Origin of the sequence: Micromonospora sp. WMMA1923 (assembly GCF_049179195.1) — a bacterium.
GTDB lineage: Bacteria > Actinomycetota > Actinomycetes > Mycobacteriales > Micromonosporaceae > Micromonospora > Micromonospora yangpuensis.
On record NZ_JBMHLZ010000001.1, the window covers coordinates 4,003,560 to 4,118,336 of the forward strand.

Below are 114,777 nucleotides of genomic sequence, written 5' to 3' on the forward strand. Positions count from 1 at the left end.
GCAGTGCGGCCAGCAGCCCGTCGTAGGCCTGGGTGACGTTCGGCGGCATCAGGATCAGGTCGTTGCCGGCCTTGAGCGCCCGGACCGCGGCCTCCCCCGGTGACCACTTCTTCGCCGGGGCCATGTTCATCCCGTCGGTGATCACCACACCCTGGAAGCCCAACTGTCCGCGCAGCACGTCGGTGAGCAGCTTGTGCGAGAAGGTGGCCGCGGTGCCCTTGTCCACCGACCGCACGTCCAGGTGGCCGGACATCACCGCGAGCGCCCCGGCGTCGATACCGGCCTCGAACGGCGGCCAGGCGCTCTTCTCCAGCTCCTTGCGGGGCTGGTCGAGCACCGGCAGCTCCTCGTGCGAGTCGTCGGCGCTGTGGCCGTGCCCCGGGAAGTGCTTGACGGTGGCGGCCACCCCGGCCGACTGCAGCCCGCGTACCGCCCCGTCGACCTGCGCCGCCGCCCGTTTCGGGTCCGCGCCGAAGGACCGGGAGCCGATCACCCCGCTCCGGCTGACCAGCACGTCGGCCACCGGGGCGAAGTCCAGGTTGATCCCCATCGCGGCCAGCTCGGTGCCGGCCACCCGCCAGGCGGCCTCGGTCAGCTTGGGGTCGGCGGCGGCACCGGCGGCCAGGGCGGTCGGCAGCAGGGTCACCCCGTCGGTGATCCGGGTCACCACGCCGTGCTCCTGGTCGGTGCCGATCAGGAACGGCGCGGCACCGCTGGGCAGCCGCTGCGCCGCCGTGCGCAGCCCGTCGGTCAGGGCCCGGACCTGCTTGGGGTTGTCCACGTTCGTGGTGGCCTGGTTGGCGGAGGTGGGGTCGTCGGCGCTGAAGCCGACCAGGATCAGCCCGCCCAGCCGGTACTTCTCCACCATCTCGGCCGGGGTGTCGACGCCGGCCAGCGCCCGGTTGCCGGCGGCCGACCCGGCGGAGACCTTGGTGGCGGTGTCGCCGTACGCGTAGGGCATCAGCACCTGACCCACCAGGTCCTCGTCACCGAGGGTGCCGACCAGCGCGGCGGCGCGGGCCGCCGGGTCCGTGGCGGGGCCGCCGTCCGGCGCCGGGGTACCGCTCGGCGCGGCGCTCGCCGGGGCCGACGCGGACGGGGCGGCCGAGGCGTCGGCCCGGGGCTCGGGGTCACCGGAGCAACCCGCCGCGACCAGCACCGTCACCGCGAGCGCCGCCGCGAGCCGCCGGGACCCACCCGGGGTACGCGACGGGGTGGACCGGGAGGTCCGACGGTCGGGCAGGGTCCGGTGGCGTGGGGAGGTCGACACGTCCCCATCCCACCAGCCCGCCGCCGGTACGGCCAACCCGCAGGTCAGCCCACTCGGGTGAGCAGGGTCACCGGGGCACCGTCACCGGCGTGCCGGTACGGCTCCAGCTCGGCGTCCCAGGCGGTGCCGAGCGCCTTGTCGAGGGCGTGTGCCAGCGCCTCCGGGGCCCGGGCGGTCGACATGATGCTGCGCAGCCGGTCCTCGCCGAGCTGGATGTCGCCGGCGGCGCCGACGGTGGCCCGGAACAACCCGCGACCGGGGACGTACATGAAACGCTCTCCGTCCGCCCCGGTGCTCGGTTCCTCGGTCACCTCGAAACGGATCATGGGCCACTGCCGGAGGGCAGCAGCCAGCTCGGCACCCGTCCCCGGGCGACCGGTCCACCTGCACTCGGCCCGTCGGGCCGTGGGATCGACGGGCTGAGCCGTCCACTGCAGGTTGACCGGCGCGACAAGGACGCGCGCGATCGCCCACTCGACGTGTGAGCACACGGCGAGCGGGGTCGAGTGGACGTATACGACGCCACGCGTTGGCACGGTGACCTCCCGGAGAGCGAGGTGCGTCTTCCCCTACGACCTCGCGTCGCCCGAGTGGCGCCTGCGAACACATGATGACCCGTGGGACGGATGATGCGCCAGAGAATCGGAAAAATCGCCGGTGGGAACAGCCGCCCCGGACGGGTGGTTGGCCTGATCGGCGACCGTGGGGGACCGTCCGGGCCCCGCGTTCGTGTACAGTTCTCCCGGCGGCTTGTGCCGCTGACTTCTTCGGCGGGCCGAGGCCTCCCGGGTGTCACCCGCCGCACCATGCACGTCAAACCGCACCACGCACGTCCGTCCCCCGGACGTCCCGTCCTCCCGTACGTCTCACAAGGAGCACCTCCGTGGCGAGCAACACCTCAAAGACCGCGCGCGCGTCCGTCCGGGCCGGCCAGGCTGGCCAGGGTGGCGCCCTCAGCGTGCTGGGCGAGTTCAAGTACCTCATCCCGCTCAACGGCGGCAAGCACGCCTACGTGCGGAACCTGACCAACGGCAAGACCTCGCACCTGCGCACCGACTCCGAGGCCTTCGTCGAGGAGATCCGGGTGCTGGCCGCCGCCGGCCACGCCGCCAAGATCCGGGCCGAGCTGAACGGCCTCGCCGCCACCCACCCCGGCGACGGCTGGGACGCCACCGAGAAGCGACTGGTCGAGGCCGGCGTCTTCGAGGGCTGAGCCCCGCCCCTTCGTGGTGCGGTCCGCCGCCCACCCGCACGACATCGCACCGCCCGTCGGCTCTGCCGGCGGGCGGTGTCGTCGTCTGCCCCGACACCGCCGACGGCGGATGCCGAGTCGGTCACGGGACCGGCGACGATGGGGTCGGGGACCGGGCACCGGTGGCGGTGGCCGGAGGCCGGGTGGTGGGATCGGGACGGGTCCTGACATGGGCCGGAAGCGCTCCCCGTACTCTCACCCGGTCGGCCCGGCGCACGGCCGGCACGCCCGCCGCGGCCCCGGCCGCCGTGCCACAGGAGCTTGCTGCGTTGACCGACCACACCGCCCTGGACCGTGAGATCGCCGTCGAGCAGCGGCACCTGGACCGGGTCTACGCCCGCCTGGCCGAGCTGCGCCGGGCGGCGGCCCGGGCCGAGCGGGACGGGTACCGGCTGGCCAAGGTCGGCAACTTCGGGGCGCTGGTGGAGCGGGACGCGATGGTGTTCCACGCCGCGCAGCGCCGACACGTCCTCGACGCCGAACACGAGGGGCTGGTCTTCGGCCGGCTGGACCTGCGCGAGGGCCCGGTGCTGCACGTCGGCCGGCTGGGCGTCCGCGACGACGACGCCGAGACGCTGGTGGTGGACTGGCGGGCGCCGGCCGCCGAGCCGTTCTACCGGGCCACCCCGGCGGCGCCGCTGGGCGTGGTGCGCCGCCGGACGATCCAGTCCAGCGGTGAGCGGGTCACCCGGATCGAGGACGACCTGCTCGACCCGGTCGCCGCGCCGGCGGAGATGACGGTGGTCGGTGACGGCGCGCTGCTGGCCACGCTCTCGAAGGCCACCGGACGGGGCATGCGGGACATCGTCGCCACCATCCAGCGGGAGCAGGACGAGGCGATCCGCTCCCCCGCCTCGGGCGTGACGATCGTCTCCGGCGGCCCCGGTACCGGCAAGACGGCGGTCGCCCTGCACCGGGCGGCGTACCTGCTCTATGCCGACCGCAGCCGGTACGCCGGCGGCGGCATCCTGGTGGTCGGCCCGTCCACGGTCTTCGTCGAGTACATCGCCTCGGTGCTGCCGTCGTTGGGCGAGGAGACCGCCACCCTGCGTTCCCTGGGCACGCTCTTCCTCGGGCTGACCTCGACCCGCACCGACCCGCCGGAGGTGGCGGCGGTGAAGGGGTCGCTGCGGATGCGGCGGGTGCTGGAACGCGCGGTGCGCGACGCGGTCCCGGACGGCCCCACCGAGCTGCGCCTGCTGTACCGGGGTGAGCTGCTGCGGTTGGGCGCCGAGGAGCTGACCGGTATCCGGGACCGGGCGCTGTCCCGGGGGGCACGCCGCAACGAGGTCCGCCGCGCCGGGTTCGACGGGGTCTTCGCCGCACTCTGGGCACAGGCCCGGCGACTGCGGGTGGGGCGGCTGCCGGAGCAGCGCTCGTTCGAGGACGAGATCGCCGACCGGCCGGAGTTCCGGGAGTTCCTCAAGGCGTGGTGGCCCCGGCTGCATCCCCGGCACGTGCTGGGCTGGCTGGCCCGCCCCGAGCGGCTGCGGGCGTACGCGGGTGGGGTGTTGTCCCGGGTGGAGATCCGGCTGCTCACCGAGGCCTGGCGGAGTCTGGACACCGAGGGCCTGACCATCGCCGACATCGCCCTGCTCGACGAGCTGGACGCGCTGCTCGGCAAGCCGATGAAGCCGGCGCGGGCCAGGCGTGACCCGTTCCAGCTGGCCGGCGGGGTCCGGGAGCTGAGCACCTTCGGCGACCGGCAGCGCGCCGCCCGCGAGGCGGCCCGGCAGCGGCCGGAGGACTACCGGGAGTACGCCCACGTGGTGGTCGACGAGGCGCAGGACGTCTCGCCGATGCAGTGGCGCATGATCGGCCGGCGGGGGCGGTTGGCCTCCTGGACGGTGGTGGGTGATCCGGCGCAGAGCGCCTGGACCGGTGATCCGGCGGAGCTGACCCGGGCCCGGGACCAGGCGCTGGGTCGGCGGCCCCGGCACCACTTCACGTTGACCACGAACTACCGCAACTCGGCGGAGATCTTCGCGGTGGCGGCGGCGGAGATCCGCCGGCTCGACCCGGAGCTGGCGTTGCCCACCGCGGTGCGGTCCACCGGGGTCGAGCCGGTGCAGCGGGTGGTGCCGGCGGCCGAGCTGGCGGTGGCGACCGTGGCGGAGGTGACCACGCTGCTGGACCAGGTCGCCGGGACGGTCGGGGTGATCACCCCGGTACCGCGCCGGGCCGAGGTGGCCGGCTGGCTGGGCGGGCTCGGCGGCGCCCGGCTCCAGGTGGTGACCAGCCTGCAGGCCAAGGGCATGGAGTACGACGGGGTGCTGCTGGTCGCGCCGGGCGAGATCCGGGCCGATCCGGGCTCCGGGGTACGCACCCTCTACGTCGCGCTGTCCCGGGCCACCCAGCGCCTGACCACCCTGGAACCCGCCGACTGACCGACCGGCACCCTTTGCTTGCACACATTGCGATGTGAGCATATGTTGGACCGGGTCCGGTCGGCAGACGGAGGGTGTTGGCGTGGGCGCAGGACATGACCACCAGGCCGCGGTGACCAACGCGGGGCACCGCTACCGCGGACGACTCTGGGCCGCCCTGCTGCTGCTGGCCGTCTTCACGGTGGTGCAGACGGTCGCCGCCTTCGGCACCGGCTCGCTGGCACTGCTCTCCGACGCCGGGCACATGTTCACCGACGTGCTCGGCATCGGCATGGCACTGGCCGCGATCACCGCCACCCGGCGGGTGGCCGCCGACCCGCAGCGCACCTTCGGCCTCTACCGCCTCGAGGTGCTCGCCGCGCTGGCCAACGCGGTCCTGCTCAGCGGCGTCGCGGTCTACGTGCTGATCGAGGCGGTACGCCGACTCGGCGAACCACCGGAGGTGCTCACCGGCCCGATGCTCGGGGTGGCCGTGCTCGGCCTGCTGGCCAACGTGGTCGCCTTCGGCCTGCTGCGCAAGGGTGCGCAGGAGAGCATCAACCTGCGCGGGGCGTACCTGGAGGTGCTCGCCGACCTGCTCGGCTCGCTCGGGGTGATCGGCGCGGCCCTGGTGATCATGACCACCGGCTGGTGGTGGGTCGACCCCCTGGTGGCGGTCGGGATCGGGGTGTTCATCCTGCCCCGGACCTGGCGGCTGGCCCGGGCTGCGCTGCGCATCCTGGTGCAGGCCGCCCCGGAGCACCTGCAGGTGACCGAGGTGCACGACCGGCTCAGCGCGGTTCCCGGGGTGGCCGAGGTGCACGACCTGCACCTGTGGACCCTGACCTCGGGGATGGAGGTCGCCTCGGCCCACCTGACGATGACCCCCGACGCCGAGGTCGGCCCGGTCCTCTCCGCCGCCCGGACGGCGCTGCGGGAGGACTTCCACATCGAGCACGCCACGTTGCAGATCGAGCCCGGAGCGTCACCTGGGGCCTGTGGTGCGGTTGAGTGGTAATTAGCGCAACCTTAAATCTCTGGGTGTATTGTCCCTTTCGTGCATGTTCTACCGTTGTCACGACCCGTCCCACAGGCCCCAGCGCCTGCACGGGTCACACCGGCACCGGTAGGCTCGGTCCCGGCCTCCGCCAGGCGGCGCCCAACGGCGCCTGCGGTGGCCGCCGCCTAATCGCCCACCGCGGCGAACCGGGGAACCACAGTCCGTGGGGTGTATCCGCTTCAGCGGTAGGGATCTTCCGTCCCGAACCCGTCAGCTAACCCGGTCGGCGGCTGACGGAAGGACACGTCCATGGCAGTAGTGGCAACCACCAGACGCGGTACGGCCCGGATGGCAGCCGTACTCGTCGCGACACTCGCGTTCGGCGCGGCGATCGGGCCCGGCGGCCCGGTGGCACACGCCGCGATGCCGCCGACCGGCCTGCTCGCCGCACCCGCCGACGACGAGGGCGGCACCCCCGCCCTGCGGGACCAGCTCGACGCGGCCAGCACGGGCTGGATCGAGGCGAAGAACGCGCTGGAGAAGTCGACCAAGCGCCAACAGGAGCTCAACGGGCAGCTCAAGACCATCGAGGCAGACCTGGTCGTCCGCAACGGCAAGGTCGGTGAGATCGCCGGCGTGGCGTACCGGACCGGCCGGCTCGGCGCCGCCCAGGCACTGCTCAACACCGACTCACCGGCGCGCTTCCTGGACCGGGCCGCCACCCTCGACTCGGTCGCCGCCAACGAGGACCGGGAGCTGCGCCAGCTGCTGGAGACCCGGGACAAGGCCAACCGCACCAAGCTGGCCCTCGACGGCGAGCTGCGTGAGCAGCGCAAACAGGTCGACACCATGGCCAAGCGCAAGGAGCAGGCCGAGCGGGCCCTGGAGGTCGCCGTCCGGCAGGAGGCCCGGGAGAAGGCCGAGGAGCGGGAACGGGCCCAGGCCCAGGAACGCGCCCGCGCCAACAGCGGCGGCGGGTCCAGCGGGGGCAGTTCCAGCGGGCCGGGTGGCAGCAGCAGCAAGACCGCCAAGGCCGCGCCGCGCAACTCCGACGGCTCCTGGCCCAAGGAGTCGTGCAGCGTCAACGACCCGACCCCCGCCAACGGCTGCATCACCCCGCGCACGCTGCACGCACTGAACCAGGCCAAGGCGGCCGGTTTCACCAGGTACGTCTCCTGTTACCGCCCGGGGGGCTCCGGCGAGCACCCGAGGGGCCGGGCCTGTGACTTCGCGGCCCAGAAGGGCGGCTTCGGCGGCGACGCCACCGGTGGAGACCGGACGTACGGCAACAACCTGGCGGCGTACTACGTCCGCAACGCCGACAAGCTCGCCGTGCTCTACGTGATCTGGTACCGGCAGATCTGGCTGCCCAGCAGCGGGTGGAAGTCGTACAGCGGGGCCGGTGGAGACCCCTCCAGCGACCACACGAACCACGTCCACCTGTCGGTCTACTGACCGAACCGACAACGACGCCCGGTGCCCCACCGTGAGGTGGGACACCGGGCGTCTGTCGTGTCTCGTGGTCACCGGTACCGGGCAGCGTCGCGTGCCGGGCCGACCTGGTGCCGGGCGGCGCGGATGCCGGGCTGGCCCTGCGCCGGGCGGTGTCGCGGCGGCGCGGACGCCGGGCTGGCCCTGCGCGGATGCCGGGCTGGCCCTGCGCCGGGCGGTGTCGCGGCGGCTCAGGCCCCGGGCAGCACCTCGGGAGCCACCCCGGCACCGGCGTAGTAGGGCTCGGGTGCGCCGAAGAGACCGAGCAGCCCGGTCACCCAGAGCTGTCGGTGCACGAAGCGGCTCGGCTCCGTGACGATCAGCTTGACGCCGCTGACCTCGGCGGTCTGGAAGCCGGCCACCATCGCGCTGATGCCGACCGAGTCGATGAAGGTGACCAGTCGCATGTTGAGCTCGATCCGGGCGGGACGCCCCTTGGCGAGCACTTCGGCGATGGCCTCGCGTACCTCGTACGCGGTGTCGACGTCGATCTCGCCCCGCGGGGCGATCTCCATGACACCACCGGAAAGAACAGACTTCACGATCGACAGGCTCACGCGAGCACCTCCACTCGCCCAAAACGGGCGCCTCATCAGTACGCGGGCCGCGACCGAGAGTATTCCTCCCACGGCCTCGGTCGCCACCCCTCGGGATGAGCAATTCGCAGATTGGGCACAACGTACGCCCCAATCTGTACTTTTCGTCGCTACTTCCCGACGACTTCTCATCTTCACGATCGATCAGCGACCGACGTGTCGGCCCACCACAGTAGCGGTCCGCACCCCCGTACCCCAACACCCTCCGCCACCGGCGCGCCCCGGGAAGCAACGATCCCCCGGGTGGCCAGGGCAAATCCGGCCATTGACCGGGATGTCTAACATCGGACCGAGTTCACGCTCACAGAGGCGTTGCCACGACGGAGGGATCCCGATGACCAAGAGGCTTGCCACGCTCGCCGGCGCCGCCGCGCTGCTCGCGCTCCTGTTGGCCTGCAGCATCGGCGGCGGCGGGGGCGATGACGACGACGATGACGACGGCGACGACTTCGCCCGGGCCACCGTCTCGGTGGTCACCCTCCGCTGACCCCGACGGCTGATCCCGACGCCGCGCCGCCGGACGCAGGACCGCACCGCGGGCTTCGCCACAGCGTTCCGGGTTCGCCACGGCGGCCGGGTTCGCGACGGCAACCTGGTTTGCGACGGCGGCCTGGTGGGCACTGGCGGAGTACGCGAACCGTAATCCGACGGCCCGACACCCACGTCCGAAGTGGCCGCCCAGCTTCGGCACCCGAGGAGGTAAGCACGATGTTCGGCACCAATCTGTTGGAGCGCCGCAGCCGGCCCGAGCGGATCGCGAACGAGGCCTGGGAACACCTGACCTCCGCCGTACACTCCGCCGGTGACAGCGTCCTGGACACCGCCCGCTCGGCCCGGCGCAACAGTGCCGGACTGGCCGACGACGCCGGTGACCTGGTCGGCACCGCCGCCGACGAGGCCCGCCGCCGGGCGGTCCTGGCCTTCGACGCGCTCGCCGGGCGCCGTCCGGCCCTGCCCTGGACGCTGCTGATCGGGGCCACCCTGGTCGGGGCCGCCATCGGCTGGGCCGCCGCCTCGGCGACCCGTGCCGCGCTCAGCCGGGACGACCGGGCCGCCGACGACATCGAGTTCGTCGACGTGGACCGCCCGAACTCCCCGGTCGGTCTGGACGGCTGAGCACCGCCCGGCAGGACCATCGCACCCGACGGCCCCGACCCGCCCTCACCGGCGACTCGGGGCCGTTTCACGTCCGTGCGGTAACGCAGTCGACCCCGCGTTCCCTCCCCCGCACCGCGCCGCCCGGTGACGACCACCGGCCGAGCCCGCCCCGACTCACCAAGCCCTGACCACCCGGCCCGGTTCGGCCCAGCCGCACGCCCGACCAGCCCAGCCGCACGTTCACCAGCCCGCCCGGCCCAGCCGCACGCCCGACCAGCCCGCCCGCCCGGCCGGCCGGCCGGCCGGCCGGCCACACATCATCCACCAGCCCGGCCCGCAGCCACGGGCTCTACCGGGCCCGCCCGGCCGCACATCCACCAGCCCGGCGCAGCCCACGCGCCGACCGGCCCGGCCAGCCGCGCGCTCTACCGGGCCCACCCGGCCGTACGCCCGACCGGCCTGCCGGCTCGACCGCGCCCCTACCGGGTCGCGCCGCACGCGGGGCTGGTTAAAGGGGTACCCCTCTCGACCATAAGCGTTAACAGGGGGCCCTTCCTTACACCGAGGTGGCGTGGCTGGCGCCGTAGCCGTCGGCGCGGGCGACGATCCGGCCCGCCTCGATCCGGACGGCGGATTCGGTGGCGTCGCTGACCGCCGGCACGCCGGCCGCCGCCGCCACCGCCCCGGAGGTGTCGCAGACCACGCGTACCCGGGGCCAGGCGTCCGGCGGCACCGCGCGGCGCAGGCAGGTGCGCAGCTCGACCAGGGTGAGCCGGGCCAACGGCAGCAGTTCCCGGGGCTCGCCGGTGACCAGGACGGCGGTGACGACGGTGTTCGGCGGGGCGGACCGGATCGCCTCCTCGACGGCGCCGATCCGGTGCAGCCCGAGGATGGTGACCACGCCGTCGTGGGCCAGCCGGGCCGGGGCGTCGCGCAACACGTCGGCGGCGTCCGGCGGCTGCCAGGGCTCGTCGACCGGCCGGGCCTTGGGCACGTACGGCAGGTGGGGCGGCGCCCAGCGGTCGCCGAGGTCGAGTCCGGCCAGGTGCCGGCAGACCTGTGGCACGTCGAAGGGGTCACCGAAGCCGGGCGCGGCGGCGGCGAGCTGACTCGCCCCGTGCAGCGTGGTGAGGGCGGCTTCGGCGAGGCGTACCAGGCGTAGTGGTTCCGGGCGGTCGCGGCCGAGCGGCCCCGGGCGGTGGGCGAGCGCCTCCAGACCGAGGCCGAGCAGGATCGCGGAGAGCTTCGTCAGTTCCGCGTACGGCCGGCGGGTGGCCTCGTCGGCGAGGATCTCGGGCATCAGGTCCCGGCCGAGCCGGACGGCGGCGCGGTGTTCCTCGACGGCCAGCGGCAGCCGGGTCAGCCAGGCCTGGGCGAACTCGCCGAGCGCCTCGGCGACCGTGCCGGCCGACGCCGGCTGGGTCGGCTCGGGCACCTGCTCGGCCTCGGCGGCGAGCACCGCGAAGTAGAGGGCCCGTTTGCCGGGGAAGTTCGAGTAGACCGCGCCCCGGGTCAGCTCCGCCCGGTCGGCGATGTCGTCGATCCGGGCCTCCCGGAAGCCCTGCTCGACGAAGACCTCCCGCGCCGCGGCCAGCACCCGGGCCCGGTTGCGCTGTTGGAGTTCCGCTCTGGTGAGCCGTGCCATCGCTCTCCTCGTGCCGGTGCCGCCGGGCTTCGGGCCGTCGTTGCCGAACCATCGCCGCCAAGATATCTTCACCATCCAGATGATGGCATCATCTGATTTGACCATGCGAGAGGAGCCCACGATGGCGGACCTTCCCGAGATCCGGCTTACCGACCCGGAGGTGCTGCGGGATCCGTTCACCGCCTACGGGCAGGCCAGGGAGGCCGGCCCGGTGGCCCGGCTGGCAACCCCCGGCTTCGGCGAGATGTGGGCGGTGACCCGGCACGCCCCGGCCCGCGCCCTGCTCACCGACCCCCGCTTCGCGGTACGCACCGAGAGCTACCTGCGACCGGGCGTGCCCGAGGAGTACCGACCGTACCTGCGCACCATGGAGATCGACGGGCCGGAGCACGGCCGGCTGCGCCGCCTGGTCGCCCCGGCGTTCACCGCCCGGCGCGCCGCCGTGCTGCGACCCCGGATCGCCTCGATCGTGGCGGGCCTGCTCGACGAGGTCATCCGGCGGGCCGAGGGCGGGGTGTCCGACCTGGTGCCGAACCTGGCCCGACCGCTGCCGATGGAGGTGATCTGCGAGCTGGTCGGCGTACCCGACGCGGACCGGGCCCCGTGGCGGGCGTTCGGGGTCGCGGTGTCCTCCGGAGACGGCCAGGGGTTCGTGGCGGCGCTACCGGCGATCATCGACAACGCCCGGTCGCTGGTCGCCCACCGCCGCGACGAGCCCGGCGACGACCTGGTCACCGACCTGATCCGGGTACGCGACACCGACGGCGACCGGCTCACCGAGACCGAGCTGGTCAGCCTGGTCTGGCACGTGGTGCTCGCCGGGCAGACACCGACGAACCTGGTCACCAACTCGGTGCACGCCCTGCTCACCCACCCCGGGCAGCTCGCCGCGCTGCGGGCCGACCCGGAGCTGATGCCCCGGGCCGTCGAGGAGCTGACCCGGTGGGCTCCGCCGCAGCTGCTGACCGTGCCCCGGTTCGCCGCCGAGGAGGTCGAGATCGACGGGGTACCGGTGCCGGTGGGCACGGCGGTCACCGTCGCGATCGTCGCGGCCAACCGTGACCCACGGGTCTTCGCCGACCCGGACCGGCTCGACCTGGCCCGCGTCCTCGACCGGACCGCCCACCTCGCGTACGCCCACGGGCCGCACTTCTGCCTCGGCGCGGCGCTGGCCCGGGTGCAGACCGAGGTGGCGCTCGACGCGCTGCTGGGCCGCTTCCCCGACCTGGCTCTGGCCCCGGCCGACGCCCAACGCGCCCCCGACCCGGGCACCTGGCGGCTGAACACCCTCCCCGTCACCCTCTGACCCCGGTAAGGAAGGGCCCCCTGTTATCGCTTTCTGATGTACAGGGGGCCCTTCCTTACCGGGGCGGGCCTCAGCGACGGGAGGTGCAGGTGGGGGTGGGTACGCCGTTGGTGCCGGTCCAGCTGGCCAGGAACCCGAAGGTCGTGCTGGCACCGGGGGCGAGTACGCCGTTGTAGCTCGCGTTGGTCACGGTGACCCCGGCACCGTCCTGGACGACCGTGCCGCCCCAGCTCTGGTTGACCCGTTGGCCGTTGGCGAACGTCCAGGTCACCGTCCAGCCGATGATGCCGGTGTCGTCGTAGTTGCGGACGGTCACCTCACCCTGGAAGCCGCCGGACCAGGATCCGGTCACCGTGTAGGTGGCCCGACAGCCGGTGATCGGCCCCGGCGTGGTGGGCAACGGCGGGGTCGTCGGCGGGGTGGTGGGTGGGGTCGTGGGCGGCGTCGTCGGGGGCGTCGTCGGCGGCGTGGTCGGCGGGGTGGTCGGGGGCGTCGTCGGGGGCGTGGTGGGCGGGGTCGTCGGGGGCGTCGTGGGCGGGGTGGTGGGGCCGCCCTGCCGGTCGGCGACCAGGATGCCCCGGCCGTTGGTGCCCAGGTAGACCCGGCCGAAGACCCGTGGGTCACCGGTCAGCGCCTCGCCCGCGTTGCCGTACTGGTGCTGGTCGTCGTTGATCCGTACCCAGCTCGCGCCGGTGTCGTCCGAGCGGTACAGGCCGGGTTGACCGTCGACGGTGCCGAAGAGGAACAGCGCCGGGTACGACCGCCCCGGTGCCGCCTTGCCGAAGCCCACGTTGTACGCCTGCGTGACGCCACCCAGCCTGGTGAAGCTGGCCCCGGAGTCGGTGGACCGCCACAGCCCACCCGCACCGGCCAGCCACAGGTGGCCCTGCTGACCGGGTACCGCCTTGAACTTGACGCCCTCGGTGGGCAGTCCGGTGGCCGCCGAGGCGGTGAAGCTGACCCCACCGTTGGTGCTGACGTACAGTTTGCCGCCGCTGACGGCGTAGAACCGGTTCGGGTCGACCCGGTCGGACTCGACTGTCGCGTTGGCCGGTACGCCGGTCGAGGCGGTCCACGAGTTGCCGAAGCCCACCGAGTGGACGACCTGCTGGCCGGGGTCGCCGGGGGCCCAGACGAACCGGCTGCCGTTGGCCGCTGCGGCGACCGTACCGCCGTTGTTGATCCCACCGGGTTCGGTGCCCTGGAACCAGTTGGCCCCGCCGTCGGTGGAGAACGCCACGTGGCTGTCGTTGGGGCGGTCGGCGTCGGTGAAGTTGCCGGCCCGGACCATCACCGCCGGGTTGGCCTCGGCGTAGTCCAGGCTGGTGCTGCTGGTGAAGACCGGCTGGGTGAACATCTTGGCCGGCACCGCGTCGAGGTTGTCGTGGCGGAAGCCACCGATGTCACCGAGCGCGCTGACCAGCGGCGGCCCGGACGGCGGGCTGACCAGGTCGAGCACCGCGGTCTCCTCCAGCCCCTTGACCATCGGTGTGATGGTGAGCTGGCCGCCGGTGTCCCATTTGGTGAGGTCGGTGCTGCCGTAGATGGTCGCGCCGGTGCCGTACAGGAACCGGTCGGGGTTGTGCGGGTCGATCTCCACCGACTCGTTCATCCAGCCGAGCTTCGGCGTCTCCTCCGGTGGCTGCGGGTTGGCCCCGAAGTCCAGCCAGGGCACCGAGCTGATGTCCATCTTGTACTTCTTGACGCGTTCCGGGTAGCTGCCCCAGTCCCAGATCCGGCTCCAGGTCGCGCCCCCGTCGGTGGTCCGCCAGAAGATCGCGTCCGGCCACCAGGAAATCTGGGTGGCCACGATCAGGGTGTTCGGGTTCTTCCGGTCGATGGTCAGGCCGGAGTAGCCGAAGTACGCGTCGCTGCTGCTGGACGGGATCGGGCTGATCCGGGTCCAGGCGCCGGTGGACCGGGTGAACTTCCAGACGTCACCCTTGGCCCCGTCGTACGGGCCGCCGGTGTCGCTGGTGGCCAGGTAGAGGTGCCCGCCGACGTGGTCCACCACCCCCTTGTGGGCCAGGTAGCCGGTCGGCTGCCCGGGGATCCGCTCCCAACTGCTGCCGCCGTTGGTGCTGCGGTACACCGGGTTCTGCTTGTCGGCGACCCCGACGTAGATGGTCTGCGTGGCGCTGCCCGCCGTACCGGTGCTCTTGTCGAAGGCCACCCAGGTCAGGCCCTGGTTCTGGCTCTGGTAGCCGGTGCTGTCGGTGGGATCGGCGACGTAGTTGCCGACGTTGGGGAAGTTCGCCACCTTCGCCCAGGTCGCCCCGGAGTCGGTGCTGCGCCACAGGCCGTTGCCGCCCTCGGCCGCGAAGTAGACGGTGCTGTTGCGGTGGGGGTCGACGGCCAGCCGCTCCCCCATCCCCCGGCCGGGCATGTTCCCGCCGACCTTGAACGGCAGCTCGGTGGCCTGCCAGGTGGCACCCTTGTCGGCCGAGCGCAGGATCGCCCCGTTGTTCGGGTCCCAGTCGTTGGTGTACATGCCGACGGCGGCGTACACCCGGCTGGTCTGCACCGGGTCGGTGGCGACGCTGAGCACGCCGTTCCAGCCCCATTTGTCGTAACCCACCCAGTCCAGCAGCGGCCGCCACGACTGGCTGGCCTGCTCCCAGCGGTACAGGCCGCCGATGTCGGTCCGGGCGTAGATCAGGTCCTTCTCGGTGGGGTTGAAGACGATACCGGGGACGAAGCCACCGCCGTCGATCCGGACGTTCTTCCAGGTGTACGGCTCACTGACGGCCGCCACGGCCGGGCCGACGGGGGCGACGGTGAGCTGAACGGCCACCACCGCCGTGGCCAGGGCCAGCACGGATGCCACCGCGCCGGCGAGACTTCTCCGCATCTGCGCTTCCTCTCGGATGCACCCCGGAGGGGGTACGGGGGAACGGGGAGTGACGCCGACGACCGGTGCCCGACCGGGCCCGGTGACAGCGGCGGTGCGCGGGGGCTGCCCTGGCTCCCCGCTCGGCACGTCGGCTCCCACAGCCGAGAAGCATGCTCACTTTAATCGATGGATGACCTGCTGTGAAAGCGCTTCGACAACCGGCGGTCGGCAGCCGCCGTCGATCACCGACGGGCTCACTCCAGGTGGTACACGATGCCGTCGGAGCGCTGCTCGACCCGGACACCCGGCCCGCTCACCGGTCGACCCGGCACGTCCTGCCAGACGGTGCCCGGCACGTAGGAGGTCAGCACCACCACCGTGCGGATCCCGGCGGCCCGCAGCTCGGCCACCGCCTGCGGATCCGGGAAGGCGGTGCTGACCGCCCGTAACCGGTCCTGGCTGGGCGGCACGAACGACGCCCCGCCGTTGACCAGGTCGGGGAACCCGTCGGTGGACCAGAGCATGACGTGGTACTCGCGGGTCCCCTCGCTGGGCAGCACCAGCACCGGCCCGGTCAGCCCGCGCAGCGCCGCCGGCTGCGGCGGGACCTCCGCGTGCGGGGTGCGGTTCACCCCTTCGAGCAGGACCAACAGCAGCGGTACGACCAGCACCAGCCGCGCCGGCCGCTGCCACCACCGGACCGGTCGCGCATCCTCCTGGCGTACGGTCAGCGCGCCGGCGGCCAGCACCCCGAGCAGCAGCGTGGTCCAGAGCACCAGCCGGCCCGGCGTACGCAGCGCGTCCCAGCCGGGCAGGTGTTCCATCAGCGTCACGTAGCCGGGTCGGCCGTCACCGAACAGGGTGCTGCCCGCCGCCAGCGCCACGCTGACCAGCACGGCGGCGGCCAGCGCCACCCGGTGCCGGATCCGCCAGGCGGACAGGAACAGCCCGGCGGCAGCCAACCCGACCAGCACCACCCCCGGCAGCAGGGTCATCTCGACGGCGAAACCCAGCCCCTCGCGGGCCGCCGCGTGCCGCTCGCCCCACAACCAGGACTCCGGCGGAGCGACGAGGAACCCGCGCAACGGCGGGGAGAACATCGCGATCTGTTCGACCGTACGCCGCCCCGAGGGGTGCCGCGCCACCACCTCGAAGTACGGCGCGGCCAGCAGCAGGGTCACCGCGGCGAAGGTGAGCCCACCGGCCAGGTCGGCCACCAGCAGTTGGCGCGGGAACACCGGCCAGACACCGCGCCGCCACCGGCTGATCCCGTATCCGGCCAGCGTGCCGAGGCAGAGCAACGCCAGCACGTACACGAAGGGCAGGCCGATGCCGAAGCCGATGCTCACCTGCCAGGCGGCGGTCAGCCAGCCGGCCACCGCCCAGCCCGGCCGGGCCCGCTCGGGCCGGTACCCGTCGCGCAGCGACCAGCCGTGCCCCCGGGCCAGCATGGCCAGGGCCAACGCGATCCCGCCCATGCTCAGCACGTGCAGGTGCCCGGCCTGGGCGAGCTTCCACGGGGCGTACCCGAACGCCGCCCCGGCCACCGCCGCCCCGGCGCGCCCGGCCCCCAACTGCCGACACAACACGTACGCCCCGAAGAACGCCAACGCGTGGACCAGCACGTAGAGCAGGTTGTAGCGGACAACCGCCGCCTCCGGGCCGGCACCGAACATGCCGAACGGGGCGTACCCGAGCAGGGTGTCGGAGTAGGCGTAGGTGTAGCGCTCCGGGAAGAACGTGTTGGAGTGCCACAGGTTCCACGGCTCGGTGAGCAGGGCATGCCCGCCCCAGGCGACCTGCCAGGCCTGCAGGGTCGGGTCCCCGGTGTCCTGCGGGATCGTCGAGGCCGGATGACGCAGGGTCGGCCAGGTCATCAGCACCGCCAGCGCCACCGCCCCGAGCGCGGCCAGGCTCCACTCGTGCCGGAGCAGGCGTACCGCCCGCGGCGCGGCACCCCGCCACCGGCTCCTGGCGACCCGCGGCCCCGCCGGGGGCCGTTCGCCGCCAAGGTCTCCGTCGGCCGATCCGCCGGCAAGGTCTCCGTCGGCCGATCCGCCGGCAAGGCCCTCGTCGGCCCGCTCGCCACCCAGGTCTTCGCCGGCCGGTTCGCCGGCAAGGCCCTTGTCGGCCGGTTCGCCCGCCATGGTCTCCCGCTGAGCACCCATCGTCCACCTCGTCACCGGCTGTCGTCGTCCGGTCGCGGGGACATGATCGCGCATCGCCGACACGGCTGTCACGCCCTTCCCAGCCGCACCGGACGCGCCGGTCCGGGCACTCCGCACCGCACCAAGCCATCGATGCAGGTCACAGCATGCGACGGCGTGCCCGGCCTCAGATCAGCCGAAGTTCGCGGGCGCGGCGGACCGCTTCCCGGCGGCGGGTGGCGTCGAGCTTGCGGTAGATGTTGCGGACGTGGGTCTTGACCGTGTTGACCGACACGGACAATTCACCGGCGATCTCCACGTTGGACAGGATGCTCTGCAGGTACCGCAGGATGGTCAACTCCCGCTCGGTCAGCGCCTCGACCAGCCCGGCGGCCGGCTCGGCCGGGTGGGCCGAGGCGGCCGGGTGGGCCGAGGCAGCCGGGTGGGCCGAGGCGGCTGGCACCGACCCGGTGACCGGCTCGACCCGCACCGTGCCGGCCAGCGGTTCGTGCCGGAGGGCCTCGGCGGGCCACCCGTGGCCGGCGTACCAGTCGGCGGCCCGCCGGTGCAGGTCGCGAACCTCCTCCTCGGGCAGTCGGTCCACCTCGGTACGGAGCAGGTCGGTCAGCAGCGGATGGCAGCGGTACCAGGGTGGATCGCTGTCGTCCTGGTGCAGGACGCCACCGTCGCGGGCCAGCGTGGCCAGCAGCTGTTCGGCGTCGGTCCGGCCGGTGAGCGCGGCGGCGAGGTCGGCGCGGACGGCCGTGGTGACCGCACACCGGCGCAGCAGGTCGAGTTCACCGGGGCCGAGACCGTCGAGCACCTCGGCGCGCAGGTACCCGGCCACGTCCGGGTGGTCACCGCCGAAGCGGGTGACCCAGTGGCCCGGGTCGGGGTGGCCGCCTACCGCCCGGGCCGCGAACCGCAGACCCGCCGCCCAACCCCCGGTACGTTCGCGCAACCTGCATACCATCTCCGCCGACAGGCGGACACCGTGTGCGACGAGCAGGTCGGCGGCCTCGTCGTCGGTGAAGGCGAGCTGGGCGGGGCCGATCTCGTTGAGCTCACCGGTCAGCCGCAGCCGGTGCAGGGCCGGGAACAGCCCGGTACGCGCGCCGACGACCAGGCGCAGCCGACCCTCGGCATGCCGCAACAGGAACTCCAACCCGGCGAACACCGCCGGTTCGGTGACCCGGTGCAGATCGTCCAGGACCAGCACCGTCGGTCGGTCGGCGGCGGCAAGCATCCCGGCCAGGGCTTCGAGCCGCGCGGGGCCGGGCAGACCGACCAGCGCACCGCGACCCGCCACCCCACCGACACCATCCGACCCACCGTCGGTACCGGTCGCCCCGGTCAATGCGCCGATGAGGTACGCCCAGAACCGCTCACCGGTGTCGCCGACCTCCACCGACAGCCAGCCGACACCAGCCGGACCAGCCAAGCCAACGGGGCCAGCAAGGTCAACGGGACCAGCCGGATCAGCCAGACCAGCGGGGTCAACGGGACCAGCGGGGCCAGCGGGGCCCACGGGGCCCACGGGGCCCACGGGGCCAACGGGGCCAACGGAACCGACGGGGCCAACGGAACCGACGGGGCCAACGGAACCGACGGGGCCGACAGGGCCAGCCGGAACCGCGCCGGTGCGGGCCCAGGAGGCGAGCAGGGTGGTCTTGCCCCAGCCCGCCGGGGCCGAGACCAGGGTGACCGGTGCGCCGTCGGCGTCCAGCCGCCTCAACAGGCGCGTGCGGGCGAGCACCGGTCCGCGCGGCACGGGCGGGGTCAGCCGGGAGGCCAGCAGTGGTATCGACAGAGCACCGTGCTGGTCCGACAGAGCACTGTGCTGGTCCGACGGCATCCGACCCTCCCCCAGGGACGCGTCACGGGTGCGGACAGGCGGATACCCGACCGGTCTCGCTTCACCCCTTCGGGGGGAGCCGGTCTCACCCCCACCGGACCGATGCTGGAGGAGCCGGACACCCCTTGGACACGAGAGCAGGGCACGTCCGGACAGCTGGCACGACCGGAGGGCAGGTGGTGACGGATGAGACGTTCGACCCGGGGCGGGATGATGCTCGCGGCGACGATCGTCGGAATGGCGGCGGGTCGGGCGTTGGTCGCCGCCGGCCGGCAGCACCGCCAACACGCCACCGGCCGGCGGCACCGCCGACGCACCACCGGCCGGCGAAGTGCCGACGCGTCCGGCCAATGGCAGGTGGTGACCGTGGACCGGCCGCCCGCCCAGGTGCTGCCGGGCGGGGTCTGGCCGGCACCGCTACGTCAGCTCGACGGGGCGGTGGAGGTGCGGGTGGGTTCGGCACCCGGGGAACGGGGCACCGAGTTGGCCGCGCGGTGGCGGCCCGGGGTACCGGCCGGGCTGGCCGCGCACCTGGTGGGTGACGATCCCGCACGGTTGGTTCGGCAGGCGTTGCGGCAGGTCAAGCAGCTCGCCGAGACCGGTGAGCTGCTGCGGTCGGACCGATCGTCGATGGACCGGCCGGACGGGGCCGGACCGGGGGTGTGGTGATGCGGGCACTGTGCTGGGACGGCGGCGACGGTCTGGTGGTACGCCAGGTCCCGGACCCGGAGCTGCGCAACGCCCATGATGTCATCGTCCGGGTTCGGCGCAGCGCCGCCTGCGGGGCCGAGCTGCCGATGCTGACCGGCGGACAGCCGGCGCCCGGCGTCGGGGAGGCCCTCGGGCACGAGTTCCTCGGCGACGTGGTCGAGGTCGGTCCGGAGGTGAGCCGGCACCGGGTCGGCGACCGGGTGGTGGTCTGTTCCACCGTCTCCTGCGGACGGTGCTGGTACTGCCGGCGTGGGCTCTACTCCTGCTGTGACAACGGCAGCAGCGCCGAGGCGATGGTGGCCGAACCGCCGTGGGGCGCACCGGCCGCCGGGTGTTACGGGCACCCGCGTTCGGCCGGCGGCTTCGCCGGCTCCCACGCCGAGTACGTCCGGGTCCCGTACGCCGATGTGGGTGCCTTCGGGGTGCCGGAGGGGGTCAGTGACGACCGGGCGGTGTTCGCCTCGGAAGCCGCCCCGACCGGCTGGCTCGGTGCCGACCTGGGTGGGGTGGGCCCGGGTGACGTGGTGGCGGTCTGGGGCGCGGGGGCGGTCGGCCAGTTGACCGCGTTGGCGGCCCTGATGCGCGGCGCGGAACGGGTGATCGTGGTCGACCGGTACGACGACCGGCTCCGGATGGTCGAGCGTGCCGTCGGGGTGGAGACGCTGCATCTGGGGCGTACCGATGTCGCCGCCGAGCTGCGCGAACGCAGCGGGGGGCGGGGGCCGGACGTGTGCGTGGAGGCGGCCGGGGAGGGCGGGCCGCGGGCTCGGTCCTTCGCTGCCCGGCTCGGCGGCCGGCCGGCGGGGGACGCACCGGCGGTCCGGGAGGCGGTGCACGCCTGCCGTAAGGGCGGGACGGTGGCCGTCCTCGGCGCGGCCTCCGGGTTCGTCGACGCGTTCCCGCTCGGTGCGGTGCTGCACAAGGGACTCACCGTCCGGGGCTCCCGCCAGAACGGTCAGCGGTACGTGCCACGGCTGCTGGAGCTGATGGCCCGCGACGAGGTACGGACCGAGCACCTGGCCACCCACCGGCTGCCGTTGGAGCAGGGGCCGCTCGGGTACGACCTGTTCCGGACCCGCGCCGACGGCTGCGTACGGGTGGTCTTCGCCCCGCAGGAGGCGGCCGGCTGACCGGTCGGGCCTGGCGCGGGGTGTCCGACTCACCGTGGTGCCGCCCCGTTGTCGACGAACCGGAACACCGTGTCCGCGTCCGCCGCGTCGGCCTCGGCCAGCACCAGCCCCAACTGGCTGGAGTGTCGGAGGAACGCGGACCCGTTGCCGATGGTGTGGGTGCGGTCGCCGTCCGCCGTCGGGCCGGTCCCGATGGTGAACTGCTGTGCCGGGTCGGTCGGTACGCACCGCGCCGCCACGATCGGCGGCGTGCCGCCACCCGCGCCGACCTGCCAGCAGTGCCTGGTCCCGGCGCTGTCCGGCTCGGCGGTACGGATCAGGTAGCTGCCGTCCGGTTGCGGGAGGAAGACGAAGAGGCTGCGTCCCTCGTCACCGTCGACCTCGCCGAGTTGGCCGTCGTCGAGCAGGGAGACCGCCGATTCGAAAGCGCCCGTCCGGACGACGGCGTACTGACGCCGGGCGAGCTTGAGCGGATCCACCTCGGCGGCGGGCGTCGAGGCCGAGGTGCCGGCGCTGGTGGCCGGAGCGGCACCGGTCGGGGCGCTGCCGCTCGCGGTGCCGCCGGTCGGCGCAGTGTCGACAGGCGCGCTGCCGGTCGGGGTCGGCGTCGGTCGAGCGAGGTTCGGCGTCGGCAGCGACGGTAGCGGAGCCGACCGGGACGGGACGGCGGTCGGCCCGGCCGGCAGGGTGTCGGGCGGTCGGCCGGCGAACCCGGCGATGCCGACCCCCACCGCCCCGAGCAGCACGACCCCGAGTACGGCGGTCGCGCCGTACCGACGCCGACGGCGCGTGTCGCCGCGGCGGCGGACGTCGGAGGCGGTGGCGACCCGACCGGTCTGCCGGGCGTGTCGGGCCAGTTCCCGCAGCGCCTCGTCAAGGTTGTCGTCAGGTGCCATCGTTCCTCCTTCCGCCCGCGCGCTGGTGCGGCGTCGCCTTCCGGTCACGACCGCGGGGCTCCGCTGCGCCGTACTCCTCGCGCCCGCCCACCCTCAGGTGGGCGGCCAGGTCCCGGCGGCCACGGACGAGCCAGGTCTTGACGGTGTTCGGGTTGCTGCCGATCTCGGTGGCGATCTCGGTGACGCTGAGGCCGACCAGATGGTGCAGGACCACCACCCGACGCTGGTCAGCGGGGATGCGGCGCAGCGCGGCGACGAGTGCCACGTGGTCGACGGAGATCCCGTCGAGGTGCTGGTCGACGGTCTGCCGGTGGTGGGCCCGGAGCCGGTTCACCGTCCGCCGCCAGGCGCTCACCGCGATGCGGTAGGCGACGGTGCGTACCCAGGCCTCCGGGCTGTCGCACTCGCGCACGGTGGACCACCGGTCCCAGGCCCGGGCGTACGCCTCGGCGACCGCGTCCTCCGCGTCGGTCCGGTTGCCGAGCATCGCGTACACCTACCCCAGCAGGCGCTGAGCCGACGACGTGTAGAACGCGTCGAACTCCTCGGCATCACGCATCGATCATGCCCTCTACCTGTCCGGTTGTTCCGGTACGGTCACCGTCCGGTGGCGGCACTCGGCGCTGCCAGCCGGCAGCCCGACGTGGCCCGGTCGGGCCCCCCGCCCCGCCCGCAGCGGATCCTGGGGCGTGGTGCGACCCGACCGGGTCGACGATCAGTTTCGGGGCGCGGCCCCGTTGTCGTTGATTTTGAAGTAGCTGACCGGCGGGTTGTCGCCCAACTCTTCCATGATCAGACCGTTGCTGGCCGAGGTCCGCAGGTACGCCGACTGGTTGCTGATCAGGTACACCGTGGCATCACCCCGCTTGTCCGGGTCGATCACGAACTGCTGGTTGCGGTCGTTGGCGTTGCAGGTGGCACCCCGGACGCTCAGTGGCTCGTTGGTGTTGGGGTTGTGCACCCGCCAGCAGAGCGGGCTGGTGCTGCCGCGCTGGTAGGACTTGATCAGGTACTTCTTCCCGCCGAGCGGGGTCGGCGCGAACAGCTGCCGGCCCTCGTCCCCGTCGACCTCGGTCAGGCGCCCGCCGTCGAGCAACGACAGCCCGCCCTCGAACGAGTCGACCCGGACGATCGTTCCCCACCGCTTCCCGGTCAGCACCGGCGGGACGGCTTCCGCCGGCTTCGGCGCGTCGTCCTTCGGCGCGACCGACCGGGTCGGGGCCGCCTCTGACGGTGCCTGCTCCGACGGGGCAGCCGACGAACTCGCAGTCGCCTCCTGTGGCGGCGTGGCCGACTGGGTCAACGCCACCTCCTGCGCCGGGGTCGAGTCGGTCGCCGGCGCGTCCGCGCCGCACGCCCCCAGCGCACCGGTAAGCGCCACCAGTCCGGCACCGGCGATCCATCGCTTGATCGACATTTCACGTCTCCTCGTCGGCACTGCGGCCGACCGCAGTGGTGAATCTACTGTGGAAGCGGGAGCTTCACCCTCACGACGCCCGGACCCCGATCCCGGTTTCAGCCGGCGCCACATTTTTCTCGGCCCGACCGACAGGCGGCACCGGCACCGACCCCCGACCGGCAGGCGGCACCGGAGGCTCACGGCCCGGCCGGTGGGCCGCCCGGCGCCCTGGGCGTTCCGGCAGATCGGCGCGGTCCGATCATCCGGCCGGGTCGGCGGCGGGGTGGCAGACTCGGTGGATGCGTGACGACCGGCCGTACGACCTTGTCCTGTTCGGCGCGACCGGGTTCACCGGCGCGCTCACCGCCGAGTACCTGGCCCGGCACGCCCCGGCCGACCTGCGGTGGGCGCTGGCCGGGCGAAACCCGGAGAAGCTCGCCGGGGTACGGGACCGGTTGGCCGGCATCGAGCCCCGCCTGGCGGAGCTGCCGCTGCTCACCGCCGACGTCACCGACGCAGACTCGCTGCGTACGGTGGCCCGCAGCGCCCGGGTGGTGGCCAGCACGGTCGGCCCGTACGTGCACCACGGCGAGCCACTGGTGGCCGCCTGCGCCCAGGCCGGCACGGACTACCTGGACATCACCGGTGAGCCGGAGTTCGTCGACCTGATGTACGTGCGGCACCACGCCGAGGCGCTGCGCACCGGGGCCCGGCTGGTGCACGCCTGCGGCTTCGACTCGATCCCGCACGACCTGGGGGTCTGGTTCACCGTCACGAAACTGCCCGACGGGGTGCCGATCACCGTCGACGGGTACCTCCGCGGCGGTGGTCGGTTCTCCGCCGGGACGTACCACTCGGCGCTGACCGCGCTCTCCCGTACCGCGCAGGCCAGCCGGGCGGCCCGCGAGCGGAAGGCCGTCGAGCCGCGCCCGGACGACCGGCGGGTGCGGGCCGTACCGGGCAGGATCGGTCGGTCGGCGGAGACCGGGGGTTGGGCGGTCCCGCTGCCGACCATCGACCCGCAGGTGGTCCGCCGGTCGGCGGCGGCCTGCCCGGAGTACGGCCCGGACTTCCGCTACCGGCACTTCGTCTCGGTCAAGCGGCTGCCCGCCGTGCTGGCCGGCGCGGTCGGGCTGGGCGGCCTGCTGGCGCTGGTGAAGCTGCCAACGACCCGACGCTGGCTGTTCGGACGGCTGGCCTCCGGGCAGGGCCCCACACCGCAGCAGCGGGCGAAGTCGTGGTTCACCGTCCGGTTCGTCGGCGCCGGTGGTGGCCGTCGGGTGGTCACCGAGGTCGCCGGTGGCGACCCGGGCTACGACGAGACGGCGAAGATGCTCGCCGAGTCCGCGCTCTGCCTCGCCCTGGACGACCTGCCACCCACCGCCGGCCAGCTCACCCCGGTCGCCGCCATGGGCGACCACCTCCTACACCGCCTCACCCGCGCCGGCCTAACCTTCCGCACCCTGGAGTAAGGAAGGGCCCCCTGTTAACGCTTTCGGTAGAGAAGGGAACCCCTCTCACCGCCCCGGCGGCAGCGAGCACCGCGCGGGCGGCGGGCGGGGTGAGTGACGGGTGCGGGGTGGACCCTCGACCTGGTCGAGGTGGCAGGATCGGCCGGTGTGGGAGGCGACCTGCACAGCATCGGCGAGTTCGCCCGCGCCAGCGGGCTGAGCGTGAGCGCCCTGCGGTTCTACGACCGCTCCGGCATCCTGACGCCAGCGCTTGTCGACCCGGCCACCGGCTACCGCTGGTACGCCGACGAGCAGGTGCTGCCGGCCCGCCTGGTGGCCGGGCTGCGCCGGGTCGGCATGCCGCTGGCCGACATCGCCGCCGCGCTGCGCCGACGCGACGAGCCGGCCGCCGTACATCGGCTGCTCGACGCGCACCTGCGCCGGTTGGAGGACGGGTTGACCGACGCCCGACGGGAGCTGGCCCGGGTGCGGGCGTTGCTGGAACCGGTCGGGGCCGCGTCGACCACCCGGCTGGTGCTGTCCGGGGCCGAGTTGGCCGCCGCCGTCGACGCGGTGCGCTTCGCCGCCGGCGTCGACCCCGATCTGCCGATGCTCGCCGGGGTGCTGGTCGACGTCGACTCCGACGAGGTACGCCTGGTCGCCACCGACCGGCACCGGCTGGCGGTGGCCCGTACCCCCGCGCGGGTGGCCGGGGCGGCGGTGCGCGCGCTGCTCCCGCTCGGTGCGGTGGACGAGCTGCGCGCCCTGCTGGCCACGGGCCCCGACGGTACGGTCAGCGTGGAGATCGCGCCGCCCACCGTCGCGGCCGTGGTGGGCGACCGGACGATCCGGGCCACCGCCCTGCCGTACGACTTCCCGGACTACCGCCGGCTGCTGCGACGTACCGTCGACGACCGAGAGGTCCGCCGGATACCTTTCGACGTGCCAGCTCTGCGGGCCGCGCTGCACGCGGTTCCCGTCGTGGTCCGGGAGCACGACGGGGTTGCCCATCCGCTGACCGTGCTGGGTGTGGACGCCCACGACGGACTACGGCCCCTGACGCCGGCCGAGGCCAGCGTGGCAGACGGTGAGCTGCGGATCGGGGTGAACAAGGGGTACCTGCTCGACGCGCTGGACGCCGCCGGCGACGCCCAGCTGGTCCTGGAGCTGGACGGCCCGGTCACCCCGCTGGCGATCCGCCGTCCCACCCGGCCGGGCACCTTCTCCGTCCTGATGCCCATCCACCTCTGACTATCTCTCCGTGCTGAGGGACGGAGGTCTCCTCCAACGCAAGACACACCATCGACATAGGATCGGTAGGTAGGAGTCTCTACGTGTGCGGTCAAGGAGAACGAACGTGGCGAAGCGAAAGACGTCCGAAGAGTGGGCGGAATGGGCGAAAACCTACCGTAGACTTCGCACGAATGGGCACATCGTCGTCACCGCGGGAAAGCTCCAAGTCAAGGTGGACGGGCTGGACGCGGCCGAGATCCGGTTCGCAAAAAATCTACGCCACTACAACAACCCCGAGAAAAGGGGCTCGCACGGCGGGCCACGGGACATGCCACCGCTGCTGCGAAACGAACTGTTCCAGAACGGCCACCTCCCGGATACGAGCACCGCACTGCGGAACGGCCAACGAACGTTCCACCGATCCGAGGACAATGCGCTCGCGATGGCCGAGGCCAAGAAAAGGCACGGAGAGGCAGAACCCAGCGCCCGTTGTACCGTCGATGTGGACGGGATCGGCACCGTCAACATCGGTAGACGGCTCAAGAACATCGGGCGGGGCCAGGTAAAGAACCCGGGCGACATGGAACTCATGAAAATCATCGAGTACGGCTGGGACAGCTATGCCCCACCGCCGAGCAGCCACGACGCGCACACCCGCTACCTCGCCCTGAAGGCGAACCGACCCACCCCCGAACAGCTCCAGAAACTCACATCCACCGAGCCCGCCGCCCAGCCGACAGCGGCCGAGGTCGCCGCCGCCAGACTGCCGAGCTACCCCGGACACCCGTACGCCGAAGCGTCAAGCTCCACTACGCCAGCCAGCCCGCCCTGGAACCCGAACGCGCAGTACCAGCAGCCCTGGCACCCGGACCAGGCGCGCGGACAACAACGAGGCCCCCGCCCCTGACCCACCGCCGGACGACACCAGCGCCCACCGCCGGGCGGCCACCGGAGGATCGAACGCTCTTGGCCGGCCCCGTGCTGGGTCATCGCCACCTGGCGGCGGGCGGTAGCATCGGGGGGTTGGTCACCTGGACGTCCGGACGGAGGCGTACGAGCAGCATGCTCGACATGGAGTTGATCCGGAAGGATCGCGAGGCGGTCGCGACCGCGTTGGCAAAGCGGCTCGATCCGGCCGAGGTCACCGCCGCCCTGGACGAGATCGGGCAGCTCGACCGGGACCGGCGCGCCCTGATCACCGAGATCGACGCCGAACGGCAGCGCCGCAAGGCCGACGCCCGGGCGTACGCGGCGGCCAAGCGGGCCGGCACCGAGCCGCCCGCCCCGGACCCGGGGCGCAAGCAGGTCGCCGAGTTGGAGGCCCAGCTCGACGAGGTCCAGTCCCGGTTGCGGGGCCGGATGAGCGAGCTGCCCAACCTGCCCGCCGACGACGTGGTCCCCGGCGGCAAGGAGGCCAACCGGGTGGTGAAGACCTTCGGTGCGCCGCCGGCCATCGAGCAGGTCCGCGACCACGTGGAGCTGAGCCGGATGCTCGGGCTGGTCGACCACGAGCGGGGCGTCAAGCTCGGCGGTTCCGGTTTCTGGATGTACACCGGGATGGGCGCCCGTCTGGAGTGGGCGCTGCTCAACTGGTTCATCGACGAGCACGTGCGGGCCGGTTACGAGTTCCTGCTCCCGCCGCACCTGTTGCTGGACACCGCCGGTTTCGCCGCCGGCCAGTTCCCCAAGTTCTACGACGACGTCTACCACCTGGACCGGGAGTCCGCCCCGCGCGGGCAGTTCCTGCTGCCCACCTCGGAGACGGCGATCCTCGGGGCGTACCAGGACGAGATCCTGGAGACGTCGAAGCTGCCGCTGAAGGCGTTCGCGTACACCCCGTGTTACCGGCGGGAGGCGGCCGGCTCGCACTCGGACGAGCGCGGCACCGTGCGGGGGCATCAGTTCAACAAGGTGGAGATCTTCCAGTTCACCCTGCCCGAGCAGGCCGACGCGGCGCTGGAGGAGATGCTCGCCCACGCGGAGAGCCTGGTCGAGAAGCTGGGCCTGCACTACCAGCGCAGCCTGCTGTCGGCCGGTGACGCCAGCGCGTCGATGAAGAAGACCCTCGACATCGAGGTGTGGATGCCAAGCACCGGCAAGTACAAGGAGGTCTCGTCGGTCTCCTGGGCCGGGGACTACCAGGCCCGCCGGGCGGCCATCCGCTACCGGGAGCCGGGTGGCAAGCAGACCCGGTTCGTGCACACCCTCAACGGGTCGGCGCTGGCCACCAGCCGGCTCTTCCCGGCCATCCTGGAGCAGTTCCAGCAGCCCGACGGCTCGGTGCTGATCCCCGAGGTGCTACGCGACCGGCTCGGCACCGACCGCCTCACCCCCCGCTGACCGCCCCCTCCCCGCCCGCCCGGCCACCGTCCGGGCGGGCACCGTCCGCCCGGCCACCGCCCGGCCAACCATCGTCCGGGCGGGCGGGACCACCGGCCGGCACAGGAGCGCCGGCGGCAGTGGCGGGACGGGCCCGCCACCCAGGCCCGGCGGCCAGCGCCAGCAGGAGCACCAGCAGCACGCCCAGGGTGACCGGGCCGGCGGTGTCCAGGGCGGCGACCAGCTGCTGCTGGACCCGGCCGGCGGCGGTCACCACCGGGTCGTGCACCGCGTCGCGTCGGCCGGCGGCCAGCCGCAGCTCGTACCAGCCGTACCAGGCGACGTAACCGCCGGCGGCCAGCAGCACCGCGCCGCCGAGCCGGGGCACGACCGCGCCGGCACCGCGCAACCGGGCCACCAGATGGCCGCGTAGCAGCGCGACGCCGAGCGCGGTCACGGTCACCACCAGACCCATCCCGATCGCGTACGCCCCGAACAGGGCCAGCCCGCGCAGCGTGGAGCGGGCCTGGAAGCTGGTCGCCACGATCGCCAGGAACGGGGCGATCGCGCAGGTGAGCGAGGTCAGCGCGTACGCCATGCCGAACAGGGTCATGGCCGGCCAGGTCCGGCTCAGCCGGGGTGCCCTGGTGAACCGGGGCGGGCCGGGCAGTCGCCGGCCGGCGAGCAGCCAGCAGCCGAGGGCCACCAGCAGCAGGCCGAGCAGGAGGGTCACCCAGGGCAGCCGGGGGCGCAGCCAACCGGTGAGCGGTGCCAGCGCCAGCCCGAAGGCGCCGAAGACCAGGACGTACCCGATGGTCAGCGCGGCACCGGCGGTCAGCGCCCGCCGCACCGCACCCCGCCGACCGACCTCGTCGCGACTGCCCCGCCCACCGAGCCGGCCGCAGCCCTTGGATCCGCCGCGACCACCGCCGGCCCCGCCGCGACCACCGGACGGCCCGCGCCCACTGCGCAGGCCGCGACCGGCGACGCCCGCGCGGTCCGGTGACGCGGCGCGCTCCGGTGGCGGGTCGACGACCAGGACCGAGAGGTACGCCGGCAGCATCGCGAAGCCGCACGGGTTGACCGCGCCGAGCATGCCGGCGGTCAACGCCAGCAGCAGCGGGGCCGACAACACCGGTCAGCCGGCGAGTTGGGCGAGTCGCCGGGTGAGCGCCTCCCCGTCGAGGAATCCCTGGTGGACGATTCGGCCGTCGCGGTCGATGATCACGAAGGTGCTCTGCTCCACCACCTCGAAGCGCCGCCAGACGGCACCCTCCCGGTCGTCGAGGGTAGGCATCTGGGCCAGCTCGAACTCGGTGACGAAGTCCCGGATGGCCTGCTGTTCGCCGAGGCCGGCCACCCCGATGATCGGTACCGTGTCGCGGTAGACCGGGGCCACCTCGGCGACCGTCCAGGCCTGGCTGGCGCAGGTGGCGCACCAGGGTGCCCAGAACCAGAGCACCACCGGCCGGCCGGCGAGCGCGGCGGCGGAGAAGGGCTTGCCGTCCAGGGTGCGCCCGGTGAAACGCAGCGTCTCCGGCGCGGGCGGGATGCTCGACGGCACCGCGCCCGCCCCCGGCGGGATGCCCAATGGCACCGCACCCGCCCCCGGCGAGCCGGAAGCCGTCGGAGCCGGCCCGGCGGGTTGGGTCACGCCGACCGGGCGGGGTGGTGCCGCGCCGTCGGGCTCGCCGGCGGTGCAGGAGAGCGTACCCAGCAGGGTGGTGGCCAGCAGTGCGGCCACGACGGGTCGTTTCCGCATCCGCCGGCTCCTTTCGGTGCGGTCAGCCGGCCTTGACCAGGCGTAGCGCGAGTTCGGGGCAGACCTTGACGGCCTTCTGCGCGCCCTCGCGCAGCCAGGTCGGCACCGGGGTGGGTGGGAAGGCGGGGTAGCCGTTGGCGTCCAGCCGGATGAAGTCCGGTACGACGTGGGCGCAGAGCCCGTGGCCGTCGCAGCGGGACCAGTCCAGGGTCAGCTTCTGCGGGTTGCCGTCGGGTGCGCCGGGCAGCCCCATCACGCCCTTGACCCGTCGGCCGCAGCCCTCGCCGGTGGTGTGCAGCCGCAGGTCGTCGGCGAAGACCTCCATCGCGGAGAGGGCGAATCGGGACGTACCGTCGGGGTGGCTGCACGCGCCACGGCCCTTGACGTCGCCGGCGGCGGCCCGGACCACCTCGACCGGGGCGCTGCCGGAGACCGCCAGGTCGACGGCGCGGGCCAGGTCGGGCAGGCCCATCTTGCACGGTCCACACTGCCCGGCCGACTCGCCGGCCAGGTAGCGGACCACCTGGGCGGCCTCGCCCAGCGGGCAGGTGTCCTTGCCGAGCGGGACGATGATGCCCGCGCCCAGGGTGCCGCCGACGGCGGCCAGCCCCTTGCGGGACACCTCGGCCCGGTCCGCCGCCGCCGCGGTGATCCACTTGCCGTGGTAGCCGCCCATCAGGATGCCCGGCCCCTCCGGCACCTCGCAGAGGTCGAGCACGTCCCGCAGCGGCGTACCGGCGGCGCACTCCACCACAGCCGGGCGGCCGGCCGCGCCGGTGACGGTGAGCAGGACGGTACCGGGCTCGTCGTCGGTGCCGAGCGCCGCGTACTCGTACGGGCCGAGCCGGGCGGCGACGGCGAGCTGCGAGTACGTCTCGGCGTTGGAGAGCAGCGTCGGCAGCCCGCTGACCCCCGAGTCGCTGGAACGCTTCTTGGTGCCCGACGGGATGTGCGGCAACCCGTTGATGCCGTTGATCAACGCGCCGCCCTCACCGGAGATGAACCGGTGCGGCACGGTGACGATGCTGGTCCGTACCGGCATCGGGCGCTCCTCCAGCGCCAGGGTCAGCGACTCGCGGCCGATGCCGTCGTCGGCCACCCCGATGACGATCTCCTCGGCGTCCAGCGCGAACGCGGCCAGCGCCGCGCCGTCGAGGATCAGGTGCGGGGCCCGGGTGAGCAGCACCTTGTCCTTCCAGCTCGCCGGCTCCCCCTCGGTGGCGTTGACCACCACCACCGGCGAGAGGTCCTGGCGCTCGCAGGACTCCAGCACCGCGCGGAGCTTCTTGGCGAACGGGAAACCCGCCCCGCCCTTGCCCTTGAGCTGCATGCTCTCGGCCAGCCGGAGAAGGTTGGCCGGTTCCATCGGGCCGATCGGGCCGTGGACCTCCTCGTGGGCGTACCGGTCGAGCCGGCCGAACTCGGCGAACCCGGCGGTGAGCCGGGGCTCGCCGACGCAGGCCACCGGCGGCACCGTCGTTCGCATCGTCATTTCGCCTCACCCCTCAGGCCGGCCCAGTACGCGCTGTCGACCGCGTCGGCGTTGGCCCGCTTGCCGCGCCGCGCCGGTCCCTTGTCGGAGGCCTTACGGGCCCGCCGCGAGGCCAGGTCGACCAGGGTCGGCGTGTCGTCGACGGGCAGTTCGTCGGTGACGTACCGGCCCGGGGGCCGCCAGTAGTCGGGAACCTCCTCCGGTTCCTCGTCCTCGATGCTGTGCCGACCGCTGCCACTGCGCGGCGCGGCGGAGATCGGCTCGCGCGGCGCGGCCGAGACCGGGTCCCGGGGCGCGGCGGAACGGGGCGCGGCCGAGACCGGGTCGCCGGCCTCCCAGCGGCGCGGGCTGTCCCACGGCTCCTCGGGGGCCTCGCTGCTCAGCGGCGGCGCGGAGTACCGGGCGCGGGCCTCCACCCGGGGCCGCGACCGGCGGGTGGTCACCTCGACCTCGTCGTCGTCGCGGCGGCGGCGCGACGTCCGCTCCTCGCGGCGGGCCACCGGCGCGTACTCGTCGGCGTCCCGACGGGACCGACGGTCCTCTTCGTCGCGACGGGAACGACGCTCGTCCTCGTCCCGGCGGGAGCGACCTTCGTCGTCGCGGCGGCGGGCGACCGGGGCCAGCTCCTCCTCGTCGACCCGACGACGACGGGAGCCGCGCTCGGGCTCGGCCCGCAGCAGCTCGGTGTCGTCGTCGCGACGCCGCCGGGCCGGCCGCTCGTCCTCGTCCCGACCCACCGACACCAGGTCGTCCTCGTCCCGCCGGCGCGCGACGGGCGCCAGCTCCTCGTCCCGCCGACGGGCGGCCGGGGCCAACTCCTCGTCCCGGCGGCGGGGCGGCCGGACCGGCTCACGCAGGGTCCCGGGCTCCGGCACCACCGGTACGGTGAACCGCTCGGTGTCCCGCCGCCGGGCAGCACCGGCCGACGTGGACCAACCGCTGGTGGTGGTGGTGTCGGCCCAGCCGGCGGAGCGACCCCGACCCGACTTGCCCTCGCCCTTCTTCTCCCCGGCCTCGCCCTTACGCCCGGTGAGGTTGGCCAGCAACATCTTGCCCAGCCCCTGGTCGACCGGCTTGCCGGCCATCGCCAGGTTCAGCGCGGCGGCCTGGGTCTGCTCCCGGCTGCGCTTACCCAGCGTCACCGAGAGCCGGACGAAGAGCGCCACCACCACCAGCAGCACACAGGCCAGGTAGCTCAGGGTCACCCAGGTGGCCGGCGGCCGGCCGGTGTTCAGACCGTGCCCGATGGCGAACGGCCAGGAGACGTACGCCATCGAGTGCAACCCGCGCCAGAGCCACTTCGGGCCGACCCCGGCGAAGCGGGCCCGGATCAGACCGGTCCAGAGCACGCTCACCATCAGCAGGGCCGAGATGGTGCCGAGCCCCACGTAGAGGCCCCGACCACCGACGAACGGCACGATGGCGTCGGTGCTGCCGGCCCGCCCAATCGCGATCTTGGTGATGACGTGGAAGACCAGGCCGACCACGCCGATGATGCCGGTGGCCCGGTGCGCCGACTGGAGCAGCACCCGGTGCGGGATCTTCAGCACCAGCCGGTCGGTGGCGATCAGTCCCATCATCACGGTGAGGCTCAACGCGACCAGGGCGACCACCCCGGCGAAGAACTCGGTGAAGAAGAAGGAGAACGCGTACACCTGCTGCCCGGCAGAGGTGAGCATGGTGACCGCCCAGATCAGGGCGAGCACCGACCCGATCAACAGCATGATGGTCATCGGCGACCGGGCCTTACCTCCTCTGCTACTGCTCATGGTGCGGACGGTCTCGGCCTTCTCGCTCTGCTTTGCCCGGGCCATCTGCTCCTCGATCGTCTAACGGCGGCACGCCACCGGCCGACCCTGCTCCCACATCGAGTACGGCCGGACACCGCGAGCGGATCACCGGCTGCCAAAATTTTTTGGCAACTTCTTCGAACCGGTCGCCCCCGCCACACGTGTACGCCCCCACAGGTGCAAGGAAGGGCCCCCTATTAACGCATTCGGTATAGAAGGTGCCCCTTCTCACCCACGAGGTGGCCGAGGACGGGGCGGACGAGGGTGGGCGAGGACGGGGCGGGGCCGCTGAGCGGGGCGGGCGGGGCGACGCGAGGCAGGGCAGGGGCTTGGCGAGGGCTGGACAGGGATAGGCAGGCCGGGCGGGGGCAGGCCAGGCCGAGCGAGGGCACGCCGGGCCGGGCGGGGGCAGGCCAGGCCGAGCGAGGGCACGCCGGGCCGAGCGAGGGCACGCCGGGCCGAGCGAGGGCACGCCGGGCCGAGCGAGGGCAGGCCAGGCCGAGCGAGGGCACGCCGGGCCGAGCGAGGGCAGGCCAGGCCGGGAGGGGGCAGGCCAGGCCGAGCGAGGGCACGCCGGGCCGGGCGGGGGCACGCCGGGCAGGGCGGGGGCACGCCGGGCAGGGCGGGGGCAGGCCAGGCAGGTGGGCGCTCGATGCAACGAGAAGATCTTGGAAGGAATTCGCCCCCTGGGGGGCCTAATTTCTAGTCACCCTGGCTGCTGCGGACGCCTCGCCAGCAAGAAAAGGGCAAATAGGTGCAAGGTGGTCCGGCTGTCCAGTCCGACCGATGGCCGATGAGATCGCTCCCTCACCCCGCCCCCTCCCCACCCTTGCCGCGCCCCTACCCCTGCCCCTGCCCACCCACCCCGCCTACCCCACCTCTCCGCGGGCTCTCTCCGTACACGATGGGTGTAGATCTTGGACACTTACCGTCCAAATAGAACGGTAAGTGTCCAAGATCTACCTCGGGGTTCGCTTCGACCGGTGAGTGGCGGGTGGAGGGCGTGGGCTGACGTGGGCGTGGAACGGGACAAATGCCCTGAACTGGGGCGATTTCTGGGTGCAGGTGGGGGAAGCTAGGACATCGGCGCTACTCGGGGCTCCTCCTCTCGGCCAGGCGAAGCGGTAGGTTCACCGGGCAGGGTGCACAAGCCTGCCGGACGAGCAGCCACGACCAGCCGGCCACTTGATGGGGCCCGGTGTCCGGAGCGCTCACCACTGGCTCGTTGCTTCAGCCGAGGCGGAGCGCGCTGAGCGCGTTCACCAGGGTCGACGTGCCGGTGAGTGCCCGTGGCCCCGCCGCCTCGGCCAGCCAGAACTGGCAGCCGGCCCGATCCACCCGTACGGCTACGACCTGCCCCGCGTGCCGTTCGGCCAACCGCCGCAACGCTCGGTGCAGTTCCCCCGACCCCGGATCACCAGCCCCCAGGTCACCCGCGCCCAGATCGCCAGCGACCGGTGCACCAGCCACCGGACCGGCCACGACCGGACCACCGACCACGACCGGACCATCGGCCACGATCGGACCACGGACCACGACCGGGCCACCGGCCACGATCGGACCATCGACCACGACCGGACCACCGGCCACGATCGGACCACCGACCGGACCGCCCACCGCCGGTGACCCGGCAGGCGCCGCATCAGCCGCCGCCGGTACGCCGAACCTCGGGAGTGGGACCGGTCGACCAGGAGCCCGGGGTACGGCCGCCCGCAGCGCCGCCCCCAGGTGCGTGACCCGGTCGGCGACGGCCGCGGGCAGGCTGGGCCACCAGGGCGGATCGAGACACGGCGCATCGAGGCACGACGCATCGAGACTCGGCACATCGGGACGCGGCACATCGGGACGCGGCACATCGGGACGCGACTGATCGGAGCAAAGCTGATCGAGGCACGGCGCATCGGGGCGCGGTGGGAGGTCGACGCGCCACCGTATCCCGTGCATCCGACTCGGGTCGGTGTCGTCACGCCGGTGGTCGCGGGTCACCACGACCAGGCTCAGGTCGAGGCCGGTGACGAGGCGGATCAGGTCCGCCAGCGAGGGTACGTCCGGGGTCTGCGCCAGCACCAACAACCGGGCACCGGGCAGCCCTCGCCCGGCCTCGGCGACGTAACGCCCGGCCGGCTCGCCGCAACAGGCAGACCCGCCGGCACAAGCAGGGCCGCCGGCACAAGCAGGGCCGCCGGCACAAGCAGGGCCGCCGGCACAAGCAGGGCCGCCGGCACAAGCAGGGCCGCCGGCACAAGCAGGGCCGCCGGCACAAGCAGGGCCGCCGGCACAGGCAGACCCGCCGCAACAGGCAGGGCCGCCGGCACAGGCAGGGCCGCCGGCACAGGCAGACCCGCCGCAACAGGCAGGGCCGCCGGCGCAGGTGACTGTGCCGTCGAGCAGGTGTTGGCCGAGGGGCTGCCGGCCGGGCTGGTCGAGGTGGGTCAGGTCTTCGGGGCGTACCCCGAAGGAGGCGGCGAGGGACGCGGCCCGGTAGTGCTCGCGGAGCTGGCGGATCGGCGTACCGTCGGGTTGGTGGCCGACGACGACGGCCTGTTCGCCCGGGGCCGGCTGCCAGCGGCGGTGGGTGACCCGGGTCAGGTCGGTGACCGTCACGGTCACCGCCGGGTAGATCCGGCGGCTGTCCCCGCAGGTGCCGCACGGACCCCAGCCGGGGGCCAGGCCCGCGCCGCAGCACCGTGGACAGTCCGGGTCGGGCTGAGCCGGGGTACGCCGGCAGCACGTGCAACGCCGCAGGGTGCTGCCGGGCCGGCAGTCGGGGCAGTCCCGGTGCCGGATCGGGGCGGCCCACCAGGTCGGCTCGGGCGGTTCGACGACGCGCAGCAGCCCGGTGGACGCCCAGCGGACGATCTGCCCGGTGTCCCGCTCGTGCAGGATCTCGCCCGGTTCGCCCTCGCGCAGCGGCGTGTGCCACCAGTACCCGTTGCGCCAGACCGCCTGCGCCGCCGGCCCGCCACCCAGGTCGCCGTGGCCCCGCCCGTCGAACGCACCCACATCGAAGCCGCCCCGCCCGTCGAACGCACCCACATCGAAGCCGCCCCGCCCGTCGAACGTGCCCACATCGGAGGGCACCGCCAGGTCGGCGCGGATCCGGCGGTCGAGCGTGGCCAGGTCGACCGTCTCCGGCGCGGAGAGCATCCCGAGTGACGAGCGGACCGTGTACGCCGGTGCGGTCAGCCCGGACTCGGCGAGCCGGGCGGTGGCGCTGCCGATGGTGGTGGCCGCGACGGCGGCGGCCAGTTCACCATGATGTTGGTACGCGTCGCCGGGTACCTCCGAGCCGGGCAGTTCCAGCCGGATGTTCCAGGAGACCAGGCCGGCGCGTTGCCGGGCCTCGACGACCAGGTCAAGGTGGAGCAAGTTCGCCAGCCGGCAGAGCCAGCCGAGGTGCCGACCCGGCTCCGGTGGATCATCCTTGGCGGCGGCGGACCGCCCGAGCAGTACCCGCCACGGATGGTGGTCGGCCCGCGCCAACGCCTCGGCCTCGATCCGGTGCCGCTCGTCGGCCGGCAGTTCCGGCCGCCAGCTCGCCGGCAGCCAGAGCAGCGTCGCGTCGGGCTCCGGCCCCAACGGCCCGATCCCGCGTACGTCGAGTGCGCCGACGCGCGCCGCGAGCCGGTCGACCACCGGCCGCAACGGCACCTCCCACGCCCCGTCCGGCCCGCGCCGCGCGTCGATCCGACCGGGCCGGATCCGCGTCGAGTCGGCCGCCCCGGTGTCCAGGTTGACCACCGTCACCACCAGCTCCGCCCGCCGTACCCCGGCCCCGCCGCACCACAGGCAGGAGCGGACCACACTGCCGTCGCCCTGACAGACCCGACAGTCCCGGTACGCCTCGTCGGCGTAGTCGCCGCCGTCGACCAGGAACCGGTCGCCGCCGCTGGCGCACTCGCACCGGCTCACGCTGAAGGTCAGCCCCGAGCAGTCCGGGCAGACGATCGTCGGTGCCGCGCTCACCGCCGGTCCATCCAATCGGCGCACTCCCCCTCGTGGGCAGCCCGCAACCGGCACCGCCGGCCCCGACCCAACAACAGGTCACAGAAAACCCGATGCCGTACGCCCTGCTCGTCCTCGGCCGACACGGTCGACTCCCCCGGGTCGACCTGCGGCAGGATCCGCGCCCACCGGCTGATCACCCGGGCGAGTCGTTGCGCGGCGGGCAGGTCCGGTGCCACCACCGGCAGATGGATCACCCAACGCTCGCTCACGACTGGTAGCTCCGCTCGTTCAGCATCCGCGCCTGCTGCGACTGCCAGCGGCGCAGCGCGTCCCGGAACCGGTCGGTCTCCCGTCGACTGTTCGCCACCGCCTCGTACGCGATCGCCAGGTCCCCGGCGACCCGTTCCAGGAACTCGTACACCTCGACCGGATCGAGCCCGCGCCGCCCGACCGGCGTCCACCCGAAGCGTTGCGCCCGCACCCGCCCCGGCACCAACGGCCGGTACGCCGCGGAGCGATAACACGTCGGCCGTACCACCGACCGACTGTCCCGTCGACGCCGGAGCCTGCCCCGGCACCTGTTCCCGACTCCGCTTCGGACCGTGCCGCGGAGTGTTGTTCGGAGTGTCCTTCGGACTGCACGAAGGAAGCGCATGACAAGACCTCACCTCTCGGTACCTACCTGTAGGGAGGGGTGGTCCGTCGACCCGCCGGCACCGACGGCCCCACCCCGGCACCTGCCACCGCAGCCACGACCAGCCGTACGACAGCAGGGCACCACACGACCTCTGAGCTGCGCATATCCACAGTGGCCGTGCAGGAAGTAGAGCACCACGGAAGCCGTTCTTGCAACGTATCAATCGGGCCCCCAAGATCTATTTTACATGAGCGAAATACACTGAGTGATATGGCTATTGCTTAATCAACATCACGCGGGTTCAATTGGACGGAGGCACGTTGCCGAACAACGAGCATTGGAGACAGACGGGTGTCACAGAACGTGACCGGCACGACCATGCTGCGGCGCCAGATCGGCCGCAAGTTCGAGTCACTCCGCAAGGTGGCCGGACTAACGATGGACCAGGCCGCCGAACGCCTGGACCGCGCACGGGCGACGCTCCACCGCATCGAGAACGGAGCCGAGCACGTCCGCTTCCGGCAAGCTGACGTGCAGCAGATGCTCGACCTCTACAGCGCGTCCAGTGAGGATCGCGAGCTTCTATTGGCGATGACCGCCGCCACCCGAGAGAACAAGAACTGGTGGCACGACTACTTCAGCTCGGGCCTGCCTCGCTGGTTCCAGCTCTACGTCGGGCTGGAGTCCGCAGCCTCCGCGATCCGCCAGTACCAGCCCGAACTCGTCCCCGGCCTGCTCCAGACCCGGGCATACGCCGAACACGTCTTCACGATGCCGGGCAGCCCGATCAGCCTCGGCGACAACACAGAGCAGAATCGCGCCGTTGAGCTGCGGGTGGAGAGACAAGGGCTGCTCACCCGCTTCGCCGCACCGCAACTCAGCGTGATCCTCAACGAGGCGGTGTTGCGACGACCGGTTGGTAGCGCCAAGATCATGTTGGAGCAGTTGCACCAACTCTTGAAGGCGACCGAACTACCGAACGTCACTGTTCAAATACTGGAATTTTCCGCCGGCCTACACGCCGGAGCGATGAGCGGAGCCTTCTCGATCTTGGATTTTCCCCAGGGCAGCGGGGGTGAGGTGCTCGAACCCACCGTGACCTACCTGGACACGACGACCGGTGCCATCTACCTCGACAAGCCGCGCGAGACTGCCGCTTACAACGCCATCTGGACCGATGTGGCGGGCCGCGCCCTCAACGAGTCACGCTCGAAGGCAATGATCCACCGTATCGCAGAGGAGTACTCACGTGCCTGACCTGACCGGTGCCACGTGGCGCAAGTCGAGCCGCAGCAACAACGCCGGCGAGTGCATCGAAGTCGCCGACAACCTGCCCAGCGTCGTCGGCCTCCGCGACAGCAAGGACCCCACCGGCCCGGCCCTCACCTTCGAGCCAGCGGCATGGTCGCGATTCATCGGAGGGGTCAAGCAGGCCGCCCACCGCCCCTGAACTACACCGCTCGGGATGCTGACTGGGCTCGTCGGTCAGCATCCCGCTGCGTTCCTCGATGTTCTCTTCTCCAACCCGCGGACTCAACGTCGCCCCGAACCGACAGCGAACGCTGCCGGACTGTATGCCGGAGCGCTGTGGGGCGCCTACGACAGCATCTGGTCCGACCTGGCGGACCGTGCCCTCAACGAGTCCCGTTCCAAGAAGCTGATTCACCAGATCGCAGAGGAGTGCTCCCGTGCCTGACCTGACCGGTGCCATCTGGCGCAAGTCCACCCGCAGCAACAACGGCGGCGACTGCGTTGAGGTCGCCGACAACCTGCCAGGGATCGTCGGCCTGCGCGACAGCAAGGACCCCACCGGCCAGGCCCTCACCTTCGAGCCGGCATCTTGGGCGCACTTCGTCGCAGGCGTCAAGCAGGCCGCTTACCGCTCCTGACACCGCTCCCGGGCCTGACCGGTAGTCGGCACTCCGATGCTTTCGCTCGGCAGTTCTTCCACCCGCCGGACTCCACGTCAGCCCGACCGCACTGAACGGCCACGCACCGCCGGACGAGGGTGCCAGCCGCCATGACTCAGGGGCGACGCAGATTTGGGCAGGCCACCTCTTCCGGTGCCTGTCGAGCTGATGTCGTAGATGACTCAGCTCGACAGGCACCGGAAGGTAAGTCGCCGGCAGGGCTTCCTCATGCCCGTTCCGGAAACGACGATCATGACCCACCCTGCACCCGCCTCGCCTGGTTGCGCTGTCTCTTAGGCAGAGTCGTCCTGGTCGGTCACCAGCGCGGCCGGTAGCGGAAGCCCATACTTGTCGCACAGGAACCGGGTCTGGCAGTACCGCTGGGCATCGGCGGCCACGCTGCCGAGGATCGCGGAATTCATGCCGGCACCGATGAGAACACCCACGAACGGTACGACCTTCGCGACGTCCTTGACTGCGACCCTGGAGCCGGCCGGCCCCAACTGCTGCATCAGCTTCTCGAGGGCGACCAGGAGGCGATGGTCCGCGCGCAGCTTGGCTGACCAGTTTACGCGGCCCCTGACCGCGCTCGCCGCCCGTGCGGTCTCACGCAACGGCTCGACTTTGGCCGCCTGCACCATGAAGGACCGGCGTACCAGGCGTTGGATGAAGGCCTGTTCGGCGGGGTCTTTGGCGTCGTATCCGTAGGAGTAAGCGACGCGTGACGCGATCGAAGTGCTGAGGACCTGGATGACGAGTATGTCAGCTGTCATGGCGGCGGGGATCCCAGCGACGGGGACCATTGCCAGCAGCCCCATGGTGCCACCTTCGAACGCTCCGGCCGTCCGCCACTTGAGGTTGTTGCGGGTCAGGAGCCGGTCACACACCTTGAGGTCCTGCTGCCGCAGGTCGGTGAAACTATTGAGTTCAAGGCCACGCTTGCGGGCGAGCTTCTCGACGCTCCTCGGGTCATTGAGATCCAGAGCCCAGGCGTTGACCAGCTCAAGCATCGCCGCAGTGGCTTCGAAAGCCGGCCGTAGGGCCAGGCTCGCCACCGCATCGCCTGCACGACGGATCGGTTCCCTGACGGTCTCCGGCACAGCGTCGGTAGCCCGGCTCGCAGCGTTTCGCGCGACCTGACCCGTGCGATCAAGCGCGGCGCTCGCCCAGCTCGGCAGACCACGGCGGTTACTTCGACGCTGCCAGTGCTCGTTGAGCGTGTCCCACACCTGCTGCTCGTGCGCGCTCATCGGGCTTGCCCCGTTGACGAGTGGGTCGGCGTAGGTGCTCATCAAGGCTCCATTTTCGAGGTGGTCACCGGGGCCGCGATGGCACCATCAGCCAACGCGGTGAGAACGCAGCACGGGGACCAAGACCGTACAGGCATAAGGGACAATTCGCCGCTCCGCTTCGCGTCGCCGCCGCCATTAGACCTTGGTCCACACGATCGACCACCACGACGTCCGATCATTGACAGGAACTAGTGTCGACGGGCTGGAAATCGTGTCCAGATTGAGCACTTTAGAACACCTTGCGTGCCGAAACAGTAAAGCGACCGGCACCGACGCAGTCACCACTCATGGTGAAAAGCTGCTGTGGAAGGTAGGTTCTCGCGGATGAGCCGCTCCTGCGAAAGGTGGCCGGTACGTGGCGAGCGTCGATGAGATCTCGGGCGAGCTTCGGAACCTGTTGACCGGCGTCGAGCGGGCGCAGACCCTGACTGCCACCGCCGACCACCAAGCCCAGGAGATCGCCCTACGCGCCGCTGGTGCCGGCTTCGCCGCAGTCACCGCCGGAATGGCTCAGGTGCGCGCCGCCATCTCCACCGTCCAGGGTGGGTTGTCCGGCCTCTCGACCAGAATCGGTGAGACCAGCACCGCCACCGCGACCGTGCCTCGCGGTGCCACCCCGCAGGAGACCATCGCCGGCCTGGCCCCGGTCCAGCAGGGCATCACGACGATCAGGGAAGCAGCGACTGCGACAATCGCCCAGGTCACCGATGCTCAACGCCTCATCTCCATGATCCTGCAAGGCGGTCAACCCGGCCCACTCCTCCAAGCACTCGACGGCATCAAACAGGTGCTCATCCTGCTCGTTCAGCGCACTAGCACCGCGCAGCAGGCCACCGAGGCGGCGATCAACGAGGCGCGACAGCTCGGTTCAGCGGGAAACTGAGCGGGGCTGGCGGGTCAACCCCGGCCAGCCCTCCCCTCAGCTCCAGCAATAGCCGAGGCTCCGCCTCCACCACTCCTGAAACTATGCATCCCTGGAGTAGGCCACCCACTGGCATGGCTGGCGACAAACCGACCGGGCCACGAACCAGGATCGCCCCTGATGTTGACGACAGCACCAGGCGATCGTTGGAGTTGGAGAACGACTGTGCGGACACCCTGGCCGCCAAGGGTTACCGCGTCCACCAGAACCCCACCCCGTCGAGCATCAGCGATGCGTGGGCTCGTACGGGTGATGACGGCGACCCCGAGAAGAATCCTGACTACCTCATTGAGGGGTACGTCTTCGACTGCTACTCACCGAGCGCGCGCACACCCACTCGCAACATCTGGAGCCAGGTGCGAAACAAGATCGATAGAAGGCAGACACAGCGTGCAGTCGTCAACCTGAAGGACTGGCAGGGCGACTTGGGTGCACTTCAACGCCAGTTCGACGGGTGGCCCATCGACCGGCTCAAGGAAGTCGTTGCGGTTACCCCCAACGGTACGATCGTGCAGATTCTCCGGCGAGGATGAGAAGAGGCAGCGTCATGAGCGTGGAGTTCCGACTGACCTTGGCCGGCGATCTCCCCTTGGTAGATGTCGCCGCCCTCACCGCCGCCACCCCCGACGAGCAGCCGACGCCGTCAGCGAGCCCACAGCTGTTCAGCGCCAACCTCTACGACCAGCGAGGTTATGCCCTCAGCGTCCACTCCGGCACCCACGGCTACTACTGGGCCGAAGGTGACGACGACTCCCCGTGGGAATGGGAGCCCGACACCTACGTCAACATCACGTTCGACATGCGTGCCGATGACCTGGTCGACAAGGGCATCCCCAACATGGTGGCAACTGTGGCCCGGGTGCTGGCCGGTCGGGACGAGGATGCGGCCTTGGTCCAGGACGGCAACTATCTGTTGTTGACCCGCACAGCCGGCACTATCCGTAGGCATCGATCAAGCTGGTGGGACCACTACCACCTGGACCATCTCATCGCCTGATCGGGCGGCACTCTCCTGACCGATGGGCGACCGTGGGCTGACGCAGCGTGCATGATCCGGTACCGTGCCACGAGTCCGCGCAAGGTCCTGGGGAGGAACCGCCGCAGTGGCATCCATTGAAGAAGTCAAGGCCGGCATCAACCAGTTCGGCCAACAGACCCAACAGAACGTCGCCCAACTCCGCGCCGTACACCAGTCGTTGGAGCAGAGCCTGAGCATGCTGCGCGCCGTCACCGCCGGCACCGGACACCCCGCCGTCGGCGAGGCCATCGCCCGGATGGAACAGGTACGCGCCAAACTCGACGAAGCGTCCCAGCTCGCCATGGGAGCCGTCGAGGCGACCCGGCAGTACGCCAGCGGCTTCTGAGTAACCACCCGGAAGGTCCCCCATGCCACGCGTCATCGTCCCCGCCGGCCTGACCATGGGCCCCCGCTACCGCTACGTACGCCCACCCGACCCGATCCCCGAGTGCTACGAGATCCACCTCGGCGACGACCTGGTGGAACTGACCGAAACCGAAGCCGCCGTCTGGGCCGCCGCCTTCCACGACGCCGAACGACACGCCAAGCTGGAGGTCAACCGGGAGTCGTTGATCCGGTTCCTGGAGACCGCCCCCAAGCCGGAGCCCAAGGCCACCACCCTCGTGGACAGCCTCATCGCCCGCGGCCTCCTGGTCGAATTCGACACCGACGCCAACCTCGAACCCGTCTTCAGCCGCCACAAGCTCTTCCCGTCGGGCCAGGGCCTCGGCTCCACCGCCGAGGAACCGCACCTGCACCGGGTGGGCCTCGCCAACCAGCCCATCCTCACCCTCCCCAACGACGTGTACGGCCTCTGGTCCTTCTCGAACCAGAGCGCCAACCTGTGGGCGGCTTGCGTCTACTACGCCGCAGCAGACGAAGAAGAGATCGAAGAGGGTGAAGAACCGCTGGGGCTCACGGATGCGGAGATCGCCCGTGATGTCGCCAACCACCTTCCGCTCCTCGTCGCCACGGGGTGCGCCTTCCTCGACCCTGTCCACGAATGAGCTGGCGCAGACGGCAGTACCGGGCCGGTGAGCGACCGGAGCGCTCGTACGCGCGGCGGGTGGGGTTCGAGACGGCCAAGGAGGGTGGGGGCAACCTCGTCCAGCAGGCAGGCGCGGCGCTCGGCGCGCTGGTCGGGCTGCTCGGCGGCAAGGCCGGCCTGCCCCCGTCCGCCTCCGTCATCACCGGCGCCATCGTCGGCAGCGCCCTCGGCAGCATCGGTAAGGGCTTCGTCGCCGCGTCCCTCGACCACATCCGCGAACGACGCGAGCAACGCGCCACTCGTACCTCGGCTGGTGCCGGCGCGGGTCGTAGCTGGCGTCACGTGGGCGCGGGCGGACGTAGCGGCGCAGGTGAAAGCAACGGCCGAGGCGGACGCGGCAGCGGATCCGGCGGGGCCTCGTCGACCGCCGCACCCCTGCCCCGCGTCAGTACGTCGACGAGCATCGCCGGGCAGGTGATCGGTGGGCTGGACACCGTGATGAGCCAGCTCAACCGGGCATCCCGGCGGCTCGCCGAGATCCACCGAGCCATGTGGGACGCCCAGAACGCCCTCAACGCCGTCCTCGCAGGTGGTCGGCCCGATGTCGTACTCACGCTGGAAGGCCAACTGTCCACGGCCCGGGGCCACGTCCACGACGCGACCGGTCAGCTCGCCGGGGCCGCCGACAACCTGGCCACCTACCGATCGGCGATCTGACCCGCCCGGCCTACGCCGCTGCCGCGTAGCAGCGGTCCCGCTCGCTGGCCCACACCTCGTCGTCGGTCAGCTCGCTGTACTCCGGGCGCATCTTCCGGGCCAGCCCGTAGAAGCCGACGCTGGGCTTCCCGCTGTCCTTCGCCACCACGAGTGCGCTCCACAACGGCTCATCCTGACCCGCAGCCCTGGTCGACACCTTGTCCAGGAACACACCCAGAAAGTCCGGCCGAAGCCCGACCCGTTTCGCCAACGGGGCATACCTGATCAGACCCTTGGCCGTCGCGACACCGTAGAGGATGTCGGCGATCCGGTCGACCCGGTCGAACTGAAACGTCTCTGGCATCCGGTGATGCTATCGCCGACCGTTGGTCCTCAATAGAGACCAGACGGACCACAACCTTCAGTACGCGGAGGCAAGTCGGATAGCCGACTGGAAGCCGCTCCCTTGGGGACCGACCCAACTCACATGATCCGGTACGGTGCCACGGAACACGCTCACGGTCCGGGGAGGAGTCGTCGCGGTGACGTCGAACGAAGAGGGCAGTACCGCCGATTCACCTGGCACGGACGATCCGTCATCCAACCCGGACACCGACTCGACGGCGCCATCGACGATCCTGGTGGAAGTACTCCCCGGTGCCGCCATGGTCTTCGGCGAGGTCCCGAAGGAACTCAGGCTCGATCTGATCGACTTCGGGCTCGTGTCGGCTGCCGACCGCACGCAGATCTCCACGGTCCTCGCCTCGATCGGGACCACGGCCGCCGTGGCCGGTAACGTCGGGAACGCGTTCGCCAGCGCGCAGGGGCTCTACCGGATCAGCAGCACGACGCAGGCCCTGCTGAGGGGCGGCGGGGCGCTCGCGGTGAAGGACGGGGCGAACCTCGGCGCGGTGTTCGCCAACGGCAAGATCATCGGTCAGGCCCGGTTCATCCCCGTTGCCACCGTGGGCGCGGCGCAGACAGTAGCGGCGCTTGGGCCAGCGCTGGCCATGATCGCCCTGCAGATGCAACTGAGTACGATAACCGGCCTGGTCAGGACCAACATCGCACTGACCAGTCAGGTGCTCACGACCATCCGGAGCGGGCAGTGGGCCGAGCTGACGGCGCTCGTCACCACCGTCGATCAGACGGTCGACCAGGCGCGAAAGCTCGAATCGGTCCCGACCTCGCTGTGGGACACCGTCGCCGGCAAACGGGCAGACCTGCGTACGCAGCTCGACCTGTACCGGATGAACGTCGGCTCCCACGTCCGGCAGATCCATCGCGTCGACCCACGTGGCCGCCGTGAGTACCTCGAGACGAATGCCGAAGCGATCCTCTTCGACGCAAACGCCCTTCTCGCCTCCCTCAAGGCTTGGATCGGATACCAGGCGCTCCACGCCGCGCGGGCGAGAACCGCTGGCCCCGAAGACACCGCCGAGGCAGCGCTCGTCGACATCATCGCCCAGGACACCCGCAAGGAACTCGACTCCGCCCTTGCCGAGTCGACGCGCCTCATCGACTCGCTGACGCGGGAGTTACGAATCATCGTCGAGCTTCCCGGACGCGCCACCCTGCCACTGACGGGAAAGCGGAAGGACTCCAAGGCAGCCCGCCATACCTCCGCCCTGCTCCTGGAGGCGATCGAGCCCCTTGCCGACGCGCTCCACCCGCCGGTTGCTCCGCTCACGGCTCCGGACGTCGTCTGCGCACCCCGATCGCTGGATCTCGGGCCGTACCTTCGTATCCTGCGATGGCTCCTCGAAGACGGCGAGACCCTGCGCGTCCTCGGCTTCACCGACCAGCCCGACGCCCTCGATCCGGTCTCTGCGATCTTCAGCGGAGCGAGAGACAAGCTGGCAGCAGCGAGGGACAAGGCGGCGACCAAGACACTGGTCGCCGTCACGGACCGACGCATCATCACCGCCAAGGCGAGTACGTTCCTTGAGCAGGGCGAGACCCGTCAGGACATCCCTATCGAGCTGATCCGTTACGTTCGGGTGCCGGCGGCGCAGGACAAGGCCACGCGTTCGGTGATCGACCTCATCACGCGCGACGAGAACATCCGTTGGCTCTTCTCCACCGACATCGACAGCACTGACGTGGACGCACTCGCCGCCGTCCTTGCCGAGTCGATGACGATCCCGGACGTTGAACGCGAGAAGCTTCAACGGCGACACCACATCCCCATCGGGCCCGCCAAGGATCGACCAACGGTAGGTGTCAGCGCCTCCGGTGCAGGTTGAGGTCACTTTTCGGCAGAGTTCGACGAAGCGTCGCGGGTATCGACGTCGAGGAGGTCCGGTAGTCTGCAGCTGTGCTGATCAGGTTCGAGGCCAGCAACTACCGGTCGATCGCCGAGGGCGTCGAGCTGTCGATGGTGGCTGTGGACCGCGACCGGGAGGCCGCCCGGGAAGTGCCGCACCTCGGGGAGAGCCTGTTGACGCTGGCGGCGGTCTACGGGCCGAACGCCTCCGGCAAGTCGAACATCGTCGGCGCGCTCGCCTGGCTGCGCGATGCGGTGGAGGACTCGCTCCGCTTCTGGGAGGACGGCATCCCCCTGGAGCCGTTCGCCTTCGGCACGGGCCCGGAGGAGACCAGCGAGTTCGTCATCGAGGCCACGATCGACGGCGTGCGTTTCGAGTACGTCGTGGAACTCGACGCCAATCAGATCCGGTACGAGGGTCTGTTCCACTACCCGGAGAAGAAGCGACGTCGGATCTTCGAGCGCGAGGGGTTGGAGCTGAAGCTCCAGCGCGGGCTCGGGGCGTTGTCCGGCACCCGGGAGCTGCTCACCGACCGGACACTGGCGTTGTCCGTCGCCCGGCGCTTCGACGTGCCGCTCGTGGCCAACTTCGCCCGGGAGATCCTCCGCATCCAGGTGTTGGGTCAGACGTTGGTCAACGGATCGCCGGGCTTCCTCTTCGGCGGTAGGCGGCCCCGATCGCGCAGGGGTGGCAGGGCGACAACCCTCTGGTTCGACAAGCCGGACGACGACCAGCCCTCCCTCTTCTCGTCGGTAGAGGAGGACGGCAAATGGCCGACCCTGAACCGGCGGGAACAGGCCCTAGCTCTACTCCGCCTGGCGGACCTGGGCATCGAAGATGTCGTGATCGACGAGCAGGAAGTCGTCTACTCCAGCTCGGGCGACACCCGGACCCAACGACGCCTGCGCCTGGTGCACAGGTCCGGTGGCAGCGCCACCCCGATCGAGTTCTCGGCCGAGTCCGAGGGCACGAGGACCTGGTTCCGGCTGATCGGCCCGGTGCTGACAGCCTTGCAGTCCGGCTCGATGGTCATCTTCGACGAGTTGGACGCCAGTCTCCATCCGACTCTCTCCGCCGAGTTGCTGCGCGTCTTCCGCAGCCCGGTCACCAATCCGCACGGGGCGCAGCTCATCTTCACCTCTCACGACACCAGTCTGCTGAACCATCTCAACCGGGACGAGGTGTGGCTCACCGAGAAGCGCCTCGACGGCTCCACCCGGCTTGGTGCTCTTGCCGAGTTCGCCGGTGAGCGGGTACGCAAGTCACAGAATCTCGAAAACGCCTATCTTCATGGCCGTTTTGGCGCCCTGCCCCAGGTCGACCAGACGGAGTTCCTCCGAGCGCTTGGGTTGATTGGCTGACCGACGATGCGACAACGCCGCCGTGAGGCGAAGCCCCTCAAGCGCAAGACCGCCAGCCGCCCGGAACTACGCACCATCGTGGTGTTCTGTGAAGGTAAGAACTCCGAGCCCGACTACATCAACGGGCTGAAGAAGCTACCCGAGATCGCGGACAACACCGCCCTGAACCTGGAGGTTCACCCCGAGCAGGGGGTACCGCTGACACTGGTCAAGATGGCTGCGGACCGGCTCGTCGACCCTGAGGTCGAGGAGTGCTGGTGCATCTTCGACGTCGAATGGCCACGGAACCACCCGAACCTCTTCGACGCCAAGCAGCTCGCGGAGGCCAAGGGCATCGGCCTGGTCATCTCGAACCCATGCTTCGAGGTCTGGCTCATCCTGCACCATCGCGAGTGGAGCAAGTTCGTCAGAACCGACGAGGCCGAAAGCATGAGCCGCAAACTGGATGGCCGGCCAGGGAAAAGCCTCGACAGCGCCATCTACATTCCGTTACGGAAACAGGCAGCACGCCGGGCCGAACGTTTGGAGAAGCGCCACGCCGCCAACGGCACGGCCTTCCCGGACGACAACCCGTCCTCGGGAATGCACCACTTCCTGCGCACTCTCGAACAGAGACAATGAACAGCTCGTCATCCGATCGCCAGCGACTCGGTCGCCCCTGAGCATGGACCGTCCCTGTTGGCCGGGTGTGGGCCCCGTCCCACGGCACTTCCCTGACCGATGGGCGGCCGTGGGCTGACGCAGCGTGCATGATCCGGTACCGTGCCACGAGTCCGCGCAAGGTCCTGGGGAGGAACCGCCGCAGTGGCATCCATTGAAGAAGTCAAGGCCGGCATCAACCAGTTCGGCCAACAGACCCAACAGAACGTCGCCCAACTCCGCGCCGTACACCAGTCGTTGGAGCAGAGCCTGAGCATGCTGCGCGCCGTCACCGCCGGCACCGGACACCCCGCCGTCGGCGAGGCCATCGCCCGGATGGAGCAGGTACGCGCCAAACTCGACGAAGCGTCCCAGCTCGCCATGGGAGCCGTCGAGGCGACCCGGCAGTACGCCAGCGGCTTCTGAGTAACCACCCGGAAGGTCCCCCATGCCACGCGTCATCGTCCCCGCCGGCCTGACCATGGGCCCCCGCTACCGCTACGTACGCCCACCCGACCCGATCCCCGAGTGCTACGAGATCCACCTCGGCGACGACCTGGTGGAGCTGACCGAAACCGAAGCCGCCGTCTGGGCCGCCGCCTTCCACGACGCCGAACGACACGCCAAGCTGGAGGTCAACCGGGAGTCGTTGATCCGGTTCCTGGAGACCGCCCCCAAGCCGGAGCCCAAGGCCACCACCCTCGTGGACAGCCTCATCGCCCGCGGCCTCCTGGTCGAATTCGACACCGACGCCAACCTCGAACCCGTCTTCAGCCGCCACAAGTTGCTTCCGCTCGGCGAAGGCCTCGGCTCCACCCCAGAGGATCCCCATCTACACCGGATCGGCCACGCCGGACAGCCCAAGGCTGCGGTGCCGGTCGACATCTACGGCCTGTGGTCGTTTTCGTGGCGCGATTCCGATCTGTGGAACTCCTGCGTGCTCTATGCAGACGACAGCGAGAACGTCGCCGAAGGCGACGAGCCTTCGGGAGCGACCCCACAGGAGATTGCCCGGGACATCGCCATTCACCTACCGCTGCTGATCGCAGTGAGCTGCGGTTACCTGGACCCGATCTCGGCCTGATGGGCTGGCGTAAAGAGAACCGCCGCCGCAAACAGATCGAGCGGCCGTTCGCGCGGCGGTTCAAGTACGAGAGCGCGAAGGAAGCCCTCGGCAAGCTGGTCGAATGGGGCACCGCAGGGGTCGGCATGCTCGCCGGCCTGGGAGCCGCCAAGTACGGGTTGCCGGTGTCGCCAGGCGTCGCTTCGACCGGTGGGGCGATCATCGGCGGCATGCTCGGTTCCCAGGGCAAGGCACTCGTCGTCGCCGGCTTCGACCACCTTCGGGAACGGCGTGACCAGCGTAGGACGGCAACCACCTCAGCTGGCTCCCGCGCTGCGTCGCCGCAACGCACCGGCAGCTCTGCCGGCGGCGGTGCCACGGCCGGTACCCGAACCGGAACAGGAGCCGGGTCGGCTTACACGCCAATTCGGTCGGGCACCTCGACGAGCATCGCCGGGCAGGTGATCGGTGGGCTGGACACCGTGATGAGCCAGCTCAACCGGGCATCCCGGCAGCTCGCCGAGATCCACCGAGCCATGTGGGACGCCCAGAACGCCCTCAACGCCGTCCTCGCCGGCGGCCGGCCCGACGTCGTACTCACGCTGGAAGGCCAACTGTCCACCGCCCGGGGCCACGTCCACGACGCGACCGGTCAGCTCGCCGGGGCCGCCGACAACCTCGCCACCTACCGTGCCGCGATCTGACCCGCCGGCCGGGCCTTGGACGGATCAACACCCAGCACTCAAGGCGGTGTTCGACCGGGAGAGGCGGCGGGAGTTCGCCGACTGGCTCAAGAGTGGCGGTCTACCGGATCTCACCGGCCCAATCGAAACGGCCGGACCGGACGCGGTGCGAGCCACGAGCTTCAACCGATCGTCCCGCTGAACGGCAGGCCACGCTCGTCCGTAGTGGGGAGGACATCCAGCAGGACCCGACCGAGATTGAGGAGTTCACGATGGCAGGCCCGTCCGAACCCGGATCCGCTCTGCACCATCCTGAGTTTGGCGACCTCAGGAATCCCGCCAACGCCCAGAAGCTCCAGGATCATCTGGTAGCGACCGTGGCTGCGAGTAACGCCGCTGCCGGAACGCCGCAGGAGCAGCAGTTCATAAATGAGCTGTTGCAGCACAAGCGCGGGTACCGGGATGCGGTGCGGTTCCACACTGGCGCAGACGGGCTGACCGGTGCGAACCGCAGCATCCTGGACACCTCCCAGGCCGCAGTGCTCTCCTCGACCGGATCGGGTCAACCCGCAACCCAGGGCAGCTCAGCCAGCCGACCCGCCTCATCAGCCACCGCAGCGCAGTCCACCACCCACCAGCGCTGACCCGCCCATCTGTTACGCCCTGCCGCTGCGCCGGGCGGTCCGTAGCCCGGCCGGGGCCAGGGATGCCGGCTGACCGCCGGCTGGCGGCGAGTACCACGCCGATCCCTGGCCCGAGCTGGCAGCGTCTCCGGGCCCGACCGCGATCAGTTCTGGTTCAGCGCCGTGCCGGCTGCTGGGCGGGGCCCGGTGCGGACTGGGCGGCCGCCTGGTGCGGGCGATGCGGGTCGCTGGCGTTCTGCTGCTGGCCACCCTGCACCGCGGGGCCGACGCCGTTCAACCTCATCTCGGCAACATTGCTCACCGAGCCCGTGGGACCGGACAGGGGCCGATCCCCCGGGACGGGGCCGGCCGGCCGGGACGGGAACTGCGCCCTCGTCGCCTTGAGGTCGTTGCTGAACGAGTGACTTCCGAGCCCGTTCTCGTCGAGCACCCGCTGCATGTTGTCGAGGACGGCGAGGTTCCGCTGCCGCGCCTGCGGTGACACCATCCCGCGCCGGCTGTTGTCAGTCAGGTCAGCCTGCCTGAGTTCGGCGCGGAGCTGCTCCTGCACCCCGTCAAGATCGCGTACGAGCCTGATGGCGTCGTCCAGGGACCTCATCGCCTCGGCGGGCTTGAAATCGGGGTTGTGGTTGCTCCACTGCTCCCGTCCGTTCTCGTTCCGGTAGAACCTGTCGCCGCGTTGCTCCCAGCTGTACTCGTCCTGGCTGCTGTAACCGTCTGCCATGTCGTGCCTCCACGCCTCGCCTGGTCATGTCCGACCTCCTCACGACGTGGCCGGCACCGGACCGGTTCGGCCCGGTTCGACGGCACTTGGGTGAGCTGGAGCACCTCGTCGGATGGTTTATCCGGCCCCCTTACCGGGGAGGGGTCACGCCGACCTGCTGCGCGAACGCGTCGACGGCCGGGTCGGTCAGTAGCGTTGATCACCGTGGCTACGATCGCCTGATGATCGAGGAGCTGGTCAGCAGGGCGGCGGACGGGGACGAGGACGCGGTCGAGGAGCTGTCCACGATCGCCGACGGCGAGCCGCAGCGGCTGACGCCGTACCTGGGTGTGCTGTTCGACCGGGACGTGTGGTGGCCGGCGAAGCTGTACCGGGCGGCCGACGCGGACCTGGTCCGGCGGGTCGTCGAACGGGTCGACGAGGGCCAGCCGCCGCACCGGCTCAACAACCTGCTCGCCGTCCTGGCGCACAGCGGCCACCCGCTGGCCGAGAGCGCGCTGCGCCGCTGGTCGACGCAGCCGCCGGCGGGCGCGGAGCGGCTGCACGTCGACCCGGCACGGTACGCCCACGAGGGTGGCTGGGCCCTCGACCCGGACGGCAGCCGACGGGACCTGTGTGGCGACACCGCGTACCAGTGGGTCATGCGCGAGGGGCCGCGCCGGGCGACCGACACCACCTGCCCGTGGTGCGGGTCGGCGAGCTGGGCCGTCGCGGACCTCGACACCGCCGACCCCGCCACCGGTACGGCGTTGGCGCACACCGGCTGGAGCGGCCGGCTGCTGATCGAGACCTGCCACTTCTGCGCCTGCTACACGACGTTGTACAGCCAGGTCACGCCGACCGGTACCGCGGTCTGGTGGGCCGGCAACACCCGCCCCGACTGGCTTCCGGCGGCGGCCGGGCCGGACGAGCCGCCGAGCGTGCTGCCGACGGTGGGGGCGGCCCTGACCAGTCCGTACCAGGCAAGCGCCTGGGACCGGGGCGGTTCGACCCTGGGCGGTCGGCCGGACTGGATCCAGGACGCCGAGCATCCCGACTGTCCCGGCTGCGGACAACCCATGGCGTACGTCGGCCTGGTCGGCGGCGCGGACCTGGCCGAGTACGGCGAGGGCGCCTACTACCTGCACCTGCACCAGCCCTGCGGGTACGCCGCCGTGACGTACCAACAGAGCTGAGCCGGGTGGGTGCTACCCCTGCCCACGACCGGACGGGCGGGATCCGGAGGGACCGCCGTGGAACTGGCTCGGGGCCTGGTACTGCGGCGGCAACTGGTAGGACGTCCCGGGCGATGACAGGGCGGCGACTGCGGCGACACCAGCCGCGTCGCCGGGGCCCGGGACAGCAGGGACGACCCCCACGACGAGACCACGCTCGTCGCGCTCGAGGCGCCAGGTGCCGGCGGGGGTGTCGTGCCAGGCCTCGAAGTCCCTGAGGTGCCCGTCCGTGATCTTGCTTTCCTTCGGGTGTTTGACTCCCGGCTGGGTCGCCTTCAACCACCCGTGCACGGCGTGGTGATCGATCACACCGATGCTCAGGAACGTGCCGTAGGCCGAGAAGACCACTCCATCCACATTACGATTTTCCTGGTAGCTGAACTCGTAGGTCCCCGGAGTAATACCGTTATTTGCCTCGAAATCCCGGAGATGCTCCTCTTTGAGCCTACTGGGCGACGGCGGCCTGCGCTCCGGATAGGCGACCTTCAGCCACTCGTTCACGACACGGTGATCGAACGAGCCGGTCTCCAGGAACCTGCCGTAGGCCGAGACGACCACGCCGTCCACATGGGGGTTCGGTGGCGTACGATGCAGTTCGTAGACTCCCAGAGGGATACCGTTCTGTTTCTCGAAATCTCGGAGATGCTCTATGTTGATACGGCTGGCGTGCGGATAATTACCATCCGGGTAGGTCGCTCTGAGCCATTCGTGGACGGCGTGGTGGTTGATCGATCGGGGAATCAGGGCAGCGGCACTCTCGCCCGCCGCCGCCCTCAGCGCGGTCAGGTCGAGCAGGAACTCCCGGTAGTTCTCCCGCGGCGTGAGAATCAAGCCCACCACGGTACCGTTCGAGTTTCGTTCCATGCGGTAGGTCCCGACCGGGATCCGGTGGGACCGCTCGAAGTCCTTGAGTTGGCCGGGGCTTACCCCACCGTTGCTCGGCGGATTGACCCCTACGATTCTGAGCCACTCCCGAACCGTGTGTCGATCCGGCTCCGTCAGCGCGATCCACAGATCGTCCGTCACTGGGCACAGTCCGGCCTTGAACTCTGCGTACGTCGTCATCCGTTTCCTGCTCCTCCGCGAGAGATCGCCGCCGTCGCGCCGCACCGGGGGTCACCGGATCCGGTGGCGTCCCGGTCCAGGCGGATCGGATGTCGGATCAGTTTCCGGTGCCGCGGCTGCCCCGCTGCCGGCGGTCCCGGGTGGAATGGTCCCCAGCGGGCCGGGGTGGCCGCCGGGGCTCGCCGCCCCGACCCGCGCTGCCGGCACCGCGGAGTCTCATCCCGGCGGCCTCGCTGGCGGCGCCCATCGTCGATGTCGCGGCGTACGACGGCACGCGAGGCCCGCTCAGGTCGATGGCCGGGGACGTGAACGGCAGGTGGCATTCATCGATGCCATCGCGCAGGGATCGCATTGCCTGATGGGGCTGGTAGTCGGGGTTGTAGCTGCTCATCCGCACCCGTCCGTCGTTTTCGAACCGGTAGAACTGGTACTGCCCCTGATTCCACTGGTACTCGTCGGGGCTGTCGTAACCGGACGCACCGCCGTCGCTGGTCGGCGAGGCCGACCGCAGCCAGCTGTTCTCCGTACCCCCGGGGTTGACTGCCATCGCGGACCTCCACATCGTCCCTGATCGAACCGACTCCCTGACGACGGCAGCGCCGGCACTCTGGTTCAATCCGGCCGGATGATCTGCGACACCGCCCGGGGACACGAACACGTGCCGCCGCAGCGGCGGCTAAGGTGTCCGGCGTGCCCCGATCCCGTCGTGTCGCCGTATCGCTGATCCTCGTCGCCGCGCTCACCACCGCCTGCTCCGACGCCGCCGACCCGGTAACCCCGGTTGCGCAGCCCGGTACGACACCGAGCGGCAGTACGACACCGGCCGGTGAGCCGGCTCCGACCGGTGCCGGTGAATGCGCCACCGTCCAACGTGCCTACCTGGCGTGGCAGAACCCGGCCCTGCCGAACACCGCCGCCGGGTTGGCGACGGCAGCGGAGGCCGACCTCGAATCGGCCGCAGACCGCAGCGAGACGCTCGCCACGGTCGCGAAGCGGTACGACAACCCGGCCGCGAAGCTCCTGCACAACACCGCCGTCGCGCACTCCTTCATGCTGTCCAGCCTCCACCTCGACAAGCTGACCGGTGGCGACGTCGACGGGAAGGCGGCCGGTGCGGCCGACTCGGCAGGCAGGTTGGAGTCGAGTTACCGGGCGTGGAAGACCGCCGTCTGTTCCTGAGCCACGGAAGCGGAACCACCGCCCGAACGTCCGTTCCACCCCCGACCAGGATCGTTCTGGTCCGCACCTGACAGGAGCCGCCATGCCCCGCCCCGACGGCCACTACTCGGACTACCCACCCCTTCAGACCGGACAGTCCTACGGCCCCTACGAGGAGGCGGTCCGGGCCCACCTCGAGCCTGGTGACCCGCGACTCAACCCTTCGAGTGTCTCCTACGTGGGGGACCCGCCGGGGGCCGCAGCCCGACGCCGGGAGAACCACTTCGAACGGGTCTACCAGCAGATCTGGGGTCCGACGAGCAGCACCTCCCCGCTTACACTGCAGACCAACGTCCGATCGCAGCCGGCCAGCGGTGAGCCCACCTCGGACTGGTCCGCCACCCCCATCTACGACTCGCCCCAGATCGGCATGGGAAATCCGATGACCGCGGGTGGCAGCCGGACCCGGAACCCCTGGAGCCAGCCGGCGGGTGCGACCCAGCAGCCCGGCCCGGGTTCGGCGGCGACCAGCGGTGCGGCAGCCGAACGGCTCTCCCAGTATCGGCAGCAGCCCCCGCCGGGCGGGCGCCGGACCAGTGCGACCGCACACCGCGGCAGCGTGTTCCAGCCTCCGTCCGGCGGCAACGCACCCCAGCGGTAAGGCCCCGCGCACAGCGGCAGCGGTGAGCCGCGCGGTGGCATGATCGCGGCCGTCCGGGGTACCAGTCCGGCATGAGGGCGAGCTTTCGGCTCGGGCGGGTCGCGGGCGTACCGGTCGGGGTGAACTGGAGTGTCCTGGTCATCTTCGCCCTGATCGCCTGGGCGTTGTCGGCCAGCCAGTTCCCCCGGTCGTATCCGGGGCACCCCGGCTGGCTGTACTGGCTGGCCGGGCTGGCCGCCGCTGTCGTGTTCTTCCTCGGGTTGCTCGCCCACGAGGTGTCCCACGCGATCGTGGCCAAGCGCAACGGGCTGGCCGTCGAGGGGATCACCCTCTGGCTCTTCGGCGGGGTGGCGGAGCTGAAGGGCGAGGCGCGGGACCCGGGCGCGGAGCTACGGATCGCCGGCATCGGGCCGCTGGTCAGCCTCCTGCTCGGGGTCTTCTTCGGGGTGATCGCGCTGGGCGTCGCGATGGCCGGAGGCGGCGGGCTGCTGCTCGGTTCGCTGTCCTGGTTGGCCGGGATCAACGTACTCCTGGCGATCTTCAACATGCTCCCGGCCGCGCCGTTGGACGGTGGCCGGGTGCTGCGGGCCGCGGTGTGGAAGGCGACCGGCGACCGGACGCGGGCCACCGTGGTGGCCGCGCGGGCCGGTTGGATCCTCGGCGTGGCGCTGATCGGTTTCGGACTGTGGCGGTTCCTGGTCGGGGCCGGCTTCGGCGGGCTGTGGCTGGCGTTGATCGGGTGGTTCCTGATCGGCGTGGCCGGCCTGGAGGAGCGCCAGGCCCGAATGGGCAGCGCGCTGCGCGGGGTACGGGTCGGCGACGTGATGACGCCACAGCCGCAGACCGCCTCCGGGGAGCTGACCGTGGCGGACTTCGTGGACAACTACCTGTTCGCCTACCGACACACGGCGCTGCCGCTGACCGTCGACGGCGAGCCGGTCGGCCTGGTCACGCTGGACCGGGTACGCGGCACGCCGGTGGAGAAGCGGGCCACCACCCGGCTGGCCGAGGTGGCCTGCCGCGCCGAGGACCTCGTGCTGGCCGCCCCGGAGGAGGAGCTGACCGACCTGCTCCCCCGGCTCAGCGCCTGCGCCGACGGCCGGGCCCTGGTGGTCACCGGCGGACAGTTGGTAGGCATCGTCTCCCCCAGCGACATCAGCCGCGCCGTGCAGCGCGGCACCCTACGCGACCAGATCGACGCCGGCAGCCGGTGACGCGGTCAGCCGGTGACGGTCAGCCGGTGACGGTCAGCCGGTGACGGTCAGCCGCGCGGAAAGTAACGGTCCAGTGCCTCCGTGCGGAAGGTGCCGGCCGGGTCCAGCCGGGTGAGCAGGGCGGCGAAGTCGTCCCAGCGGGGGTACGTCGCCGCCAACGCCGACGGGTCGACATCGAACACCTTCCCCCAGTGTGGGCGCGGCGCGAACGGGGCGAGTCGCCGCTCCACCTCGGCCACCACCGGCAACACCGCCGCCGGGTCGGCGATCCAGGTGAAGTGCAGGGCGACACTGTCCCGGTCGTACTGGGGGCTCAGCCAGAGCCGGTCGGCCGCGATGGTGCGTACCTCACAGGTCTGGACCACGGCGGCGAGCCGGTCGGCGACCGGGTCCAGGGCCGCGAGCGCCCCGGCCGCCGCCGACCGGGGCAGGTGGTACTCGGACTGCAGCTCGTCGCCGTTGCTCGGGTTGAAGCCGAGCCGGAAGTGCGGCAGCCGCTCGTGCCACGGCCCCGGCTCGCCGAACTGGGCCGTGCAGCTCTGCGCCGGCATCCCGGGCACCGGATGCTGCGGCACCTCGGCGGGCCGGGCACCCAGCCAATCCGCCGCCGGCGCGGGCTGGTCCGCGAGCTGCTTGCGCCACACCTGCATGAAACGCGGCCCACGCCAGTCGGTGAAGACACTGACGCTGTACGCCGAGTCCAGCGCCGCGTCGAGCGCCTCCCGGGGCAGGTCGAGGTGGACGTACTGGCGCATCTCGAAGGTGGGGACGACATCCAGGGTGACCTCGGTGACCACGCCCAGCGCGCCGAGGCCGACCACCATCCCGGCGAAGTCCTCGTCGCCGCGCCCCACCCGGAGCAGATCGCCGTCGGCGGTGACCAGCTCCAGCCCGGCCACGGCGGTGGCCAGGTTACCGTTGGCCGCGCCGGAGCCGTGGGTGGCGGTGGCGATCGAACCGGCCACCGAGATGTGCGGCAGCGAGGCCATACTCGCCAGGGCGTACCCCTGGGCGTGCAGCACGGTCGCCAGGTCGCCGTAGCGCACCCCGCCGGCCACGGCGACGGTCCGCCGGTCGGCGTCGATCCGGACCGCCGCCGGCAGCCCGGCCAGCGAAACCAGGTCCCCGGTGGTGTCACCGAGGCGGTTGAACGAGTGCCCGGAGCCCGCCGCCCGCAGCCGCGCACTGCCCGCCACGAGCCGACGCAGCTCGTCCCGCGAGGTCGGCCGGTGGAACCGGGCCGCCGCGTAGTGGACGTTGCCCGCCCAGTTACGCCGCCGCACCTCCGCCACCTCGGTGGCCGCCGGCCCGGTGGCAGCCGCTTCGGCGGTCGCCGGCCCGGGGGTCGCCGCTTCGGCGGTCGCCGGCTCGGGGGTCGCCGCCGGGCCGGGGGTCGCCGCCGGGCCGGGGGTCGCCGAACCGCCCGTCACCGGGCCGGTGGCCGCCGGGCCATTCGTCGTTGCCATTCCGGGGACGATACGCCTCGTCCCGCGCACCCGGCGAGGCGTCACCAGCGGGCATAATCCCGTCACGCACGGTCCGGACGGCGGTGCGGCGCGGTTGTCCGCGGCCCGACCGGGGAACAGTACGACGATGAGCAGCTACCGCGATCCCACCCTGCGAGGCGATGTCTTCCCGTCCGAAGAGGAGATCGACCCGACCGGCGTCGGTGTCGAGCCGGCCAGCGCACCGCCGACGCACCGGGCCGGCAGCACGCCCGCACCGGGACCGACGCCAGCTCCGGCACCCGGGCCGGCGCCGACGCCCCCGTCCGGGCCGCCGCCGCGTACCGGCGGGGCGCAGTCGATCGTCACCCACCACCTGGACGGCTCGACCGAGGTGGTCACCGACCTCGACGGCGACGGGGTGGCCGATGTGGTGCAGTTCGACCTGGACGGAGACGGCATTCCGGACATCACCTACCTGGACAGCGACCGGGACGGACGGCTGGACACGGTGCTGCGCGAGCCGTCCGCGGGTGGCCCCCTGCGGTGACCCACCACCTCGGGCACCGGCAGCGTTCCGTTGGTGTCTGACTCGTGAGACTCGGAGTAGAAGCGGCGGCGTAGACCTTGCCGTCGCAGGTGAAGGCGTTGTCGCTCGTACCCGGCGATCGTCGGATGGGTGGCCGACGTGCTGGCGACAACCGCTCTCGCCGCAGGCATGACCACGCCCCGGCACCCACCCGGGCCTCGGAACCGTCCCCGGTTGTGACGCCTACGTGTCGCCACGGGAAACTGCCGTCACGGATGTCGCGCAACAACCATGATGTTGTCCCCGCCTACCCCGTCCGAGACCCCACAACAAGGAAGTTGCCGCCTGCCCAGGTGCCCGCCTGGTCGCGTGCCCGCCTGCCCACCCGCCTGACCGCCGCCTGCCCACGTGCCCGCCTGCCACGTGGCCGCCTGCCCACGTGCCCGCCTGCCACGGGGCCGCCTGGTCGCGTGGCCGCCTGCCTGACCGCCGCCTGCCACCTGCCCGGCCGCCGTGGCCTGACCGCCGCCTGCCCACGTGCCCGCCCGCGCCTGCCGGGCCGCGTGGCCGCCCGGCCGCCCGCTTGACTGCCGTCTGCCCGCCTGCCAGCTGACCGCCGCCTACCTTGCTGTCTGACCGTCGGTCGGGCGCTGGGGTCGAATGGGTTACACCCGCCGGCCCACCGCGGTCCTGCGCGACGGGCCGGTGGGTGTGAGAGGGGTACCCCGCTCTACCGAATGCGTTAAGAGGGGGCCCTTCCTTACACCTGGGGGAGGACGGTGGTGGCTACCAGGTCCAGGTGGTCCAGGTCGGTGAGGTCGAGGATCTGCAGGTAGATCCGCTGGCTGCCGGCGGCGGCGTACCGGCCGATGGTGTCGACGACCTCGGCGGGGGTGCCGGCCAGGCCGTTGGCGCGCAGCTCGTCGGCGTCGCGGCCGATGGCGGCGGCCCGGCGTCGGATCTCGTCCTCGGTACGCCCGCAGCAGAGCACCAGCGCGTTGGAGTAGGTGAGTTCGTCGGCGTCGCGGCCGATCGCGGCGCAGGCCTCGCGGACCCGGCCGAACTGGGCGGTGGTGTCCTCGACGGAGACGAACGGCAGGTTGAACTCGTCGGCGTAGCGGGCGGCCAGCCGGGGGGTGCGCCGGGGGCCCATGCCGCCGAGCAGGATCGGCGGTCGGGGTTGCTGGACCGGCTTGGGTAGCGCCGGTGAGCCGCTGACCGGGTAGTACCGGCCGTCGTGGTCAAAGGTCTGGCCGGCCGGGGTGGACCAGAGGCCGGTGATGACGGCGAGCTGTTCCTCCAGCCGGTCGAAGCGTTCGCCCAGCGACGGGAACGGGATGCCGTAGGCGCTGTGCTCCTCGGCGTACCAGCCGGTGCCGATGCCCAGCTCGACCCGGCCGCCGCTCATCGCGTCGACCTGGGCCACGGTGATGGCCAGCGGGCCGGGCAGCCGGAAGGTGGCCGCGCTCATCAGGGTGCCGAGCCGGATCTGTCGGGTGTCGCGGGCCAGCCCGGCCAGGGTCGTCCAGGCGTCGGTGGGGCCGGGATCGCCGCTCACCGTACCCATTTTCAGGTAGTGGTCGGAGCGGAAGAAGGCGGCGTAGCCGGCGTCCTCGGCGCAGCGGGCCACCGTGAGCAGCTGGTCGTAGCTGGCCCCCTGCTGGGGTTCCGTGAAGATCCGAAGTTCCATGAGGCCGAGCATAGGTAGCGGCCGACCGGCTCGCCTCCGGAAGCTCGGATCGAAAATTCTTGCAGTGTTTGCAGGAGCACGCAAGGGCGACTTCATCAGGTGACCACTTCGAAATGGGTGGTTCACAATCACCCACATCACTGCTACGGTCTCGGCAACCCGCAACTTCTTGCGTAACTTGCAGGAAGCTTTGCCGTCCACTGGTCGGCAAACCGCTCCCGTCCCCCAGGAGAGTCGATGCGAACCATCCGACCGAAGGCCGCCGCAGCGGCCGCCGCCCTGGCCGCCACGCTACTGGCGGCCACCCTGAGCACCGTCGCCGCCGCGCCCCCGGCCACCGCCGCCGTGCAGGCCAACGGCGACTCCATCGTGCACCTGTTCCAGTGGCGGTGGAGCTCGGTGGCGCAGGAGTGCGAGACCAACCTCGGCCCCAACGGCTGGGGTGGCGTGCAGGTCTCCCCGCCCCAGGAGCACGTCGTCCTGCCCAGCTCCGAGGGTGCCACCTACCCCTGGTGGCAGGACTACCAGCCGGTGTCGTACCGGGTGGAGCAGACCCGGCGCGGCACCCGCGCCGAGTTCGTCGACATGGTGCAACGCTGCCGGGCCCAGGGCGTCAAGATCTATGTGGACATGGTGCTCAACCACATGACCGGCACCGGCTCGGCCGGCAGCGGGCCGGGCAGCGCCGGCACCGTCTACAGCAAGTACGACTACCCGAACCTGTTCAACGACGGCTCCGGTGACCGCTACGGCTACGCCGACTTCGGGCCGTGCTACCGCACCATCAGCAACTGGGGCAACAAGGCCGAGGTGCAGGACTGCGAACTGCTCGCGCTGGCCGACCTGAACACCGCCGACCCCGAGGTCCGACGCAAGATCGCCAAGTACATGAACTCGGTGATCGACCTCGGGGTGGCCGGCTTCCGGGTGGACGCGGCCAAGCACGTCCAGGAGTCGCACCTGGGCGACATCATCAGCCGGCTCAAGGACGTACCGGTCTTCGGCGGCAAGCCGGACCTGTTCCACGAGGTGTACGGCGACGGCACCGTCCCGTACACCGCGTACGCCCCGTACGGCGCGGTGACCAACTTCGACTACCAGCGCTCGGTGGCCTCGGCCTTCCGGGACGGCAACATCGCCCAGTTCGCCAACATGCCCAACTACGGCGGGCTCACCTCCAGCCAGGCGATCGTGTTCGTGGACAACCACGACACCCAGCGGGAGACCCCCACCCTGACCTACAAGAACGGCGCCCGCTACTACCTGGCCGACGCGTTCATGATGGCCCACCCGTACGGCCGACCGCAGCTGATGTCCAGCTACGCGTTCGGCTCGGTCAAGGCGCAGGGGCCGCCGAGCAGCAGCAACGGCACCACCAACGCGACCAACTGCAACGGCTCGGACTGGATCTGCGAGCACCGCAACGAGCAGGTCGCCGGGATGCCCAGCTTCCGCAACGCCGTGGCCGGCACCGCCATCGGCAACGTGGTCACCGACGGCAACGGCCGGCTGGGCTTCGCCCGGGGCAACCGGGGGTACGCGGCCTTCAACGCCACCGGCAGCGCGTGGAACCGGTCGTTCACCACCAACCTGCCCGACGGCACGTACTGCAACGTGGCCCGGGGCACCTTCAACCGAGGAACGAAGGCCTGCACCGGTGGCGTGATCACGGTCAACGGGGGCAGCTTCACCACCAGCATCCCGGCCGACCGGGGGGTGGCGCTGCACGTGGACGCCCGTACCGACGGCACGACCCCGAACCCGACGGCGACCCCCACGCCGACGCCGACCGCCACCCCGACGACCGGCCCCACCCCGACCGTCCCGGCCGGCGCGACCCGCTTCACCGTGACCGCGCAGACCAACTGGGGCCAGGAGGTGTACGTCGTCGGCTCGATCCCGCAGCTGGGCAACTGGAACCCGGCGGGCGGGGTCAAACTGAGCACCAACTCGGGCAGCTACCCGACCTGGACCGGCTCGGTCGACCTGCCCGCCGGCACCTCCTTCGAGTGGAAGCTGGTCAAGATCGGCAACGGCGCCACCCAGTGGGAGAACGGAGCGAACCGGACCGGCACCGCCGGCTCCCCCCTAACCGCCACCTGGCGCTAACCCCACCGTAAGGAAGGGCCCCTTGTTAACAGCGGGCGGTGAGAGGGGTTCCCCTCTCGACCGGAAGCGTTAACAAGGGGCCCTTCCTTACACGTAGGGTGGGGTGTGGTAGGCAGTGTGTAGGGCGGCCAGGCCGGGGGCCTTGGGGGTGAGGGTGCCCCAGCCGGAGTTGAAGTAGTTGGTCCGGGCGATCAACGGGCCCCGCTCCGCGTTGAGCTGGGCGATGGCCGCCGGCACGGTGGCGATCCAGCCGGCCTGGTCGGGTATCTCGGCGACCCGGACCCCCCACTCGGCGATCAGCACCGGTCGGGACAGCGCCACCGGGCCGAGGTCGGCCACCGCCCAGTCCTTGGTCCGGCGGAACCGGGCCAGCGCGGTGTGGCTCGGGTCGGTGGCGTAGGCGTTCCACTGCAGGAAGTCCAGCCGGCCCATCAGGGACTCCGGGTGCACCCGCCGGAAGCAGGCGCGGTCCCAGCCGCCGGTGCCGACGGAGAAGGTGGTGCCGGCGGGCAGCTGCCGGGCCCGGAACCAGTCGACGATGTAGCGCAGCGCGGTCACCGCACGGGCGTCGGCCTGGGCCCCGGTGTACGCCGTACCGCCCTCGGTGGTGCCGAACTCGTGGTCGGTGTCCAGCTCCGAGGCGAGCTGGATGTTCACCCCGAAGCCCATGGTCCGGTACTGGGACAGCGCGCGGGCCAGCAGCCCGTCGCACTGGCCGGCGGTGACCTGTCCGTACCCGTAGGCCTTCGGCCAGGTGGTGTTCGGGCGCTGCTGGATGGTCATGTTCGGGGCCGGCACCCGGTAGGCGACGCCGTCCACGGTGAAGTTCTGCGGCCCGGTGTCGGGCGCGCCGTAGTGCTTCAGCTCCAGCACCATGTTGATCATGATGCCGGTCAGGCCGAGGGTACGCAGCCACGGTCGCTGGTAGCCGGGGAAGACGTTGCCGTCGGCGAAGCTACGGTACTGGGTGAGCGAGCGGATGTTCCCGCCCACCAGGTCGGCGGTGGGGTCGGCGTTGCCGGAGAGGTAGTAGCCGCCGAGCACCGGCGCGGTGACGGTGTACTCGACCTGGTCGGTGGCGATGTTGCCGAGGCTGTCGCGGACCTGCACGGTAACCAGGGGCATCACGCCACCGCCCGGTGTACGGTGACCGACCCGTCGTCCGACAGCCGGGTCCACGCCCGTCCGGCGCTGTCGGAGACGGTGACGGTCAGCGTCGTCGGCTCGAACGTCGGCGTGACGGTGGTCGGGGCGCTGCGGCGGCCGGCCTGGTCGGTGACGACCACGGTGACGGTCAGCGGCTGCCCCTCGGCGACGCCGTAGACCACGGTCAGCAGCATCGGCTCGCCGGGGGTGTAACGGGACTTGTCCAACCTGGCGGTGACGGTGGGTAGGGCCATCCCGCCTCCCTTCTTCCGGCCGGTACGGGTGACCGGCGGCACCGGGCGGGGGCCGGGCTCACCCCGGTAGGGGTCGACACCCGCGCTCACCTGGTAAAACGATCCGAGGGGCGACCAGCCTCGGTCGGCCATCGGACGCCGCCGATGTCAACCACCTGGTTGCGCGTCGCCGGTCGATCGACCCACCACGCCGGATCCACGACCAGCACAGGGAGTTGCGGGAACGCACCGGCCAGCTCGGACGGTGGCCCGCCCGTGGCCCGCCGGGTCAGGCCGCGTCGCGCCCCCGCGGGGCCCGTTGCCGACGGGCCAGGTGCGCGGTGCCGGCGACCAGGCTGCTGGCCAACGCCATCCCGATCAACACCATGATCGCGCCCACCGCGAAGAGACCCGAGTCGTCGTTGGCCGCGGCGTCGACCGTCCAGGCCGCGGTGAAGACCACCGTCATCACCGGCACCACCACCCAGGGCTTGAGCAGCCAGCCGGCGACCGCCCCGACCACCACCAGGGTGACGACACACCCGACCACCTGCCAGCCGGCGTACGGGCCGCTGACCTCACCGGTCCGTGGATCCTCGGTGTAGCCGGTCTCCCAGCCCAACCAGGCCGCCCAGACGGCGAGGGTCACCACCGCCAGGAGCAGACCACCGAGCAGGTTCCGGGTACGCGTCGACGTGTGCACGCCTGCGATCCTTACCCAGTCCGGCCGGGCGCGGAACAGTACGCGTACTCAGTGGACCCGGCCGGGTGTCGGAAAAGGGCAGGCCGTCCCCGGACTCCGTGATTAGTCTGAGTCGATGCCCCCCGCCATCCCGCACCCCGAGCCGGGCACGCCGGACACCTCGGGTCCGCTGCGCTACATCTGGTGGCTGGTCCGGTGCCAGCCGTTGCGGGTGCTGCGCGGCAGCGTGTTCGGGACGGCCTGGATGGCCGGGCTGGCCCTGCGGCCGTACCTCATCTCCCGGGCCATCGACGACGGGCTCCGCGCGGGCGACCACCGGGCGTTGCTCGGCTGGGCGACCGCGATCCTGCTGGCCGGGTTCGGGCTGGCCTGGCTGGGCATCCTCCGGCACCGCACGATGACCTTCGTCCGGGAGGACGCCAGCGCCCGCTCCGCCGAGGTGCTGCTGCGTCAGCTCGCCCGGCTCGGCGCGGTCCTGCCCCGCCGGCTGGCCGCCGGTGACGTGGCCACGGTCAGCGGTTACGACGTGACGCGTACCTCGCAGGTGTTGACGTTGACCGGGCCCGGTGTGGGTGCCGTGCTGACGTACGTGCTGGTCGCCGTCCTGCTCTGGTCGATCGATCCGCTACTCGCGGTGCTGGTGCTGCTCGGGGTGCCGGTGATCGCGGTGGCCCTCGGGCCGCTGCTGCGGCGGCTGGAGCGGGTGGAGTCGACGTACCGGCAGCAGCAGGGTGAGCTGACCACCCGGGCCGACGACATCGTCGCCGGGCTGCGGGTGCTCGCCGGGGTCGGCGGCCGGCACCTGTTCGCCCGCCGGTACGCCGACCGTTCCCAGCGGCTGCGCGCCGAGGGGTACCGGGTGGGCACGGCCCGCAGCCGGATCGAGGCGGTGACGCCCGTGCTGCCGGGGTTGTTGCTGGCGGCGGTGGTCTGGCTGGCCGCGCGGATGGCGATCGACGGCTCGATCACCGTCGGTGAACTGGTCGCCGTGTACGGGTACGTGGCGGTGCTCATCGTGCCGGTCTGGTTCCTGCTGGAGGGCAGCTACCAGCTCATCCAGGGTCGGGTCGCCGCCCGCCGGATCGTCCGGCTGCTCCGGCTGACCCCCGACCCGGCCACCGCCGGGCGCCGGCCGGGCGTGGCGGCGCCGCGGCGGCCCGCCGAGTTGGCCGACCCGGCGACCGGGCTGGTGGTACGCCCAGGTCAGGTGCTCGGTGTCGCCGCCGACGACCCGGCCCAGGCCGAGGCGCTGGCCGACCGGCTCGGCCGGTACGTCGCCAGCGACGTGACCTGGGGCGGCGTGCCGTTGGCCGCCGTCGCACTCGACGAGGTACGGGCCCGGATCCTGGTCGCCGAGCCCGACGCGTACCTCTTCGCCGGCACGCTGCGGCAGGTGCTGCGCGGCCGGACGACCAGCGACGACCCGGCGATCCACGCGGCGCTGCACGCCGCGTCGGCCCGGGACGTGGTCGACTCGCAACCCGGCGGGCTGGACTCCCCGGTCGACGCCCGGGGCCGCACCCTCTCCGGTGGCCAACGACAACGGGTACGCCTGGCCCGGGCCCTGCTCGCCGAGCCGGAGGCGCTGATCCTGGTCGATCCCACCTCGGCGGTGGACGCGCACACCGAGGCGCGGGTGGCCCGGCGGCTGCGCCAGGCCCGCCTCGGCCGGACCACGATCGTGCTGGCCACCTCACCGCTGCTGCTGGGGCACGCCGACTCGGTCGGGTACCTGCGGGACGGCCGGATCGTCGACACCGGCAGCCACGCCGAGCTGATCGAGCGGAATCCGGGCTACCGCGCCCTGGTCGCCCGCGACAGCGACAGCGACCCCACCGGTTCGCCCGACCCGCTCCCTGGTGCCAGCGGAACGTCCGGCCCCACCGGAACGGCTGCCGGGGCGGGGTGGCTGCGGTGACGACGAAGCTTCCGGTCGCCGACCGGGTGGTGGTCCGGCGGGCCACCCTCGCCATGCTCGCCGGTGACCGGTGGGCGGTCGCCGGGGTCCTGGCGCTGCACGCCGCCAGTGCGCTGGCCGGGCTGGCCACGCCGTGGCTGCTCGGCCTGATCGTCGACGCGGTCACCGGCGGCGGCAGCGGTGCGGTCGGCGTCGTGGACCGGCTGGCGCTGGCCATCGCCGGGTGCGTACTGGCCCAGGGGCTGTTCACCAGGTACGCCGAGTACGCCGGGCACCGGTTCGGTGAGCGGGCGGTCGCCCGGCTGCGCGAGGACTTCGTCTCCCGGATGCTCGCCCTGCCGGTCTCCGTGGTGGAGCGTGCCGGCACCGGTGACCTGGCCACCCGCAGCTCGGTCGACGTCTCCACGGTCGGCACGATGCTGCGCGAGGTGGTGCCGGTCGTCGTCATCTGCAGCACCCAGCTGGTGCTGCTCTTCACGGCGGTGTTCCTGCTGGACCCGCTGCTCGGGCTGGCCGCGTTGACCGGGCTGCCCCCGGTCTACCTGGTGACCCGCTGGTACCTGCGCCGGGCCAGCCCGGCGTACCTGGCCGAGGGCGCGGCGAGCGCGGAGCTGACCGAGGCGCTGACCACGACCGCCGAGGGCGCGCGGACCGTGGAGGCGCTGCGGCTGACCGACGAGCGGATCCGCTCCGGCAGCACCCGCGTCGCCGGGGTGTGGCAGGCCCGCCGGGCCACCCTGGCCCTGCGGTCGGTCTTCTTCCCGGTGGTGGAGAGCAGCTACGCGGTGCCGATCACCGTGGTGCTGCTGGCCGGTGGCTGGTTCCTGGCCCGGCAGACGGTCACCCTCGGCGAGGTGGTCGCCGCCGCGCTCTACCTGCAACGGGCGATCGAACCGCTGGACCGGCTGTTGCAGTGGATGGAGCAGGCCCAGCGTGGCCTCGCCTCGTTCGCCCGGGTACTCGGCGTCGGACAGGTGCCGCCGGAGCCACGCGGCGGCGGGGCCACCCCGGACGACCGGCGGTTGGTCCTGCGCGACGTGCGGTTCCACTACGGCGACGGCCACGAGGTGCTGCACGGCGTCGACCTGACCGTCGGCCCCGGTGAACGGTTGGCCGTCGTCGGCCCGTCCGGAGCCGGTAAGTCCACCCTGGCCCGGCTGCTCGCCGGCATCGACGCCCCGCAGCAGGGTGTGGTGCGCCTGGGCGGCGTCGAGGTCACCGACCTGGACCCGGCGCAGCGACGACGCCGGATCGCCCTGGTCACCCAGGAACACCACGTCTTCCTCGGCTCGCTCCGCGACAACCTGGTGTTCGCCGCACCGGACGCCACCGACGACCAGTTGCGCGCCGCGCTGGTCGCGGTCGGTGCCGACTGGTACGCCGACCTGCCCGACGGCCTCGACACACCGCTGGGCGACGGGGTGCGGACCCTCGCCGCCGCCGACGCCCAGCAGCTGGCGCTGGCCCGCATCGTCCTGGCCGACCCGGACATCCTGATCCTGGACGAGGCGACCGCCGCGCTGGACCCGAGCACCGCCCGGCGTACCGAACGGGCCCTCGCGGCGGTGCTGGCCGGCCGGGCCGTCATCGCCATCGCGCACCGGCTCAACACCGCACACGACGCCGACCGGGTCGCGGTGCTCAGCGACGGCCGGATCACCGAGATCGGCGCACACGACGAGCTGGTCGCCGCCGGTGGCGCGTACGCCGCGCTCTGGCACTCCTGGCACGGCTCCTGACCCGGCGGGCGGGACGGGCGGGGCCGGCGGCTGTCCGAAGCACGACTGTCCCCGTTCCCGGGTGGTGCCGGCACCTACCGGTTCGTAGGGTGTACGGGTTCGTTCGAGACCGGATCCGGGGAGGTTGAGAACGCTGAACTCCGCCGCCCGCGCCGATGGGCTGGCCGGCCTCCCCGTCGACCGGGTGGTGCAGGTGGGGGGCGCGTCCACCGAGACCGTCGCCGCCGTGGTCAACCGGGAGCTGCCCGACCTGGCTGCCGTCGTGCTCACCCCCTCGGCCGGCCGGGACACCCCGGCGGGGTTCGTCCGGGCGGTCCTGACGGAGTTGGAGCGGATCGCTGGCGCGCTGCTGCCCGGCTGGCTCCCGGAGGCCGCCGAGCTGACCCGGACCGACCCGTTCTCGACAGCGGCGGTCCGCGCCGCCGCTGTCGAACGGGCCCACGGCTCACCGCACTTCGCCCCCTTCCTGGCCCAGCTCGCCACCGGCGCACTCGTCGGCCGGTCGCCGGCGGGTGCCTTCCCGCTGGAGGTCCGGTGCCTCGGGCTGTCCCGGGTCGTCGCCGAGGGCTTCGGCCGCTCCCGGCTGGTCCTGCTGGTCGAGGTGCCCCCGGGGCTCACCGCCGACCAGGAACGGGCCTTCGCCGCCGGGGCCGAGTGGCTGGCCCACCACGGTCGGTCGGGGGTCTGGCTGGTGGGCCCGCCGCTGCGCGCGGTGGACCGGGTGCCGCGCGTACCGCTGACCCTGCGGCCTGCCGCACCCGCGCCGCGCCCTCCGGAGGTGGTCGGCCGACCGCATCCGGCCAGCGCCGCCGAGGCGGCGCTGGAGGCCGCGCTCGCCGCGCAGGACTGGTCGGCGGGGCGGGTGTGGAACCAGTCGTACCAGTCGCACGCGCTCACCGCCCCGGTCCGCCTCGATCTGCTCTGGCCGGCCGAGCGGTGCGTGGTCGAGGTGGACGGGCCGGAGCACTGCCATCCGGCCCGGTTCGAGGCCGACCGGCAACGCGACGTCCAGTTGCAGCTGGACGGGTACGCCGTCCTGCGCTTCACCAACGCACGGATCAGCCACGACGTCGGCTCGGTGGTGCACCAGATCGGCACCCTCGTCCGGGCCCGACGACGTGACATATCGGAAGGAAGATCCCATGCCCGGCGATGACCTCACCCCGAGCGAGAGCGCGATCCTGATCGTGTTGATGGCGGAGGCACGGGAACTGTCCAACCCGGAGCTCAGGCAGCGGTACGGCATCGATGTCAGCAGGCCGACCCGGGACAAGCTCAACCGGCTCGGGTACGTCGACAGCCGTCAGGGCGCCCGCCGTACCTGGCTGCACCAGCTCGCCGACGAGGGCTGGGTGCGGGTGGAACGTGATCTCGACTTCACCAGCCCGCGGGCCCGCGCCCTCGGCGGGGCACTGGTCGCGCTGCACACCGTCCTGCGGGACCGGATCATGCCCCGGGCCGACTCGCGTACCCTCGGCGAGCTGTTCACCCGCAGTGACCTGCGGGCGGCCCCCGGCGGGCACGACCGGCAGCGGGTGCTGCGGACCCGGCTACGGCAGGCGTACGCGGCGCTGGCCGGCGAGCCCGGGGACCTGGTCGGCCTGGCCACGCTGCGGCCCTTCTTCGCCGACGTCGAACGGGCCGAACTGGACGAGGCCCTGCGGGCGCTGGCCCGGGAACCGAACGTGATCGTCGTGCCCGAGTCCAACCAGAAGATGCTCACCGCCGACCAGAGCGCGGCCGCACTGCACGTCGGTGGCCAGGACAAGCACCTGCTGGCGATCGGCTCGTCATGACAGCGGAGGAACGGGCGGCGCTGGCGGCGCTGCGGTTCGACTGGGCGCCGGTGCCCGACGACGTCTGGCGCCCCTCCCCCTACCACGTCGAAGGGCTGCACGACCCGGTGCTGCAGGACGTGCTGCGCGGGGTGGCCGACGCCCGGACCAGCGCCGCGGCCAGCCCGATCGGGTTGGTGCTCCAGGGCCAGCGCGGCTCGGGCAAGACCCACCTGCTGGGCTGGATCCGCCAGCAGGTGCAGCAGGAGGACGGTTACTTCTTCCTGGTCGGCCTGCTCGACGCGGATCGGTTCTGGGACAGCGTGCTCACCTCGATGCTCGACGGACTGTCCCGGCCGGTGCCCGGCGGCGAGACCCAGTTGCGGCTGCTGCTGCGCCGGCTCGCCGCCCTGGTCGGGGCGCCGCGCACCGCCCGGCGGGCCTTCATGGGCGAGACCGAGCTGACCCGGGCCGCCCTGGACGCCTTCGTCGAAGGGCTCGGCACCTTCGACCGGCACGTGGCGCGCACCTGCCAGGAGACGGCGCGGGCGCTGGCGTTGAGCGCCTCGGAGGAGGTGGCCCACCGGGACATCGCGGAGAACTACTTCGTCTCCGGTGCGGAGGAGACCGCCGGGGAACGGGCCGCCTGGGGGATGCGCCGGGCACCCCGCGCCGCCCAGCAGATCGTCCAGGACCTCTCCTGGCTGCTCGCCCTCACCGGGCCCTCGGTGATCGCCGTCGACCAGATCGACACCCTGATCGCCCAGTCCGTGCTCGCCGGCGGGACGAGGGGTCCCGGGACACCGCAGGACGACCTGGAGCAGGCCCTGGTGCACGCCCGGATCGCCGACGGGTTGATGGCGTTGCGGCAGCTGACCCGCCGTACGCTCACCGTCGTCGCCTGCCTGCCCGCCTCCTGGCTGATCATCCGGAACCGCACCGTGGACACGGTCGCCGACCGGTTCCGGCAGGCGCCCTTCCTGCAACCGATCCAGGACGACGACCTGGGCCGGGCGATCGTCGAGAAGCGTTTCGCGGTGCAGTTCGGCAGGATCGGGTTCACCCCGCCGTATCCGTCGTGGCCGGTGCACCCGCGTGCCTTCGAGCAGGCCGGAGCGAGGACCCCACGGCAGTTGCTGATGGCCATCGACCGGCACATCCGGGCCTGTCTCGACGGGGACGAGGTGCGGGAGCTGACATCGCTGGGTGAGGTGTCCGAACCGCAGCCTCGCGGCTCCGGGACCGACGCCGGCGTACCGGCCGACCTGGCCCGTTTCGACGACCGGTTCGCACAGCTCAGGAAGGCCGCCGACGTCGTCGCCCCGCTGGCCCGCGAGACCGAGGACAGCACCGTGCCCGCCCTGCTCGCCGCCGGTCTGACCGCCTGGGTGCTGGAGCGTGGCGAGACCGGTGGGTCGTTCACCGTGGACCCGCCGCCCAGCACCGACCCGCCGCTGCACGCCCGGCTGCGGCTCACCCTCGACGAGGCCACCGAGGACCAGGTCCACTGGTGCTTCCGGGCGGTCAGCGACGACCACCACGCCGTCGCGGCGCTGGCCCGGGTGCGTAAGGCCGGCACGGCGACCGGGCTCGACCGGCGGGTACCCAAGCGCCGGCTCTTCCTGCTGCGCAACGGTGCCTGGTCCGCCGGGGCCAAGACGAAGCAGGCGATCGACGCCTTCCACCAGGCCGGCGGGACGACCCTGCCGCTGGACCACGAGGACCTGCGGATCCTCGCCGCACTCCAGGTCATGCTGGCGGAGGCCCCGATCGACATCCGGGGGTGGCTGACCACCCGCCGGCCGACCCGGGAGCTGCGCGTGCTGCAGCAGTCCCTGACTACGGTCACCGACTGGCTACCTGACCAGGCTGCCGCCGGGGAGGAGACCGGTGCCGCCACCCGGCCACGCGACACCACCCGGCCACGCGACACCACCCGGCCACGCGACACCACCGGGCCACGCCTCGACGTCTGGGCCCGACCCGACCTGGCGGCGTCGACCCCTTCGACCCCCACTGATGTCGGGCCTCGGGACGCCGGTCCGGCGTTCGTCGTCGGGCACGACCACGGTGACGGTACGCCGGTGCGGTTGCCGCTGGAGGCACTGCGCAAGCACACCACCATCTTCGCCGGCTCCGGCTCGGGCAAGACCGTGCTGATCCGCCGGATGTTGGAGGAGTGCGCGCTGCGCGGGGTCTCCGCGATCGTCCTGGACCCCAACAACGACCTTGCCCGCCTCGGTGACGCCTGGCCGCAGTCGCCCTCGGACTGGGGGCCCGGTGACGCGGGCAAGGCAGCCGACTACCTGGCCGCCACCGACGTGGTCGTCTGGACCCCCCGCCGGGCCTCGGGTCGCCCGCTGAGCTTCCAGCCGCTGCCGGACTTCCGCAGCGTGCTCGACGACCCCGACGAGTTCACCGAGGCGGTGGAGGCCGCCGTCGCCGCGCTGGCGCCCCGGGCCCAGGTCACCGGGCGGACCAGCAAGGCCCATCTCGGGCTGGCGGTGTTGCGTAAGGCCGTCGAGCACTACGGCCGGCGCGGCGGCAGCCGGGTGCAGGGGCTGATCGACACGCTCGCCGACCTGCCGGACGGGCTGGTGGACATCGACGGTGCCGACCGGATCGGTGCCGGGCTGGCCCAGTCGCTGGCCGCCGCGATGGTCAACGACCCGATGTTCGGGGGCGAGGGCACGCCGGTGGACCCCGGCTTGCTGCTCACTCCCCCGCCGGGCCGCTCGGCCCGGATCTCGGTGGTCAACCTGGTCGGACTGCAGTCCGACGAGGCCCGGCAGAGCTTCGTCAACCAACTCCAGATGGCGCTCTTCGCCTGGATCCGGCGGCACCCGGCCAACGACCGGCCGCTGCTCGGGCTGCTGGTGATGGACGAGGCGCAGACCTTCGCGCCGTCAGGGGCGATGACCGCCTGCACCCACAGCACGCTGGCGCTGGCCGCCCAGGCCCGGAAGTACGGACTCGGGCTGGTCTTCGCCACCCAGGCGCCCAAGGGGCTGCACAACCGGATCCCGGGCAACGCGGCGACCCAGCTGTACGGGCGGTTGAACAGCCCGATCCAGGTGGAGGCGGCCCGGGAGATGGCCAAGGCCAAGGGGGGTGACGTGCCCGACATCTCCCGGCTGACCACCGGGGAGTTCTATCTCGCCGCCGAGGGTGCCCCACCGGTGAAGATCCGGACACCACTGTCGTTGAGCCACCACCCGGCCAGCCCGCTGACCGTGGAGGAGGTCCTGGAGCGCGCCCGGCGGAGCTGACCGTCCAGCCGGTCCCGCCCCCGCCGAGCGGGACTGGCGGCCCTGCGCTAGACAGGTACCCGACGCGAGGATCTTTCATCGGACGGCGGGATCGCATGGCACAACCCCTCCTGCTCTGGCTGCTCGGCGGCGTACTCCTGCTCGTTGCCGGGTTCGTGACCGCCCTGCTGCCCCGACGGCGGGCCGGGGCGCAGGCTCGGGGGGTGGCCTGGTCGACGGCGCGCGCCGCGATCGACAGCGCCACCGTCAGCCGGGATGCGGCCCCGACTGAGGTGCCGGAGGCGCAGCGGTTGCTCACCCGCGCCGAGCACCTGGCCGCCGCCGGTGGCGGGCCGGACGCGGCCCGCACCGCGACCGGGTACGCCCACCGGGCCGACCAGCTCTGGCAGGCCGCACACCGCGCCGACCGGGTGGGCCGCGCCGGGCAGGTGGGCCGCGCCGGGCAGGCCGGTCGCGCCCAACAGGCCGGTCGCGCCGAACAGGCCGACACGGCGCACCGGGGTCGGGAGGGGGCGGCGTGAGCGGGCGTGGCGTGGCCCGCCGGATCGACCTGCTGCGCTGGCCGTTGCTCGGCCTCGCCGTGGTCGTGCTGGTGGTGTTCCTGCTGGCCCAGCGGCAGAGCATCGAGGTCAGCTACGGTCAGTCACCGTCGGCCTCGGGTGGGGTGGACGAAGGCTCCGCCGGCGAGCTGAACGACGTGACCCTGCCGTCGGTGGACCGGCTCACCGAGCTGGTCGCCGCCGACCCGGTGGTCCGGCTACCCGGCTCGGTCGCGCGGTGGAACACCGAGCGGGTCCGGGCGGCGATCGGCGACAGCGACACCCGGATCCTGGTCACCCCGCCCGGTCTCGACGCCGACCAGCGCAAACAGCTACGCGAGGTGGACAACGCCACCATCCGGATCGTCGGCACCCAGGTCAGCGGCGGGCCGTACGAGGTCACCGCGGACCGGATCGCCGGTTGGCGGGCGCAGCTGGCCACCAACGACGTGACCGACCTGTTGGTCACCCTGATCACCACGCTGAACAAGGCACCCCGCCCGGCCGACCGCGACGAGCTGCGCTGGCGCGAGCCGACCGGCGCGGAGCTGGACGCCGCCGTGGCCGACCTGCGGGCCGACCGGCTGCACGTGGTCGACGGGGCCACCCTCGACCGGATCCCGGAGCAGGCCGACCGGAACGCCTTTCCCGACGGTGCCCGGTACGTCGCCCTGCCCGCCCAGCCGTTCGGTGAGCCGGTCCCCGCGTACGGGCCGGCGCTGACCCGGCTGCTGCCGGGTGAGCCGATCGTGGTGCTGTACGGCAACTGGATCGAGTACCACGGCCCGGCCGAGCAGGAGTTCGCCGAGCTGGCCGGGACCACCTTCTACGCCCAGTTCGGCAGCCGGCTCAGCCGCTACGACTACCCGCAGCGCAACGTGCTCGGCGCGTACCTGGGCATGGTCACCGACATCCGCTACGCCGGGCTGTTCGAGCGGCCGTTGCCGTACCGGCCGATCGACCCGCTGCGGGTGGCGCTGCCGGCGCTACCGTGGCTCTTCGCCGGGTGTGTGGCGGCGTTCCTGGTGCTGTCGGTCCGGTCGCTGCGCCGCTCCGGTGGTGGCCTGCTGGCCCGGGCCGGCGACCCGCAACGCGGCGGGGTGCCGGCCCGACTGGCCGGGCTCACCGCCCTGGTGGTGGAGATGTCCCTGCTCACCGACGCGCGTAGCAACCCGGCGCTGACCCGGGGCGTGGTCAAGCTCCAGGCCGCCCGGCACGCCCTCGACGAGGGCCTGCCGGACCGGCACGTCAGGCGGCTGCTCGCCGAGGCCACCGGGGAGCTGGACGACGCCGCCCGCACCCTGGACATCGCTGCCTACCGCCCGGACCGCTACCTACAGGGCAGGCTCTCGTGACCACCACCACGCCGACACCACCCGCCCGGTCCCGCGTCCGCCGCTTCCTCGCCGACCTGGCCGGTACCCCGTTCGGGCTGGCCGTGCTGGCCTGTCTGGCGCTGGCCGGCTGGGCGCTCTGGTCCGGCGGGATCCTGGACACCCCGATGGCCCGTCAGGTCCGCAACTCCTCGGTGTACGCCGCCCCCGGCGTGGAGCTGGACCGGACCGCCGCCGAGCGGATCATCGGCAACCGCCGCCTGGTGGTGCTGATGACCGCACCCGGCACCGATCTCGCCGCGGCCTGCAAGGAGGTCCGGCTGGCCACGAAGAGCACGCTGGTGCTGGCGATGAGCCCCGACGGCGACGACTGGGACACCTACGGCTGCGCCCGCTTCTCCAGCGGCGACGAGACAAAGGACTTCGGCCGGGCGATGGTCGCCGAGACCACGATCGGCCGGGGCACCGACGGGTTCGTCGATCGTCCGCTGGAGGCGTTGAAGGTGATCGTGGTCAACTACGACCGGCTGGTCAAGGCGGGGATCGTGCCGGACGGGGCACGTACCATCAGCCCCTCCTTGCCGCGTTTCCTGCTCGCCGGGGCCGCGGTGCTCGGGGTGGTCGCCGGGGCGACCACCCTCTACCTCGGTGGCCGGCGCGCGGGTCGGCTCGCCGCCGTGCGCCGGGCCCGACGCGACGAGCGCACCGACGACCGCAGCGCGCTCAGCGCCGCGACCGCCGGCCTGGCCCAGCAGCTCATCGACCTGGACCAGACGTACGCCCGGATCGGCCGGAGCCCGCGCTCCGGCCGGGACCACCAGTTCCTCGACCGCTACCGCACCCTCACCACCGAGTACGTCGCGCTCCTGGACGACCTGGCCCCGACGGCCGGCGACGCGGCGACGGTGGTCCGGCTCCGGGAGCGGGTCGACGGGCTCAGCCGGCGGGCCGCCGAGTTGGCCGACCGGTTCACCGGCCCCGCTACTGCTCGCCGCCCGACCGCCGACTGAGTATCGGGAGCTACCGGGGCGTGCCGCGCCCCGGCGGGGGGCTGGGGGTCGATCGGACCACCGGCACCGGCGTGGCGGAGCCGGTGCGGCCCTGCTCCACCGGACCGCGGGGCGACCCGGACAGCCGGAGTTCGGCCGCGACCACCGCCTGGCCGGCGGCGGGCGGGTCCGGCTGGCGGGTGGTGGGCGCGGGTGGTGCCGGTAGTTGGCGCAGCTCGGTGTCCGAGGAGTTCGGGGCGTTCGTCTGTCGCGGGTCGGGCGCCGGGCGCCGCCAGGCCCGTACGGCGGCGTCCACCGTGGTGACCACCGCCGCTGCCGCGGCCGTGGCGGAGAACATCCAGGCCTTGCGGAGATTGGCCCGGTTGGCCACGGTGGTCAGCGGATTGAGATTGTTCTGGTCGACCGAGAGCCAGGTCCTGGCGGTCGTGCCGACGAAGGCGCCGAACATCGTCCCCTTCGCCGCCACGGTGCCCACCCGCTGCAGGGTGCTCTCCGGCCCCTCCCCCCGCCGCTGGTACTCGGCCTGCGCCGCCGCGATCGCGTAGTGCCCGAGCTGGACGGCGGCACCGAGGACGATCAGCGGGGGATTCTGTTGGCGTCGCGCCTCGGCGTCGATGGCCAGCGCGATGGCGTCCACGAACTTGCTCCGGGCCTCGGGGTCCTTCAACGCCTGCCCGAAGGCCTGGCCGGCCCGCTGCAGGAAGGTCGTGTCGGCACGCGCCGGGGCCATCCGGTCCCGCACGGCCAGGGTGAACGAGGTGAGGGACGCCGCAGTGGCGGCGTAGCCCCAATAACCGGCCTGCACCGCGCTGGCCCGGTCCAACTCGACGACTGCGGGGTTGGGGTTGTCCGGGTTGATCGACCGGATCGTCTGCACCGGTCCGGCGATCTGCAGGAAGAACCGCGACGAGTCGACGACGCTGCGGCCGAGTTTCTCGTACTCGACGGGGTTGTCCGCGCGCAGGTTCCGCACCTGATTGCCGAGTTCCTGCCCGACGTGCACGAATCCGTCGACTCCGATGAGTACCGCCGAACCGGCCATGAGGAACTGGCGGTCCGGCCCCTCACGTCCCTTGGCGTCGAAGCCAAGCCCCACCGAGTAACCGGTGTAGTTGATGACCGTGGGGTCGGTGAGCACGTTCCACACCTGCTCACGGATGGTGCGTAACTGCTCCTGCTCCTCCCCGGCCAGCACGACGCGGCCCTCCTCCTGCTGCCGCGCCTGCGAGAAGGGCCGCTCGTCGGAGTCCTGCCGCCCGCTGCTGCTCGGCCGGGGGGTGCCCGCGATGCTGGGAGTCGGCCCGGTCATCGCCGCGACCGAGGCGGTAGGTGTCCCGGCCGCCGGATAGGGCTGCTCCAGCGGCCCCGGCACGCTGAACTCCGACCGGGGACTCTCCGGGGTCCGCGCCCCCGAACTGCCCGGATCGTCCCGGCCTGTTCGGGGTTGGTCGTCGCGGCGATCGGGGGATGAGGATCCATTGGGCTGCATCTGCCGTCCTCCTGCTCTCAGCCGACGGTGCGACCGGGCCGGATCGGCGGCGCTGACAACCCGGCGATGGTGTCACGGCTGGCCCGTGACACCCCTTCTACGCTGGGCGTACACCTCAGGTTCAGGAGAATTTGAAAACAGTTCATTAAATGGGACGGCGCAGGAGACGAAGCGACCCGCCACCGTCGAGGAGACGACGATGACGGGTCGGTGGCCGACCGGCGGGCTCAGCGCCCGAACGACGGCCCCGGCGACGGGGACCGGCCGCCCTGGTAGGGCATCTGGTACTGGCCGTACTGCACCTTGCTGGAGTCCGAGAACGCCGGCGACGGGGATCTGCTCCCCTGGTAGGGCGTCTGGGAACCCGTGTACCGATCCCGCGGGGAGTGCGACGACCCTGCCACCTGCGCGGCCATCCCGTAGACGTCACCCCACTGGTCGCCCGGCGGCGGCGTCACCCTCCCCGCCGTCTGGTGGGCGCTCGCCCCCGCGGCCCAGGACGGGGCTTCCAGGTCGGCGACCCACGCATTGATGTCTCTCGGGTGGTTTCGATACATGGCCACAGCGACCTGTTCATAGACGTTGTTCTGAGCCTCGTTGAGCTCGTTCTGCGCGTTCGACCGCAGCTTGTACTCGGTGGCAGTCCCGTTCTTCATCGCGACGTCGAGTTGCCTGTCGATCTCTCTTGCCAGATCGGGGTGCCGCTTCCCGAAGGCCCTCAGCTCCTTCCTCGCGTGATCATTGAAGTAATGGACGTAATGCGCCGACCCGGACCGCTGCGGGCTGAGCGGATCCCGGTCTACGTAGTGGTGAGGGTTGCGATACCTCGACCGCCCGGCCTGATCGACGTCCTTGTTCCTGCCGCCATGAAGCAGTGCGGCCAGCGCAGCCTTGTCCGCTTCTGCGAAAGACCTTCTTTCACCTGTCGCCGCGCTACACACCGCCTCGTGCAGAGAGTTCTCCCGTTCGGCTCGCACGAGTCGCACCATTGCCGCCTGGACTTGCGGATCCTGCCCGACCGCATCCCGCAGGAGAACCGAGACCTCGTTGTCGACAAGATAAGGAGTCAGGTCGCGCCGGCCGGCGCGCTCTTGGTCCAGCTGGCCGATCATCGCCCCGACTTCGTCCTTCAGGCGCCCACGGCTCGCATTCTCCGCCTGCTTCGCCTGCATACGCTGTCTCGACGACGCGCTCGCCCGGTTCTTGACGAGGCGGTCGAACTCGGCCGAGAAAGTCCGGGTCTCGTCGAGCCCAGTCCGCACCGATTCGGCCTCGACGAGCCGCGCCCGGTCCTCGGGCGGGAGACTCCTGACCTCCCGGGCCATCTCCGGCGGAAGGTTGTTCACCAACTGCCAGACGGCCTCTGTGGTCGGATCGACGTGGTCGGTCCTGCCAGCCGGGTTCGTGTCGGCTAGGGAGGACTGCAACGGCATCGGTTCGCTCCTCGGTAATCGTCAGGTCGGCTGGACGGGTGCAGCCCAAAGTGGTCAACCTTAGGGCTCACCAGTGCGTGGGGGTGTCCGCGGGGACGGGCGGGACCGGGGCGTGCAGGGCGGTGCCGGCGGTGAGCTTCGCGCCGGCCCGTTCGGTGATCGCCGCGACCTCCTCCTTGGCCTGCGCCGAGATTCGTCCCGCGTCCGGCTCCTTGTACCACGGCCGCAGTTTGATCATCGCCGGGCGGATACCGGTGGCCAGCAGCAGGGCGGTGCCCTTGGGCATGGCCCGGATCCGGTCCGGCGGCAGCACGTTCTCCTGCCGGTACGACGTCGACCGGGACGAGCCGTCCTTGCTGCGCGAGACGCTCACCGTGCTCACGTCGTGCTGCCCGATCAGCTTGGAGACCTTCTCCACGAAGTCGGCGTCGTCCAGGCCGGCACCGAGCAGTTTGATGGTGGCGGCACCCCACATCGCGTCCATGCCCGCCTCCCCCCAGACCCGGGAGCCCTGCTTGTAGCTCTGCAACAGGGTGACCACGTTGATCCCCCGCGAACCGAGGTGCGAGTAGAGGTCGGGCAGGTCCGAGATCCGGCAGACGTTCGCCGCCTCGTCCAGCACCGCCGTCATCGGCGGGTCCAGCCGGCCACCCATCCGCTCGGCGGCGACCACCCCGGCGCGCAGCGTCGCGTCGGCCAGGCCGGCGATCACCCCGGCGGCGGAGCCACCGCCGTCCTTGGAGAGCAGGTAGAGGGTGTCCCTACCGAGCACGTGGTGGTCCGGGCGGAACTGCGGCAGGTACGGGTCCTCGGTGACCCAGGCGAGGATCTCCGGGTCCAGCAGGCAGGCCACACACTGCCGGGCGGTCTCGTAGATGCCGTCCCGGGTCTCCACCGCACCGCGTACGGTGCCCTGCAGCTGCTCGGCCATGGCGTGCAGCTGGGCGTCGCGCAGCAGGTCGATCGGGGTACGGTCGGCGGGGTCGGCCAGCCAGCCGAGCAGGTCCGAGACCGAGGCGTGGCCCCGGGCTGCGGCCAGGAAGAGCGCGGTCAGGGTGTTCTGCGCCGCCGAGATCCAGAAGTCCTTCTTGGTGGTGTCGTCGTTGACCGAGGCCACGAAGTGTCCGGCCAGCCGCCGGGCGCCCTCGATGGTGACGCAGTCGGCGAGCATGTTCCACCACATCTCCCGGGGGGCGTGCGCGATGCCCTGCGGGTCGAAGGTCCAGACCCGGCCGATCCGGTCCCGTTCGGCGCGGGTGACCGCGTACACGTCGGACTTGTTGGAGGTGAGCAGCACCGCCCCCCGGGCCCGCAGCACCCGGGGGATGGCGATACCCGTGGACTTGCCGGCCCGGGGGGCCATCAGGTCCAGCTCCACGTCCTCGTAGGACGACCGCAGCTCCGGGCCGTGCGGTTCCAGGTCGCCGAGCAGGTTGCCGGTCTCGTCCGGCGGCAGCTCCTTCATCCCGGCCAGCGAGGGCCGCAGCTCCCGGGCCCGCTTGGCGATCCCGGCGGGGGCCAGCGACTGCAGGTCCCGCGCCCGGGCCAGCCCGACGTTGCGCTTGCGCAACCCCATCAGCTTCATCCCGAGCAGCACCGCGGGTGCCAGCAGCAGCACGGCGAAGAGCACCATGCCGAGGTAGATGCCGACCGGCGACGTCTCGGGCCAGAGCAGCTCGTTCTCGCCCCGGACGATCCTGATGTACGAGATCAGGCTGAACTTGGGCGGATGCCAGCCGTGGCCGAGCAGCATCGCCCCGAACGTCCCGCCCAGCCAGGCGATCGTGAAGATGACCAGGTTGGCGAAGGCCGCCAGGCAGATCGCCCAGAAGAACATGTCCGACCCGCGCGGCCGACTCATCGAACTCATCGGAGCAACCCCTGGGCGTCCGGGACGGCGGCCTGCTGGGCGAACTCCGGCCGGGTGGTCAGGTTGCCCAGCTCCGCCTCGGCCTCGAAGGCCGCCTTGCGGGCGGCGGCCTGCTGCTCGGCGTAGCCGTTCTGCACCCAGCGCAGGTTGGTGTCGTGCAGGCGGCGCTCGGTGTCGGTGATGGAGACCCGGATCGGGATACCGGGGCGACCACCTACCTTGATCAGGAACCGGCCCCGACCGGGCGGCTCCTCGTTGCTGCCGGTGCTCGCCCAGCCCGGCGGCGAGGACCAGGAGGAGACCAGGTCGATCTCCCGCTTGGACAGGCCGATCACCCGGCCCAGGTCCTTCATCTCCGCCTGTGGCAGCCCGGCGCAGGCCACGATGCCGGCCCGCTCGACGAAGCCCCGGGCCTTGGCCCGGTCGGAGTCGGTGCCGAGCGCCTCGGCGTCCTTCAGGGTGTGGGTGATCTTGGCGTCGCCCAGACCGAGCGACCGGTTGAGTCGGGTCAGCGCGTCGATCCGGTCGACGATGCCGGAGGCGGCCCGCAGTGGACGCCACAGCTCGTCGAGGATGGTGAAGAACCAGCGGCGGGGCGCCAGCCCGGCGTCGGCCAGGGCGTGCGAGGCGGCCACCGTACCCAGGCCGTCGGACCAGGCCGCGAGCATCGCGGCGGCGGTGAGCTGGGTGTCGGCCTCACCGATGCGGGAGATGTCGATGCAGACGGCGGAGGCGTCCGGGTCGATCCGGGTGGAGGTCTCCGCGCCGAAGGTGTCGCCGAGCGCGCCGTCCAGGATGCCCAGCAGCGACCGGTGCAGCGGGTCCACCGCGTCGCGGTACCGGCCCTCCTGGCCCCGGTCCAGGGTCACCGCCCGGACCCGGTCCGGCCCCTCCTGCAGCACCCGCAGCAGGTCGGGCAGGAGCGGGGCACGCCCCTTCGGGGTGTGCTCCCGCAGGTGCCGCAGGCAGGCCGAGAGCACCGCCTGCTCGTGGTCGTCCAGGGCCCGACCCCGCACGATGGTCAGCAGCGCGGCCACCATGTTCAGCACCCGACCGTGGGTCTCGGCGGCCAGCGCCTGGCCGGCCTGACCACCGATGCGCTCGGCGGCCAGGCCCATCGCGCCGGGGTCGAGCACGTTGATGCCGCCGACCCCCCGGCCGATCTTGATCACCTGCCCGCCGAGGGCCCGGACGGTGTCGGCGTAGTCCGGCTTGAGGTCGCCCAGGACCAGCGGCACCACGCCGGTGGCGGCCAGGCCCACCGCCATCCGGTTGATCAGGGTCGACTTGCCCAGACCGGGCATGCCCAGCATGAACAACGACGGGTTGGAGATGTACTTGGCCCGGGTGAACCAGGAGATCGGGTCGCCACAGACCGTGGCGCCGGTGAACAGGTGCTGGCCGAGCGGCACCCCGGACATCGGCGCGCCGGAGCCGGCGGAGAACGGCCACAGCCCGCAGGCCTGCACGGTGGTGGCCCGCCACATGGTGGGCGCGTCGAGGTAGCCGACCTTGCCGCCGCCCGGCCCCTCCCAACCCCGGTTCGACGCGGGCAGGTGCCGGGTCGGTCGGGGGCGCTTGGGGTTCTTCGGCGGCTTCGGCGCCTCGTCGTCCGGGTCACCGACCAGACCGGTAAGCGCGGTACGCGCCCCGGCGGCGCCCGCCGGCCAGCCGGCACCGGGACCGGTCGCCGGCGTGGTGTTCCAGCCGCTGGTCACATCGCCTCCTGAAGCTCGTGCGGCAGCATGGTCTGCTCCCAGGGCAGGATCCCGGTCGGCAGGGTGCAGCTGAACGCCGCCGCCTGCATCCGGTTGGCCGGACGCATCGCGATCCGGGTGGCCCCGGTCATGTTCCGGACCAGCACCGAGGCGTCGTCGAGCTGGTCGCGCCGGTCCACGGTGATGGTCAGCATCAGCGAGAACTCGACCAGGCCGGCGCCGGTGGCCTCCTCGGAGGCCGCCTGCTCGGCGGCGCGCACCTCGGCGGCGGCCCGCGCCTGGATCATGCCCCTCCCGGAGGTCGCCATGAACTGCGCGGTACGCCGGTCGGACTCGACGATCCGGGCGGAGGTCGCCGGGTCGATCGGCCGGTACAGCAGCGCCACCCGCTTGCGGCGGGTACCGGCCGAGGCGTCCAGCATGGTCCGCAGCACGCTGGAGCGGACCGTGCCCCGGGGTGCCAGGGTCAACAGCCAGCTCCGGGAGACCCCGGAGTCGTGCTGGTACGCGTCGACGCTCTCCACCGCGGCGACCGGGCCGGAGTCCTCCCACTCCAGCCCCGTACCACCGTGCTCGGCCCGGACGCTGAGCACCTCACCGGCGCACGCCGGGTCATAGGCGACCCGGACCACCTCGGCGATCTCCTCGGCGGTGAGCGGCTCGGCCATCCCGCCACCGGCGCTGATCAGGCCGGTCAGCAGGCTCGGCACCCGGACCGCCAGGTCGGTGACCACGTCCTCCGGGTCGCGGCGGGGGCCGCCGACGGGCGCGTAGGTCAGGGTGATGTACGACTTCATGTCCGACGACGCCGACGGGTAGTCCTCGACCACCTCCTCCATCACGGCCCGGGCCGCGGGCGGCGCGAACTCGTCGAGCCGGGGCAGCACCTCGGTGGCCAGCCGGGTACCCGGGTCGGGCGCGGTCTCGACCACCACCGACGCCCCACGCAGACCCGGCTCGTGGGCCAGCCGGGACAGCCACTCGCCCCAGAGCGCCACCCAGGTGTCGACCTGGTCCGGGTCCACCAGCGACCCGCCGTCGGGCTCGCACCGCAGCACGATGGTGTAGAGGTGCCGGGACTTGTGGTGCAGCACCCCGAACGGACGGTCGTAGGCGTCCCGCCCCTCCCTGGCGACCACGCCGCTGAGCAGGCCCGGCGGCCGGAAGCGGCCCTCCGGACGGGCCGACAGCGGGCCGGAGACGTACAGGTGCTCCTTGCGGGACTTGCGCTGGGACCAGCCGATCCGTAGCGCCGCCATCTGGTACAGGTTGCGCCCGTCCGGGGTACGGACCGCCAGCGGGGCCAGGGTCAGCATCATCGGCACCCCGAGGACCAGGGCGGCCTGCAGTGATGCCATGGACGCCAGCAGCACGACCACCAGCCCGCCGAAGACCCCGACCGTGCCGACCAGGCCGAACGGTCCGAGTCCGGCCCGGCGGGGCCGGCGCCAGTTGCCGTACGTGGGCTCGATGGTGGCATCCGCCGACATCGCCTCTCACCTTCCTCTCGTCTGACCGGCGACCGGCCGGTTCCTGCCGGCCGGTCGCCGATCCGTCACTGTCCGCGCTCTTCGGGTGGTCGTCCGGTCCGGGGTGGACCGGATGTCCTCACAGGTCGGGGTTGGTCCCGCCGCCCTCGACGGCACCACTTGCCGCGCTCTGGGCGACCTGGACCCCGGTGGCCACCGCACCGACCACCGCACCGACCGGCCCGGCTGCCCGGGCGGCCGCAGCGGCCGCACCGCCACCACCACCGGCACCGGCACCGACCGGCACCCGGCCGGAGTCGCCCTGTTGGCCGGGACCACCCTGGGCACCGGAGCCGCCCTGGGAACCTGCACCGTCGTTGACCCCGGAGGAGCCGTTGCGGCCACCGCTTGCCGATCCGCCGGCGTCCCGCGACCCGGAGGGACCACCTCCACCGCGGGCGGCGGTGGCGCCGGCCGTGGTCAGCGCCCCGGTGGCGACCTTCTTCGCCCCGGTGGCGACCGCGCCACCGGCAGCGGTGGCGGCGTTGCCGGCCGGGTTCCCGCCGCCCAGCGCCGCCGTGGCCGGCACGATGAGCTTGAGCAGGGCCGGCAGGGCGATCGCCGACAACAGCAGCACACCGGCGCCGGCGATACGGTGGTGCACCCCGTCGTTGACGTCCATCCCGCCACGCCAACTGAGCAGCTTCGCCCCGGAGTAGATGATCAACGCGACCGCGGGCTTGTACAACAGCCAGGCGATCAGCCAGGCGATGTGCTTGCGCCACCAGGAGGCACCCCAGTTGGTCATCGACGCGGCGGCGGCCAGCGGCAGCGTGCCGAGCAGGATGACCAGGACGCCGAGCCGGATGTAGAGCATCAGGACCTGGATGATGGCCGAGATCAGCAGCAGGAACGCGATCACCAGCAGCAGGAAGCCGGTGATGCCGTCACCGTTGTCCACACACGGCACGTCGGCCAGGATCTGGACGATCGAGTCCCGCATCAGGTGGTCGCTGAAGTCCTCGGCGACCACCGCGACGCGGTTGACGATCCAGGTGCCCGCGCCGGCGACCAGGATCACCCGGAGAAAGCCCTGCAGCGCCGTCTTGCCCGCCTCGCCCTTGCGCTCCACCGCCATCTTGCCGGCGGCGAAGATGATCGAGCCGATGGCCAGATAGACTATCGCCCATTCGACCTGGTCGCTGATCATGACAGCGACGTCCTCCCCCTCTTCGCCGAGGGTGGGGATCTCCGCCATCAATGCGCCGAAGATCGCGATCGCGCCGGACAGGATCAGTTTGGCGATGATCCCGATGAACGATCCGACGGGATCGGTGATCATTTCAATGATGCCCTTGAAGAAATCGCCGAGCGGGTCACCCTGCGAACACATCGCTCACTCCCTCCACAGGGTGAAGCCGGCACTGCCGGTTACCACACCCAGCGACTGGTACGAGTCACCGACGGTGGAAAGGGCGACCTTCCAGTCCCCGTCCTCCCACCGCAGCACGACCCGGGACGCCGTGTACCCCGCCGTGCCCTTGACCAGCAGCTGCACCACGGCGGTCTCCGGCGAGTAGCGGTCCACGGCGAACCCGACGTAGGTCCCGCCACCCGTGCGGGCGGTGGTACCTGCGGAATCCCGGCTGAGCCGAGTCAGCAACACCCGCTGGCCGACAGTCGGCGCCACCTGCAGCTGCGCCACCCGGAGCCCGTCGGGGCCGTTCAGCGTGATCGGGATGATGTGGGCCGCCAGCACCGCACCCATCGGGGTGTGCGCGAAGCACCGCAGCAGTTCGCCGTCCTGTAGGGCGGGCCCGTGGGTGGTCGACACCGGCATCCGGTAGCCGACGTCGATGGTCTGCCACTTCAGGTCGGCCGGCTGGACCGCCTTGCCCGACGCCACCGTCGGCCCCGGCGGGCACTCCTGCACCTGCGGTGCGGCCTCGGCGGTGGGGGCGACCGTCGACTCGTCCGCCGACTGGGTCAGCCAGACCATGCCGGCCAGCAGCAACGTGCCGACGAGGAACGCGGCCGACAGGATCCACGTCCGCTCGCTGTAGAACGGCGTCTGGTCCTGGCGGTCCTGCCGTCGGTCGCCCCCGCCCATCAGTTGCTGCCGCTGCTGCTGCTGCTGCCGCTGGTGCCGAAGAACCAGCTCACCAGCGGGCCGGCGGTGGCGATCAGGATGCAGCCGCAGAGCACCAGGCCGAGCCGGGAGAGGTGCTCGGAGCTCTCACCGCGCTTCATGGACACCGCCATCATGGTGCCGGTGATCAGCACGCCGGCCACCCCGGCGGCGGTGCCCGCCCAGGCGAGCAGCCCCAGCAGGTCCTTGACCAGGGTGCTGAGCTTCCCGGGCGGGGCCTTGCTGCCCGGCTGCGGGACCGCCACCGCGGGGAAGGCGACGATGACCCGGACGACCAGGGCATCGAGGAGGTGGGTCAACACGGTTGATCTCCTAGGGACAGGCACCTGAGTGGTGCGACAACGGCCCGTACCGGGCCAGTGGGGTGGGGCTGTGTACCTGGACGGCACCTGCAGCGGTGCCGTCGGTGGTCAGAGGCCGAGATCGCCGAAGTACTCGACGATCGGGCCGGCGCTGGCACCGATCAGGCAGGCAAAGAAGACGAACATGATCGAGCGGAAGTACTCGGAGTTCTCACCCGCGGTACCGCGGTTGAGCTGGATGGCCATCTGGGTACCGGTGAGGAGCAGCCCGGCCACCCCCGCGGCCGACATCCCCCAGGCGAGCAGGCCCAGGATGTCGGTCGCCGCGTCACCGGTCGGGTTGTACGGCGGCTGCTCCTGGAAGGGCGCGGAGTCCCCCGCGAGCAGGTCGAGCTGCAACAATCGCCAGTCGCTCACGACCGTCTTCCCCTCTCGTCCAGTTGGACGCCGGCCGCCTTGGCCAGCTTCAGCAGCGCCGGCGGCAGCTTCGGCGGTTGCCGCCCGAGGCGCCACTCGGGAATCCACGGCACCCGGTGCACCGGGGCCACCGACTTCAGCACCCGGATCCGCCGGGACAGGGCCAGCGGAAGCCGCTGCGGTGCGTCGGCCAGCAGGACCAGCCCGGTGAGCCGCATGCCGGCCGGGTGCCGCCCCTCCCGCAACGCGTTGAGGGCCCGCGACATCGCGCGCATCCCCTCGGCGTTGGTCCGGGCTACCACCATCACGGTGGCGGGCTCGCCCAGTTCCGCGTCCGGCCAGCGGCAACCGAGGTCGGTGCCGCCGAGCAGCTGGGTCAGGGTGGTCGCGCCGGCACCACCGTGCGCCGCGATCCAGCCGATCCCCTCCTCCGACAGGTACTGCCGCTGCTGCGGGGCAGCACCGTACGGCTGCGGCACGGAGACCCGCCCCGGTGGCACGCGCGATGCCGAGTCAGCCGTGGCCGTTGGCACCATGCCCACCTCCTTCATGCGTCGGCGATCTGATTCGTCCCCGCCCCGGTTTGAACCGACCGGGCTCGAGCGCCGTTGGTACGGCGGTCCGGGCCGTTGACGGACGCATCTACGGGGAGCACCGGTCCCCGGTTCAAGGGAAGTTCGAGAATTTCTTGCGACGATGTCCGCGCAGGAGGAGGAGATGTGGCCGAGCTGTCCAGCACCAGCCGCACCGCGCTGATCGTCACGGCGGTCACCGCCTCGGCGACCGCGGTCTTCCTGCCGGTACCGTTGGTCATCGCGGGCGCGTTCATCATCGTGCTCGTCGCGGTCTACGTGCTGATGTGGCCGATCATCCTGCTCATGACCCTGATCTGGAGCATCTTCGGCGGCGGGCCGGAGGACCCGAACAAGGCGGCGCAGGACTCCATCAGGGCAGGTCAGACCGACGGTAGCGGCTCGCTCTCCACCGCCTGGGTGCCGACCGCCCTGGTCAGCACCATCGAGGACGCCGGGGACATCTGCTCCGCGGTCGGCCCGGTGGTCATCGCCGCCCAGATCCAGGTGGCGTCCAACTGGGACAACACCAAGGTCGGCGAGAACGGCGAGAAGGGAATCTCCCAGCTGTCGGAGGACATCTTCGACGAGTACGGCGAGGACTCCAACGACAACGACAAGACCAGCGCGACCGACCCGAAAGACGCGATCATGGCGCAGGGCGAGTTCCTCTGCGACATGGCCAAGGAGACCAAGAAGCTGGTCGACGACGGCGAGGCGATCGGCGACCCCCTCGACCTGGCCCTGGCCGCCTACTACCACGGCGGCATCGACGAGGTACGCGAGCACGGCGGGGTGCCGGAGGACGCCGGCACCACCGGGTACATCTACCAGGTGCGCTCGCACTTCGGTCAGTACCTGGGCGTCCTGGGCGAACCGCACGAGTCACCGACCGTCACCGGCTGGGACCCCGACGAGGACGAGAAGAAGGACGACGACGATTCGGACAGCGACTCCGGCGGCACCCTCGACGGCGAGAGCAACAACGCCGCCAACAGCAGCCTCCGGGTGCCCGATCCCAGCGCCGACAGCCCCCCGGACTCCAGCCAGAAGGGTGAGGTGCTCAGCCTGGTCAACCAGGAGCGGGCCAAGGCCGGCTGCGACCCGGTGCGCTCGGAGAGCCGGCTGGCCACCGCCGCGCAGCGGCACAGCGAGGACCAGGCCGACCACCAGAACATGTCACACACCGGCAGCGACGGCAGCAACGTGGGACAGCGGCTGGACCGGGCCGGCTACCCGTGGAGCACCTACGGGGAGAACGTCGCCATCAACCGCCCCTCGGCGGACGCGGTGATGGAGGCCTGGATGAACAGCACCGGCCACCGCAACAACATCCTCAACTGCGACTTCACCCAACTCGGCGTCGGCATGGCCACCAACTCCAGCGGTACCTACTGGACGCAGAACTTCGCCGCGCCCAAGTGAACGACCCGACCCCACCGACCGACGAGGGACAATCATGATCGAACAGGGCCATCCACCGCAGTACGCCGACCCCGATCCCCGGTACGCCGCCCCGGCGCAGCAATACGCCGACCCCGGACCGCAGTACGCCGACCCGACGCCGCAGTACGCCGAGCCAGGACCGCAGTACGCCGACCCGGCACCGCAGTACGCCGACCCGGGGCAGGCGTACCAGGACCTGGATCCGCCGTACCGGGATGCCGGGCCGCAACCGGACGACGCGGTGTCCCCCTACGACGCGACACCGCCCTACGACGACCCGGGGACGCCGCCCGAGGAGGAGCCGCCCGCTGCCCCGGAGAAGCCGCCCACGTCGCCGTTCATCCTCTACCTGCAGGGTGAGGAGCACGCCGAGGCGCTCCGCATGCTCACCATGTGGGTCACCCACCTGCTGGTGCCCATCTACGCCCGGGAGGTCTCCTCGACCGCGCCCTGGTGTGCCCGCTGGTGGCTGCATCCCGAGGCGGTGGCCCAGCTCTACGGCCTCTGGATGGCCTGGCAGGAGCTCACCGGGCCGAACGCCGGGTTCTGCGGCCCGGCGAACTGGCACCGCGACTACCTCGGTCCGGTGATGAACACCCTACGTGACCCGTCCGGGCCCTTCGCCGGCTGCAAGGGGGGCTCCCACCGGGCCAAGGAGCCGCCGCGCACCGACCCGTACTGATCCGCGGGCCTCCGGGCCGCGTGACGACGGGCCTGCGGGCGGCGACCTGCCGGTGCAGTTGTCGTGGGGAGGCTGGCGAGCTGAGTCGGATCCGACTCAGCTCGCCAGCCTCCCCAGCACGCTTCCCCCGGTCAGGATGGTGAGCGACCAGGTACGGTCCGCCGCAGCGACTTCGCCGCCTGTTGGCTGGGCTGGGACGGGGTGCTCGCCTCGGTCTGTGCCGGACGGGACGGGGCGCTCGCGTCCGACTGGCTCCGCCGGAAGGGATTCGTCGACTCCTGCTGGCCCCGTCGGAACGGGTTCGTCGACGAGGCCGGCTGGTCGCTGCGCATCGCGGCCCAGGTGGCCACGCCGGACTGGGCGGGAACAGCCGGTGCCGGGACCGGCGTGGTCTTCGGGCTGACCTCATAGAAGGCTGACGTGGACGACCCCGGCGAGGAGGGCGTCATCGGCACCGCGCCCCGACCGAACTCCACCTCCCTGCCGAACTCCGCGCTCCGACCGAACTCCGCCTCCCTGCCGAACTCCGCGCTCCGACCGAACTCCGCCTCCCTGCCGAACTCCGCGCTCCGACCGAACTCCGCCTCCCTGCCGAACTCCGCGCTCCGCACCGGCTCGGCCCACCGTACGTGCCCCGCACCGTGGTCCGGCGCGCCCGACCAGGAGCGCCGACTGTCCAGGGAATCCCGACGGAAGGCGTCCGGCTGCTCCGGGGCCCATTCCCGGCGCTCGCCCGGGTGCCCCTGCGCCGGTACGTTCCCGCTGCCGTTGTAGAACCGGGAGACCCGGGCGAGACCACCGTTGGCGTGGATCTCGGCCAGCGCCTTGTTCTCCGTCAGGAACTGGGAGATGTACCGACCGACCTCGCTACGCAGCCGCATGTCGTCTTCCGCGGACATCGGTCCGCCGCTGATCGGCGAGACGCCTGGTGGAAGCCCGTACGGCTGGTCGGGTGGGAGCAGCCGGCTCTCCGCCTGCGGGACCGGCGTCGGCTCCTGGGGCGGGCCGGGGTTCGGGCCGGACGGCGCACGGCCCCGTCCCCTGTCGATGGCCGCCAGGATGACAGCCAGGGCAGCGGCCAGGCGCTTGGCGAGCCAGTCGGTCAGGTAGTCGGTGAGGGTGTTCTCCTTCCGGGCGGCGGGAGCCGCCGCCCCGGTGCCGGTCGCCGCGGACTGGGCCGTGCCGGAGGCAGCCGCCCCGGCCGGGTCCGGAGCGGCACCGGGGCGACGCTCGCCCGGGGCGTCGGGCTCTCCGCCTACCAGGCGGGACCTGGCCTCGACGAACTCCTCCGCCTCGCGGAACTGCGACCGCAGGCCGGACCGGTCGTCGAGTAACGGGGAGCCGGAGCGTCGGAGTCGGTCGAGGTCGTCGCGGACGATCCAGAGCGCCAGTCGCTCCAGTTCACGTTCGAAGTTGGGGGTGGGGGGCGGCACGGCCATGGGTACCTCCGGGACACCTCGGACCGAGGGATCGAGAAGCATTGACGCGGTGGACCGAGGCACTACGGGTGCCACCCCGCGCCGGTTCAAGTTGACCAACAGGGATCGCGCCCACTCCGGCGGTCACCGGGGTGGGCGCGTCATCACCTGGTGATCGGGGCCGTGACGATCGCCGTGCCGTCGAGCAGCCCCACCGTGACGAAGGCGAGGTCGTCGACGGGCTGCGCCAACTCGCCGGTCACCTCCTGGGTGCCGGTCGAGGCCGTCCAGTCGCGCACCGTGTGGGTGGTGCCGTCCTTGGTCACCGCGAAAACGCGGTAGCGCAGGCCCTGACGCAGGCCGGTGGCGGTGATCCGGATGGTGGAGCCCTGGTTGTCGGCGGTGGTGATGGCGACGGAGAGGCTGACCCCCTGGCCGCGTGCCTCCCCGCTGGCGGTCAGCACCTGGTCGGTACGGTCACCGAGACCGATGCCGGCCACGATGCCCCCGGCGAGGACGACGGCCATGAACGCGGCGGCCACCCCGCCCCAGATCTTGAACCGACGGTGCCGGGCGGCCCGGGGCGGTCGACCACGCGCCGGACCACTGCCGGACGGGGCACTGCCGGACGGAGCACCACCGGACGGAGCACCACCGGACGGAGCACCACTCGACGGACCACCACCCGGACCGGGGCTCGGTCGGCTTCCGGCCGGCCGGATGGCACCGACGGTCCGGGCGCCGGTGCCACGGCGGGCAGCACGTCGACCGCCACCGCCCTCGACACCACCGGGCGGCTCACCGCCGCCCGGCTCGTCACCGGTCGGTGCCGGGGCGGCCGAGGTGGGACCGACCGGCTCCGCCTTCCCCGACTCCCCGGTCGGGGATCCGGTCCCGGTCGAGGCCTGCTGGGTCAGCGACCGGGTGGGGGCTGCCGCCGGCCGACCGGCCGGGTCAGGTGGACCCCCCGGATCGCGGGTGGGATCGAACTCGGCGAACTCCGGTGGCAGGGCGGCGAGAGCGTCCCAGTCGGCGGCGTCGAGGCCACCGAGGGCGCTGGTCACGCTGCCCATGTCGCCCGCCGCCGAGAGGCACTCCCAGCAGCCGGCCAGATGCTGCTCGAAGGCGACCCGTTCGGTCTCGTCGAGCGCGCCGAGCAGGTAGAGAGCCAGCGCGTCATGCTCAGCAGTCGGACTGTCACCGCTGGTGCGCATCACGCCCCCTCTCTCAACCCGACGACACCGCATACGGTGTGGCGATCCCCGGGACGGCACCCGTGCCGGAGATCGAGCGAAGGACCAGGACGACGAGACATCAGGACGGCTCGGTCGGACCGATCGCTGCGTGCAGCGCGCGTACCGCATAATACGTCCTGGACTTTACCGTACCCTCCGGTATTCCGAGTCTCTCCGCGGCCTCCGCGACCGAGGCTCCCTTGTAGTACATCTCGATGAGCACCGCACGGTGCTCCGGCTTGATCTGTTGCAGCGCGAGCCGGACCGTGTGCGTGCTGACCACCCGGTCCATCTCGTCGTCGGACGAGGAGAGCCGGTTGAGGTCCGGGATGGCGACCTCGGGTGGCCGGGCCTGCCGGGCCCGCATGGCGTCGATGGCCACGTGCCGGGCCACGGTGTAGAGCCAGGGCGCGATCCGTCGCGGATCCTCGGCGAGGGCCGCCAGGTTGCGCCAGGTACGCAGGAAGGTCTCCTGCACCAGGTCCTCGGCGAGTTCCTGCTGCCCGAGGACCAGCCGGGTGAGGAACCGCAACAGGGGTACGCGGTACTGCTCGTGGATCTGCCGCATCAGGACCTCGGGCGAGGTCCGCTCGGTCACGGCGTCGCCCACGGCCCACGTCTCGAGTGCTTCGTTGGGCACCGCCGACACAGAACGCCCTCCCTCGACGTACGGATCACTACCGTACGGCGGAGTCGGTGCATCGACACCGAGCCCGCTTAGTGGGAGAGAATAGCCGTACCGATCGGACAGTGCTCTCGGCCGTCGCCTGATCCGGGGCCGGTGCCGCCGGCCGGGGCCGGTGACGACCGGTCCCGGCGGCTCCAGGGTGGAGGCCCTCGCCCCGGGTACGGCGAGGGCGGACGCCACGCTCACCGGTGGAACTTCAGCCGACGGATGTTACCGATCTCCTCGGGCCGACCGCTGTTGATGGTCAGGTAGACGTCGCGCTTGCCCATCATCCAGTCCATGCCGTTGGTGGCCCACACCCACCGCTCCCAGCCACCGGTGTTGGCCAGGTGGATCGAGCCGATCGGCTTGCTGCCCGGGTCGTCCAGCCGCAGCTCGACCAGGCCCGCGATGCCGCCCTCGGCACCGGAGGCGACCTCCAGCGAGAAGCGCTTGACGAACTTGTCCCCGAAGTTCACGCCCTGGAAGCAGATCCAGTCGCCGTGGGCGAGGAAGCCGACGTGCCGGCCCTCCCGCTGCGCGCCGTGGTCCCGGTCGTAGGTGGTCGCCGCGATGTCCTGCTCCACCCCCCGGTTGCGCTGGACGTCCGTCGGCGCGCCGTGCTGCTCCTTGGCGATCACCGGTCCCGGCACGTTGCCCGCCGGCGGCGCGTCGCCGCCGGACCCGGCGCCGAACGGCGTCAGGGTGACCGTGACCTCCCCCGGCGAGTGGTCCTGGATGTACGCGGCGTCGTCGACCACGTCGTCGAAGGGGAAGCCGTACGCCTTGCCGTCGGCGGAGTGCCGGTGCAGCACCCGGGCGTAGTGGTTGGTCACCGGGTGCTGGTAGAACGCGCTCCGGTTGGTGGTGGGCTGGTCGGCCTGACCCAGCACCGAGCGGTTGAGCGCGGCGCCGAGGATGGCGGCCACCGGGCCGGAGACCCCGTCGTTGGGTGCGGCGAGCGCCCCGTCGCAGTGCAACACGTTGGCCGTCGACGGCCGGTCGAAGGCCCGTACCCCGTTGTCGAAGGTCAGCCGACCGCCGACCACCCGCCCCCGGAACGTGCCGGCGTTGGTACGCACCCGCAGGTCGGTCTTGCTGTACCGGTCCCACATCTCGGCGACGTACCCGTCGAAGTAGTTGGGGTTGAAACGCCCCGTCTCGATGCCCTTACCGGGAGCGATGATCCGCAGCTTGTCCCCGATGACGAGGCGCTCGAAGCCGGGCTGGCGGGACAGCTCGGCGAAGATCGCGTCCCGGCCGCCGTCCTTGAGCTTGCCGGTGACCTGCTGGCTGCCCCCGTTGAGCCGGATCGACATCGGGATGCTGAACATGTCCACCATGGTGGTGTTGCAGAACATCCCGGCCGGGCTGTACGTGAACTCCCAGCAGTCGTGCAGCACCTGGTAGGCCGGGTCACCCTCCGCCCAGCCCACCGGATACTGCAACGCCGGTCGACCGTTACCGTCGGTGACCACGGTGAACTTGAGCCGCCCGTTGATGGCGAAGTAGACCCGGCCGGACATCATCGGCAGGGCGAACTTGGTCGCGCCGGAGCTGGCCAGGCTCACCCCGATGTCGCCGTTGTTGTCGGCCGGGTTGGCCGGGGTGAACTTGCCGCTCTCCCGGACGTAGCCCATCTGGCCGGTCTCCAGGTTGGTGCCGACGACGTACATCCGGATCTTGGAGTTGTCGTAGCGCCCGGTGCTGTTCACGATGGTCAGCGGCAGGCCACCCGAGGCCTGCGCCCGGGAGATCAGCGGGGCGGCCACCAGCGGCACGCCGACCACAGCGGCTGCGGCGCCCCCCAGCCCGAGTACCCTGCGTCGCGTCAACATGACCTGCCTCCTTCGTGGACAACCCGGTGGCCGCACACGTGGTCGAAGCGACCCTCGCGCCGGCGGTAGCCACGTTGACGGGCCGGCACCCACCTCGGTTCAATGTCGGGCGGCACAAAAATCAACAAATCTGTGAGCCCGGTGAACCAAACGCATCGGCTGGCCGTCGGTGTCAACGATGTCGCAACACCGGAAGGGATGCCTGCGTGAAACCCGAATCCCCGTCCGCCCGATCACCCCTCGGTCGGATGCCCCGCCGTGCGGCGGCCGGTGCCGTCGGCGGCCTGGCCGTGGTCAGCATGGTGGTCGCGGCCATCGGCTGGGGCGTCGCCTCGGCCCAGGACGACGACCTGACCGGTCGGACCGTCTCCGACGAACACCTGACCACCATCCAGGCTGCGGCCCGCGCCTGCCCGGCGCTCAGCCCCGCCCGACTCGCCGGACAGCTCATGGCTGAGTCCGGGCTCGACCCCATGGCCAACGAGACCGCGTCCGGCGGCAAGGGCATCGCCGGACTCGACTCCGACAAGTGGAAGAGGTGGGCCCCCTGGCCGAACGCGGAGCGGTCGGACAGCGCCGCGAACATCTTCGCCCTGGCCCACCAGATGTGCGACCTGAGCGGACAGGTCCGCGTCTCCGAGATCGCCGGTGACGGTTGGCGACTCTCGCTGGCCGCCTTCCACACCGGGATCGACAAGGTACGCGACGCCAAGGGCGTGCCGTCGGACGCGCTCGGCTACGTCGACCAGGCCAGCGGTTACGCCGGCTACTACGGCAAGCTGGTCGCGTTCGGTGGCTCCGGTGAGCCCCGGCCCCGCACCGACCGGCAGCAGCCGAAGGCCGTCCCGGCCGAGTACACCAAGCTCATCGTGAAGGCCGGCTCGGTCTGCGAGCTGGTCCCACCCGCCGCGGTGGCCGCCCAGCTCATGGCGCTGTCGGAGTTCGACGTCAACATGCTCGGCCCCAACGGCGAGCGGGGGATCGCGCAGTTCCGGCCCGAGGTGTGGCAGGAGCACGGGCCGAAGGACGTCTCGGCCTGGGATCCGCGGGTGGCGATCCCGGCGGTCGGCACGGCGATGTGCGCGCTGCAGAAGGAACTCGCCGGCCTGGAGGGTGACCCCTACCTGGTGGCGCTGGCGGCGTACCGGAACGGACCGACCGCGGTCCGGCAGACCGGCGGGAACCTGGACGCCGAGACCCAGTCGTTCGCGCGCACGGTGCGCGAGCACACCGAGTTCTACACGCTGGACGGTCGGCTCAAGCTGCCGGCGTCGGCGAATCCGGAGCCGTCTCCGACGCCGAAGCCGAAGCCCGCGCCGACGGAGACGGAGTCGGAGTCGCCGACCCCGGCGCCGACGCCCGACCCGGTGAAGAACGAGGAGACCGAGGAAGCGCCGAAGCCGGAGACCCCGGCCGACGACGAGACCACGGCAGCCGCGCCCAAGCCGAACGCCCCCGAGGCCGAGCCGCCGGCCCGGCCGTCGAACATGCGGCAGATCCAACTCCGTGACGGTTGGCTCTGCCTCAGCGCCGGCACCGGCGGTGACGGCACCCCGGTGACCATGCAGAAGTGCCGCGAGGACAAGTCGCAGTGGTGGGACTTCCGCTCCGACGGCACCGTCCGGGCCAACTCCCTCTGCCTCGACGTGGCCTGGGCGGAGAAGAAGGACGGCACCGCGGTGCAGGTCGCCAAGTGCAACGGCACCGGCGCCCAGAAGTGGGAGCGGATCACCCACGGCGGCAAGCGGGTGCTCTTCAACCGCTACAGCGACCGGTGCCTGGACCGGGTCACCAACAAGGTGGGTTCGTCGATGAACATCTGGATCTGCGTCGGCAACGCCGAGCAGGAGATCTACACCAGGTAGTTCCTGCCCGCAAACACCGGTGCCCGGTTCCCCTCCGCGAGGGGAACCGGGCACCGTCAGTTCGCGCCGGTTGACCGGGCTAGCCGGCGTACCCGCGACGGCGCATCCGCAGCATCAGGACCACGCCGGCGCCGATCACCAGGGCGATGACCAGCAGGATGGCGAAGATGGCCAGGGCACTGCCACCGCTCTCCTGCTCGTTGGCCACCTGGTTGCCGTCGGCGAGGGTCCGCGTCACCGAGCTCGCCGGGTTGATCATGCCGGCCCCGAACTGGGCGTTCGGCGCCTGCCCGCCCATGGCGTCCGCGGTGGACACGATGCGCTGCTTGACCTTGTCGGCGGTCAGGTCCGGGTAGGCGGCCCGGACCAGGGCCGCCTGGCCGGCCACGAAGGCCACCGCGTACTGGGTGCCGGTGTTGCTCTGCACCCGGTCGCCGCCGACGGCGACGCTCGCCACGTCCACGCCGGGCGCGACGACCTCCACCATGCCCTCCTGGTACTCGTCGGCGAGCTGGTCACCGGCACCGACCCCGCCGGTGAGCAGCAGGGCGCCGGTACCGGACCGTTCGCTGGGCGACGGGGCCGTGAACGGCTTGGTCGGTGCGCCCGCCACCACCAGCACGTCGTGGTTGAGGGCGGTGGTCACCGAGGCCGCCACGGTGGGGTCGGTCAGATCGACGTGCTCACCCAGCGCGACGACCGAGGCACCCGCGCTGACCGCCACCTCGATGGCGTTGGCGGCATCGGCCGGCCGGGCCTTGCCGGTGGTCCGCACCATCCGTACCGGCAGGATGGTGGCGTCCGGCGCCACCCCCACCGGCGGGTCGTCGCTGGTGTTCTCCCCGCTGCTGTCGGCGGCGATGATGCCCGCCATCGCGGTGCCGGTGCCGAGGCAGTCGGTGTCACCCCGACCGTTGCCGACGGTCACGTCCGCGCCCACCGCGACCCGGCCGCTGAGCTGTTGCACCGAGGCGTCGACACCGGAGTCGACCACGGCCACCTTGACGCCGTTGCCCCGGGTCTGGGACCACGCGCTCTCGGCGGCCATCCGCAGCTGGGCCCAGTCCGACCGGCTGCTGGACCCGCTGGTGGCGGTGCACTTCTCCGACCCGTCGTCGTCGCCGCTGGGGCTGGGGCTGGGCTTCGGGCTGCTCGGCGTGGGGGTCGGACTGCTGGGCGCCGGGCTGCTCGGCGCCGGTTCCGGCCGGGGGGTCGGCGACCGGCTCGGTCGGGGACTCGGCTTCGGGCTCGCGCTCGGGATCTGGCCGTACTGGACGCCCTCACCGGCGGCGTCCCAGGGCAGCACCAGGTGCCACCCGGCCGACAACTTCGCCGGGTCGGTCAGCCGGGCGCCGTCGGGCTGCACCCGGCCGGTGTTCAGCTGGTAGATCTCCGTCGAGCGTTCGCCGCTGCCGAGGAACCGACGGGCGATCGTGGTGAGGTTCTCCGGCTGTCCCTGGTACTCCTTGGCGACGACGTAGTACTTCACGTACGCCTGCGCGTCCGGTGTGGTCTTCGCCACCGCTGGCTGCGGGGCAGCCAGGATCGCGCAGCTGGCCACCACCAACACGAGCAGGCGGGCAAGCATGGATCGCTTAGCCAGCACTGAGAGTCCTCCTTCGGTCACCGCGGCCGAGCGTCACCGGCCTCACCCCTCTATTGCGGATCAGCGCCGACTTCGTTCAAATCAATCTGAACCAGATTTGCATGATCCTCGTCATGGAGACGACCGAGCGTACCGACAACCACGTGCGGGTACGACGGGTCGGGTCAACCCTGGCGAAGGTGGGGAACGGTGGTGACAGGTATCAAGCGGGCTCCGGGCGTACGCAGCAGGGGTCTGGAACGTGCGCCGGCGACCCGTCGCTTCGACCCCCGCCGGCACCGGCGGATCGCCGGGCTGCTCGACCTCTGGATGGCCACCGGCCCGGAGGGACGCCTGATGGTGCCCACCGACCCGGGCCGGCCGCTCGACGCCCGCGCGGTGGCCAACCTGGTCCGCCGGGTCGGGGACGCCGCGCACGAGGTACGGATCCTGGCCGACGACGGCGCCCGCCACATCGGACTGTTCACCGAGGTGGCCGGGCTGCTCGGGCACGACGTGCTGATCAGCCCGGAGGGCGCCGACATCCGGCACACCAACATCCAGGTCACCGAGAACGGCACCGGCCCGGCGCCGGAGGACGCCCCGCTGCACGCGGTGCCGATGGACCGGGTCACCCGGCAGCCGAAGGACTGGCTCGTCCTGCAGCCGCCGGACCTCGCCACCCCGCTGCCCGGTTGGTTCGCCGTCGAGGAGGGCCTGGTCCGGCCCCGTACCGGGGTGGTCGGCCTGCCGCTGCCGGACGGGCTCGCCCTGGCCACCCGGGCGGACTTCGTGGCCCGGCGGGCCACCGCGCACCGGCTCGGGTTCACCGCGGAGGGCGTCGTCACGGTCGCCGTCTCGGCCCGCTCCGGTGGTTTCCTGATCGGCAACTACAGCGGCACCCAGGAGGTACACAACGGTGGTCAGCTCGCCGCCCTCCTCGGTGACCTCCCCCTCTACGGCGCCGACCTGCGGCTCTGGCTGACCTGGCCGTCCGATCCGGAGGAGCAGCACCAGCTCGCCGAGCAGACCGTCGAGCTGGCCGAGATGACCGGGGCCACGGTCTGGACCCCGCCGCCGGGCGGCAGCGCCGAACTGGTCGACGACCAACGCGACCTGCGGGCACTCGACCCGGCGGGCGGCGCCACCCCGTGGCAGGCCCACCGACCGCGGTACGCCGACGGCCCACCGGTGCTCGACTCGACGCCGGACGGCCGGCTGGTCTCCCGGTTGACCCGCGAACGCATCGTCGTGTCCTCCCCCGTCCCCGACATCGGCACCGACACCGGGTCGGACGCCACCGGGGCGAGCCCGCAGGCCGCCGAGCCGGGAGCCGCACCCGCGACCACCGGCACGGCGGACCCCGCGCCGGCCGATGCGGCGCCGGCCGAGCTGGTCGCCCCCCTGGCCCGTCCCACGCTGGTCGCCGAGGGCCGCCGCGACCCGGCGTACGGCCCGCCCTGGCTGCGCCCGGGGCAGATGGTCAACGGCGCGGAGTTCGAGGCGTTCGTCCGGGCCGAACAGGATCCGGCCACCGCGGCCACCGATGGCGTGGCCAGCGCCGAGCTGTTCCTGGTCGCCTTCCTCGACCCCCGGTCGGTGCCGGCCGGCACCGACCTGCTGCGGGTCCGGATCCGCCCCGGTGGCGCGATCACGATCTCGCAGCTGCGCTCGCACGTACCGGCCCGCCTGCAGTACCTGATGGGCACCGCCGACACCTACCTGCTGCCGGCGGCCCGGCTGGACCGGGTACGGGTGGTCGGCGGGTTCCGCTCGGAGGGCTTCGGTCGGCTGCGCCCCGTCGGTGACGTCACCGAGGGCGCGCTGCGGATCCAGTGCGCACCCACCCCCCGGTCGATCGCCGGTCTCCCCAACGACCTGCACCGCTGGCCCGGCTTCGGCACCCGGCGGGCGTACGCGCTGCTGCCGGCGAAGTCCCGCCGGCTGCCCCGGGGCTGGCTGCGGCTGTACCGTCGGCAGCCGGCCGTCTGTCCCGGCCGGCTGCTGGTGGAGGTACGGGTGCCCCGGGGCCGGACCGTCGACGTCGGCCAGACCGCCGACTCGCTGGCCGGGCTGACCCTGGTCCGGACCCGGGCCCAGCGGCTACGCACCGCCGGGGTGGAGCTGATCCTCGGCAGCCGCTCGTACGACCGGGTCCGGGTGCACCGGGCGTACCGGGCGCAGGCGGGGACCTGGGAACGTATCCCGGACCTCCCGCCCACGCCGCTGTCGGCCGCCGCGGCCCGGCTTCAGTCCGCCGTGCCCGGCCGGCCGCCCGGCAGGAGCTGAAGCGACCACCGGCCACCCGGGACCGGGCCCATCAGCACCGGTACGCACCGTCCCCCGGTGGCCGCGGCCAGCCGACGCACACTGGCCATCGCCGGGCCCGCCAGGCCGGCGACGAACACGACGTACGGTGCCGGCAGCTCCTCCCCCGGCGCCGGCGGCTCGGGCAGTGCGGGCAGGGTGCGCAGACCGTCGACGGTATGGGTGCCCAGCGCCGTACCGACCACGGCCACCCCGACCCCGGCGGCGCGCAGCTGCCGGGCGAACAGTGCCGCCGTACGCTGGCACACCTCGGTGGACCCGACGAGCGTGAGCACGTCCGGAGCCCGACTGAGATCCACGTGCAGCCGCCAGGGCCCCTGGTTGCCCAGCACCAGCGGCAGGGTCGCCGACGGTGCCGGCTCCCCCGCGCCGAGCCAGGCGTACGCGGGGGCACCACGACCGGCCGCCACCCCGACCAGCCGGACGTTGACCGGCCCGACCTCGGTCTCCAGGTCCGTGCTGAGGTACGGCACCTCGCCCTCGACCGGCACCGTCGGACGCGGCCCGTCCGACGGCGCGGCCGGCGGCGCGGCCGGCGGCGCGCCCGGCGGCGTGGTCGGCCTGGAGCTGGTCGGGGCCGGCGGCGCTGCGGCCGGCGTGGGCGGAGTGGGCGGGGCCGGCTGCGGTGCTGCGGGCGGCGTGGGCGGGGTCGGCGGGGCGGCCGGAGGGGCCGGCATCGCGGCCGGGGTGGGTGCGGTCGGGCCGCCGGCGTCGGGCCGGTCGGTTGCTGAACGGTCCACGCCGTTGCGCGGCGACGCCGGTACGGACGGTGCCGTCGCCGGAGAGTCCGGTGCCGGTGGCGACACCCGCGCCGGCCGCCCTGACGGGGTGGAGGCCGAGACCTCCGCCGAGGAGTCCGGCGACATCGGCGGCCACGGCGGCTTTCCGGCGTCCGGCGATGACGGTGCCGACGACGCGGGCGCGGGCGGCGACGACGCGGGCGCGGCCGGTGGTGACGCGGGCGCGGCCGGTGGTGACGCGGGCGCAGGCGCGGCAGGCGTCGACGACGCGGGTGGGGCCGGTGGCGAGGACGCAGGCGCGGCGGGTGGCGGTGGCGGCGGCGGCGGCGGGGCCAAGCGTGCGGGCTGCTTCGGCGCTGTGCTGGCCGGAGAGGACGAGTCGGCACCGGAGGGGCGCCCGGCGCTGTCGGACGGCCCGGCGTCAGCAGGCGACGCGGCGCGGCCCTGCTGCCGGGCGGACGGTGGGGGTGGGGGTGGGGGTGGGGGTGGGGGTGGCGGGGTGCTGCGGGCTGGCGCCTCGGAGGACCGCGGGGCGCTCTGCTGCGGCGGAGTGGACGGTGCGGCACCGCGCGACGGCCCGGCGGGCGCAGGCGGCGCTGGTGGCGGAGTGGGCGCAGGCGGCGCTGGTGGGGTCACCAGGCTGACCGCAACGGTCTGGTTGGGCGGCGCGGTCGGTTGGCCGGGACCGGCAGCCGCACCCCCGACGCCGGGCGTGGGTTGGCCGGGAATGGGGGTGTGGTGCCGATGCGGCGGCCAGGGGCCGTTGTCCTCCAGGGCCAGTGCGCCCCCGCCGCGAGGCCCGCCCCGACGCAGCAGCATCAGGGCGGCGGCGGCCAACACCACGGCCAGCAGCCCGGCGCCGCCCCGGATCAGCAGCGGGTCCACCGGATCGGAGTTCCCGGCCGGCCGGGCGGCGGCCCGGGTGGGTTCCTCCTCCTCGGCGGCGGGCGGAGCCGAGGTGGGCCGGCCGGCGGCCGAGGACGCCGGTGCGCTCGGCGCGGAACTCGTCCGCGACGGGCTCGGTGCCGCACTGGTCGGGCTCGGTGCCGGGCTGGGCGGGCTCGGCCGCGGAGAGCGGTCGGCCTTCGGCAACGGTCCCTTGCGTACCCCGGAACCCTTGGCGTCCTCGGGCAGCACCAGGAGCCAACCGGGCTTGAGCACCAGCCCGTCGGTGAAGGTGTCACCGTCCGGCTGCGTCCGGCCCTCGTTGAGCTCGACGATCTCCCGGAACCGGTTACCGTTGCCGAGGGTGCGCAGGGCGATGGCGTAGAGGTACTCCCGTTGGCCGTCCACTGCCGGCCCGACCACGTAGTACCTGCCGGTCTCGGCGGGTGCCGCGCCGGCCGGCCCGGCCGGGACCAGTACCACGATCCCTACCAGTAGCAGCACCGCCGCCATGACTCGCCGCATCAACACCATCGCCTTCCACACCCTCGCATCGTGAACATCCTCCCGCCCCGGCCCCCTTATACGAATCGGGGTCCGGACGGTTCAATGCGAGTCAGGTCTCCTCCGGCGGGATCTGGGCACAGTGGGCGACCGGAACGTCCTTCTCCGCCAGCAGAGGCTCACCCTGCGTAGACTTGAACCGCAGTGGACGACTGTTCAGGCAGCTCAAAGCACCTTCGAGGGGGCCGGTCCTGAACGTCTGGCCGGCACCGCCCGTGTACCAGGCATGGGATCAGCGACGTTCCGAGCCCGGCCGGGTGGCACCGGGCGGCGTGGTGACGGGTCCGCCCCGGCGAACCGGGGTGTCCGGTCCGCGTCGACGCGCCGGGTGATCAGCCGCGAGACGGTGGTACGCGGTGGCAGCCACCACTTTCTCGCCCACAGCTCGATCGACATGGACGAACTCGCCCGTACGCTCGCGGTCAGTCGGGCCACGTTGTACCGGGTCGCGGGGAGTCGGGACCGGCTGCTCGGTGACGTCCTGTGGTGGCTCGGCAGCCGTCAGCTCACCGAGGCCCGCCGGGCCCGCCGCCAGGGTGGGGTCAGCGGGGTGGTGGAGGTGACCCGGCGCTTCGCCGACGCTCTGCTGGCCTCCGCGCCGTTGCGCCGGTTCCTCGTCGCCGAGCCGGAGGTCGCCGCCCGGGTGCCGTTCACCGCCTCCGGTCAGGTGCACCAGCGCTTCGTCTGCGCCCAGGAACAGATCTTCCGGGAGGTGCTCGGCCCCGACCTGTCCCGCTGCTGCGCCACGCCCCGGTCGGTGGCGTACCTCTACATCCGGATCGTCGAGTCCGCGCTCTACGCCGAGTTGCTCGCCGGGCAGCAGCCCGACTTCGACCTCGCCGAGCAGGCGCTATGGGCCCTGCTCGCCCCCGCCCGCTGAGCCCAACGCCGTCGGTGCCGGCGGCGGAAACGCGGTGTCCGGCGGGTGGGAGCCCACCGGACACCGCGTCAGTGGTTCACACCGGGGGTGCAGGTCAGGACGAGTGCGGGCAGCTGTCCCGGTACTCGGCGACCTGCCGGTCCGGTGCCGGCCCCGGGCAGAGGAACTGCTCGTAAGCTGGTGCTGGTCGGGAAGTAGATGGTGCCGCCGCCGAACCCGCTGACGCTGCGCGACGAAACGGTCTCCTCGGAGACCGCGAACGGCCCCCGGGTGGCGGCGATGCTCGCCACGCTGGGGGCCGGGCCGCGCTCGAACGGGTTCTCGGCCGCGTCGGCGTCGGGGATCAGGATGAGGCCGGCCGCGACGAGCAGCACGGCGAGGGCCGTGGCGAACAGGCCCCGTGCCCGGCGCCCGGCGCGGCCCGGCCGGCCGGTCGGGGCAGCGTGCCGGCCTGGCGGGGATGAGGCAGGCTGCGGCACGGCGAATGAAGGTTGCATCGACCCTCCCACTCCGATGATGGTCACCGCACCACCGGAGAGCACCGGTACGAGCCTGTCCGGTCGGCGCTGGTGGTGCCACCGGTACGTCGTACCGGGCGACCCCGACGCTATTGCCGGTGGCACCCGCTTGACCAGGTAGGACGGTGATCGTGAGATGGCCGTCGCAGCTTCCCCCGCCGACCCGGCGGATGGTTCAGTGGACGGCGACGCGGCAACCGCGTCAGTGGAAGGCGGCGTGGCCGGTCAGCACCTGCCCGATGATCAGCTGGTGCACCTCGGAGGTGCCCTCGTAGGTGAGCACCGACTCCAGGTTGGCCGCGTGCCGCAGGACCGGGTAGTCGAGGGTGATCCCGGCCGCGCCGAGGACGGCCCGGCACTCGCGCGCGATGGCGATGGCCTCCCGCACGCTGTTGAGTTTACCCAGGCTGATCTGCCGGTGGTCCAGGGTGCCGGCGTCCTTCAACGCGCCGATCTGCAGCGCCAGCAGCATGCCCTTGCCCAGTTCCAGCCCCATGTCGGCGAGCTTGAGCTGGGTGGCCTGGTAGGCGGCGAGCGGCTTGTCGAAGATCTGCCGGCTGCGGGCGTACCCGACGGTCGTCTCCAGACAGTCGTGCGCCGCGCCGAGCGCGCCGAAGACGATGCCGAACCGGGCCTCGTTGAGGCAGGACAGCGGCCCGGAGAGGCCGGCGGCCTCCGGCAGCATCGCCTCGGCCGGCAGCCGTACGTCGTCGAGGACCAGCTCGGAGGTGACCGAGGCGCGCAGGGAGAGCTTGCCGGTGATCTCCGGGGCGGTGAAGCCGGGGGTACCGGCCGGCACGAGGAAACCCCGGATGCCCTCGTCGGTACGGGCCCACACCACGGCCACGTCGGCGACCGAGCCGTTGGTGATCCACATCTTGGTGCCGGTGAGCACCCAGTCGGTGCCGTCGCGGCGGGCCCGGGTACGCATGCCGGCGGGGTCGGAGCCGAAGTCGGGCTCGGTCAGCCCGAAGCAACCGATCGCCGTACCGGCGGCCATCCGGGGCAGCCACTGCTGCTTCTGCTCCTCGGAGCCGAACCGCCAGATGGCGTACATGGCCAGCGAGCCCTGCACCGAGACCAGGGAACGCAGCCCCGAGTCGCCCGCCTCCAGCTCGAAACAGGCCATCCCGTACGCCACCGCGGAGGTGCCGGCGCAGCCGTAACCCGTCAGGTGCATGCCGAGCACGCCGAGTTCACCCAGCTCCACGGCCAACTCCCGGACGGGTAGCTGGCCCTGGTCGTACCAGGTGGCGATCTGCGGGCGGATCCGCCGGTCGACGAAGGCACGGACGGCGGCCTGGAGGTCCCGGGTCTCGTCGTCGACGAGCCGGTCGACACCGAAGTACGTGAGGGCGGGCGCGGGGACGGGCAGGGTCACTGTTGGTTTCCTTCCACGGCTTTCAGGTAGTCGATCACGCCTTGGGCGACGGCGCGGGCCATCGCGTCCAGCGCGTCGTGGGTCATCGCCGCCAGGTGCGGGGTGGCGAAGACCCGCCGGTGGTGCAGCAGCGGGTCGTCCGGAGCGGGCGGCTCGGGGTCGAAGACGTCCACCGCGTACCCGCGCAGCCGCCCGGCGTCCAGCGCTGCCAGCACCGCCGCACAGTCCACCACGCCGGCCCGGGCGGTGTTCACCAGCAGTGCGTCCGGCCGCATCCGGGCGAGCGCGGCGGCGTCGACCAGCCCGGTGGTCGCTGCGGTCTGCGGCACGTGCAGGCTCACCACGTCGGCCGCGCCCAGCAGCTCGTCCAGCCCGACCAGGCGTACTCCGGCAGGCGCCACCGTGGTCGCGATGTCGTGACCGAGCACGGTCATGCCGAGGCCCTGGGCGCGGGCCGCGACGCCCCGGCCGATCGCGCCCAGCCCGATCAGGCCCAGGGTGCGGCCGGACAGCATGGTGCCGGTCAGCCCGGCCGCGACGACCGCCGAGGGCAGCGACCGGCCGGCCGGGAAGGCACCCCGGGCCAACGACGCGACGGCCGGTGGCGTCTGCCGGGCGAGGGTGAGGGCGGCCAGGATGACGAACTCGGCTACCGAGTCGGCGTTGGCTCCCGGCGTGCTGACCACCCCGATGCCCAACCGCTCGGCGGCTGCCAGGTCGATGCCGTCCAGCCCGGCGCCGTGGCGTCCGACGACCTTGAGCCGCCGGGCGGTCTCCAGCATGGCGGCGGTCACCGGCGAGGAGCGCACCACCAGGGCGTCGGCGGTGGCGAGCAGCCCGGCGAGGTCGGTCGGATCGGTGCTGTGCGCCACGTGCACCTCCCCGGTGGCGCGCAACAGGTCCAGGCCGGCCGCGGCGATGGGCTCGGTGAGCAGGATTCTGGGGGTCATCTGGTCCTCACCAGCCGGTGTAGCAGGTCACCGGCACGCTGTAGAAGTCCCGGGCGTAGCCGCCCTGCTCCCGGGGCCCGTGGTTGGAGGCCCCGGTGCCACCGAACGGCAGGTGCAGCTCCGTACCGGCGGTGGGCAGGTTGACCGAGACGATGCCGGCGCGGGCGTCGCGTTTGAACCGTTCGGCCGCCGACAACGACCCGGTGACGATCCCGGCGGACAACCCGTACGGGGTGTCGTTGGCGACGTCGATCGCCTCGTCGAGGTCGTCGACCCGGATCACGCAGGCGACCGGGCCGAAGATCTCCTCCCGGGCCAGCCGCATGTCGTTGCGGGCACCGGCGAAGAGGGTGGGTCGCATGAACTGCCCCTCGTCGGGCCGGTGTGCCCCGCCGGCCACCACGCGCGCCCCCTCGGCCAGCCCGACCCGGACGTAGTCGAGGTTCTGGGCCAGCTGTCCGGGGCTCACCACCGGGCCGAGCTGGCTGGTCGGGTCGAGCGGGTCGCCGACGCGCAACGCGTCGGTCGCCTCGGCAAGCGCCGCGACGAACCGGTCGTGGATGCCGGCCTGCACGATCAGCCGGCTCGACGCCGTGCAGCGTTGACCGCTGCTGAAGAAGCTGCCGTCCAGGGCGCAGCGCACCGCCACGGCCAGCTCCGCGTCGTCGAGGACCACCAGCGGGTTCTTGCCCCCCATCTCCAACTGGAACCGCTTGTTGCCGTGGGTGAGGCACTGGTGGGCCACCTGGGCACCGGTGCCGGTGCTGCCGGTGAAGGAGATGCCGTCCACCCCGGTCGAGGTGAGCAGTTCGTCGCCGACCTCACCGCCGGCCCCCATGACCAGGTTGAACACGCCGGGTGGCAGGCCGGCGGCGGTGATGATGCGGGCGAGTTCCCCGGCCGAGGCGGGGACCAGCTCGGCCGGCTTCAACACGACGGTGTTGCCGTAGGCCAGCGCGGGGGCGACCTTCCACGCCGGGATCGCCATCGGGTAGTTCCACGGTGTGATGATCCCGATGACGCCCAGCGGCCGGCGGCGGACCTCGGCGTGCACCCGGTCGCGGGTCGACGGGTACACCTCGCCGGAGGGTTGCAGCAGCTGGTGGGCGTAGTACTGGAAGGTCTGGCCGGCCCGGGTGACCTCTCCGCGCGCCTCGCCGAGCAGCTTGCCCTCCTCGCGCGCGAGCAGCACCGCGAGCTCCTCGACCCGGTCGAGGATGGCGCTGCCGACCCGGTCCAGCAGCTCCATCCGGTACCCGACGGGTTGCCGGGCCCAGTCGGGCTGGGCGCCACGGGCGGCCTCGATCGCCGCGCGTGCGGTCTCCCGACCGGCGCGGGCGTACTCGCTGACGACCTCGTCGGGGCGGGCCGCACCGGTGTTGGGGCGTCGCTCGCCGTCGACCCACTCGCCGCCTACCAGGTTGAGGTGGTACGGGACCGCTGTCATCACCGGTCACCGGCCACCGCGACGAGCGTCTGGTCCAGCGGACCGGGCTCCTCGGGAAAGTGGCAGGCCACCTGGTGGCCGCTGCCGGCGGCGGTGGTCAGCACCGGCTCCTGGGTGGCGCAGACGTCCTGTGCCTTCCAGCACCGGGTCCGGAAGCGGCAGCCGCTGGGCGGGCTGAGCGGGCTGGGCACGTCGCCGGTGAGGATGACCCGCCGGCGTTCGGTCTCGACCAGGGGGTCGGGGATCGGCACCGCCGAGAGCAGGGCCTTGGTGTACGGGTGCTGCGGCCGGCGGTACATGTCCTCGCACTCGCCGACCTCGACGACGGTGCCGAGGTACATCACGGCGATGCGGTCGCAGAGGTGCCGGACCACGGCCAGGTCGTGCGCGATGAACATCATGGTCAGCCCGAGGTCCTCCTGCAGTTGTTCCAGCAGGTTGACGATCTGGGCCTGGACCGAGACGTCCAGCGCGGAGACCGGTTCGTCGGCGACGATGAAGTCCGGGTTGCTGACCAGGGCCCGCGCGATGCCCACCCGTTGACGTTGCCCGCCGGAGAACTCGTGCGGGTAGCGCTCGTGCCACTGCTCGCTGAGCCCGACCAGCTGCATGGTCTCCACCGCCTTGGCCCGCCGCCCCGCGGCGGAGAGGTCCGCGTGCACCAGCAGCGGCTCCTCGATCAGCTCTCCGATGGTCATCCGGGGGTTCAGTGACGCGTACGGATCCTGGAAGATCATCTGCATCCGGCGACGCATCGCCCGCATCCGACCCCGGCTCAGGGTGGTCAGCTCGGTGCCGTCGAAGGTCACCGTGCCGCTGCTGGGCTTGAGCAGCTGCAGGATGGCGCGGCCGGTGGTGGACTTGCCGCAGCCGGACTCCCCCACCACTCCGATGATCTCGCCGCGGCGGATGTCCAGGTCCACCCCGGACACCGCGCGCAGTCGGGCCGGTCGCAGCTTGCCGCGTACCGGCACCTTGAAGTCGACCGCCAGATCGCGCACCCGCAGCAGGGTCCGCTCCGGCGCGGTGTGCTCCTCCGGCGCGGCGGCCCGGGTGGCGGTCTGGTCCGGGGCTTCGGACATCAGCTCTCCTCCGTCGAGAGATAGGGACGCCGGTCCTCGGTGGAGAGCCAACCGCCCTCGCTGGCGGGTCGCATGCCCCAGCACCGGGTCAGCTGGCCCCGGTCCGGTGTCTCCCAGGTGGTGACCAGTTCGGGCACGCCGCCCTGGCACGTCTCGCGGACGTGCCGGCAGCGGGGGGCGAACCGGCAGCCGGCCGGCATCTCCGACAGCTCCGGCGGTCGGCCGGCGATCGGCCGCAGTTTGCCCCCGCGCACCAGGTCCAGCCGGGGCACCGAGCCCAGCAGGCCCCAGGTGTAGGGCATCTGCGGGCGGTGGAACAGGTCGACCGTCTCGGCCCGTTCCACGATCTGGCCGGCGTACATCACGTTCACCCGTTCCGCCATGCCCGCCACCACCCCGAGGTCGTGGGTGATGAACAGGACGGCGGTCCGGGTCTCCAACGCCAGCTCGCGCAGCAGCTCCAGGATCTGGGCCTGGATGGTGACGTCGAGCGCGGTGGTGATCTCGTCGGCGAGGATCAGCCGGGGGTTGCAGGAGAGCGCCATCGCGATCATCACGCGTTGCCGCATCCCGCCGGAGAGCTGGTGCGGATAGGAACTCAGCCGGGTCTCGGCGGCCGGGATCCGGACCATCTCCAGCAACTCGACCGCCCGGAGCCGGGCGGCGCGGCGGTTCATCCCCAGGTGCAGCCGGAGCGACTCGGTGAGCTGCCGGCCCACGGTGAGCACCGGGTTCAGCGAGGTCATCGGGTCCTGAAAGATCATCGAGATGCCCTTGCCGCGCACCGCCCGCAGCTCGCGGGGGCGCAGCCGCAGCAGGTCCTGCCCCTCGAAGATCACCTGACCGCCGGTCACCTCACCGGCCGGCGGGACGATCAGGCCCATGATGGACTGCGCGGTGGCCGACTTGCCACAGCCGGACTCGCCCACCAGGGCCACCATCTCCCCCGCGTCGACGGTGAAGGAGACACCGTCCACAGCGGTCACCGAACCCCGTGCGGCACGGAATTCGGTACGCAGGTCGCGCACCTCCAACAAGGCCATCGAACCCCCTGCAGCTTGGGACACCTGAGCGTCGCCTTTCGTCAACCAGGAGTGTTGCACAGACGATGTTCGTCGTCTAGGCTCCCGACAGCGACGAATACCGCCACCAGATTAGTTGGAGCAACATGGCATCCAAGGGCTCGATCGACAAGGATCGCAGCATCATCCGGGAACTCGTCCAGGACCCGAGGCAGACAAACGTCGCGTTGGCGGCGAAGGTCGGCCTCTCCGAGGGATCCGTCCGCCGGCGGATGGAGCGCCTCGTCAACGACGGCCAGCTCCAGTTCGCCGTGATCCCCAGCGCCGCCTTCATGGGCCGCCCGGTGCACACACTCTTCGAGATCCAGAGCGCCCCCGGGGCCACCGAGCAGCTCATCGAGAAGCTCGCCGGAATGCCCGAGATCTCGTACGTCTACCACGTCACCGGGCAGTTCGACATCATCGCCGTCGGCTACTTCGCCTCCAGCAACGCCATGCGCCGGTTCTGGACCGAGCGGCTGGGCCACCTCGACGGGGTGATGGAGAGCCGGTCGGTGATGGTGCTGCGGGTGGCCAAGCGGGCCCACGAGTGGGCCCGTGACATCGCCGTCACCGGGGACGCCGAGTCCGCCTGGGACACCGAGAAGGATCCCGGCACACCCGGGTCCGAGATCTGATCAGAGGCGGAGAGACGAGCCCATGCTGCGCATCACGCTGATCCGCCTGTTGTCGGTCATCCCGGTCCTGCTCGGCATCTCGGTGATCTCGTTCCTGGTGATCCGGATGATCCCCGGCGACGTGATCAGCTCGATCATGGGGCAGGACTTCGGCGATCCCGCGGTCGAGGCGGAGATGCGCCGCTACTTCGGGCTCGACGTACCCGTCTACGAGCAGTTCGCCAGGTGGCTGGGCGCTCTCGTCCAGGGCGACCTGGGCACCTCGATGCGTACCGGCCAACCGGTGCTCGAAGAGATCATGCAGCGTTTCCCGTCCACCCTGCTGCTCGCGGTCTCGGCGCTGCTGGTCTCGATCCTGATCTCGGTCCCGCTCGGGGTGCTCAGCGCCACCAGGCGCAACGGTCTGCTCGACGCCAGCACCCGGGTGGCGTCCCTGATCGGGCTCTCCGTGCCGAACTTCTGGTTGGGCATCCTGCTGGTCTACATCTTCTCGGTCTCGCTGGGCTGGCTGCCGTCGCAGGGCGCCGGGGAGGGTGAGGGCTTCCTGGGCAGCCTGAAGTACCTCATCCTGCCCGCCGTCACCCTCGGCGCCAGCCTCGCGGCGATCAGCATGCGGATGACCCGCTCCAGCATGCTGGAGGTGCTCAACCAGGACTACGTGCGTACCGCCCGCGCCAAGGGGCTGGGCGAACGCGCGGTCATGGTCCGGCACGCGCTGCGCAACTCGCTGATCCCGGTGGTGACGGTGCTCGGCATCCAGGCGGGGGCGCTGCTCGGCGGCACGGTCATCGTCGAACAGGTCTTCGCCTGGCCGGGGCTGGGCACGATGGTCATCCGCGGCATCAGTCAACGCGACTACCCGGTGGTCCAGGGCACCCTGCTCTTCCTGGCCTTCTTCTACGTCGTGGTCAACCTCCTCGTCGACCTGCTCTACACCTACCTGGATCCGAGGTTGCGCAGTGGTCACTGAAGTCGTTGCCGGCGGTCGTCCACCACAGACCGCTTCCCCCCGGCCCGTCGGCCGCCGCGGTGGCCAGTTGCTGAAGCTGATCAGCCGGGACAAGGCCGGGCTGGTCGGGTTGGTGATCGTGGTGCTGATGACCGCGGCTGCCATCCTGGCCCCGCTGATCGCCCCCTACGACCCGACCGCGATGAGCAACCAACGCCTCGCCCCGCCCGGCGGCGACTTCCCGCTCGGCGCCGACGAGGCCGGGCGGGACCTGCTCAGCCGGGCGCTCTACGGCGCGCGGACCTCGTTGACGGTCAGCCTGATCGTGGTGACCTGCGCCGGGGCGATCGGCGTGCTGCTCGGTCTGCTCGCCGGCTTCTACCGGGGCTTCCTCGACGCGATCATCACCCCGGCCACCGACATCATGTTCTCCTTCCCCACCCTGCTGCTGGCGCTGGCGGTGGTGGCCGCCCGGGGGCCCGGCACCGAGAACCTCATCCTGGCCCTGGTCATCGTCTTCATCCCGAGCTTCGCCCGGATCGTGCGCGGCACCGCGATGTCGGTACGCCGGGAGCCGTACGTGGAGTCCGGCCAGGCGGTCGGGCTGAGCAACTTCCGGCTCATCTACAAGTACATCCTGCCCAACTCGGTGGCCCCGATCGCGGTGCAGTTCACCACCAGCCTCGCCTACGCGATCCTGATCGAGGCCTCCCTGGGCTACCTGGGGCTCGGCGTGCAGCCGCCCCAGCCCTCCTGGGGCTCGATGCTCTCCAGCGGTAAGTCGTTCATGGAGCTGTCGGTCTGGCCGTCGGTGGTGCCCGGGGTCTGCATCATGATCGCCGTCCTCGGCTTCAACCTGCTCGGTGACACCCTTCGCGACGTGCTGGACCCCCGGCTGCGGGGCCGGTCCAGCCGCTGACCCACGAGGAGCACGCGCACGTGGAATCGATCGACGACCATCTGGTACGCCAGCTCACCGGATGGTCCACCGGCCAACCGCTGCCCGAGGAGACCTCGCCGGGCGTCGACGTCGACCCCGGTCTGCTGCTGGCCTACCTCGACGCCCAGCTGCAGAGCCGCCACCTCGACCTGGCGTTGCGCTGGTTGCAGGCGCAGCGGGAGGGGTTCTACACGATCGGTTCCAGCGGTCACGAGAGCAACGCCGCGGTCGCGCTGGCGCTACGCCCGAGCGACCCGGCGCTGCTGCACTACCGCTCCGGCGGCTTCTACGCCGCCCGGGCCGGTCAGGTGCCCGGCAGTACGCCGATCTCCGACGTGCTGCACTCCGCCGCCGCGAGCCGGCAGGACCCGATCTCCGGCGGGCGGCACAAGGTCTTCGGCCACCGGGGACTGAACATCATCCCGCAGACCTCGACGATCGCCTCCCACCTGCCCCGCGCGATGGGGTTGGCCTTCGCCCTGGGCCGGGGCACCGGCGACACCGGATACCCGGCCGACGCCGTGGTGGTGTGCAGTTTCGGTGACGCCTCGGCCAACCACTCCACCGCCGCCGGTGCGTTGAACGCGGTGGGCTACAGCGCCCACCAGGGCCTGGCGATGCCACTGCTGTTCGTCTGCGAGGACAACGGCATCGGGATCAGCACCCGGTCCCCGCGCGGCTGGGTCCAGCGGATGCTCTCCGGGCTGCCCGGCATCGACTACGTGCCGGCCGACGGCACCGACCCCGCGCACCTGCTGGCCACCGCCGCCGACGTGGTCCGGCGGGTCCGCGCCGAACGTCGTCCGGCCGTGCTGCACCTGCGGACCGTACGGTTCATGGGGCACGCCGGCTCCGACGCGGAGCTGGCCTACCGGACCCGGGCCGAGATCCTCGCCGAGTACGCGCTCGACCCGATCCTGGCCACGGCAGCCCTGCTCGCCCGGGAGCGGATCCTGAGCCCGGCGGAGACCCTCGCCCGTTACCAGGACGCCCGCGAGCAGGTGATGGACGCCGCCCGGTCGATGCTCGGCCGGGTCGAGCGGCTGGCCAGTCTGGCGGCGGTGACCGCGCCGCTGACCACCCGGCGGGTGCCCGAGGTGAGCGCGGCGGCCCGGCGGGCCGACCCGGACCGGGAGCGGTCCTTCGGTGGCCGGCCGCCGGAGTCCCGGGGTCCACTCACCCTGGCCCAGTCGATCAACGCGGCCCTGCACGACGCCCTGCTCACCTGGCCACAGACCCAGGTCTTCGGCGAGGACGTGGCCCGCAAGGGCGGGGTGTACGGGGTGACCCGGGGGCTGCGCAGGTCCTTCGGTGCCGCCCGGGTCTTCGACACGCTCCTGGACGAGCAGACCATCCTCGGGGTGGCCCTCGGCGGGGCGTTGGCCGGCACGCTGCCGATCCCGGAGATCCAGTACCTCGCCTACCTGCACAACGCCGAGGACCAGCTGCGGGGTGAGGCCGCCTCGCTGCGCTTCTTCTCCGCCGGGCAGTACGGCAACGGCATGGTGGTGCGGATCGCCGGGCTGGCGTACCAGAAGGGCTTCGGCGGGCACTTCCACAACGACAACTCGGTGGCCGTGTTGCGCGACATCCCCGGCCTGGCGCTGGCGGTGGCCACCCACCCGGCCACCGCCCCGGCGCTGCTGCGCCAGTGCCTGGCCCTGGCCGAGCAGG

General features: G+C 72.0%; 101 protein-coding genes, 2 pseudogenes and 1 riboswitch (2 of these 104 running past the window's edge). Of the genes and pseudogenes, 52 read left to right on the top strand and 51 right to left on the bottom strand.

Translation table 11 applies throughout. The features are described 5' to 3' along the window. Both ACN28G_RS17945 and ACN28G_RS17950 read right to left on the bottom strand, forming a co-directional pair. A protein-coding gene (locus ACN28G_RS17945; RefSeq protein ID WP_373868326.1) for a glycoside hydrolase family 3 protein crosses the window boundary here: on the bottom strand, nt 1-1,165 show its 5' portion. Its footprint begins 542 nt before the window's first position; 1,165 of the gene's 1,707 nt are visible here — the first part of the coding sequence; its start codon is at nt 1,163-1,165; the stop codon falls past the left edge of the window. Nucleotides 1,166-1,314: 149 nt separating this feature from the next. Then, nucleotides 1,315-1,806 (bottom strand): DUF3145 domain-containing protein, encoded by a 492-nt coding sequence (locus tag ACN28G_RS17950; RefSeq protein WP_091441721.1) that lies wholly within the window; start codon nt 1,804-1,806, stop codon nt 1,315-1,317. 347 nt (nt 1,807-2,153) lie between these two features. Between ACN28G_RS17950 and ACN28G_RS17955 the strand changes: the two genes are divergently transcribed. The 4 genes from ACN28G_RS17955 to ACN28G_RS17970 all read left to right on the top strand — a co-directional run bounded on the left by ACN28G_RS17955 (nt 2,154) and on the right by ACN28G_RS17970 (nt 7,343). After that, complete coding sequence (locus ACN28G_RS17955; RefSeq protein WP_091441724.1) at nt 2,154-2,483, top strand: hypothetical protein; 330 nt, start codon at nt 2,154-2,156, stop codon at nt 2,481-2,483. 308 nt (nt 2,484-2,791) lie between these two features. After that, entirely contained in the window at nt 2,792-4,909 is a 2,118-nt protein-coding gene (locus tag ACN28G_RS17960; protein WP_421479829.1) for a HelD family protein, read from the top strand. Nucleotides 4,910-4,991: 82 nt separating this feature from the next. Then, complete coding sequence (locus tag ACN28G_RS17965) at nt 4,992-5,906, top strand: cation diffusion facilitator family transporter (RefSeq protein ID WP_091441730.1); 915 nt, start codon at nt 4,992-4,994, stop codon at nt 5,904-5,906. 154 nt (nt 5,907-6,060) lie between these two features. After that, a riboswitch (cyclic di-AMP (ydaO/yuaA leader) is annotated at nt 6,061-6,193 on the top strand. Between the two features lie 4 nt (nt 6,194-6,197). Beyond that, a complete protein-coding gene (locus ACN28G_RS17970; protein ID WP_421479831.1) occupies nt 6,198-7,343 on the top strand; it encodes a coiled-coil domain-containing protein in 1,146 nt (381 codons plus the stop codon). A gap of 227 nt (nt 7,344-7,570) precedes the next feature. Here ACN28G_RS17970 and ACN28G_RS17975 read toward each other — a convergent pair whose 3' ends face one another. Continuing rightward, nucleotides 7,571-7,936, bottom strand: a complete 366-nt coding sequence (locus tag ACN28G_RS17975; protein WP_091441736.1) for an STAS domain-containing protein — start codon at nt 7,934-7,936, stop codon at nt 7,571-7,573. Nucleotides 7,937-8,309: 373 nt separating this feature from the next. Between ACN28G_RS17975 and ACN28G_RS17980 the strand changes: the two genes are divergently transcribed. Together ACN28G_RS17980 and ACN28G_RS17985 are read left to right on the top strand one after the other, a co-directional pair. After that, the gene (locus ACN28G_RS17980; protein ID WP_175440618.1) at nt 8,310-8,462 is read left to right on the top strand and encodes a hypothetical protein; all 153 of its coding nucleotides are present in this window, start codon (nt 8,310-8,312) and stop codon (nt 8,460-8,462) included. Nucleotides 8,463-8,683: 221 nt separating this feature from the next. After that, nucleotides 8,684-9,091 carry a hypothetical protein gene (locus ACN28G_RS17985; protein WP_091441738.1) on the top strand — a complete coding sequence of 136 codons (408 nt, stop codon included), beginning with the start codon at nt 8,684-8,686 and terminating at the stop codon, nt 9,089-9,091. Nucleotides 9,092-9,629: 538 nt separating this feature from the next. Here the strand turns inward: ACN28G_RS17985 and ACN28G_RS17990 are convergent. Beyond that, nucleotides 9,630-10,718, bottom strand: coding sequence for a TetR/AcrR family transcriptional regulator (locus ACN28G_RS17990; RefSeq protein WP_421479833.1), 1,089 nt, complete (start codon nt 10,716-10,718; stop codon nt 9,630-9,632). A 121-nt stretch (nt 10,719-10,839) separates the two neighbouring features. Here ACN28G_RS17990 and ACN28G_RS17995 point away from each other — a divergent pair, with 121 nt between their 5' ends. Further along, complete coding sequence (locus tag ACN28G_RS17995; protein WP_421479835.1) at nt 10,840-12,024, top strand: cytochrome P450 family protein; 1,185 nt, start codon at nt 10,840-10,842, stop codon at nt 12,022-12,024. A gap of 70 nt (nt 12,025-12,094) precedes the next feature. Here the strand turns inward: ACN28G_RS17995 and ACN28G_RS18000 are convergent, their stop codons facing one another. The 4 genes and pseudogenes from ACN28G_RS18000 to ACN28G_RS18015 all read right to left on the bottom strand — a co-directional run. Then, nucleotides 12,095-14,875, bottom strand: coding sequence for a cellulose binding domain-containing protein (locus ACN28G_RS18000; protein ID WP_421479837.1), 2,781 nt, complete (start codon nt 14,873-14,875; stop codon nt 12,095-12,097). A 236-nt stretch (nt 14,876-15,111) separates the two neighbouring features. Next, complete coding sequence (locus ACN28G_RS18005) at nt 15,112-17,025, bottom strand: hypothetical protein (protein WP_421479839.1); 1,914 nt, start codon at nt 17,023-17,025, stop codon at nt 15,112-15,114. 166 nt (nt 17,026-17,191) lie between these two features. After that, a pseudogene (locus tag ACN28G_RS18010) lies at nt 17,192-17,419 on the bottom strand (response regulator transcription factor); the annotation flags it as partial. Between the two features lie 89 nt (nt 17,420-17,508). Further along, nucleotides 17,509-18,283: pseudogene (locus tag ACN28G_RS18015) on the bottom strand (helix-turn-helix transcriptional regulator); the annotation flags it as partial. Nucleotides 18,284-19,045: 762 nt separating this feature from the next. On the opposite strand from ACN28G_RS18015, the gene ACN28G_RS18020 reads away from it, so the two are divergent. Continuing rightward, a complete protein-coding gene (locus tag ACN28G_RS18020) occupies nt 19,046-19,528 on the top strand; it encodes a hypothetical protein (RefSeq protein ID WP_421479840.1) in 483 nt (160 codons plus the stop codon). Continuing rightward, complete coding sequence (locus ACN28G_RS18025) at nt 19,528-20,700, top strand: alcohol dehydrogenase catalytic domain-containing protein (RefSeq protein WP_421479842.1); 1,173 nt, start codon at nt 19,528-19,530, stop codon at nt 20,698-20,700. The genes ACN28G_RS18020 and ACN28G_RS18025 overlap by 1 nt, the downstream gene beginning before the upstream one ends. 29 nt (nt 20,701-20,729) lie before the next feature. On the opposite strand, the gene ACN28G_RS18030 is transcribed toward ACN28G_RS18025, so the two are convergent. The 3 genes from ACN28G_RS18030 to ACN28G_RS18040 all read right to left on the bottom strand — a co-directional run bounded on the left by ACN28G_RS18030 (nt 20,730) and on the right by ACN28G_RS18040 (nt 23,013). Then, nucleotides 20,730-21,596 carry a hypothetical protein gene (locus ACN28G_RS18030; protein WP_421479844.1) on the bottom strand — a complete coding sequence of 289 codons (867 nt, stop codon included), beginning with the start codon at nt 21,594-21,596 and terminating at the stop codon, nt 20,730-20,732. Continuing rightward, nucleotides 21,586-22,083, bottom strand: a complete 498-nt coding sequence (locus ACN28G_RS18035; RefSeq protein ID WP_421479846.1) for an RNA polymerase sigma factor — start codon at nt 22,081-22,083, stop codon at nt 21,586-21,588. The genes ACN28G_RS18030 and ACN28G_RS18035 overlap by 11 nt, the downstream gene beginning before the upstream one ends. A 228-nt stretch (nt 22,084-22,311) precedes the next feature. Beyond that, nucleotides 22,312-23,013: a hypothetical protein gene (locus ACN28G_RS18040; RefSeq protein ID WP_421479848.1), complete on the bottom strand. Its 702-nt coding sequence runs from the start codon at nt 23,011-23,013 to the stop codon at nt 22,312-22,314. Nucleotides 23,014-23,294: 281 nt separating this feature from the next. Here ACN28G_RS18040 and ACN28G_RS18045 point away from each other — a divergent pair, with 281 nt between their 5' ends. From ACN28G_RS18045 to serS, 4 genes are all read left to right on the top strand, one after another. Beyond that, nucleotides 23,295-24,467, top strand: a complete 1,173-nt coding sequence (locus ACN28G_RS18045) for a saccharopine dehydrogenase family protein (protein WP_421479850.1) — start codon at nt 23,295-23,297, stop codon at nt 24,465-24,467. A 159-nt stretch (nt 24,468-24,626) separates the two neighbouring features. Beyond that, on the top strand, nt 24,627-25,697 hold the full coding sequence (locus ACN28G_RS18050; RefSeq protein WP_421480932.1) for a MerR family transcriptional regulator: 1,071 nt from the start codon (nt 24,627-24,629) through the stop codon (nt 25,695-25,697). A gap of 106 nt (nt 25,698-25,803) precedes the next feature. Then, the gene (locus ACN28G_RS18055; protein ID WP_421479852.1) at nt 25,804-26,586 is read left to right on the top strand and encodes a hypothetical protein; all 783 of its coding nucleotides are present in this window, start codon (nt 25,804-25,806) and stop codon (nt 26,584-26,586) included. A gap of 155 nt (nt 26,587-26,741) precedes the next feature. After that, nucleotides 26,742-28,019 carry a serine--tRNA ligase gene (gene serS, locus ACN28G_RS18060; protein ID WP_091441809.1) on the top strand — a complete coding sequence of 426 codons (1,278 nt, stop codon included), beginning with the start codon at nt 26,742-26,744 and terminating at the stop codon, nt 28,017-28,019. On the opposite strand, the gene ACN28G_RS18065 is transcribed toward serS, so the two are convergent. The 7 genes from ACN28G_RS18065 to ACN28G_RS18095 all read right to left on the bottom strand — a co-directional run bounded on the left by ACN28G_RS18065 (nt 28,006) and on the right by ACN28G_RS18095 (nt 37,528). Next, nucleotides 28,006-29,130 carry a cytochrome c biogenesis CcdA family protein gene (locus ACN28G_RS18065; protein WP_421480933.1) on the bottom strand — a complete coding sequence of 375 codons (1,125 nt, stop codon included), beginning with the start codon at nt 29,128-29,130 and terminating at the stop codon, nt 28,006-28,008. The two genes, serS and ACN28G_RS18065, sit on opposite strands and share 14 nt — an antisense overlap. A 6-nt stretch (nt 29,131-29,136) precedes the next feature. After that, complete coding sequence (locus ACN28G_RS18070; RefSeq protein ID WP_229688230.1) at nt 29,137-29,760, bottom strand: TlpA family protein disulfide reductase; 624 nt, start codon at nt 29,758-29,760, stop codon at nt 29,137-29,139. A gap of 22 nt (nt 29,761-29,782) precedes the next feature. Further along, nucleotides 29,783-31,252, bottom strand: coding sequence for an NADH-quinone oxidoreductase subunit NuoF family protein (locus ACN28G_RS18075; RefSeq protein ID WP_091441812.1), 1,470 nt, complete (start codon nt 31,250-31,252; stop codon nt 29,783-29,785). Further along, complete coding sequence (locus tag ACN28G_RS18080) at nt 31,249-33,021, bottom strand: hypothetical protein (RefSeq protein ID WP_421479854.1); 1,773 nt, start codon at nt 33,019-33,021, stop codon at nt 31,249-31,251. Before ACN28G_RS18080 ends, ACN28G_RS18075 begins: the two co-directional genes overlap by 4 nt. A 1,251-nt stretch (nt 33,022-34,272) precedes the next feature. Beyond that, nucleotides 34,273-37,008 carry a hypothetical protein gene (locus ACN28G_RS18085; protein ID WP_421479856.1) on the bottom strand — a complete coding sequence of 912 codons (2,736 nt, stop codon included), beginning with the start codon at nt 37,006-37,008 and terminating at the stop codon, nt 34,273-34,275. Beyond that, a complete protein-coding gene (locus ACN28G_RS18090; protein WP_421479857.1) occupies nt 37,005-37,259 on the bottom strand; it encodes a hypothetical protein in 255 nt (84 codons plus the stop codon). The genes ACN28G_RS18085 and ACN28G_RS18090 overlap by 4 nt, the downstream gene beginning before the upstream one ends. After that, nucleotides 37,256-37,528: a DivIVA domain-containing protein gene (locus tag ACN28G_RS18095; RefSeq protein WP_421479858.1), complete on the bottom strand. Its 273-nt coding sequence runs from the start codon at nt 37,526-37,528 to the stop codon at nt 37,256-37,258. The genes ACN28G_RS18090 and ACN28G_RS18095 overlap by 4 nt, the downstream gene beginning before the upstream one ends. Before the next feature lie 477 nt (nt 37,529-38,005). On the opposite strand from ACN28G_RS18095, the gene ACN28G_RS18100 reads away from it, so the two are divergent. Genes ACN28G_RS18100 through ACN28G_RS18115 form a run of 4 tightly spaced genes read left to right on the top strand, consistent with a single transcriptional unit; the run spans nt 38,006 to nt 39,516 of the window. Continuing rightward, entirely contained in the window at nt 38,006-38,884 is an 879-nt protein-coding gene (locus ACN28G_RS18100; protein ID WP_175440805.1) for a helix-turn-helix domain-containing protein, read from the top strand. Then, a complete protein-coding gene (locus ACN28G_RS18105) occupies nt 38,877-39,077 on the top strand; it encodes a DUF397 domain-containing protein (protein ID WP_421479860.1) in 201 nt (66 codons plus the stop codon). The genes ACN28G_RS18100 and ACN28G_RS18105 overlap by 8 nt, the downstream gene beginning before the upstream one ends. A gap of 15 nt (nt 39,078-39,092) precedes the next feature. Continuing rightward, nucleotides 39,093-39,323 (top strand): hypothetical protein, encoded by a 231-nt coding sequence (locus ACN28G_RS18110; protein ID WP_421479861.1) that lies wholly within the window; start codon nt 39,093-39,095, stop codon nt 39,321-39,323. Then, a complete protein-coding gene (locus ACN28G_RS18115) occupies nt 39,316-39,516 on the top strand; it encodes a DUF397 domain-containing protein (RefSeq protein ID WP_421479863.1) in 201 nt (66 codons plus the stop codon). The genes ACN28G_RS18110 and ACN28G_RS18115 overlap by 8 nt, the downstream gene beginning before the upstream one ends. Nucleotides 39,517-39,830: 314 nt before the next feature. Here ACN28G_RS18115 and ACN28G_RS18120 read toward each other — a convergent pair whose 3' ends face one another. Further along, complete coding sequence (locus ACN28G_RS18120) at nt 39,831-40,829, bottom strand: EcsC family protein (protein ID WP_421479865.1); 999 nt, start codon at nt 40,827-40,829, stop codon at nt 39,831-39,833. A 355-nt stretch (nt 40,830-41,184) separates the two neighbouring features. Here ACN28G_RS18120 and ACN28G_RS18125 point away from each other — a divergent pair, with 355 nt between their 5' ends. From ACN28G_RS18125 to ACN28G_RS18150, 6 genes are all read left to right on the top strand, one after another. Beyond that, entirely contained in the window at nt 41,185-41,712 is a 528-nt protein-coding gene (locus ACN28G_RS18125) for a DUF6244 family protein (RefSeq protein WP_421479867.1), read from the top strand. A gap of 185 nt (nt 41,713-41,897) precedes the next feature. After that, nucleotides 41,898-42,284, top strand: a complete 387-nt coding sequence (locus ACN28G_RS18130) for a hypothetical protein (RefSeq protein ID WP_421479869.1) — start codon at nt 41,898-41,900, stop codon at nt 42,282-42,284. Nucleotides 42,285-42,298: 14 nt separating this feature from the next. Next, nucleotides 42,299-42,748, top strand: coding sequence for a SitI3 family protein (locus ACN28G_RS18135; protein WP_421479871.1), 450 nt, complete (start codon nt 42,299-42,301; stop codon nt 42,746-42,748). 106 nt (nt 42,749-42,854) lie between these two features. Next, nucleotides 42,855-43,115 carry a hypothetical protein gene (locus ACN28G_RS18140; RefSeq protein WP_091441838.1) on the top strand — a complete coding sequence of 87 codons (261 nt, stop codon included), beginning with the start codon at nt 42,855-42,857 and terminating at the stop codon, nt 43,113-43,115. Between the two features lie 22 nt (nt 43,116-43,137). Continuing rightward, complete coding sequence (locus ACN28G_RS18145; RefSeq protein ID WP_421479873.1) at nt 43,138-43,776, top strand: hypothetical protein; 639 nt, start codon at nt 43,138-43,140, stop codon at nt 43,774-43,776. Then, nucleotides 43,773-44,474, top strand: a complete 702-nt coding sequence (locus tag ACN28G_RS18150) for a hypothetical protein (RefSeq protein WP_421479875.1) — start codon at nt 43,773-43,775, stop codon at nt 44,472-44,474. The genes ACN28G_RS18145 and ACN28G_RS18150 overlap by 4 nt, the downstream gene beginning before the upstream one ends. Before the next feature lie 10 nt (nt 44,475-44,484). Here the strand turns inward: ACN28G_RS18150 and ACN28G_RS18155 are convergent, their stop codons facing one another. Next, a complete protein-coding gene (locus tag ACN28G_RS18155; protein WP_091441850.1) occupies nt 44,485-44,817 on the bottom strand; it encodes a hypothetical protein in 333 nt (110 codons plus the stop codon). 178 nt (nt 44,818-44,995) lie between these two features. Here ACN28G_RS18155 and ACN28G_RS18160 point away from each other — a divergent pair, with 178 nt between their 5' ends. The 6 genes from ACN28G_RS18160 (at nt 44,996) to ACN28G_RS18185 (ending at nt 50,487) form a co-directional block, all read left to right on the top strand. Next, a complete protein-coding gene (locus tag ACN28G_RS18160; protein WP_217628856.1) occupies nt 44,996-46,699 on the top strand; it encodes a hypothetical protein in 1,704 nt (567 codons plus the stop codon). Nucleotides 46,700-46,770: 71 nt separating this feature from the next. Continuing rightward, nucleotides 46,771-48,081 carry an AAA family ATPase gene (locus ACN28G_RS18165; protein ID WP_421479877.1) on the top strand — a complete coding sequence of 437 codons (1,311 nt, stop codon included), beginning with the start codon at nt 46,771-46,773 and terminating at the stop codon, nt 48,079-48,081. 6 nt (nt 48,082-48,087) lie between these two features. Beyond that, complete coding sequence (locus tag ACN28G_RS18170) at nt 48,088-48,702, top strand: RloB family protein (protein ID WP_091441857.1); 615 nt, start codon at nt 48,088-48,090, stop codon at nt 48,700-48,702. 183 nt (nt 48,703-48,885) lie between these two features. Then, a complete protein-coding gene (locus ACN28G_RS18175; protein ID WP_091441838.1) occupies nt 48,886-49,146 on the top strand; it encodes a hypothetical protein in 261 nt (86 codons plus the stop codon). A gap of 22 nt (nt 49,147-49,168) precedes the next feature. Further along, nucleotides 49,169-49,804, top strand: coding sequence for a hypothetical protein (locus ACN28G_RS18180; RefSeq protein ID WP_421479879.1), 636 nt, complete (start codon nt 49,169-49,171; stop codon nt 49,802-49,804). Next, nucleotides 49,804-50,487, top strand: a complete 684-nt coding sequence (locus tag ACN28G_RS18185) for a hypothetical protein (protein ID WP_421479881.1) — start codon at nt 49,804-49,806, stop codon at nt 50,485-50,487. The genes ACN28G_RS18180 and ACN28G_RS18185 overlap by 1 nt, the downstream gene beginning before the upstream one ends. A gap of 161 nt (nt 50,488-50,648) precedes the next feature. Here the strand turns inward: ACN28G_RS18185 and ACN28G_RS18190 are convergent, their stop codons facing one another. Next, nucleotides 50,649-50,912: a hypothetical protein gene (locus ACN28G_RS18190; RefSeq protein ID WP_091441868.1), complete on the bottom strand. Its 264-nt coding sequence runs from the start codon at nt 50,910-50,912 to the stop codon at nt 50,649-50,651. Nucleotides 50,913-51,264: 352 nt separating this feature from the next. After that, complete coding sequence (locus ACN28G_RS18195; protein WP_421479883.1) at nt 51,265-51,834, bottom strand: hypothetical protein; 570 nt, start codon at nt 51,832-51,834, stop codon at nt 51,265-51,267. Nucleotides 51,835-52,055: 221 nt separating this feature from the next. On the opposite strand from ACN28G_RS18195, the gene ACN28G_RS18200 reads away from it, so the two are divergent. After that, nucleotides 52,056-53,009: a hypothetical protein gene (locus ACN28G_RS18200; RefSeq protein WP_091441875.1), complete on the top strand. Its 954-nt coding sequence runs from the start codon at nt 52,056-52,058 to the stop codon at nt 53,007-53,009. Nucleotides 53,010-53,021: 12 nt separating this feature from the next. Here the strand turns inward: ACN28G_RS18200 and ACN28G_RS18205 are convergent, their stop codons facing one another. Then, nucleotides 53,022-54,113, bottom strand: a complete 1,092-nt coding sequence (locus ACN28G_RS18205) for a hypothetical protein (RefSeq protein WP_139135738.1) — start codon at nt 54,111-54,113, stop codon at nt 53,022-53,024. Nucleotides 54,114-54,210: 97 nt separating this feature from the next. Then, complete coding sequence (locus ACN28G_RS18210; protein ID WP_421479886.1) at nt 54,211-54,660, bottom strand: hypothetical protein; 450 nt, start codon at nt 54,658-54,660, stop codon at nt 54,211-54,213. 143 nt (nt 54,661-54,803) lie between these two features. Between ACN28G_RS18210 and ACN28G_RS18215 the strand changes: the two genes are divergently transcribed. From ACN28G_RS18215 to ACN28G_RS18225, 3 genes are all read left to right on the top strand, one after another. Next, nucleotides 54,804-55,292: a hypothetical protein gene (locus ACN28G_RS18215; RefSeq protein ID WP_139135739.1), complete on the top strand. Its 489-nt coding sequence runs from the start codon at nt 54,804-54,806 to the stop codon at nt 55,290-55,292. An 82-nt stretch (nt 55,293-55,374) separates the two neighbouring features. Continuing rightward, the gene (locus tag ACN28G_RS18220; protein WP_091441889.1) at nt 55,375-55,932 is read left to right on the top strand and encodes a hypothetical protein; all 558 of its coding nucleotides are present in this window, start codon (nt 55,375-55,377) and stop codon (nt 55,930-55,932) included. Nucleotides 55,933-56,003: 71 nt separating this feature from the next. Further along, nucleotides 56,004-57,146, top strand: coding sequence for a site-2 protease family protein (locus tag ACN28G_RS18225; RefSeq protein ID WP_091441894.1), 1,143 nt, complete (start codon nt 56,004-56,006; stop codon nt 57,144-57,146). A 47-nt stretch (nt 57,147-57,193) separates the two neighbouring features. On the opposite strand, the gene ACN28G_RS18230 is transcribed toward ACN28G_RS18225, so the two are convergent. Next, nucleotides 57,194-58,612 carry a D-arabinono-1,4-lactone oxidase gene (locus tag ACN28G_RS18230; RefSeq protein WP_421479888.1) on the bottom strand — a complete coding sequence of 473 codons (1,419 nt, stop codon included), beginning with the start codon at nt 58,610-58,612 and terminating at the stop codon, nt 57,194-57,196. 127 nt (nt 58,613-58,739) lie between these two features. On the opposite strand from ACN28G_RS18230, the gene ACN28G_RS18235 reads away from it, so the two are divergent. Continuing rightward, complete coding sequence (locus tag ACN28G_RS18235; protein ID WP_421479890.1) at nt 58,740-59,141, top strand: hypothetical protein; 402 nt, start codon at nt 58,740-58,742, stop codon at nt 59,139-59,141. A 739-nt stretch (nt 59,142-59,880) separates the two neighbouring features. Here the strand turns inward: ACN28G_RS18235 and ACN28G_RS18240 are convergent. Then, on the bottom strand, nt 59,881-60,810 hold the full coding sequence (locus ACN28G_RS18240; protein ID WP_421479892.1) for an LLM class F420-dependent oxidoreductase: 930 nt from the start codon (nt 60,808-60,810) through the stop codon (nt 59,881-59,883). Nucleotides 60,811-61,047: 237 nt separating this feature from the next. Between ACN28G_RS18240 and ACN28G_RS18245 the strand changes: the two genes are divergently transcribed. Further along, the gene (locus tag ACN28G_RS18245; protein WP_421479893.1) at nt 61,048-62,919 is read left to right on the top strand and encodes a carbohydrate-binding module family 20 domain-containing protein; all 1,872 of its coding nucleotides are present in this window, start codon (nt 61,048-61,050) and stop codon (nt 62,917-62,919) included. Nucleotides 62,920-63,006: 87 nt separating this feature from the next. Here ACN28G_RS18245 and ACN28G_RS18250 read toward each other — a convergent pair whose 3' ends face one another. From ACN28G_RS18250 to ACN28G_RS18260, 3 genes are all read right to left on the bottom strand, one after another. Beyond that, nucleotides 63,007-64,044 (bottom strand): hypothetical protein, encoded by a 1,038-nt coding sequence (locus ACN28G_RS18250; protein WP_091441901.1) that lies wholly within the window; start codon nt 64,042-64,044, stop codon nt 63,007-63,009. Then, a complete protein-coding gene (locus tag ACN28G_RS18255) occupies nt 64,044-64,409 on the bottom strand; it encodes a hypothetical protein (RefSeq protein WP_421479895.1) in 366 nt (121 codons plus the stop codon). Before ACN28G_RS18255 ends, ACN28G_RS18250 begins: the two co-directional genes overlap by 1 nt. A 178-nt stretch (nt 64,410-64,587) precedes the next feature. Further along, nucleotides 64,588-65,001 (bottom strand): hypothetical protein, encoded by a 414-nt coding sequence (locus ACN28G_RS18260; RefSeq protein WP_091441904.1) that lies wholly within the window; start codon nt 64,999-65,001, stop codon nt 64,588-64,590. A 115-nt stretch (nt 65,002-65,116) separates the two neighbouring features. On the opposite strand from ACN28G_RS18260, the gene ACN28G_RS18265 reads away from it, so the two are divergent. The 8 genes from ACN28G_RS18265 to ACN28G_RS18300 all read left to right on the top strand — a co-directional run bounded on the left by ACN28G_RS18265 (nt 65,117) and on the right by ACN28G_RS18300 (nt 76,585). After that, nucleotides 65,117-66,919, top strand: a complete 1,803-nt coding sequence (locus ACN28G_RS18265; RefSeq protein ID WP_421479897.1) for an ABC transporter ATP-binding protein — start codon at nt 65,117-65,119, stop codon at nt 66,917-66,919. 53 nt (nt 66,920-66,972) lie between these two features. After that, on the top strand, nt 66,973-68,658 hold the full coding sequence (locus ACN28G_RS18270; protein WP_421480934.1) for an ABC transporter ATP-binding protein: 1,686 nt from the start codon (nt 66,973-66,975) through the stop codon (nt 68,656-68,658). 124 nt (nt 68,659-68,782) lie between these two features. Next, the gene (locus ACN28G_RS18275; RefSeq protein WP_229688451.1) at nt 68,783-69,814 is read left to right on the top strand and encodes an endonuclease domain-containing protein; all 1,032 of its coding nucleotides are present in this window, start codon (nt 68,783-68,785) and stop codon (nt 69,812-69,814) included. Continuing rightward, a complete protein-coding gene (locus tag ACN28G_RS18280; RefSeq protein WP_091441913.1) occupies nt 69,801-70,454 on the top strand; it encodes a hypothetical protein in 654 nt (217 codons plus the stop codon). Before ACN28G_RS18275 ends, ACN28G_RS18280 begins: the two co-directional genes overlap by 14 nt. Beyond that, nucleotides 70,451-73,702 carry an ATP-binding protein gene (locus ACN28G_RS18285; RefSeq protein ID WP_091441917.1) on the top strand — a complete coding sequence of 1,084 codons (3,252 nt, stop codon included), beginning with the start codon at nt 70,451-70,453 and terminating at the stop codon, nt 73,700-73,702. Before ACN28G_RS18280 ends, ACN28G_RS18285 begins: the two co-directional genes overlap by 4 nt. Before the next feature lie 95 nt (nt 73,703-73,797). Further along, on the top strand, nt 73,798-74,223 hold the full coding sequence (locus tag ACN28G_RS18290) for a DUF6403 family protein (protein WP_421479900.1): 426 nt from the start codon (nt 73,798-73,800) through the stop codon (nt 74,221-74,223). Next, nucleotides 74,220-75,596, top strand: coding sequence for a hypothetical protein (locus tag ACN28G_RS18295; protein ID WP_421479902.1), 1,377 nt, complete (start codon nt 74,220-74,222; stop codon nt 75,594-75,596). The genes ACN28G_RS18290 and ACN28G_RS18295 overlap by 4 nt, the downstream gene beginning before the upstream one ends. Next, entirely contained in the window at nt 75,593-76,585 is a 993-nt protein-coding gene (locus ACN28G_RS18300; protein ID WP_421479904.1) for a hypothetical protein, read from the top strand. Before ACN28G_RS18295 ends, ACN28G_RS18300 begins: the two co-directional genes overlap by 4 nt. A gap of 10 nt (nt 76,586-76,595) precedes the next feature. On the opposite strand, the gene ACN28G_RS18305 is transcribed toward ACN28G_RS18300, so the two are convergent. From ACN28G_RS18305 to ACN28G_RS18350, 10 genes are all read right to left on the bottom strand, one after another. Further along, a complete protein-coding gene (locus ACN28G_RS18305; protein ID WP_091441921.1) occupies nt 76,596-77,957 on the bottom strand; it encodes a hypothetical protein in 1,362 nt (453 codons plus the stop codon). Between the two features lie 344 nt (nt 77,958-78,301). Further along, nucleotides 78,302-79,507 carry a hypothetical protein gene (locus ACN28G_RS18310; RefSeq protein WP_091441924.1) on the bottom strand — a complete coding sequence of 402 codons (1,206 nt, stop codon included), beginning with the start codon at nt 79,505-79,507 and terminating at the stop codon, nt 78,302-78,304. Nucleotides 79,508-79,574: 67 nt separating this feature from the next. Next, entirely contained in the window at nt 79,575-81,368 is a 1,794-nt protein-coding gene (locus ACN28G_RS18315; protein ID WP_217628858.1) for a type IV secretory system conjugative DNA transfer family protein, read from the bottom strand. Between the two features lie 5 nt (nt 81,369-81,373). Continuing rightward, entirely contained in the window at nt 81,374-83,095 is a 1,722-nt protein-coding gene (locus tag ACN28G_RS18320; protein WP_229688455.1) for an ATP/GTP-binding protein, read from the bottom strand. Next, complete coding sequence (locus tag ACN28G_RS18325; RefSeq protein ID WP_091441931.1) at nt 83,092-84,585, bottom strand: SCO6880 family protein; 1,494 nt, start codon at nt 84,583-84,585, stop codon at nt 83,092-83,094. Before ACN28G_RS18325 ends, ACN28G_RS18320 begins: the two co-directional genes overlap by 4 nt. 118 nt (nt 84,586-84,703) lie before the next feature. Further along, nucleotides 84,704-85,957: a hypothetical protein gene (locus ACN28G_RS18330; RefSeq protein ID WP_421479906.1), complete on the bottom strand. Its 1,254-nt coding sequence runs from the start codon at nt 85,955-85,957 to the stop codon at nt 84,704-84,706. Nucleotides 85,958-85,960: 3 nt separating this feature from the next. Beyond that, a complete protein-coding gene (locus ACN28G_RS18335) occupies nt 85,961-86,674 on the bottom strand; it encodes a hypothetical protein (protein WP_091441937.1) in 714 nt (237 codons plus the stop codon). Next, nucleotides 86,674-87,015, bottom strand: a complete 342-nt coding sequence (locus tag ACN28G_RS18340) for a hypothetical protein (RefSeq protein ID WP_217628859.1) — start codon at nt 87,013-87,015, stop codon at nt 86,674-86,676. Before ACN28G_RS18340 ends, ACN28G_RS18335 begins: the two co-directional genes overlap by 1 nt. A 108-nt stretch (nt 87,016-87,123) precedes the next feature. Continuing rightward, nucleotides 87,124-87,432, bottom strand: a complete 309-nt coding sequence (locus ACN28G_RS18345) for a hypothetical protein (protein WP_217628860.1) — start codon at nt 87,430-87,432, stop codon at nt 87,124-87,126. Then, a complete protein-coding gene (locus tag ACN28G_RS18350) occupies nt 87,429-87,911 on the bottom strand; it encodes a hypothetical protein (protein ID WP_091441941.1) in 483 nt (160 codons plus the stop codon). The genes ACN28G_RS18345 and ACN28G_RS18350 overlap by 4 nt, the downstream gene beginning before the upstream one ends. Nucleotides 87,912-88,151: 240 nt before the next feature. On the opposite strand from ACN28G_RS18350, the gene ACN28G_RS18355 reads away from it, so the two are divergent. After that, nucleotides 88,152-89,429, top strand: a complete 1,278-nt coding sequence (locus ACN28G_RS18355) for a CAP domain-containing protein (protein ID WP_421479908.1) — start codon at nt 88,152-88,154, stop codon at nt 89,427-89,429. 34 nt (nt 89,430-89,463) lie between these two features. Further along, the gene (locus tag ACN28G_RS18360; RefSeq protein WP_229688457.1) at nt 89,464-90,132 is read left to right on the top strand and encodes a DUF4913 domain-containing protein; all 669 of its coding nucleotides are present in this window, start codon (nt 89,464-89,466) and stop codon (nt 90,130-90,132) included. 131 nt (nt 90,133-90,263) lie between these two features. On the opposite strand, the gene ACN28G_RS18365 is transcribed toward ACN28G_RS18360, so the two are convergent. From ACN28G_RS18365 to ACN28G_RS18380, 4 genes are all read right to left on the bottom strand, one after another. Continuing rightward, complete coding sequence (locus ACN28G_RS18365; RefSeq protein ID WP_421479910.1) at nt 90,264-91,571, bottom strand: hypothetical protein; 1,308 nt, start codon at nt 91,569-91,571, stop codon at nt 90,264-90,266. 143 nt (nt 91,572-91,714) lie between these two features. Further along, complete coding sequence (locus ACN28G_RS18370) at nt 91,715-92,764, bottom strand: zf-HC2 domain-containing protein (protein ID WP_421479912.1); 1,050 nt, start codon at nt 92,762-92,764, stop codon at nt 91,715-91,717. A 100-nt stretch (nt 92,765-92,864) separates the two neighbouring features. Continuing rightward, nucleotides 92,865-93,395, bottom strand: a complete 531-nt coding sequence (locus tag ACN28G_RS18375; protein WP_229688458.1) for a sigma-70 family RNA polymerase sigma factor — start codon at nt 93,393-93,395, stop codon at nt 92,865-92,867. 260 nt (nt 93,396-93,655) lie between these two features. After that, nucleotides 93,656-95,290: a beta-1,3-glucanase family protein gene (locus ACN28G_RS18380; RefSeq protein WP_421479913.1), complete on the bottom strand. Its 1,635-nt coding sequence runs from the start codon at nt 95,288-95,290 to the stop codon at nt 93,656-93,658. A gap of 248 nt (nt 95,291-95,538) precedes the next feature. On the opposite strand from ACN28G_RS18380, the gene ACN28G_RS18385 reads away from it, so the two are divergent. After that, the gene (locus ACN28G_RS18385) at nt 95,539-97,155 is read left to right on the top strand and encodes a ricin-type beta-trefoil lectin domain protein (RefSeq protein WP_229688459.1); all 1,617 of its coding nucleotides are present in this window, start codon (nt 95,539-95,541) and stop codon (nt 97,153-97,155) included. A gap of 79 nt (nt 97,156-97,234) precedes the next feature. Here ACN28G_RS18385 and ACN28G_RS18390 read toward each other — a convergent pair whose 3' ends face one another. Continuing rightward, the gene (locus ACN28G_RS18390) at nt 97,235-98,761 is read right to left on the bottom strand and encodes a S8 family serine peptidase (protein WP_091441960.1); all 1,527 of its coding nucleotides are present in this window, start codon (nt 98,759-98,761) and stop codon (nt 97,235-97,237) included. A gap of 189 nt (nt 98,762-98,950) precedes the next feature. On the opposite strand from ACN28G_RS18390, the gene ACN28G_RS18395 reads away from it, so the two are divergent. After that, nucleotides 98,951-101,029: a hypothetical protein gene (locus ACN28G_RS18395; protein ID WP_421479915.1), complete on the top strand. Its 2,079-nt coding sequence runs from the start codon at nt 98,951-98,953 to the stop codon at nt 101,027-101,029. On the opposite strand, the gene ACN28G_RS18400 is transcribed toward ACN28G_RS18395, so the two are convergent. Then, nucleotides 100,990-103,239, bottom strand: coding sequence for a hypothetical protein (locus tag ACN28G_RS18400; protein WP_421479917.1), 2,250 nt, complete (start codon nt 103,237-103,239; stop codon nt 100,990-100,992). The genes ACN28G_RS18395 and ACN28G_RS18400 overlap by 40 nt on opposite strands. Before the next feature lie 346 nt (nt 103,240-103,585). Between ACN28G_RS18400 and ACN28G_RS18405 the strand changes: the two genes are divergently transcribed. Continuing rightward, nucleotides 103,586-104,137, top strand: coding sequence for a QsdR family transcriptional regulator (locus tag ACN28G_RS18405; RefSeq protein ID WP_421479919.1), 552 nt, complete (start codon nt 103,586-103,588; stop codon nt 104,135-104,137). Between the two features lie 68 nt (nt 104,138-104,205). Here the strand turns inward: ACN28G_RS18405 and ACN28G_RS18410 are convergent, their stop codons facing one another. The 6 genes from ACN28G_RS18410 to ACN28G_RS18435 all read right to left on the bottom strand — a co-directional run bounded on the left by ACN28G_RS18410 (nt 104,206) and on the right by ACN28G_RS18435 (nt 110,558). Then, a complete protein-coding gene (locus ACN28G_RS18410; RefSeq protein ID WP_217628861.1) occupies nt 104,206-104,511 on the bottom strand; it encodes a hypothetical protein in 306 nt (101 codons plus the stop codon). A 346-nt stretch (nt 104,512-104,857) separates the two neighbouring features. Next, the gene (locus ACN28G_RS18415; RefSeq protein ID WP_091441981.1) at nt 104,858-106,036 is read right to left on the bottom strand and encodes an acyl-CoA dehydrogenase family protein; all 1,179 of its coding nucleotides are present in this window, start codon (nt 106,034-106,036) and stop codon (nt 104,858-104,860) included. After that, the gene (locus tag ACN28G_RS18420; protein WP_091441986.1) at nt 106,033-106,986 is read right to left on the bottom strand and encodes an NAD(P)-dependent oxidoreductase; all 954 of its coding nucleotides are present in this window, start codon (nt 106,984-106,986) and stop codon (nt 106,033-106,035) included. Before ACN28G_RS18420 ends, ACN28G_RS18415 begins: the two co-directional genes overlap by 4 nt. Nucleotides 106,987-106,993: 7 nt before the next feature. Further along, nucleotides 106,994-108,433, bottom strand: a complete 1,440-nt coding sequence (locus tag ACN28G_RS18425) for an aldehyde dehydrogenase family protein (protein WP_421479922.1) — start codon at nt 108,431-108,433, stop codon at nt 106,994-106,996. Continuing rightward, on the bottom strand, nt 108,433-109,515 hold the full coding sequence (locus tag ACN28G_RS18430; RefSeq protein ID WP_421479923.1) for an ABC transporter ATP-binding protein: 1,083 nt from the start codon (nt 109,513-109,515) through the stop codon (nt 108,433-108,435). Before ACN28G_RS18430 ends, ACN28G_RS18425 begins: the two co-directional genes overlap by 1 nt. After that, nucleotides 109,515-110,558, bottom strand: a complete 1,044-nt coding sequence (locus ACN28G_RS18435; protein ID WP_091441997.1) for an ABC transporter ATP-binding protein — start codon at nt 110,556-110,558, stop codon at nt 109,515-109,517. Before ACN28G_RS18435 ends, ACN28G_RS18430 begins: the two co-directional genes overlap by 1 nt. A gap of 125 nt (nt 110,559-110,683) precedes the next feature. Between ACN28G_RS18435 and ACN28G_RS18440 the strand changes: the two genes are divergently transcribed. From ACN28G_RS18440 to ACN28G_RS18455, 4 genes are all read left to right on the top strand, one after another. Then, the gene (locus ACN28G_RS18440) at nt 110,684-111,214 is read left to right on the top strand and encodes an Lrp/AsnC family transcriptional regulator (RefSeq protein WP_091442002.1); all 531 of its coding nucleotides are present in this window, start codon (nt 110,684-110,686) and stop codon (nt 111,212-111,214) included. 22 nt (nt 111,215-111,236) lie between these two features. Continuing rightward, complete coding sequence (nikB, locus tag ACN28G_RS18445) at nt 111,237-112,184, top strand: nickel ABC transporter permease (protein WP_421479926.1); 948 nt, start codon at nt 111,237-111,239, stop codon at nt 112,182-112,184. 67 nt (nt 112,185-112,251) lie between these two features. Continuing rightward, nucleotides 112,252-113,082, top strand: coding sequence for an ABC transporter permease (locus ACN28G_RS18450; protein ID WP_091442007.1), 831 nt, complete (start codon nt 112,252-112,254; stop codon nt 113,080-113,082). Nucleotides 113,083-113,162: 80 nt separating this feature from the next. After that, a protein-coding gene (locus ACN28G_RS18455; RefSeq protein ID WP_421480935.1) for a thiamine pyrophosphate-dependent enzyme crosses the window boundary here: on the top strand, nt 113,163-114,777 show its 5' portion. The gene runs 521 nt beyond the window's last position; the window shows 1,615 of its 2,136 coding nt (coding positions 1-1,615); its start codon is at nt 113,163-113,165; the stop codon falls past the right edge of the window.

What these genes read in the sequence shown, in the direction of transcription:
- ACN28G_RS18035 (WP_421479846.1), bottom strand. Translation starts at nt 22,083, where the DNA reads ATGCTCGGCAACCGGACCGACGCGGAGGACGCGGTCGCCGAGGCGTAC.
- ACN28G_RS18020 (WP_421479840.1), top strand. Translation starts at nt 19,046, where the DNA reads ATGAGACGTTCGACCCGGGGCGGGATGATGCTCGCGGCGACGATCGTC.
- ACN28G_RS18425 (WP_421479922.1), bottom strand. Translation starts at nt 108,433, where the DNA reads ATGACAGCGGTCCCGTACCACCTCAACCTGGTAGGCGGCGAGTGGGTC.
- ACN28G_RS18270 (WP_421480934.1), top strand. Translation starts at nt 66,973, where the DNA reads ATGCTCGCCGGTGACCGGTGGGCGGTCGCCGGGGTCCTGGCGCTGCAC.
- ACN28G_RS18195 (WP_421479883.1), bottom strand. Translation starts at nt 51,834, where the DNA reads ATGGCAGACGGTTACAGCAGCCAGGACGAGTACAGCTGGGAGCAACGC.
- ACN28G_RS18110 (WP_421479861.1), top strand. Translation starts at nt 39,093, where the DNA reads ATGCTGACTGGGCTCGTCGGTCAGCATCCCGCTGCGTTCCTCGATGTT.
- ACN28G_RS18330 (WP_421479906.1), bottom strand. Translation starts at nt 85,957, where the DNA reads ATGTGTTCGCAGGGTGACCCGCTCGGCGATTTCTTCAAGGGCATCATT.
- ACN28G_RS18365 (WP_421479910.1), bottom strand. Translation starts at nt 91,571, where the DNA reads ATGGCCGTGCCGCCCCCCACCCCCAACTTCGAACGTGAACTGGAGCGA.
- ACN28G_RS18245 (WP_421479893.1), top strand. Translation starts at nt 61,048, where the DNA reads ATGCGAACCATCCGACCGAAGGCCGCCGCAGCGGCCGCCGCCCTGGCC.
- ACN28G_RS18040 (WP_421479848.1), bottom strand. Translation starts at nt 23,013, where the DNA reads ATGTCGATCAAGCGATGGATCGCCGGTGCCGGACTGGTGGCGCTTACC.
- ACN28G_RS18265 (WP_421479897.1), top strand. Translation starts at nt 65,117, where the DNA reads ATGCCCCCCGCCATCCCGCACCCCGAGCCGGGCACGCCGGACACCTCG.
- ACN28G_RS18145 (WP_421479873.1), top strand. Translation starts at nt 43,138, where the DNA reads ATGCCACGCGTCATCGTCCCCGCCGGCCTGACCATGGGCCCCCGCTAC.
- ACN28G_RS18420 (WP_091441986.1), bottom strand. Translation starts at nt 106,986, where the DNA reads ATGACCCCCAGAATCCTGCTCACCGAGCCCATCGCCGCGGCCGGCCTG.
- ACN28G_RS18155 (WP_091441850.1), bottom strand. Translation starts at nt 44,817, where the DNA reads ATGCCAGAGACGTTTCAGTTCGACCGGGTCGACCGGATCGCCGACATC.
- ACN28G_RS18150 (WP_421479875.1), top strand. Translation starts at nt 43,773, where the DNA reads ATGAGCTGGCGCAGACGGCAGTACCGGGCCGGTGAGCGACCGGAGCGC.
- ACN28G_RS18230 (WP_421479888.1), bottom strand. Translation starts at nt 58,612, where the DNA reads ATGGCAACGACGAATGGCCCGGCGGCCACCGGCCCGGTGACGGGCGGT.
- ACN28G_RS18225 (WP_091441894.1), top strand. Translation starts at nt 56,004, where the DNA reads ATGAGGGCGAGCTTTCGGCTCGGGCGGGTCGCGGGCGTACCGGTCGGG.
- ACN28G_RS18045 (WP_421479850.1), top strand. Translation starts at nt 23,295, where the DNA reads ATGCGTGACGACCGGCCGTACGACCTTGTCCTGTTCGGCGCGACCGGG.
- serS (WP_091441809.1), top strand. Translation starts at nt 26,742, where the DNA reads ATGCTCGACATGGAGTTGATCCGGAAGGATCGCGAGGCGGTCGCGACC.
- ACN28G_RS18100 (WP_175440805.1), top strand. Translation starts at nt 38,006, where the DNA reads ATGCTGCGGCGCCAGATCGGCCGCAAGTTCGAGTCACTCCGCAAGGTG.
- ACN28G_RS18240 (WP_421479892.1), bottom strand. Translation starts at nt 60,810, where the DNA reads ATGGAACTTCGGATCTTCACGGAACCCCAGCAGGGGGCCAGCTACGAC.
- ACN28G_RS18430 (WP_421479923.1), bottom strand. Translation starts at nt 109,515, where the DNA reads ATGTCCGAAGCCCCGGACCAGACCGCCACCCGGGCCGCCGCGCCGGAG.
- ACN28G_RS18135 (WP_421479871.1), top strand. Translation starts at nt 42,299, where the DNA reads ATGAGCGTGGAGTTCCGACTGACCTTGGCCGGCGATCTCCCCTTGGTA.
- ACN28G_RS18030 (WP_421479844.1), bottom strand. Translation starts at nt 21,596, where the DNA reads ATGGCACCTGACGACAACCTTGACGAGGCGCTGCGGGAACTGGCCCGA.
- nikB (WP_421479926.1), top strand. Translation starts at nt 111,237, where the DNA reads ATGCTGCGCATCACGCTGATCCGCCTGTTGTCGGTCATCCCGGTCCTG.
- ACN28G_RS18440 (WP_091442002.1), top strand. Translation starts at nt 110,684, where the DNA reads ATGGCATCCAAGGGCTCGATCGACAAGGATCGCAGCATCATCCGGGAA.
- ACN28G_RS18170 (WP_091441857.1), top strand. Translation starts at nt 48,088, where the DNA reads ATGCGACAACGCCGCCGTGAGGCGAAGCCCCTCAAGCGCAAGACCGCC.
- ACN28G_RS18250 (WP_091441901.1), bottom strand. Translation starts at nt 64,044, where the DNA reads ATGCCCCTGGTTACCGTGCAGGTCCGCGACAGCCTCGGCAACATCGCC.
- ACN28G_RS18280 (WP_091441913.1), top strand. Translation starts at nt 69,801, where the DNA reads ATGCCCGGCGATGACCTCACCCCGAGCGAGAGCGCGATCCTGATCGTG.
- ACN28G_RS18180 (WP_421479879.1), top strand. Translation starts at nt 49,169, where the DNA reads ATGCCACGCGTCATCGTCCCCGCCGGCCTGACCATGGGCCCCCGCTAC.
- ACN28G_RS18435 (WP_091441997.1), bottom strand. Translation starts at nt 110,558, where the DNA reads ATGGCCTTGTTGGAGGTGCGCGACCTGCGTACCGAATTCCGTGCCGCA.
- ACN28G_RS18310 (WP_091441924.1), bottom strand. Translation starts at nt 79,507, where the DNA reads ATGCCGTTGCAGTCCTCCCTAGCCGACACGAACCCGGCTGGCAGGACC.
- ACN28G_RS18315 (WP_217628858.1), bottom strand. Translation starts at nt 81,368, where the DNA reads ATGAGTCGGCCGCGCGGGTCGGACATGTTCTTCTGGGCGATCTGCCTG.
- ACN28G_RS18380 (WP_421479913.1), bottom strand. Translation starts at nt 95,290, where the DNA reads ATGTTGACGCGACGCAGGGTACTCGGGCTGGGGGGCGCCGCAGCCGCT.
- ACN28G_RS18070 (WP_229688230.1), bottom strand. Translation starts at nt 29,760, where the DNA reads ATGCGGAAACGACCCGTCGTGGCCGCACTGCTGGCCACCACCCTGCTG.
- ACN28G_RS17990 (WP_421479833.1), bottom strand. Translation starts at nt 10,718, where the DNA reads ATGGCACGGCTCACCAGAGCGGAACTCCAACAGCGCAACCGGGCCCGG.
- ACN28G_RS18075 (WP_091441812.1), bottom strand. Translation starts at nt 31,252, where the DNA reads ATGACGATGCGAACGACGGTGCCGCCGGTGGCCTGCGTCGGCGAGCCC.
- ACN28G_RS18235 (WP_421479890.1), top strand. Translation starts at nt 58,740, where the DNA reads ATGAGCAGCTACCGCGATCCCACCCTGCGAGGCGATGTCTTCCCGTCC.
- ACN28G_RS18000 (WP_421479837.1), bottom strand. Translation starts at nt 14,875, where the DNA reads ATGCGGAGAAGTCTCGCCGGCGCGGTGGCATCCGTGCTGGCCCTGGCC.
- ACN28G_RS18325 (WP_091441931.1), bottom strand. Translation starts at nt 84,585, where the DNA reads ATGTCGGCGGATGCCACCATCGAGCCCACGTACGGCAACTGGCGCCGG.
- ACN28G_RS17995 (WP_421479835.1), top strand. Translation starts at nt 10,840, where the DNA reads ATGGCGGACCTTCCCGAGATCCGGCTTACCGACCCGGAGGTGCTGCGG.
- ACN28G_RS18370 (WP_421479912.1), bottom strand. Translation starts at nt 92,764, where the DNA reads ATGCGCACCAGCGGTGACAGTCCGACTGCTGAGCATGACGCGCTGGCT.
- ACN28G_RS18220 (WP_091441889.1), top strand. Translation starts at nt 55,375, where the DNA reads ATGCCCCGCCCCGACGGCCACTACTCGGACTACCCACCCCTTCAGACC.
- ACN28G_RS17985 (WP_091441738.1), top strand. Translation starts at nt 8,684, where the DNA reads ATGTTCGGCACCAATCTGTTGGAGCGCCGCAGCCGGCCCGAGCGGATC.
- ACN28G_RS18360 (WP_229688457.1), top strand. Translation starts at nt 89,464, where the DNA reads ATGATCGAACAGGGCCATCCACCGCAGTACGCCGACCCCGATCCCCGG.
- ACN28G_RS18205 (WP_139135738.1), bottom strand. Translation starts at nt 54,113, where the DNA reads ATGACGACGTACGCAGAGTTCAAGGCCGGACTGTGCCCAGTGACGGAC.
- ACN28G_RS18080 (WP_421479854.1), bottom strand. Translation starts at nt 33,021, where the DNA reads ATGAGCAGTAGCAGAGGAGGTAAGGCCCGGTCGCCGATGACCATCATG.
- ACN28G_RS18120 (WP_421479865.1), bottom strand. Translation starts at nt 40,829, where the DNA reads ATGAGCACCTACGCCGACCCACTCGTCAACGGGGCAAGCCCGATGAGC.
- ACN28G_RS18185 (WP_421479881.1), top strand. Translation starts at nt 49,804, where the DNA reads ATGGGCTGGCGTAAAGAGAACCGCCGCCGCAAACAGATCGAGCGGCCG.
- ACN28G_RS18290 (WP_421479900.1), top strand. Translation starts at nt 73,798, where the DNA reads ATGGCACAACCCCTCCTGCTCTGGCTGCTCGGCGGCGTACTCCTGCTC.
- ACN28G_RS18005 (WP_421479839.1), bottom strand. Translation starts at nt 17,025, where the DNA reads ATGGGTGCTCAGCGGGAGACCATGGCGGGCGAACCGGCCGACAAGGGC.
- ACN28G_RS18200 (WP_091441875.1), top strand. Translation starts at nt 52,056, where the DNA reads ATGATCGAGGAGCTGGTCAGCAGGGCGGCGGACGGGGACGAGGACGCG.
- ACN28G_RS17980 (WP_175440618.1), top strand. Translation starts at nt 8,310, where the DNA reads ATGACCAAGAGGCTTGCCACGCTCGCCGGCGCCGCCGCGCTGCTCGCG.
- ACN28G_RS18210 (WP_421479886.1), bottom strand. Translation starts at nt 54,660, where the DNA reads ATGGCAGTCAACCCCGGGGGTACGGAGAACAGCTGGCTGCGGTCGGCC.
- ACN28G_RS18025 (WP_421479842.1), top strand. Translation starts at nt 19,528, where the DNA reads ATGCGGGCACTGTGCTGGGACGGCGGCGACGGTCTGGTGGTACGCCAG.
- ACN28G_RS18335 (WP_091441937.1), bottom strand. Translation starts at nt 86,674, where the DNA reads ATGGGCGGGGGCGACCGACGGCAGGACCGCCAGGACCAGACGCCGTTC.
- ACN28G_RS18285 (WP_091441917.1), top strand. Translation starts at nt 70,451, where the DNA reads ATGACAGCGGAGGAACGGGCGGCGCTGGCGGCGCTGCGGTTCGACTGG.
- ACN28G_RS18385 (WP_229688459.1), top strand. Translation starts at nt 95,539, where the DNA reads ATGCCCCGCCGTGCGGCGGCCGGTGCCGTCGGCGGCCTGGCCGTGGTC.
- ACN28G_RS17970 (WP_421479831.1), top strand. Translation starts at nt 6,198, where the DNA reads ATGGCAGTAGTGGCAACCACCAGACGCGGTACGGCCCGGATGGCAGCC.